General features: G+C 73.5%; 86 protein-coding genes, 13 pseudogenes and 1 riboswitch. Of the genes and pseudogenes, 43 read left to right on the top strand and 56 right to left on the bottom strand.

All coding sequences use genetic code 11. The features are described 5' to 3' along the window. Positions 1 to 1,105 (top strand): integrase core domain-containing protein (locus BJF86_RS01025; protein ID WP_237768023.1); only part of this gene is annotated, 1,105 nt, incomplete at its 5' end. A gap of 37 nt (positions 1,106 to 1,142) precedes the next feature. Beyond that, positions 1,143 to 1,406: pseudogene (locus BJF86_RS01020) on the top strand (dihydropteroate synthase); the annotation flags it as partial. A 90-nt stretch (positions 1,407 to 1,496) separates the two neighbouring features. On the opposite strand, the gene htpX reads toward BJF86_RS01020, so the two are convergent. After that, positions 1,497 to 2,366 carry a zinc metalloprotease HtpX gene (htpX, locus tag BJF86_RS01015; protein WP_075816607.1) on the bottom strand — a complete coding sequence of 290 codons (870 nt, stop codon included), beginning with the start codon at positions 2,364 to 2,366 and terminating at the stop codon, positions 1,497 to 1,499. Positions 2,367 to 2,441: 75 nt separating this feature from the next. Here htpX and BJF86_RS01010 point away from each other — a divergent pair, with 75 nt between their 5' ends. After that, on the top strand, positions 2,442 to 2,918 hold the full coding sequence (locus tag BJF86_RS01010) for a nuclear transport factor 2 family protein (protein ID WP_083652620.1): 477 nt from the start codon (positions 2,442 to 2,444) through the stop codon (positions 2,916 to 2,918). 95 nt (positions 2,919 to 3,013) lie between these two features. On the opposite strand, the gene BJF86_RS01005 is transcribed toward BJF86_RS01010, so the two are convergent. The 7 genes and pseudogenes from BJF86_RS01005 to nuoH (BJF86_RS00975) form a co-directional block, all read right to left on the bottom strand. Next, positions 3,014 to 4,630: a proton-conducting transporter membrane subunit gene (locus BJF86_RS01005; protein ID WP_075816606.1), complete on the bottom strand. Its 1,617-nt coding sequence runs from the start codon at positions 4,628 to 4,630 to the stop codon at positions 3,014 to 3,016. Next, positions 4,627 to 6,234, bottom strand: coding sequence for a complex I subunit 4 family protein (locus BJF86_RS01000; RefSeq protein WP_237768022.1), 1,608 nt, complete (start codon positions 6,232 to 6,234; stop codon positions 4,627 to 4,629). The genes BJF86_RS01005 and BJF86_RS01000 overlap by 4 nt, the downstream gene beginning before the upstream one ends. Beyond that, a complete protein-coding gene (locus BJF86_RS00995) occupies positions 6,231 to 8,252 on the bottom strand; it encodes an NADH-quinone oxidoreductase subunit L (protein WP_237768021.1) in 2,022 nt (673 codons plus the stop codon). The genes BJF86_RS01000 and BJF86_RS00995 overlap by 4 nt, the downstream gene beginning before the upstream one ends. Continuing rightward, positions 8,245 to 8,577 carry an NADH-quinone oxidoreductase subunit NuoK gene (gene nuoK, locus BJF86_RS00990; protein ID WP_075816605.1) on the bottom strand — a complete coding sequence of 111 codons (333 nt, stop codon included), beginning with the start codon at positions 8,575 to 8,577 and terminating at the stop codon, positions 8,245 to 8,247. Before nuoK (BJF86_RS00990) ends, BJF86_RS00995 begins: the two co-directional genes overlap by 8 nt. After that, entirely contained in the window at positions 8,574 to 9,134 is a 561-nt protein-coding gene (locus BJF86_RS00985) for an NADH-quinone oxidoreductase subunit J (protein WP_075816604.1), read from the bottom strand. Before BJF86_RS00985 ends, nuoK (BJF86_RS00990) begins: the two co-directional genes overlap by 4 nt. Next, positions 9,131 to 9,598, bottom strand: coding sequence for a 4Fe-4S binding protein (locus BJF86_RS00980; RefSeq protein WP_075816603.1), 468 nt, complete (start codon positions 9,596 to 9,598; stop codon positions 9,131 to 9,133). The genes BJF86_RS00985 and BJF86_RS00980 overlap by 4 nt, the downstream gene beginning before the upstream one ends. Next, a pseudogene (gene nuoH / locus BJF86_RS00975) lies at positions 9,595 to 10,568 on the bottom strand (NADH-quinone oxidoreductase subunit NuoH). Before nuoH (BJF86_RS00975) ends, BJF86_RS00980 begins: the two are co-directional and overlap by 4 nt. A gap of 191 nt (positions 10,569 to 10,759) precedes the next feature. On the opposite strand from nuoH (BJF86_RS00975), the gene BJF86_RS00970 reads away from it, so the two are divergent. The 3 genes and pseudogenes from BJF86_RS00970 to BJF86_RS17215 all read left to right on the top strand — a co-directional run. Beyond that, a complete protein-coding gene (locus BJF86_RS00970; RefSeq protein WP_075816602.1) occupies positions 10,760 to 11,293 on the top strand; it encodes a toxin-antitoxin system HicB family antitoxin in 534 nt (177 codons plus the stop codon). A gap of 9 nt (positions 11,294 to 11,302) precedes the next feature. Beyond that, positions 11,303 to 12,145, top strand: a complete 843-nt coding sequence (locus tag BJF86_RS00965) for a DUF4097 family beta strand repeat-containing protein (RefSeq protein WP_075816601.1) — start codon at positions 11,303 to 11,305, stop codon at positions 12,143 to 12,145. 18 nt (positions 12,146 to 12,163) lie between these two features. Further along, a pseudogene (locus BJF86_RS17215) lies at positions 12,164 to 12,517 on the top strand (GNAT family acetyltransferase); the annotation flags it as partial. Positions 12,518 to 12,630: 113 nt separating this feature from the next. On the opposite strand, the gene BJF86_RS17210 reads toward BJF86_RS17215, so the two are convergent. From BJF86_RS17210 to BJF86_RS00935, 5 genes and pseudogenes are all read right to left on the bottom strand, one after another. After that, the gene (locus BJF86_RS17210) at positions 12,631 to 13,059 is read right to left on the bottom strand and encodes an NADH-quinone oxidoreductase subunit C (RefSeq protein ID WP_143553619.1); all 429 of its coding nucleotides are present in this window, start codon (positions 13,057 to 13,059) and stop codon (positions 12,631 to 12,633) included. Between the two features lie 401 nt (positions 13,060 to 13,460). Next, positions 13,461 to 13,925: pseudogene (locus BJF86_RS00950) on the bottom strand (NADH-quinone oxidoreductase subunit B); the annotation flags it as partial. 40 nt (positions 13,926 to 13,965) lie between these two features. Further along, positions 13,966 to 14,322: an NADH-quinone oxidoreductase subunit A gene (locus BJF86_RS00945; protein WP_075816600.1), complete on the bottom strand. Its 357-nt coding sequence runs from the start codon at positions 14,320 to 14,322 to the stop codon at positions 13,966 to 13,968. A 10-nt stretch (positions 14,323 to 14,332) separates the two neighbouring features. Next, positions 14,333 to 15,832: a serine hydrolase gene (locus BJF86_RS00940; RefSeq protein WP_075816599.1), complete on the bottom strand. Its 1,500-nt coding sequence runs from the start codon at positions 15,830 to 15,832 to the stop codon at positions 14,333 to 14,335. 30 nt (positions 15,833 to 15,862) lie between these two features. Beyond that, positions 15,863 to 16,603 (bottom strand): fructosamine kinase family protein, encoded by a 741-nt coding sequence (locus BJF86_RS00935; RefSeq protein ID WP_075816615.1) that lies wholly within the window; start codon positions 16,601 to 16,603, stop codon positions 15,863 to 15,865. Between the two features lie 42 nt (positions 16,604 to 16,645). Between BJF86_RS00935 and BJF86_RS00930 the strand changes: the two genes are divergently transcribed. After that, a complete protein-coding gene (locus BJF86_RS00930; protein WP_075816598.1) occupies positions 16,646 to 17,155 on the top strand; it encodes a low molecular weight protein-tyrosine-phosphatase in 510 nt (169 codons plus the stop codon). Positions 17,156 to 17,166: 11 nt separating this feature from the next. Here the strand turns inward: BJF86_RS00930 and BJF86_RS18490 are convergent, their stop codons facing one another. After that, entirely contained in the window at positions 17,167 to 17,580 is a 414-nt protein-coding gene (locus BJF86_RS18490) for a hypothetical protein (protein WP_083652613.1), read from the bottom strand. A 341-nt stretch (positions 17,581 to 17,921) separates the two neighbouring features. On the opposite strand from BJF86_RS18490, the gene BJF86_RS00920 reads away from it, so the two are divergent. The 8 genes from BJF86_RS00920 (at position 17,922) to BJF86_RS00890 (ending at position 27,158) form a co-directional block, all read left to right on the top strand. Beyond that, the gene (locus tag BJF86_RS00920; protein WP_202817291.1) at positions 17,922 to 18,869 is read left to right on the top strand and encodes a lipid II:glycine glycyltransferase FemX; all 948 of its coding nucleotides are present in this window, start codon (positions 17,922 to 17,924) and stop codon (positions 18,867 to 18,869) included. Next, positions 18,866 to 19,015: a hypothetical protein gene (locus tag BJF86_RS18235; RefSeq protein WP_202817227.1), complete on the top strand. Its 150-nt coding sequence runs from the start codon at positions 18,866 to 18,868 to the stop codon at positions 19,013 to 19,015. Before BJF86_RS00920 ends, BJF86_RS18235 begins: the two co-directional genes overlap by 4 nt. 36 nt (positions 19,016 to 19,051) lie before the next feature. Beyond that, positions 19,052 to 19,372, top strand: a complete 321-nt coding sequence (locus BJF86_RS00915) for a TraR/DksA family transcriptional regulator (protein ID WP_075816596.1) — start codon at positions 19,052 to 19,054, stop codon at positions 19,370 to 19,372. 73 nt (positions 19,373 to 19,445) lie between these two features. After that, entirely contained in the window at positions 19,446 to 21,341 is a 1,896-nt protein-coding gene (locus BJF86_RS00910) for a 2-oxoacid:acceptor oxidoreductase subunit alpha (protein WP_075816595.1), read from the top strand. Continuing rightward, a complete protein-coding gene (locus BJF86_RS00905; protein WP_075816594.1) occupies positions 21,338 to 22,543 on the top strand; it encodes a 2-oxoacid:ferredoxin oxidoreductase subunit beta in 1,206 nt (401 codons plus the stop codon). The genes BJF86_RS00910 and BJF86_RS00905 overlap by 4 nt, the downstream gene beginning before the upstream one ends. Beyond that, the gene (gene rarD, locus BJF86_RS00900) at positions 22,540 to 23,532 is read left to right on the top strand and encodes an EamA family transporter RarD (RefSeq protein ID WP_075816593.1); all 993 of its coding nucleotides are present in this window, start codon (positions 22,540 to 22,542) and stop codon (positions 23,530 to 23,532) included. The genes BJF86_RS00905 and rarD overlap by 4 nt, the downstream gene beginning before the upstream one ends. A 151-nt stretch (positions 23,533 to 23,683) precedes the next feature. Further along, positions 23,684 to 24,313 carry a TetR/AcrR family transcriptional regulator gene (locus tag BJF86_RS00895; protein WP_158068339.1) on the top strand — a complete coding sequence of 210 codons (630 nt, stop codon included), beginning with the start codon at positions 23,684 to 23,686 and terminating at the stop codon, positions 24,311 to 24,313. 19 nt (positions 24,314 to 24,332) lie between these two features. Then, entirely contained in the window at positions 24,333 to 27,158 is a 2,826-nt protein-coding gene (locus BJF86_RS00890) for an MMPL family transporter (RefSeq protein ID WP_075816591.1), read from the top strand. On the opposite strand, the gene BJF86_RS00885 is transcribed toward BJF86_RS00890, so the two are convergent. Further along, positions 27,128 to 27,400 carry a hypothetical protein gene (locus BJF86_RS00885; protein WP_075816590.1) on the bottom strand — a complete coding sequence of 91 codons (273 nt, stop codon included), beginning with the start codon at positions 27,398 to 27,400 and terminating at the stop codon, positions 27,128 to 27,130. The genes BJF86_RS00890 and BJF86_RS00885 overlap by 31 nt on opposite strands. Positions 27,401 to 28,319: 919 nt before the next feature. Between BJF86_RS00885 and BJF86_RS00880 the strand changes: the two genes are divergently transcribed. Beyond that, positions 28,320 to 30,305, top strand: coding sequence for a PhoX family protein (locus tag BJF86_RS00880; RefSeq protein WP_075816589.1), 1,986 nt, complete (start codon positions 28,320 to 28,322; stop codon positions 30,303 to 30,305). 94 nt (positions 30,306 to 30,399) lie between these two features. On the opposite strand, the gene BJF86_RS00875 is transcribed toward BJF86_RS00880, so the two are convergent. The 17 genes and pseudogenes from BJF86_RS00875 to BJF86_RS00795 form a co-directional block, all read right to left on the bottom strand. Next, the gene (locus BJF86_RS00875) at positions 30,400 to 31,398 is read right to left on the bottom strand and encodes a polyprenyl synthetase family protein (protein WP_075816588.1); all 999 of its coding nucleotides are present in this window, start codon (positions 31,396 to 31,398) and stop codon (positions 30,400 to 30,402) included. After that, positions 31,395 to 32,930: an NADH-quinone oxidoreductase subunit NuoN gene (nuoN, locus tag BJF86_RS00870; RefSeq protein ID WP_237768020.1), complete on the bottom strand. Its 1,536-nt coding sequence runs from the start codon at positions 32,928 to 32,930 to the stop codon at positions 31,395 to 31,397. The genes BJF86_RS00875 and nuoN overlap by 4 nt, the downstream gene beginning before the upstream one ends. A gap of 11 nt (positions 32,931 to 32,941) precedes the next feature. Beyond that, on the bottom strand, positions 32,942 to 34,501 hold the full coding sequence (locus BJF86_RS00865) for an NADH-quinone oxidoreductase subunit M (RefSeq protein ID WP_075816586.1): 1,560 nt from the start codon (positions 34,499 to 34,501) through the stop codon (positions 32,942 to 32,944). Beyond that, positions 34,501 to 36,476 (bottom strand): annotated as a pseudogene (nuoL, locus tag BJF86_RS00860) (NADH-quinone oxidoreductase subunit L). Before nuoL ends, BJF86_RS00865 begins: the two are co-directional and overlap by 1 nt. Before the next feature lie 15 nt (positions 36,477 to 36,491). Beyond that, complete coding sequence (gene nuoK / locus BJF86_RS00855) at positions 36,492 to 36,791, bottom strand: NADH-quinone oxidoreductase subunit NuoK (RefSeq protein ID WP_022925204.1); 300 nt, start codon at positions 36,789 to 36,791, stop codon at positions 36,492 to 36,494. Then, a complete protein-coding gene (locus BJF86_RS00850; RefSeq protein ID WP_075816585.1) occupies positions 36,791 to 37,693 on the bottom strand; it encodes an NADH-quinone oxidoreductase subunit J in 903 nt (300 codons plus the stop codon). Before BJF86_RS00850 ends, nuoK (BJF86_RS00855) begins: the two co-directional genes overlap by 1 nt. Next, positions 37,690 to 38,385: an NADH-quinone oxidoreductase subunit NuoI gene (gene nuoI / locus BJF86_RS00845; RefSeq protein ID WP_022925202.1), complete on the bottom strand. Its 696-nt coding sequence runs from the start codon at positions 38,383 to 38,385 to the stop codon at positions 37,690 to 37,692. The genes BJF86_RS00850 and nuoI overlap by 4 nt, the downstream gene beginning before the upstream one ends. 11 nt (positions 38,386 to 38,396) lie before the next feature. Then, on the bottom strand, positions 38,397 to 39,812 hold the full coding sequence (nuoH, locus tag BJF86_RS00840) for an NADH-quinone oxidoreductase subunit NuoH (protein ID WP_237768019.1): 1,416 nt from the start codon (positions 39,810 to 39,812) through the stop codon (positions 38,397 to 38,399). Next, a complete protein-coding gene (locus tag BJF86_RS00835) occupies positions 39,809 to 42,343 on the bottom strand; it encodes an NADH-quinone oxidoreductase subunit G (RefSeq protein WP_075816584.1) in 2,535 nt (844 codons plus the stop codon). The genes nuoH (BJF86_RS00840) and BJF86_RS00835 overlap by 4 nt, the downstream gene beginning before the upstream one ends. Then, positions 42,340 to 43,653 (bottom strand): NADH-quinone oxidoreductase subunit NuoF, encoded by a 1,314-nt coding sequence (gene nuoF / locus BJF86_RS00830; protein WP_075816583.1) that lies wholly within the window; start codon positions 43,651 to 43,653, stop codon positions 42,340 to 42,342. The genes BJF86_RS00835 and nuoF overlap by 4 nt, the downstream gene beginning before the upstream one ends. Further along, on the bottom strand, positions 43,650 to 44,597 hold the full coding sequence (gene nuoE / locus BJF86_RS00825; protein ID WP_237768018.1) for an NADH-quinone oxidoreductase subunit NuoE: 948 nt from the start codon (positions 44,595 to 44,597) through the stop codon (positions 43,650 to 43,652). The genes nuoF and nuoE overlap by 4 nt, the downstream gene beginning before the upstream one ends. After that, a complete protein-coding gene (locus BJF86_RS00820; protein ID WP_075814470.1) occupies positions 44,594 to 45,997 on the bottom strand; it encodes an NADH-quinone oxidoreductase subunit D in 1,404 nt (467 codons plus the stop codon). The genes nuoE and BJF86_RS00820 overlap by 4 nt, the downstream gene beginning before the upstream one ends. Then, positions 45,997 to 46,677 (bottom strand): NADH-quinone oxidoreductase subunit C, encoded by a 681-nt coding sequence (locus BJF86_RS00815; protein ID WP_075816613.1) that lies wholly within the window; start codon positions 46,675 to 46,677, stop codon positions 45,997 to 45,999. Before BJF86_RS00815 ends, BJF86_RS00820 begins: the two co-directional genes overlap by 1 nt. A gap of 176 nt (positions 46,678 to 46,853) precedes the next feature. Continuing rightward, positions 46,854 to 47,408, bottom strand: a complete 555-nt coding sequence (locus BJF86_RS00810) for an NADH-quinone oxidoreductase subunit B (protein ID WP_075814472.1) — start codon at positions 47,406 to 47,408, stop codon at positions 46,854 to 46,856. A 34-nt stretch (positions 47,409 to 47,442) separates the two neighbouring features. After that, a complete protein-coding gene (gene ndhC / locus BJF86_RS00805; RefSeq protein ID WP_237768026.1) occupies positions 47,443 to 47,760 on the bottom strand; it encodes an NADH-quinone oxidoreductase subunit A in 318 nt (105 codons plus the stop codon). A 134-nt stretch (positions 47,761 to 47,894) separates the two neighbouring features. Further along, the gene (locus BJF86_RS00800) at positions 47,895 to 49,190 is read right to left on the bottom strand and encodes a geranylgeranyl reductase family protein (RefSeq protein ID WP_022925193.1); all 1,296 of its coding nucleotides are present in this window, start codon (positions 49,188 to 49,190) and stop codon (positions 47,895 to 47,897) included. Between the two features lie 123 nt (positions 49,191 to 49,313). Continuing rightward, positions 49,314 to 50,018: a demethylmenaquinone methyltransferase gene (locus tag BJF86_RS00795; RefSeq protein ID WP_075816581.1), complete on the bottom strand. Its 705-nt coding sequence runs from the start codon at positions 50,016 to 50,018 to the stop codon at positions 49,314 to 49,316. 38 nt (positions 50,019 to 50,056) lie between these two features. Here BJF86_RS00795 and BJF86_RS00790 point away from each other — a divergent pair, with 38 nt between their 5' ends. Beyond that, positions 50,057 to 51,391: an isochorismate synthase MenF gene (locus BJF86_RS00790; protein WP_237768017.1), complete on the top strand. Its 1,335-nt coding sequence runs from the start codon at positions 50,057 to 50,059 to the stop codon at positions 51,389 to 51,391. 138 nt (positions 51,392 to 51,529) lie between these two features. Here the strand turns inward: BJF86_RS00790 and BJF86_RS18480 are convergent. Together BJF86_RS18480 and BJF86_RS00780 are read right to left on the bottom strand one after the other, a co-directional pair. After that, a pseudogene (locus BJF86_RS18480) lies at positions 51,530 to 51,850 on the bottom strand (GNAT family N-acetyltransferase); the annotation flags it as partial. 50 nt (positions 51,851 to 51,900) lie between these two features. Then, on the bottom strand, positions 51,901 to 53,112 hold the full coding sequence (locus tag BJF86_RS00780; protein WP_075816579.1) for an MFS transporter: 1,212 nt from the start codon (positions 53,110 to 53,112) through the stop codon (positions 51,901 to 51,903). Between the two features lie 49 nt (positions 53,113 to 53,161). Here BJF86_RS00780 and BJF86_RS18475 point away from each other — a divergent pair. Then, a pseudogene (locus BJF86_RS18475) lies at positions 53,162 to 54,334 on the top strand (GNAT family N-acetyltransferase); the annotation flags it as partial. 182 nt (positions 54,335 to 54,516) lie between these two features. Here the strand turns inward: BJF86_RS18475 and BJF86_RS00770 are convergent. Beyond that, a complete protein-coding gene (locus BJF86_RS00770) occupies positions 54,517 to 55,146 on the bottom strand; it encodes a MerR family transcriptional regulator (protein WP_075816577.1) in 630 nt (209 codons plus the stop codon). An 81-nt stretch (positions 55,147 to 55,227) separates the two neighbouring features. On the opposite strand from BJF86_RS00770, the gene BJF86_RS00765 reads away from it, so the two are divergent. Beyond that, entirely contained in the window at positions 55,228 to 55,731 is a 504-nt protein-coding gene (locus tag BJF86_RS00765) for a DUF4188 domain-containing protein (RefSeq protein ID WP_075814482.1), read from the top strand. 21 nt (positions 55,732 to 55,752) lie between these two features. On the opposite strand, the gene menD is transcribed toward BJF86_RS00765, so the two are convergent. Next, entirely contained in the window at positions 55,753 to 57,468 is a 1,716-nt protein-coding gene (menD, locus tag BJF86_RS00760) for a 2-succinyl-5-enolpyruvyl-6-hydroxy-3-cyclohexene-1-carboxylic-acid synthase (RefSeq protein WP_075816576.1), read from the bottom strand. 78 nt (positions 57,469 to 57,546) lie between these two features. On the opposite strand from menD, the gene BJF86_RS00755 reads away from it, so the two are divergent. From BJF86_RS00755 to BJF86_RS00745, 4 genes are all read left to right on the top strand, one after another. Beyond that, a complete protein-coding gene (locus tag BJF86_RS00755) occupies positions 57,547 to 59,046 on the top strand; it encodes a gluconokinase (protein ID WP_075816575.1) in 1,500 nt (499 codons plus the stop codon). After that, positions 59,039 to 59,794 (top strand): hypothetical protein, encoded by a 756-nt coding sequence (locus BJF86_RS18470; RefSeq protein ID WP_143553616.1) that lies wholly within the window; start codon positions 59,039 to 59,041, stop codon positions 59,792 to 59,794. Before BJF86_RS00755 ends, BJF86_RS18470 begins: the two co-directional genes overlap by 8 nt. A gap of 473 nt (positions 59,795 to 60,267) precedes the next feature. After that, positions 60,268 to 61,296: a helicase-associated domain-containing protein gene (locus BJF86_RS18465; protein WP_321166122.1), complete on the top strand. Its 1,029-nt coding sequence runs from the start codon at positions 60,268 to 60,270 to the stop codon at positions 61,294 to 61,296. Further along, a complete protein-coding gene (locus tag BJF86_RS00745; protein WP_083652607.1) occupies positions 61,293 to 63,443 on the top strand; it encodes an acyltransferase family protein in 2,151 nt (716 codons plus the stop codon). Before BJF86_RS18465 ends, BJF86_RS00745 begins: the two co-directional genes overlap by 4 nt. Before the next feature lie 19 nt (positions 63,444 to 63,462). Here BJF86_RS00745 and BJF86_RS00740 read toward each other — a convergent pair. The 3 genes and pseudogenes from BJF86_RS00740 to BJF86_RS16785 all read right to left on the bottom strand — a co-directional run bounded on the left by BJF86_RS00740 (position 63,463) and on the right by BJF86_RS16785 (position 66,506). After that, positions 63,463 to 65,444 (bottom strand): annotated as a pseudogene (locus BJF86_RS00740) (M13 family metallopeptidase). A 276-nt stretch (positions 65,445 to 65,720) separates the two neighbouring features. Further along, positions 65,721 to 65,999: a hypothetical protein gene (locus tag BJF86_RS00735; RefSeq protein ID WP_075816574.1), complete on the bottom strand. Its 279-nt coding sequence runs from the start codon at positions 65,997 to 65,999 to the stop codon at positions 65,721 to 65,723. A 42-nt stretch (positions 66,000 to 66,041) separates the two neighbouring features. Next, positions 66,042 to 66,506: an NUDIX domain-containing protein gene (locus BJF86_RS16785; RefSeq protein ID WP_237768016.1), complete on the bottom strand. Its 465-nt coding sequence runs from the start codon at positions 66,504 to 66,506 to the stop codon at positions 66,042 to 66,044. Positions 66,507 to 66,624: 118 nt separating this feature from the next. Here BJF86_RS16785 and BJF86_RS00725 point away from each other — a divergent pair, with 118 nt between their 5' ends. After that, on the top strand, positions 66,625 to 67,515 hold the full coding sequence (locus BJF86_RS00725; protein WP_075816573.1) for an ABC transporter ATP-binding protein: 891 nt from the start codon (positions 66,625 to 66,627) through the stop codon (positions 67,513 to 67,515). Further along, on the top strand, positions 67,512 to 69,107 hold the full coding sequence (locus tag BJF86_RS17765) for an ABC transporter permease (RefSeq protein WP_075816572.1): 1,596 nt from the start codon (positions 67,512 to 67,514) through the stop codon (positions 69,105 to 69,107). Before BJF86_RS00725 ends, BJF86_RS17765 begins: the two co-directional genes overlap by 4 nt. Positions 69,108 to 69,169: 62 nt before the next feature. Here the strand turns inward: BJF86_RS17765 and BJF86_RS00715 are convergent, their stop codons facing one another. The 6 genes from BJF86_RS00715 to ribD form a co-directional block, all read right to left on the bottom strand. Next, complete coding sequence (locus tag BJF86_RS00715; protein WP_143553613.1) at positions 69,170 to 69,901, bottom strand: GOLPH3/VPS74 family protein; 732 nt, start codon at positions 69,899 to 69,901, stop codon at positions 69,170 to 69,172. Between the two features lie 38 nt (positions 69,902 to 69,939). Beyond that, on the bottom strand, positions 69,940 to 70,878 hold the full coding sequence (locus BJF86_RS00710) for a hydroxymethylglutaryl-CoA lyase (RefSeq protein ID WP_075816570.1): 939 nt from the start codon (positions 70,876 to 70,878) through the stop codon (positions 69,940 to 69,942). A gap of 77 nt (positions 70,879 to 70,955) precedes the next feature. Beyond that, positions 70,956 to 71,417, bottom strand: coding sequence for a 6,7-dimethyl-8-ribityllumazine synthase (ribH, locus tag BJF86_RS00705; protein ID WP_075816569.1), 462 nt, complete (start codon positions 71,415 to 71,417; stop codon positions 70,956 to 70,958). After that, on the bottom strand, positions 71,414 to 72,655 hold the full coding sequence (gene ribB / locus BJF86_RS00700; protein WP_075816568.1) for a 3,4-dihydroxy-2-butanone-4-phosphate synthase: 1,242 nt from the start codon (positions 72,653 to 72,655) through the stop codon (positions 71,414 to 71,416). The genes ribH and ribB overlap by 4 nt, the downstream gene beginning before the upstream one ends. Further along, on the bottom strand, positions 72,652 to 73,251 hold the full coding sequence (locus tag BJF86_RS00695; RefSeq protein ID WP_075814506.1) for a riboflavin synthase: 600 nt from the start codon (positions 73,249 to 73,251) through the stop codon (positions 72,652 to 72,654). The genes ribB and BJF86_RS00695 overlap by 4 nt, the downstream gene beginning before the upstream one ends. Further along, positions 73,251 to 74,504, bottom strand: coding sequence for a bifunctional diaminohydroxyphosphoribosylaminopyrimidine deaminase/5-amino-6-(5-phosphoribosylamino)uracil reductase RibD (ribD, locus tag BJF86_RS00690; RefSeq protein WP_075816567.1), 1,254 nt, complete (start codon positions 74,502 to 74,504; stop codon positions 73,251 to 73,253). Before ribD ends, BJF86_RS00695 begins: the two co-directional genes overlap by 1 nt. Positions 74,505 to 74,622: 118 nt before the next feature. Next, positions 74,623 to 74,753, bottom strand: a riboswitch (FMN riboswitch). 202 nt (positions 74,754 to 74,955) lie between these two features. Between ribD and BJF86_RS00685 the strand changes: the two genes are divergently transcribed. The 5 genes from BJF86_RS00685 to BJF86_RS18460 are packed head-to-tail and all read left to right on the top strand — an operon-like array spanning position 74,956 to position 80,333. After that, positions 74,956 to 76,644, top strand: coding sequence for a DNA repair helicase XPB (locus BJF86_RS00685; protein WP_075816566.1), 1,689 nt, complete (start codon positions 74,956 to 74,958; stop codon positions 76,642 to 76,644). Positions 76,645 to 76,697: 53 nt separating this feature from the next. Further along, entirely contained in the window at positions 76,698 to 77,405 is a 708-nt protein-coding gene (locus BJF86_RS00680; protein WP_075814512.1) for a response regulator transcription factor, read from the top strand. Between the two features lie 17 nt (positions 77,406 to 77,422). Next, a complete protein-coding gene (locus BJF86_RS00675) occupies positions 77,423 to 78,913 on the top strand; it encodes a sensor histidine kinase (protein WP_075816565.1) in 1,491 nt (496 codons plus the stop codon). 44 nt (positions 78,914 to 78,957) lie between these two features. Beyond that, the gene (locus tag BJF86_RS00670; RefSeq protein WP_237768015.1) at positions 78,958 to 80,115 is read left to right on the top strand and encodes a S1C family serine protease; all 1,158 of its coding nucleotides are present in this window, start codon (positions 78,958 to 78,960) and stop codon (positions 80,113 to 80,115) included. Beyond that, on the top strand, positions 80,109 to 80,333 hold the full coding sequence (locus BJF86_RS18460; protein ID WP_237768014.1) for a PDZ domain-containing protein: 225 nt from the start codon (positions 80,109 to 80,111) through the stop codon (positions 80,331 to 80,333). Before BJF86_RS00670 ends, BJF86_RS18460 begins: the two co-directional genes overlap by 7 nt. A 117-nt stretch (positions 80,334 to 80,450) precedes the next feature. On the opposite strand, the pseudogene BJF86_RS00665 reads toward BJF86_RS18460, so the two are convergent. After that, a pseudogene (locus tag BJF86_RS00665) lies at positions 80,451 to 82,153 on the bottom strand (ABC-F family ATP-binding cassette domain-containing protein). Between the two features lie 144 nt (positions 82,154 to 82,297). Between BJF86_RS00665 and BJF86_RS00660 the strand changes: the two are divergent. From BJF86_RS00660 to BJF86_RS18455, 4 genes are all read left to right on the top strand, one after another. Beyond that, positions 82,298 to 83,587 (top strand): NAD-dependent epimerase/dehydratase family protein, encoded by a 1,290-nt coding sequence (locus tag BJF86_RS00660; RefSeq protein WP_075816564.1) that lies wholly within the window; start codon positions 82,298 to 82,300, stop codon positions 83,585 to 83,587. 20 nt (positions 83,588 to 83,607) lie between these two features. Further along, positions 83,608 to 84,795, top strand: coding sequence for a glycosyltransferase family 4 protein (locus BJF86_RS00655; protein ID WP_075816563.1), 1,188 nt, complete (start codon positions 83,608 to 83,610; stop codon positions 84,793 to 84,795). 152 nt (positions 84,796 to 84,947) lie between these two features. Continuing rightward, on the top strand, positions 84,948 to 85,805 hold the full coding sequence (locus tag BJF86_RS00650) for an Nramp family divalent metal transporter (RefSeq protein ID WP_237768013.1): 858 nt from the start codon (positions 84,948 to 84,950) through the stop codon (positions 85,803 to 85,805). Continuing rightward, positions 85,772 to 86,230: a hypothetical protein gene (locus BJF86_RS18455; protein WP_237768012.1), complete on the top strand. Its 459-nt coding sequence runs from the start codon at positions 85,772 to 85,774 to the stop codon at positions 86,228 to 86,230. Before BJF86_RS00650 ends, BJF86_RS18455 begins: the two co-directional genes overlap by 34 nt. Before the next feature lie 45 nt (positions 86,231 to 86,275). On the opposite strand, the gene BJF86_RS00645 is transcribed toward BJF86_RS18455, so the two are convergent. Then, positions 86,276 to 86,581, bottom strand: a complete 306-nt coding sequence (locus tag BJF86_RS00645; RefSeq protein WP_075816562.1) for an MTH1187 family thiamine-binding protein — start codon at positions 86,579 to 86,581, stop codon at positions 86,276 to 86,278. A gap of 499 nt (positions 86,582 to 87,080) precedes the next feature. Between BJF86_RS00645 and BJF86_RS00640 the strand changes: the two genes are divergently transcribed. Then, on the top strand, positions 87,081 to 88,709 hold the full coding sequence (locus BJF86_RS00640; protein ID WP_237768011.1) for a HelD family protein: 1,629 nt from the start codon (positions 87,081 to 87,083) through the stop codon (positions 88,707 to 88,709). Between the two features lie 106 nt (positions 88,710 to 88,815). On the opposite strand, the gene BJF86_RS00635 is transcribed toward BJF86_RS00640, so the two are convergent. Together BJF86_RS00635 and BJF86_RS00630 are read right to left on the bottom strand one after the other, a co-directional pair. Further along, positions 88,816 to 89,802 (bottom strand): glycosyltransferase family 2 protein, encoded by a 987-nt coding sequence (locus BJF86_RS00635; RefSeq protein WP_075816561.1) that lies wholly within the window; start codon positions 89,800 to 89,802, stop codon positions 88,816 to 88,818. Further along, positions 89,799 to 91,352: a hypothetical protein gene (locus BJF86_RS00630; RefSeq protein ID WP_143553612.1), complete on the bottom strand. Its 1,554-nt coding sequence runs from the start codon at positions 91,350 to 91,352 to the stop codon at positions 89,799 to 89,801. Before BJF86_RS00630 ends, BJF86_RS00635 begins: the two co-directional genes overlap by 4 nt. A gap of 96 nt (positions 91,353 to 91,448) precedes the next feature. On the opposite strand from BJF86_RS00630, the gene BJF86_RS19435 reads away from it, so the two are divergent. Beyond that, complete coding sequence (locus tag BJF86_RS19435) at positions 91,449 to 92,126, top strand: hypothetical protein (protein WP_075816559.1); 678 nt, start codon at positions 91,449 to 91,451, stop codon at positions 92,124 to 92,126. 243 nt (positions 92,127 to 92,369) lie between these two features. Here BJF86_RS19435 and BJF86_RS19695 read toward each other — a convergent pair. Next, positions 92,370 to 92,948, bottom strand: a pseudogene (locus BJF86_RS19695) (phosphotransferase family protein); the annotation flags it as partial. 384 nt (positions 92,949 to 93,332) lie between these two features. Here BJF86_RS19695 and BJF86_RS19690 point away from each other — a divergent pair. From BJF86_RS19690 to BJF86_RS00605, 3 genes and pseudogenes are all read left to right on the top strand, one after another. Continuing rightward, positions 93,333 to 94,004: a hypothetical protein gene (locus BJF86_RS19690; protein ID WP_075816610.1), complete on the top strand. Its 672-nt coding sequence runs from the start codon at positions 93,333 to 93,335 to the stop codon at positions 94,002 to 94,004. A gap of 473 nt (positions 94,005 to 94,477) precedes the next feature. Next, positions 94,478 to 95,970 (top strand): annotated as a pseudogene (locus tag BJF86_RS00615) (class I tRNA ligase family protein); the annotation flags it as partial. Beyond that, on the top strand, positions 95,967 to 97,436 hold the full coding sequence (locus tag BJF86_RS00605; protein WP_075816556.1) for a bifunctional folylpolyglutamate synthase/dihydrofolate synthase: 1,470 nt from the start codon (positions 95,967 to 95,969) through the stop codon (positions 97,434 to 97,436). The pseudogene BJF86_RS00615 and the gene BJF86_RS00605, both read left to right, overlap by 4 nt. Here BJF86_RS00605 and BJF86_RS19685 read toward each other — a convergent pair. The 6 genes and pseudogenes from BJF86_RS19685 to BJF86_RS18450 all read right to left on the bottom strand — a co-directional run bounded on the left by BJF86_RS19685 (position 97,433) and on the right by BJF86_RS18450 (position 101,504). After that, a complete protein-coding gene (locus BJF86_RS19685) occupies positions 97,433 to 97,795 on the bottom strand; it encodes a hypothetical protein (protein WP_414819922.1) in 363 nt (120 codons plus the stop codon). The genes BJF86_RS00605 and BJF86_RS19685 overlap by 4 nt on opposite strands. Positions 97,796 to 97,858: 63 nt before the next feature. Next, positions 97,859 to 98,098 (bottom strand): annotated as a pseudogene (locus BJF86_RS19680) (sucrase ferredoxin); the annotation flags it as partial. Positions 98,099 to 98,439: 341 nt separating this feature from the next. Further along, positions 98,440 to 99,726 carry a cupin domain-containing protein gene (locus tag BJF86_RS00595; RefSeq protein ID WP_143553610.1) on the bottom strand — a complete coding sequence of 429 codons (1,287 nt, stop codon included), beginning with the start codon at positions 99,724 to 99,726 and terminating at the stop codon, positions 98,440 to 98,442. Further along, positions 99,723 to 100,025: a hypothetical protein gene (locus BJF86_RS18085; protein ID WP_187345576.1), complete on the bottom strand. Its 303-nt coding sequence runs from the start codon at positions 100,023 to 100,025 to the stop codon at positions 99,723 to 99,725. The genes BJF86_RS00595 and BJF86_RS18085 overlap by 4 nt, the downstream gene beginning before the upstream one ends. Positions 100,026 to 100,126: 101 nt before the next feature. Further along, positions 100,127 to 100,876, bottom strand: coding sequence for a DUF305 domain-containing protein (locus tag BJF86_RS00585; protein WP_075816553.1), 750 nt, complete (start codon positions 100,874 to 100,876; stop codon positions 100,127 to 100,129). Next, positions 100,873 to 101,504: pseudogene (locus BJF86_RS18450) on the bottom strand (DUF3105 domain-containing protein). Before BJF86_RS18450 ends, BJF86_RS00585 begins: the two are co-directional and overlap by 4 nt. Positions 101,505 to 101,616: 112 nt before the next feature. On the opposite strand from BJF86_RS18450, the gene BJF86_RS18445 reads away from it, so the two are divergent. The 4 genes from BJF86_RS18445 to BJF86_RS00560 all read left to right on the top strand — a co-directional run. Then, a complete protein-coding gene (locus BJF86_RS18445; RefSeq protein ID WP_237768010.1) occupies positions 101,617 to 102,024 on the top strand; it encodes a DUF4233 domain-containing protein in 408 nt (135 codons plus the stop codon). A 1-nt stretch (position 102,025) separates the two neighbouring features. After that, positions 102,026 to 102,862: an undecaprenyl-diphosphate phosphatase gene (locus tag BJF86_RS00570; RefSeq protein ID WP_075816552.1), complete on the top strand. Its 837-nt coding sequence runs from the start codon at positions 102,026 to 102,028 to the stop codon at positions 102,860 to 102,862. A 37-nt stretch (positions 102,863 to 102,899) separates the two neighbouring features. Further along, a complete protein-coding gene (gene ndk / locus BJF86_RS00565; protein WP_075816551.1) occupies positions 102,900 to 103,340 on the top strand; it encodes a nucleoside-diphosphate kinase in 441 nt (146 codons plus the stop codon). 327 nt (positions 103,341 to 103,667) lie between these two features. Next, positions 103,668 to 104,292, top strand: a 625-nt coding sequence (locus BJF86_RS00560; RefSeq protein ID WP_143553609.1) for a hypothetical protein, incomplete at its 3' end; no start/stop codon positions are given.

Below are 104,292 nucleotides of genomic sequence, written 5' to 3'. Positions count from 1 at the left end.
GGGGGCTGGACTGATGCCCATGGCCCCCGTTCCGGCCCGCGTCGACGCGGCCACCAAGACTGTCCTGCTGAACGCTCTCGAGCACGCCCTGGCACAGGGGTGGCCGCTGGTCAAGGCCTGCGCCGTCCTCGGCTTGGAGGAGCGCCGCGCCCGCCGGTGGACCCGCCGCAAGGACACCGGGACCACGCTGGTCGATGCCCGCCCCGGTGCGTCGCTGAACGCGCTGACCCCGGCGGAGATCGAGGCGATCGTGTCCGCGTTCGAGACGTTCGGGGTGAAGGACTTCTCCCACCGGCGCCTGGCCCACCGCGGCTCCTACGAGGACCTGTTCTGGGCCTCCCCGTCCACGGTCCGACGCGTCCTGAACGATCACGACCTGCGGTTTCGTCACCCGCCACGCCCGCCACGGGGTGAACGACGGCCGTTCCCGGACTGGGCCACGTACACCCCGAACTCGATCTGGATCTACGACAGCACCCACTTCCCGCGAGCCGGGATGGCCGTGCTCATCATCGAGGACCTCGTCTCGCGCAAGTGGCTCACCCACGTCGTCTCCGCGCAGGAAACACACACCCAGGTCCGCCTCGCCTTCGAGCAGGCCCTGGACGCCGAGGGGCTCCTGGAGGCGGCGCTGGACCGGGCCGAGGCCCTGGACCGGGCACTGGGTCTGGACGGAGAGGACGAGGCGACCCCGATCCTGCTCGCGGTCAGCGACAACGGCTCGCAGATGATCGCCGGCCACACCCGCAAGTTCATGGCCATGGTCGCGATCGCTCAGCACTTCGGCCGGCCCTCCACCCCGACCGACCAGGCCTGGATCGAATCCCTCAACGGCACCCTCAAGGCCGAGTGGCCCCACCTGAACGTCATCACCGACCCCGCCGTGCTGCGCGCCGAGCTCGAGGTCGTCCGGGCGGAGTACAACGGCTCCCGGTTGCACTCCGGCATCGGCTACGTCACGCCCCTGGACGAGCACACCGGCCGCGGCGAGGCCATCCGCACCGCCCGCCGGCAGGGCCTGGCCCAGGCCGCCCGGCAGCGACTTGCCTACCACCGAGACCAGAGGAAGAATCAACCCAATCCAGAAGACCCGGATGTGGTTTGATCCGACCGCCCGAAGCGGACATTAACGCTGAAACACCTCACTCACGACGCTGCGGCACACCGCCGACGTCGCGGCCCTGGGCTACCCGGTGCTGCAGGCGCTGTCGCGCAAGGACTTCGTCGGCGAGACCCTCGACCTGGAGGCCGACGACCGGCTGGAGGGGACGCTCGCGGCCACCGCCGTCGCCGCCTGGCTGGGCACCACGGTCTTCCGCGCCCACGACGTGCGAGCCACCCGGCGGGCGGTCGACATGGTGGCGAGCATCCGCGGCGACCGTCCCCCGGCCCGCGCCGTCAGGGGCGAGCCCGGCCGGCACCGAGCACCGGCGGGCGCGGGCATACCTGACCGGTGCGGGGCTCCGGCGCCTGAGCACGCCCGGCTAGGGGGCGGGTCAGAGACGCTCGATGCCCGGCTGACCGGACTGGGCCATCTGCTCCAGGCGGGCGATCCGCTGACCCATCGGCGGGTGCGTGGCGAACATCTTGGTGACGTCGCGGGCCCGGAACGGATTGGCGATCATCATGTGGCTGGCGTTGACGACCTGCCGCTCGGGCGCGAGCGGCGCCTGCTGCGTCCCGGCCTCGAGCTTGCGCAGCGCGGAGGCGAGCGCGAGCGGGTCACCGGTGAGCTGGGCGCCGTCCTCGTCGGCGTCGTACTCCCGGGTGCGGCTGATGGCGAGCTGCACGACGGTCGCGGCGAAGGGAGCGAGCAGCGCCATCGCGAGCATGGCCAGCGGGTTGCCACCGTTGTCGCGGCTGCCGCCGAAGAAGAAGGCGAGCTGCGCCACCGAGGTGATGACACCGGCGATGCCGGCCGCGACCGAGCTGGTGAGGATGTCGCGGTTGTAGACGTGCATGAGCTCGTGCCCGAGGACACCGCGCAGCTCGCGCTCGTCGAGCAGGTGCAGGATGCCCTCGGTGCAGCAGACCGCGGAGTTCTGCGGGTTGCGCCCGGTCGCGAAGGCGTTGGGCGCGGCGGTCGGGCTGACGTAGAGCCGGGGCATGGGCTTGCCCGCCTGCTGGGACAGCTCCTCGACGATGCGGTACATCTGCGGCTGCTGCTCCCGGGTGACCGGCTGGGCCCGCATGGCGCGGATCGCCAGCTTGTCCGAGTTCCAGTAGCTGTAGAACGTCGTCACGAGACCGAACAGGGCGAAGATCCAGATCCAGCTGCCGCCGAGGAGCGCACCCATCCCCAGGAAGATGGCCCAGATGGCGCCGAAGAGGAAGGTCGTCTTCAGCCCGTTGTAGTGCTTGTGCATGTCAGGTCAACGACCGGGCGTCGTGCCGGTGTTCCCGAGGTATTCCCTGTCGGTCCGCGCAGGCAGGATGGAACGATGACTCACACCCACGACCTCGAGGCACGTCTCGCACGGCTCGAAGGGCTGCAGGAGGTCCGGCGCCTCGTCGCGGACTACAGCCACGGCGCAGACAAGCGCGACCTCGACCTCTTCCTCTCCGTGTGGCACGAGGACGCCGTCTGGGACGTCGGCAGCGCCAGGTTCACCGGGCGGGACCAGATCGGCGCCGCCATCCAGCGGCAGTGGGAGACCCAGCCCTTCATGGCGCACTGGACGGCCAACCTCTCGGTGGATCTGACGGCGGGCAGCACGCGGGCCGTGGCTCGGGTCGACACCGACACCCTGACCCAGCTCGCGTCCGGTGAGTGGCTGCAGTCGGCCGGGACCTACGACGACGTGCTCCAGCTTCTCGACGGGCGCTGGGGCTTCGTCGAGCGCCGCGCGACGCTGCACACCAGCCTTGCCCTGACGGCCCGCCCCGCTGATCTCGAGCAGCCACGCCGGCCTGGGTGACCGGGGACGTACCCAGTGGCCCACTTCGGTCGGCATACCAGGCCTGATCGGGCGCACCACTGGGCCACTCGGTGCACCGGGGCAGGCCCCGGAGATCAGACGATGCCGATCGGGGCGATGCTGCCGACCACGAGGGCGGCGGTGAGCAGACCGACGAGCACCCACAGCCGGACCGGGACATCGGGGCCGGGCGCCCCGCCCGTCTGCTGCGCCGCAGGCTCGTCCCCGCTCTGCTGCGCCTCCGGCTCGTCCCCGGTCTCGTCGCCCGGCGCGCTCCCCCGGCTCGCCCGCGCGCGGACAGGCCGGCGGGCCGACCGGCCCCCCTGGGCGGCGAGCACGACCAGCCAGCGCAGGTAGACCGTGATGCCGAGGGCGATGTTGACCGCCGCGACGACCGCCAGCCACCACGTCTCGTCGCCCAGGACCGGGCGCAGCGCCACCACCTTGGCGATGAGACCCGCGATCGCCGGTGGCAGGCCGGCCAGCGCCAGCAGGGCCAGCCCGAGCGGCACCGCGAGCAGCGGCCGGTCCCGGAGGAGACCGCGGTGCAGCTGGAGCGTCGTGGACCCCGCTGCGGGCGACGCGCCCTGCGTCCCGTCGGAGGCGCTGTCCCGGACCAGTCCGGCGACGGCTGCCACGACCACGAAGGCCAGCAGCGTGGCCGTGAGGTAGACCACGAGGTAGGACCCTGCGGCGCTGGCGGCCCGCGCCGACAGCGAGGCCAGCGGCAGCAGCACCCAGCCGGCTTGTGCCACGGTGGACCAGGCGAGCAGCCGCACCGCGTCCTGCTGCACCAGCGCCACGAGGTTGCCCACCGTCATCGACGCCGCCGCCAGCAGCGCGATCGCGACCAGGGTGGTCCCCTCGACCTCACCGAGCGCACGGACCACGACCACGAGACCGCCGAGGGCAGCCACCTTCGACACCGTGGCCAGGTAGGCCGTCACCGGCAGCGGCGCCGCGGCATACGTGATCGGCGTCCACGCGTGGAAGGGCACGGCGGACACCTTGAACGCCAGGCCTGCCACGAGCAGCACCGCGGCCAGCACGAGCAGCTCGGGGTGCGGCGCCGAGGGTATGCCGGTGAAGCGGGTGCTGCCGGTCGCCGCGGCCCAGAAGGCCGCACCCAGCGCGAGCAGCCCGAACGAGACCAGCGAGGTCGTCAGCAGCGCGACCGCGCCGTCCACGGCCCGCGCGCGACGGGGCGCCGCCCAGGTGGTGCGCACGAGCGCCACGAGCACGACCGTGGGCAGCGTGGCCAGCTCGAGGGAGACCAGCAGCGAGCCGAGGTCGCCCGCCGCGGGCACCGCGACCACCCCGGCGGTCGCTGCCAGCAGCAGCGCGAGCACCACGGGCGCACGACCCGTCGGCTCCGGCCCGCCGTCGCGGCCCGGCGCCGACCAGTCGGGCCAGGCCAGCACCAGGACGACCAGTGCGGCCAGCAGCGCCGCCAGCTGGAGCGCAGAGACGAGGTCATCGGCGGCGTAGGCGCACCAGCCGTCCGGCAGGCACAGCGCTCCGCGGCGGTCCCCGGGAGGGAGCAGGAGGCCGGGCACCGCCGCAGCCGCACCGGCCAGCAGGCCGGCGCCGCCGAGGTAGAGGTGCGGTGTCCGCCGTGCCGGGAGCGTCACGTCCAGCACGAGCACCAGCACCGCGGCCACCACGGGCGCGAGCACCGGCAGCAGCGCCAGCAGGTCGAGCTGCAACGTCATCGCGCGAGCACCCCCTCGACGAAGGGCGCCGTCACCGACAGCAGCACCGTCGGCAGCAGGCCGAGCAGCAGCACCAGCACGCCCAGCAGGCGCAGGGCGGTCCGCTCGGTCCGGACGGCGTCGGGGATGCGCGGCTCGACCCGGTCGCCGAACCACACCTCGCGCAGCACCCGGACGGTGTAGGCGACGGCCAGCGCACCACCGACCGCGCCGACCACCGCGAAGGCCCGGAACCAGCCCTCCGGCCGGTCCGGCGCCGGCGACCACGCCGCCAGCAGACCGCCGATCTCACCCCAGAAGACCGCCAGCCCGGGCAGCCCGCTGGAGGCCGCCATACCGACCATCAGCGCCAGCCCGAGGTGCGGCGTGACCTCGCGCAGCGCGGCGTGCCGGAGGGTCAGGTCCGCGCTGCCCCACCGGTGCTTGAGCCCGCCGACGACGACGAAGAGCAGGGCCGAGACCAGGCCGTGCGCGACGTTGCCGAAGAGCGCCGCCTGCAGCCCGGCCTGCGTCCCGGAGGCGATCCCGAGGACGACGAAGCCCAGGTGCGCCACCGAGGACCAGGCGATGAGCCGTTTGAGGTCGCGCTCGACGAGACAGATGAGCGAGGCCCAGACGATGCCGGCGACCGCGAGCCCGGCCAGCAGCGGCGACCAGGCGGCGAAGCCCTCGGGCACCACCGGCACGACCAGCCGCACCATGCCGTAGGTGCCGAGCTTGAGCAGGACCGCCGCGAGGAGCACCGAGCCGGCGGTGGGGGCCGTGGCGTGCACCCACGGCAGCCAGGTGTGCAGCGGGAAGACGGGGACCTTGAGCGCGAGCCCCACGAGCAGAGTTGCGGCGATCGCGAGCTGCGAGCCGCGACCCAGGGTGGCGCCCCCCTGCGCCGCCCACACCTGGAGGTCGGTGGTGCCCAGCGCCGTGGCGAGCGCGAGGATGCCGAGCAGCACCAGCGAGGAGCCGACGACGGTCACCAGCAGGAAGCGCAGCGCGGCGCCGTCCCGGTCGCTCCCGGGGTCGCCGTGCCGGGCCACCAGCAACCACATGGGCACGAGCACCAGCTCGAAGCCGACGAAGAAGAGCAGGGCGTCCCCGGCGAGGAACGCCAGCAGCGCCCCCAGGAGCACCAGCAGCAGGCAGGCGTGGTAGCTCGCCAGGCCCGGCACGTCGACCCCGCGCACCACCGGGATGGGCGAGGTGGGGTCGCTGTCCTCGAGGTCGACCGCGACAGTGCGGGCCTCCCGGGCCGGGTGCAGGTGGAGCGCCGTGGCCACGACGCCCACCACCGCCGTCAGCAGCAGCAGCGGCACGGACAGCCCGTCCGGCCGGAGGGTGAACCACACGCCGAGGCTCGGGATCCAGCTCACCTCGACGACGGGGCGGTCCAGCGCGACCCCGGCCACGCCGAGGGCGCTGACCAGCGCCGCCGCCACCGAGCTGCGGTGCACCGCGCGATGCCCGGGCTGCTCGGGCCAGCGGCCCACCACGAGCAGCATCACGGCGGCGAGGAGGAGCGGGGCGAGCGCGAGGGCATACCACCAGGCGCCCAGGTCGGGCACCAGGGCGAGGACGTCGTCCCGCACCCGGCTCAGCGTCCCGGTCACGCCGTCACCACCCCGATCGCCGCCAGCAGCAGCATCCCGGCCAGCACCAGCGCCAGGCCCGCCGTCGCCCGCCGCGGGCTGGTGAGGTCACCGACCCGGCCGAGCGGTCGCGCGCCGGCCCCCAGGCCCCGGACCCAGGCGTCGAGGACCTGGTCGTCGAACCACGCGACGCCCCGCGCCAGGGCGAGCACCGGCATGGCGACGAGCACGCGGTAGGCGGCGTCGGCGTGCAGGCCGCGCTCGGCGGCGAGGCTGGCCGCGCCCGGTATGCGTGCTGCCGCGTCGCGGGTGCGCACGCCCCCCGCCGCGAGCCGGACGAGCAGCGCGCTCACCAGCATGAGCAGCAGCGTCGCCGCGGTGAGCTGCAGGTCGAGCGCGACCTGCGGCCCCCAGACCGGCAGCAGCGCGACCAGCCCGCCGAGCAGGGTCATGATCATGAGGAAGGAAGTGCCCATGCGGGCGGAGGAGCTGATCGCCGCCTCGGCCCGCTCCACCCCCTCGGCCTCCTGCAGCACCTGCGGCTCGTCGAAGAAGTCGTCGATTCGCTGCACCGGGCCGGGGTGGTAGGTCTGCGCCAGGCCCTGCACCGCCGTCGGTCGGCTCAGCACCAGCCAGGCGCGCATGCAGTAGGCCGCCGTGAGCGGCGCGCTCGCCCCGACCGAGGCCAGGACAAGCACGGAGACCAGACCTCCGGCCGCACCCGGGCTCGTGCCGGCCTCCGCGGTGCCGAGAATGAGCTCCTTGGAGAAGAAGCCGACGAAAGGCGGCACCCCGGCGAGGGCGAGCAGGCCCCAGCCGAACCGGTGCCGCAGGACCCGGTAGCGCCGGGCACCGGAGGCGACCAGGGCCATGGCGGTGCCGCCGACCAGGACGCCCAGCCAGCCGGTGGTGAGGAAGAGCAACGCCTTGAACCACGCGTGCGCGACGAGGTGCTGCAGCGCCGCGTCCGGGCCGGTGGCCGGGGTGGCGGCCGCGAGCACGGCGAGCATGAGCGCGACCTGGCTGACGGTGGACCAGGCCAGGAGCCGTTTGAGATCGCCCTGCGCGAAGGCGAGGACGGCGGCGCCGATCATGGTCACGCACGCCAGCACCGCGAGCAGCATGCGCGCGGGGCCGGAGAGGACGAGCAGCCCGAAGAGCTGGGTCAGCACCACGGTGCCGGCGGCCACCATCGTCGCCGCGTGGATGAGCGCGGAGGCCGGCGTCGGTCCCTCCATGGCGTCCGGCAGCCAGTCCTGGAAGGGGAAGAGCGCCGACTTGCCGGCGACGCCGAGGACAAGCAGGCACAGCGCCGCCGTGAGCGTGGGCGAGGTGGCGACCTCGGCCCAGTGCTGCACCACCTCGGTCGTGCGGGTGGTCCCGGCACCGGCGGCGAGCACGACCAGGCCGAGGACGAAGCCGATGTCGGCCGTGCGGGTCACCAGCAGCGCCTTGCTCGCGGCGCGCGCCGAGGCCGAGCGCGTCGACTGGTGCCCGATGAGCAGGTAGGAGCACCAGCCCATCACCTCCCAGCCCACGAGCGTCAGCAGCAGGTCGTCGGAGTGGACGAGCAGCAGCATTGCCGCCGTGAAGAGCGACACGGTCGCCGCGAACGGTCGGTAGCGGGGGTCGTACCAGAGGTACCACCGGGCATACCCCTGGACGACGAGGGCCACGGCGGCGACCGTCGCCGCGACCAGCGCCGTCGGCCACGTCACCAGGAGGCGCAGCGGCGCCTCGAGGTCACCGAGCCGCAGCGCTCCGATCGTCCCGACGTCGCGCTGCGCGCCCTCGATCCGGGTGAGCGTGTAGAGCTGCCACGTCGTCGCCACGACGGCCACGAAGGAGCCGCCGACCCCGACCCAGGCGGCGAGCCGGTTGGAGCGTCCGGTCAGCCCGAGCCCGGCGAGCGCGGCGAGCAGCGTCGCCAGGACCGCCCAGTGCGCGGGCGAACCCCAGAGGTCCGGCATCGGCAGCTCCGGCAGCGGTATGTCGGGCAGCTGCAGCTCGGACCAGGGCAGGTCGGGCAGCTCAGGCACGCTCCCCCACCTCCCCGGGGTCGGGACCGTCGAGCTGCGCGTGCAGGTCGACGTGCCCGCGGGCGCGGAAGAGCGCGAGCAGGACCGCGAGCGCGACCACCACCTCGGCCGCCGCGATCGTGATGACGAAGAGGGTCAGCACCGCGGCTCCCGGGTCGCCCGCCGCGCCGGTCTGGGCGACCGTCACCAGCAGCAGGCCCGCCGCGCCGAGCAGCAGCTCGACCCCGACGAGCACGAGGACGGCGTGCCGCCGGGCGAGGATGCCGTAGGCCCCGAGGCCGGCGAGGAGGGCGACGAGCAGGTAGGGCAGCGCGGGGCGGATCACGCGTCCTCCCCCCGCACGGCCTCGACCTCGGGCGGCGCGTCCGGCCGCTGGCTGGGGTCGTCCTGGCCGCCGACCGGGGCGCGGGCCACCGCCACCGCCGCGACCAGTGCCGTGAGCAGCAGGACCGAGAGCAGCTCGAACGGCCAGACGTCGGTGCCGAAGATCGTGGCGGCCACCGCCTCGTTGCCGGCACCGTCGACCGGCACGCTGCCCCACCCGAAGGCGGAGAGCAACGCCCCGCCGAGCACGACCGTCGTGCCGCCGCCGACCAGCCCCGCGGCCACCCGCTGCGGCACCGACGTCACGACCGGCACGCCGCCGGAGCGGGTGAGCATGAGGGCGAAGAGCACGAGCACGACGACGGCACCGACGTAGACCAGCAGCTGGACCAGGGCGACCAGCTCGGCCCCCAGCACGAGGTAGCACCCGGCCAGGCCGCCGAGCGTCACCACGAGCCACAGGGCGGCGTGCAGCACCTGCCGCGAGGACACCGCCAGCAGGGCGGCGCCGGCGGTCACCAGCCCGACGGCGCAGAAGAGGACGTCCAGACCGCTCACGGCCCGTCCTCCGCAGCGGGCAGCGCGCTGTCGGGCACCGTGTCCATGAAGGTGCCGAGCCGCTCCTTGTCGTGCAGCAGGTTGCGGATGTCGCCTTCGGCGTAGGCGAAGTCCGGCGCCCAGAAGAGGGCGTCGAAGGGGCATACCTCGATGCAGATGCCGCAGTACATGCACAGCGAGAAGTCGATGTCGAAGCGGTCGAGCACGTTGTGCGAGCGCTCGCGACCCCCCTCGGTCTCCGCGGGCAGGGTCTGCTTGTGCGAGTCGATCGTGATGCACCAGTCCGGGCACTCGCGGGCGCAGAGCATGCACGACGTGCAGTTGTCCTCGAGCAGCGCGATGACGCCGCGGCTGCGCTCGGGCAGCTCGGGCTCGGTATGCGGGTACTGCGCCGTGTGCGCGCGCCGGGCCGCGGTGCGCCCGGTCGTCGCCAGCCCCCGCAGCAGACCCGTGACGCCCCTCATGCGAGGACCACCACGCCGACGCCGGTGATCGCCAGCTGCAGGAGCGCGAGCGGCAGCAGCACGAGCCAGGCCAGGCGCTGCAGCTGGTCCTCGCGCACCCGCGGCCAGGCGACGCGCAGCCAGAGGACGAGGACCGCGACCCCCGTCGCCTTGAGCAGCGTCCACAGGCGCCGACGGCGCCGATGTCGCCCCAGGGTCCGCGCCACCCGCCGAGGAAGAGCACGGTGAACAGCAGTGCCATGACGACGATGCCGGCATACTCGGCGAGCAGGAAGAAGGCGAAGCGCAGCCCGGTGTACTCGGTCAGCGGGCCGAAGACGATCTCGGAGTCGGCGACCGGCGCGTCGAACGGGGTGCGCTGCAGCTCGGCGACGCTCGCGGCGAGGAAGACCACGGCGGCCGGCAGCTGCCAGGCGATCCACCACCAGGACCACTCCTGGACGATCCCGGTGAGGGAGAGGGTCCCGGCGGCCATGGCCACGCTGGCCGCCGCCAGCACCAGCGGCAGCTCGTAGGACACCAGCTGCGCGCCGGCGCGCAGGCCCCCGAGCAGGGAGTACTTGTTGCCCGAGCCCCACCCGGCCATGAGCGTGCCGATGACGCCGACGCTGGTCACCGCCAGCACGAGGAGCAGGCTGGCGGGGACGTCGACGGCGACCCAGGTGGCGGCGAGCGGGATCGCGGCGAGCGCCACGAGGTAGGGGATGAGGGCCACCGCGGGCGCCAGCCGGAAGACGGGACGGTCCGCGGCCGCGGGCACGACGTCCTCCTTCTGGGCGAACTTGATGCCGTCGGCCACGAGCTGGCCGATGCCGTGCGGACCGGCCTCCATCGGCCCGAGCCGTCCCTGCATGTGGCCCATGAGCTTGTGCTCGAGCTGGCCGACCGCCAGGGGCAGCACGAGGAAGGCCGCCAGCACGCAGGCGGCCTTCAGCCCGGCCTCGAGGGCCCACGGGAGTTCGGCGAGCATCGCGCTCACCCTAACGACTGGCACCCACGACCTGCGGGAGCCGCACCGCAGGGCTGACCGCCCCGTACGTGCAGACCGACCGCGGGGTCTGCGCGCAGAGTGCGCGGGGTGGTTGACGCAGCACGCGCGGGCGTCCGGGCATGACGTCAGATCGGTTGATGGTGACGTCATAGTGATGTCACTATGCCGTCATGGATCTGTCGCCCTACCTCGAGGCCGTGTCCGGAGACCTGGCCCGCTCGACCGCGCTCGCCGACGAACCCACCCGCGAGGTGGTGCGGCGCCTCGTCCCCTCGATCGAGCCCGCGGTGCGGCTCGCACTGGTGCAGGCGCTCTCCGACGCCGCCGCCGCGATCACCGCCGAGCTGGACGACGCGGTCGTCACCCTCCGCATGGACGGCCGAGACCCCGCGCTGGAGGTCCGGCAGCTGCCCTCCCCCGCAGAGGCCGACGACCCGGAGCGCGGCGTCCGCGGCGCCGACGACGAAGAGGACGACGACGACAAGGGTCGTGGCACCGCGCGCCTCACCGTCCGGCTGCCCGAGACGCTGAAGCGTCGGGCCGAGGCCCGGGCCGAGCAGGCGGAGACCTCGCTCAACACCTGGGTCGTGCAGACGCTGCGCCGGGCGACCGACTCCCCCGTCCAGGGCGCCGCCGCAGACCTCGACGCCGCCATCCGCAGCAGCGCCACACCGACTCCCCGCCGGGTCACCGGCTGGGCCTGAGAGGACACCATGAGCACCACGGCACAGAGCACCAGCACCTACAGCTTCACCGAGGACGACCTCGTCCACGTGGAGGTCAAGAACCACCGCGGGGACATCGCCGTCGTCTTCGACGCATCGGAGGGGTCGGCCGAGATCACCCTGAGCTGCGCCCGCCCGGTGGACTTCGGCCCCGTGACGGCGGTCGCGCAACGAGGTCGGGTGCTCGTCGACGTGCCCGCGCTCGTCGACCCGGAGGGCCCGGGCCGGGGCTTCTCGGTGTCGATCGGCTCCTTCTCCTTCGGCACCGGCCACGAGGCGGTGCACGTCGAGGTGCACCTCCCCCCGAGGACCGAGCTGAAGACCAGCACGAAGAACGGCGACATCGTCCTCCAGGGCCTCGGCGGTGCGGCCACGGTCCGCTCCGGCTCGGGAGACCTGTCGCTCGAGGAGGTCGGCATGCTGAGCGCGTCGACCGGCTCCGGCGACGTCCGCATCGGCCAGCTCCGCGCCGGCTCGCTCACCACCGGGTCCGGCGACGTCGTGCTCGACGAGGCCACCGGGCCGGAGTCCCTGGAGGTGCGCTCGGGCAGCGGCGACCTGACCCTCGCCCGGACGGCGCAGGACACCACCCTCACGACCGGCAGCGGCGACGTCGACGTCGCGCACTCCCGGGGAGAGCTGTCGGTGCGCACCGGGACCGGCGACGTCCGGGTGCGGGTGCGCCGGGGCATACCCGTGTGGCTCGACCTGTCCAGCGGGCTCGGCCAGGTCCGGCGGGACGTCGAGGGCGTCGGCGCCCCGGGCGAGGACGAGGACTTCCTGCGCGTCGGCGTGCGCACCGGCACCGGGGACATCACGGTCCAGCACTGACCCGGGCACGATGGGGGTATGCAGATCCGCCCCCTCACCCTCGACCACGCCGATGCCGCGGCCCGCCTCTGGGAGCAGGGTGGTCTCACCCGACCCTGGAACGACCCGCGCGCCGACTTCAGGACCGCGGTGCAGGGACCGGCCTCCGCGGTGCTGGGGGCGCTGGAGACCGACACCCTGCTCGGCACGGTCATGGTGGGCCACGAGGGGCACCGCGGGTGGCTCTACTACCTGGCGGTCGACGCCGAGCGTCGCGGCGCCGGGGTCGGGCGGGCGCTGGTCGCGGCGGCGGAGCGGTGGATCGAGGACCAGGGCATCCCCAAGGTCATGCTCATGATCCGCGCGGAGAACGACGCTGTCCGGCGCTTCTACGCCGGGCTGGGCTACGTCGACCAGGAGGTCTCCGTGCTCGGTCGCTTCCTCGACGACGACCTGCAACGGCTGCGGCAGGCGCGGGGGGCGGGTAGGTCGCTTCGGGCGGCAGCTCAGTCCGGCCGCGGCCCCCAGGACGGGTCCGGCACCCCGGGCGGGAGCAGCCGCTTGCGTGGTCGCCGCGGCCGTGCCGCCGCTGACGCCGGTCCTGCCCCCTCGCCCGAGCCCTCCCCCGGCTCCTTGGCGCCCGGCCACGGCTTGGAGGCACGCGCCCCCAGCACGAAGTCCTTGCGCAGCGGGGTCCCCTCGAAGCCCTCCGGCAGCAGCAGCGGACGCAGCCCGAGGCCGGTGCCGTCCTCGAAGCCGGTGAAGCCGACCCCGAACATCTCGTGCGTCTCCCGCTCGTGCCACGCGGCGCCGGCGAAGAGGTCCGTGACCGAGGCGAGGGTCCCGCCCTCGGGAAGCCGGGTGCGCAGCAGCAGCCGCCGGAGCCCGCCGCGACCCGCGCCCCGGACGTCGAGGAGGTGCGCCAGGACCTCCACCCCGGCGCGAGCGGCGCCTCGGGGTCGGCACCGTCATCCGGCGCAGCCCCTGCCTCTCTGCCCTCGGAGCGCTCCGCGGCCTCGTCCTGCGCCACCTCGGCGTCGGTCTCGTCGACCGCGGACAGCCAGTCGAAGAAGGCATACCCCTCCTCGCGTGCGGCGCGCACCGCGTCGTACCACTCCTCCGGCGGCACGCGACGCTCCGTCACCGAGGGAGCGGCGTGCGCCGGGTCGCCGAGCGTCATGGACCCACCGTAGAGCGCGTCCTGCGGCGGTGCTCGCACCGACGACGCGGACTCAAGCCTGCTCCGGTGGGGCGACGAGGCGCGGGTGACCTCGGCCGCGGTGACCGGACGGTCGGCATACCGCCCGCCGTGGCGCGCCCGCGCCCGTCCCGGTGTCTCGGCGGCGATCTGCTCCTGCAGGGTGACGATGCCGTGCAGCAGCGCCTCCGGGCGCGGCGGGCAGCCGGGCACGTAGACGTCCACCGGGATGAGCTGGTCGACCCCCTTGGTCACCGAGTAGCTGTCCCAGTAGGGGCCGCCGGAGTTGGAGCACGCACCGAAGGAGATGACGTACTTCGGCTCGGGCATCTGGTCGTAGAGCCGCCGGATGACCGGCGCCATCTTGTCCGTCACGGTGCCCGAGACGACCATGAGGTCGGACTGTCGCGGCCCGGGGGCGAAGGGGATGACGCCCAGCCGGATGAAGTCGTGGCGCGCCATCGAGGCGCTGATGAACTCGATCGCGCAGCACGCGAGGCCGAAGTTGAAGACCCAGAGGGAGTACCTCCGGCCCCAGTTGAGGACGACCTGGACCGCGCGGGGCGCCTTCTCGACCGGCGCGCCGACGCGCGGCGTCGGCAGGCTGGTGGTCTGCCCGCTCCCGGGCCTGGGCTCGCTCACCTCACCACCACCGCAGCAACCCGCGCCGCCACACGTGCAGCAGTGCCACGACGAGGACGCCGATGAAGATCGCCATCTCGACCATGCTGGCGAGGCCGAGGTCGGTGCGGATCACCAGCGCCCAGGGGAAGAGGTAGACCGCGTCGACGGCGAAGACGACGTAGAGCAGGGCATACACGAGGTAGCGGACGCTGCCCTGCTCCCAGCCGCTGCCGACGGGGTCGACGCCGGACTCGTATGTCGTGACCTTGGCCGGGGTCGGGTCGCTCGGCGCCAGCAGCCGCCGGGCGCCGAAGGCGGTCGCGACCAGGGCCACGCCCAGGAGCGTGACCAGCACGACGACGAGGTAGTCGGACATCGCCGTCAGACTAGCCGGGACCCTGCGCCAGGTGCTGGAGGCCGGCCTTGACGATCGTGATCGCCCGGAGCTGGTCGACGGGCTCGCCGCTGGCGGTGAGGACGACGAGCACGACCCCCTCGGGCGGGAAGGCGTCGGGGTCGCCGTAGGGCTCGGAGGTCTCTAGATAGAACGAGAGCGCCAGCACGCCCGGCACGGAGCCGCCCTTGAAGGCCTGGTAGGCGACGCCCTCTGGCGGGGTGAGGCCGGGGTTGACGGCGAGGATGTCGCGCACCGGCCCGGCCTGCTCGGTCCTGGCCTGCAGCTGCAGCCGGGCGTGCAGCCCGCAGACCTCGGCGCCGGTGAGGAACCAGTCGGCCCCGCTCTCCCAGACGGGCTCGGTCACCGACCCCGGTGCGAGGTCCAGCTCCTCGGGCAGGTCGGCCAGGATCGCCTCCCGGCGCTCGGGGACCTGCGCCTCGGACCAGCGGTCCCGCACCTCGCTGTCCACCTGCCACCCGAGCTGGAAGAGCTGCCGGGTCGTGGGCACCGGCATGATGCGCGTCGGGTCGATCCCGGCGGTGAGGGCGCTCTCGCGCAGGGCGCGCTGGCCGACGGCCTCGATGAGCAGGTCGGTGGCGGTGTTGTCGCTGATCGAGATCATCAGCTCGGCGGCCTCGCGAACGGTGACCGTCGATCCGTCCTCACGGTCCTGCAGGACGCCGGAGGGCAGGCTCTTCACCTCCGGGATGATCGTCAGCTCGTCCTCCCAGGCGAGCTCCCCCTCGATGACGGCATCGGCCACCGCCGCGAGCACCAGCAGCTTGACGACCGAGCCGGTGGGGTAGGCGGCGTCAGCGGGGTCGAGGCCGGCGGTGGTGTGCTTGACCTCGCAGTCGCCGTTGCCGACGTAGCCGACCACCACCTGGCTCACCCCGCCGAGTTCGGCCAGGGCGGTGTCGAGGTCGGCCCACGAGTCGATCTCGGGCGGCTCGCCGGAGGTGTCCGGCTGGAAGAGCAGGGTGCTGATCCGCCCCTCGTCGTCGAGCCCGAGGGTCATGACGAGCGGCTGCTCGGCGGCGTGCAGGGTCAGCGTCGCGGTGCGCCCGACGCCGTCGCTCTGCCCGGACGCGGTGACGGTGTAGGGGGCCGCGCCGCGCAGCCCGGCGAAGATCGCACCGAGCTGGAGCACCGAGGCCTGCTCCAGGAAGGTCGGCGCGAAGCGCTGCACCGACTCCTCGGCGGCCGGCCCACGGGCACCCTCCTCCAGCAGCCCCAGGACCCACTCGGTCTGCTCCAGGAGCTCCGCGTCGGCGATGCCCTCCGCCGGGTCGACCGGCTCGGCGGCCTGCCTGGCGAGGGCGGGGTCAGGCGGGGACGTCGAGGTGGCGGCGGGCTCCGGCGGCGCAGCGGTCTGCACGACGAGCGGCGGGGTGGTCCTCGCAGCCATGTCGTCGTCGTACTCCCGGGTGCAGGATGCTGTGGGCACGAGGAGGGCGCCCGCGAGCACGGCACCGAGCGTCCGCCGCATCACGCACCTCCCTGGTCGCCTGCTCCTATCTCAGCACGCCGCCGCGCGCAGCGCCTCGGCGGCCTGCACGGCATACCCACCGCCGAAGAGGAGGACGTGCACGAGGAGCGGGACGGTCTGGAACACCGGAACCCGCTGTTCCCACCCGTCGGCCAGCGGCAGGTCCTCGGCGTAGGCCGCGAAAACTCGCCCACTGAAGCCGCCGAAGAGCTGCATCATCGCCAGGTCGACCTCCCGGTGGGCGTGGTGGGCGCAGGGGTCGATGAGCCAGCTGTGGCCGCGCCGGTCGACCAGCCGGTTGCCCGCCCACAGGTCGCCGTGCACGAGGGTGGGCGGTTCGACCGGGCCCAGGTGCGCGGCGCTGAGCCGCTCCGCGTCCGCGAGGCTGCTGGGGTCGAACTGCCCACGCTCCACGCACTCCCGTGCCAGCGGGACCACCCGGCGCTCGAGCCAGGACTCGGCGAAGGTGTCGGACGGGGTGAGGTCCACCGGGCAGTCGCCGAGGTAGGCCCTGGGCTCGCCGTCGAGCGCGCCGTAGCGCTCACCCGTGGTCCGGTGCAGCGCGGCCAGCTCGCGCCCGAAGGCCTCCTCCGAGGCGGCGGTGCGGTGACCGCCCGCCTCGACCCGGTCGATCGTGATGCCCTCGTCGGACACCTCCCGCACGGCGGGCACCCGCGCCCCCGCGGCGGCGAGCGCCCGCAGCCCCATCGCCTCGCGGTCGAAGAACAGCGGCGGCGCCCCGGCGCGGGTCTTGGTGAAGGTCTCGCTCATCACCCCACCCTCGCAGGCCAGGGCCGGTGAGAGAGTGAGGGCATGCACCTCATGACCGTCTGCCTGGGCAACATCTGCCGCTCCCCTGCCGCCGAGGCGGTCCTGACCGCCCGGCTCGAGGAGGCCGGGCTCGACGACGTCACCGTCAGCTCCGCCGGGACCGCGGACTACCACGTCGGTGAGCGCCCGCACCCGCAGTCGAGCGCCGAGGGCGAGAGCCGGGGGTATGCCTTCACCAGCCGCGGCGCGCAGTTCGACGCCGCCGACTTCGACACCGCCGACCTCGTCCTGGCGATGGACTCCTCCAACGAGGAGGACCTGCTCGCGCTCGCGCGGACTCCCGAGGACGCGGCCAAGGTCGCGCGGCTCGGGGCCTTCGCGAGCGACGTGGAGGAGACAGGGGTCCGCGACGTCCCGGATCCGTGGGGCCAGTCCCGCGAGGCCTTCGTCGCGATGTACGACCAGGTCGAGGATGCCGTCGCCGGGCTGGTCGCCGCGATCGAGCAGGGCCGGGTCGAGGAGGCCCTCGCCGCCTATCGCGCCGCCCGCTGACGACCTCGGCCTCAGGTGTCCAGACCGACCTCGCGCCGCATCCACGCGACGGTGCCTGCCGCGAGATCACGATCCAGCGCGGCAGGTGACCGGGGGATCAGCGTCGGGCGGCCGCGCAGGTGCTGCCACCCGTCCGGCCCGACGTAGGACCCCGGCGGCAGCGGCTGGGGCAGCGCGAGCAGGACGGCGGCCGCGCCCTGGGTCGCGGTCATCGCCAGCGGCCTGCTGGCGGCCGTGACCGCGCGGTCGAGCAGCGCGCTGCCGCTGGCGTTCTGCAGGTTGGTGACCACCCAGCCCGGGTGCGCGAGCTGCAGGTCGGTGCCGGAGGGCATGCGGGAGCCGAGGTCGAGGCCCCACAGCATCGCGGTGAGCTTGGCGCGGGAGTAGGCCCGGGGCAGGGTCCACCGGGTCCGACGGGAGTGCATGTCGTCCAGGTCGATCGACCAGCCGCACCGGGTCCGGCCCGGTGGCGCGGGTCTCGCGGAGCAGCCGCCGCCGGACCACCTCGCCCTTGCCCCGGGTGCGGACCGGCAGGACCAGCCGGGCGCCCCACCGCGCCAGGTGCAGCGCCACCTCGCGGCCGATGCCGTCGCTCGCCCCGGTCACCACCACCGTGCGTCCACCCAGGTCAGGGGCCGTGAGGTGCTCCCACCCCAGCACCGTCGCAGGACCCTCGTCCACCACCGATCCGGACATGCCGGTCAGTGTGCCAGCGGCCCGGCTCGGCCTGGCCGGACGGCCTCGCTCCGAGGGCTACCCTGTCGGCATGACGGTGACCCTGGAACCCGCCGACGACCGCGCCTCCTTCACGGCCGCCGTGGCCGAGATGCCGATCACCAGCCCGCTCCAGGGCTGGGGCTACGGCGAGGCGCGCAAGGAGCTCGGCCAGGAGCCGGTACGCTACCTCGTCCGACGCGGCGGCCAGGTCGTGGGCGCGCTCCAGCTGCTGCGCAAGCGGCTCGTCCCCGGCGTCAGCACCCTGTATGCCCCGCGCGGCCCGGCCCTGACCGACCTCGACCTGCTGCCCGACGTGGCCGCGGCCGTCAAGCACGTCGCCCGCCGCACCGACCACTACCTCACCATCGAGCCGCCGCACCCGATCTTCGCCGGCCACAGCGCCACCCAGGAGGATCTCGCGCAGGAGCAGGCACGCATCCCGGACCGGCACGGGCCCTTCCGCCGCGCGAAGACCGAGCAGCCCGAGCACACGATCCTCATCGACACCACCCCCGACCCGGACACGATCTTCGCCGGGCTGCACAAGATGGCCCGGCGCAACGTCCGCACCGCGGATCGGATGGGGGTCGAGGCCGGACGCGACGACAGCTTCGAGGACTTCTGGGAGATCTTCACCGCGACCAACGAGCGCTCCAGCCTGGGCGCCTTCCCGCGCCCCTACTACGAGGCGCTGCGGCGGGAGGCCGACCAGGACGGCGGTGAGGCATACCTCGTGCTCTCCCGGCACGAGGGGCGCGCCCTGGCCGGCGGCTTCTTCATCGCGCTCGGCGACACCACCTGCTACCTCTACGGCGGCTCGGTGCGCGACGACCGGCCCCCGCTGGAGGGCGAGAAGCGCAAGGACGCCAAGCGCCCGACGCCTTCTACTGGGCCTCGATCAAGGACGCGCACGAGCACGGCTACGCCACCCTCGACCTGTGGGGCATTCCCCGGCTGCTGGACGAGAGCAAGCACTCCTTCGGCGTCTACAAGATGAAGCTCAAGTTCGGCGCGGACCGCTACTGGTTCCCCGCCTACGACCTGCCGCTCAGCCCGCTCAGCCCCGCGCTGCGGCACGCGCTGCGGTTGCGTCGCTCCTACCTCAACTACCGCAGCTTCGGCACCACCGACGACGTGCTCTGAGCCCGTCGCCGGTCGGCCGCGTGCGATGCTGGGCCGATGCACGAGCAGACGCGGGCGCAGCTGGAGGCCAAGGAGGCCGAGCTGGTCGCCCAGATGGACCAGCTGGCCGCCCCGGTGCAGGACCAGGGCAGCATATCCTTCGGCAAGCGGGTCGGGGACGGCACGGCGATGGCTGTCGACCGGCTCACCGCGGTCACCGCGCACGACAACCTGCAGGCGCTGCTGACCCAGGTGCGCGCCGCGCTCGCGGCGCTCGACGACGGCAGCTACGGCCGGTGCATCGTCTGCGGCGAGCCCATCCCGGAGGGCCGGCTGCAGGCCCGCCCCTGGGCGACCACCTGCGTCCGGCACGGCTGAGCGCGCTGGGCACTGCGCCGTCCCCGACGGCGTCCAGACCAGCGTTTAGGGGAGAGTAGCCTTGTCTATTGACATGTCTTCTACTCCCCTCCACCAGCTCGAGCGGGTCGTCATCCGCTTCGCCGGGGACTCCGGCGACGGGATGCAGCTCACCGGCGACCGCTTCACCTCCGACACCGCGGCCCTGGGCAACGACCTGTCGACGCTGCCGAACTTCCCCGCGGAGATCCGCGCGCCCCAGGGCACGCTGCCGGGGGTCAGCTCCTTCCAGGTGCACTTCGCCGACCACGAGATCGCCACGCCGGGCGACGCCCCGGACGTGCTGGTCGCGATGAACCCGGCCGCGCTGAAGGCCAACCTTCCGGACCTGCCGCGCGGGGCCACGGTCATCGCCAACTCCGACGAGTTCAGCAGGCGCAACCTCGCCAAGGTGGGGTATGCCGCGAGCCCCCTGGACGACGACTCCCTCACCGACGCCGGCTATCACGTGCACGCGCTGCCGCTCACCTCGATGACGGTCGAGGCACTCGCCGATGTCGAGGGTCTCACCCGCAAGGAGAAGGAGCGGGCCAAGAACATGCTGGCCCTGGGCCTGCTCTCCTGGCTCTACTCCCGCGACACCGAGTCCACCGAGGCCTTCCTGCGCGCGAAGTTCTCCGGCGCCCCGGAGATTCTCGACGCCAACCTCACGGCGCTGCGGACCGGGCACGCCTACGGCGAGACGACGGAGGACTTCGCGGTCCGCTACCAGGTGGCGCCCGCCCCCATGACGCCCGGCACCTACCGGACCATCACCGGCAACCAGGCGCTGGCGCTCGGGCTCGTGTCGTCGGCATACCGGACCGGGCTCCCGCTGGTCCTGGGGTCCTACCCCATCACCCCGGCCTCCGACGTCCTGCACCAGCTGTCCGCGCTCAAGGCGCACGGCGTCACCACGCTGCAGGCCGAGGACGAGATCGCGGCCGTCGGCATGGCGCTCGGGGCCAGCTTCGGCGGTTCGCTGGGGGTCACGACCACCTCCGGCCCGGGCCTGGCCCTCAAGAGCGAGACGATCGGGCTCGCGGTGGCGACCGAGCTGCCGCTGCTCGTCATCGACATCCAGCGCGGCGGCCCCTCGACCGGGCTGCCGACCAAGACCGAGCAGGCCGACCTGCTCCAGGCCCTGCACGGGCGCAACGGCGAGTCGCCCGTCGCGGTCGTCGCGGCGCAGTCGCCGACCGACTGCTTCGACGCCGCGCTCGAGGCGGTGCGGATCGCCACGACCTACCGCACCCCGGTGATCCTGCTCTCCGACGGCTACCTCGGCAACGGCTCCGAGCCCTGGCAGATCCCCACCGCCGCGGACCTGCCCGACCTGACCGTCCGGCACACCACCGAGCCGAACGCCACGGACGACGCGGGCGAGCCGGTCTTCCACCCCTACCTGCGCGACCCCGAGACCCTGGCCCGGCCGTGGGCGGTCCCGGGCACGCCCGGCCTGGAGCACCGGATCGGCGGCATCGAGAAGGCCGACGTCACCGGCAACATCTCCTACGACCCGGCCAACCACGACCGGATGGTCCGGCTGCGGGCCGACAAGATCGCGAGGATCGCCGACTCCCTGCCCCCGCTGGAGGTCGACGACCCCAGCGGCGAGGCCCGGGTGCTCGTGCTCGGCTGGGGCTCGACCTACGGCCCCATCGCCGCTGCCACGCGCCTGGTCCGCGCGACCGGGGCCAAGATCGCCCGCGCCCACCTGCGCCACCTCAACCCGCTGCCCGCCGACCTCGGCGACGTCCTGCGCCGCTACGACCGGGTCGTGCTGCCGGAGATGAACCTCGGTCAGCTCGCGCTGCTGCTGCGGGGGCGCTACCTCGTCGACGTGCGCAGCCACACCGCCGTCCGGGGGCTGCCGTTCACCGCCGGTGAGCTCGCGCAGGTGATCCACGAGAACCTCATGGAGGTCCAGGGACAGGAGGTGCGCGCATGAGCATCGACCTCGGTATGCCGACCGCCGGGACCGCGGGGGTGCCCACCCTCGACGCGGGCGAGCGGCAGACGAAGAAGGACTTCACCTCCGACCAGGAGGTGCGCTGGTGCCCCGGCTGCGGCGACTACGCCGTGCTCGCGGCCGTGCAGGGCTTCCTGCCCGACCTCGGGCTGCGCCGGGAGAACATCGTCTTCGTCTCCGGCATCGGCTGCTCCAGCCGGTTCCCCTACTACCTCGACACCTACGGCATGCACTCCATCCACGGACGTGCCCCCGCCATCGCGACCGGGCTCGCGACCGCGCGGGAGGACCTGTCGGTCTGGGTCGTGACCGGGGACGGTGACGCGCTGTCCATCGGCGGCAACCACCTCATCCACGCGATGCGACGCAACGTCAACCTCACGATCCTGCTGTTCAACAACAAGATCTACGGGCTGACCAAGGGGCAGTACTCCCCCACCTCGGACGTCGGCGCCGTGACCAAGTCGACGCCCGCCGGGTCGGTGGACCACCCCTTCAACCCGGTCTCGCTCGCGCTCGGCTCGGAGGCGACCTTCGTGGCCCGCACGATGGACTCCGACCGGGCGCACCTCACCGAGGTGCTGCGGGCCGCGGCGGCGCACCGCGGCACCTCGCTGGTGGAGATCTACCAGAACTGCCCGATCTTCAACGACGGCGCCTTCCAGCTGCTCAAGGACCGCGACGAGGCCACCGGCCGGGTGGCTCACCTGCGCGCCGGTGAGCCGGTGCGGATCGGTGCCGAGGGCAGCGAGGAGGCGAGGGTCGTCGCGCGGGACCCGGGCGGGCACCTGCACGTGGTGCCCGAGGCCGCGGTGCCGGACGGGCATACCGTCGTCGTGCACGACCCCACCGACCCGGACCCGACGCCCGCCTTCGCCCTCTCCCGGCTCGACGACCCGAGCATGCAGACGGTGCCGATGGGCATCTTCCGGCAGGTCGACCGGCCGACCTACGACGACGGGGTGCGCGAGCAGGTGGCGTCGGCGACCGCGGGGAGCGCACGCGACGAGGGCTCGCTCGACACCCTGCTGCGCGGCCGCGACACCTGGACGGTGGACGGCACCCGCCCCGGGGAGGTCGAGCAGACGCTGGAGGGCGAGACCACCGAGGGGCCGATCCCGGCCGCCGGTGAGGCGCTCGCCGACGAGGCCGACGAGGTCTTCGAGGGCCCCCAGGAGTGACCGACGAGCAGGCCGTGCGCCAGCAGCGCGGCACGGCATACGGCTTCCTCGCCTATCTCCTCTGGGGCATCTTCCCGCTCTACTTCGCGACCCTCCGCCCGGCCGGGCCGTGGGAGATCGTCGCCCACCGCATCGTGTGGACGCTCGTGCTCTGCGGGCTCATCCTGCTCGTCCGGCGCGACCTGCGGTGGATGGTCGCGCTGGCACGCACCCCGAGGCGGCTGCTCGGCGTCGCGCTGGCCGGTGGGCTGATCGCCACGAACTGGGGCATCTACACGTATGCCGTGCTCTCCGGGCACGTCACCGAGGCCGCCCTCGGCTACTTCCTCAACCCGCTCGTGACGGTCGCGCTCGGGGTGGTGATCCTGCGGGAGCGGCTGCGCCGGCTGCAGTGGATCGCCGTGGGCATCGGCGTCGTCGCCGCGGTCTACCTGACGATCGACTACGGCTCGCCGCCGTGGATCAGCCTCGCGCTGGCGTGCTCGTTCGCCCTCTACAGCCTGCTGAAGAACCGGCTCGGGGTCTCGCTGAGCGCGCTACGCTCCCTCGTGGGCGAGACGTTGGCCATCCTCCCGGTCGCGGTGGTCATCCTGCTCTGGCTCGCCCGGGAGGACGCGACCACGTGGGGCGGCCACGGCGCGGTGCACACCGGTCTGCTCATGACGACCGGGGTCGCCACCGCGGTGCCCCTGCTGCTCTTCGCGGCCGCCGCGAGCCGGGTGCCGCTCTCCACCGTCGGTCTGCTGCAGTTCCTCACCCCGTTCCTGCAGCTGCTGTGCGGGGTGCTCCTGCTCGGGGAGACCGTCCCGGCGTCGCGCTGGGTGGGCTTCGCGCTGGTCTGGCTCGCCCTCGTCGTGCTGTCCACCGACATGGTGCGGCAGGTGCGGCGGGCCCGGCGCGAGCGGCGCGCGAGCCGCCAGGCCGGACGAGGGCGGCCGAGCACCGAGACCGACCCCGAGCCGGACCTCACCGACCCGGCCCCGCTCTGACCGAGCGCCGCCTGTGGTGGCCTGACCCCCACCGAGCGCCGCCTGTGGTTGCCTGACTCCCCACCGAGCGACGGCCGGTCGAGGGGGACGCCCAGTGGTGCACGTCGTGCAAGTTTGCACGGTGTGCATGTTGCGTCGTATGCTCGTCGGCATGACCGAGGCACCCCCCGTCGGACGGCGCGAGCTCAACAAGGCGCGGACCCGTGAGGCCATCCTCGGCTCGCTGCGCGAGCTGGTCGCCCAGCTTCCCGCCGAGGAGGTCACGGTCGACCAGGTCGCCGAGCGGGCGGGCATCTCCCGGCGCACCTTCTTCAACTACTTCGGGAGCATCGCCGCGGCACTGAGCGCCGTCTTCGCCGAGCACGCCGCCGGCATGATCTCGAGCCTGGACCCGCAGCAGATCCGGGTCGACCCGCTGGCCGCGCTGCGCCGCCTCGTGCAGGCCCGCGAGATCCCGCCGGACTTCATCGGCTGGCTGTCCGACCTCAACTGCCACGAGCAGGGCACCGACGGGCAGATGCTGCTGGAGCGCACCGTCTGGGCGGACATGGCGGGGTGGCTGCGCGAGCAGCTGCACGACCTGCTGCCCGGCGCCGACCCGCTCTTCGTCGCCACCCTCTCCTCGGCGGTGATGAGCTGCTTCCAGGCGGCCGAGGAGGCCTGGGCCGACGACCCGGCCCGCCCGGCCCCCCTCACCGAGGCGGACACCGCCGCCTTCCATGACCACCTGGACCGCGCCCTGGCCCTGCTGGCCTCGGGCTGGCGGTCCGACCTCGACTGACCACTGCGAAAGGACCCTCGTGGCCACTCTCCTGCACCGCCTGGGGCGCTGGTGCGCCCACCACCGGCTCGGCGTCATCGCGATCTGGGCCGCCGTGCTCGCCCTCACCGTGACCGGCATGGCCACGCTCGCCAAGCCTCTGTCCAACGAGTTCTCCATCCCCGGCAGCCGCTTCGAGCAGGTGCTGCAGACCTTGCAGGAGGAGATCCCCGAGGCGGCCGGCACCACCGGCACCGTGGTCTTCCGCAACGACGACGGCTTCACCGACGAGCAACGGGAGGCGATCGCCGGGGCCGTGGAGGACTGGGAGGACCTGGACGGCGTCACCTCCACCGACCCCTTCGAGGCGCAGGCCGAGCTCGACTCGGCACCCCAGGACATCACCGACGGCGAGGCCGAGCTGGCCGACGGCCGCGCCCAGCTCGAGGACGGCCGGGAGCAGCTCGAGCAGGGGCGCGCCGACCTCGAGACCGCGCGTGAGGAGCTCGCCGCGGGCCGGGAGCAGCTCGAGGCCGGTCAGGCCGAGCTGGACGCCCAGGCCGCCACGCTGGAGGAGTCGCAGGCCGAGCTGGACGCCCAGCTGGAGCAGCTCGAGGCCGGGGTCGCCGCCGGGCAGGTCCCGCCGGCCGCCGAGGAGCAGGCCCGGGCCGAGATCGCCGCGGGCCAGCAGCAGCTCGACGCCGGTCGGGAACAGCTGCAGGCCGCCCAGGCGGAGATCGACGCGAATGCCGAGCAGCTCGAGGCCGGCGAGGCCGAGATCGCCGAGGGCGAGACCCAGCTCGAGGAGAACGCCGCCGAGCTCGAGGACGCCGAGGCAGAGATCGCGCAGGGCGAGGAGGACCTCGCCGCAGCCCGGCGCACGGTCGAGCTGACCGACGGCTTCCGGGTGGTCAACACCGACGGCACCGTCGCCCTCACCCAGGTGTCGGTGGCCGACGCCGAGGGGTTCATCCCCCCGGAGACGACCGAGGCCATCCAGCGGATCGGCGACGACCTCGAGGGCGAGGGCCTGACCGTCGACTTCTCCAAGGAGATCACGGACGACCTGTCCAGCCTGCTCGGCCCCGGGGAGGTCGTGGGTCTGGTCGTCGCGGCGGTCGTGCTGCTCGTCATGCTCGGCAGCCTCGTCGCCGCCGGCCTGCCGATCCTCATGGCCCTGGTCGGGGTCGGCGTCGGGCTCACCGGTGCCCTGGCCCTGTCGCAGTGGGTCGACATGCAGTCGATCACCCCGGTGCTGGCGCTCATGCTCGGGCTCGCCGTCGGGATCGACTACTCCCTCTTCCTCATCAACCGGCACCGGCAGCAGGTGCGCCAGGGTATGCCGCTGCGTGACTCGATCGCGCTCGCCGTGGGCACCTCCGGCAACGCCGTGACCTTCGCCGGGCTCACGGTCATCATCGCGCTGGTGGCGCTCACCCTGACGGGCATCCCGTTCCTGGGCGTCATGGGCCTGGTCGCCGCGGCGACGGTGGCCATCGCCGTGCTCGTCGCGATCACCCTGACCCCGGCGATGCTCTCGCTCATCGGCGACAAGGTGCTGCCCCGGCGGGAGCGCGCCGAGGGACACCGGGGCAAGCACGAGGAGGACCCGGCGACCGAGCACGCCGACGACGCCTCCCGCGGCTGGGCCGCCCGGGTGCAGCGCCGGCCCTGGCTGGCGGTGCTCGGGGTGCTGGCCGTCGTCGGCGCGCTGGCCTGGCCGACCCTGGACCTGCGCCTCGGCCTGCCCGACGGCAGCAGCGAGCCCGCCGGCTCCACGGCATACACCACCTATGACACCGTGCGCGAGGAGTTCGGCGCCGGTGCCAACGGGCCGGTCCTGGTCGTGGCCGAGCTGGACGAGCCGCTCGCGGAGGGCGACACCGCGCTCCTGACGGCGCAGGCAGACCTCGGCGAGGAGCTGGCCGCGGTCGAGGGTGTCGAGCAGGTGCTCCCCGCCGGGGTCAACGACGACCGCGACGTCCTGGCGTTCCGGGTCCAGCCTGAGGGCGGCCCGGCCGACGCCTCCACCGAGGCGCTCGTCGACCGGCTCGGCCCGGCGGTCGAGCAGATCGGCGAGGAGCAGGGCGCGACGCTGGGGCTCACCGGGCAGACGGTCGCCAACATCGACATCTCCGAGCAGCTCGCCGATGCCCTGCCGATCTACCTCGTCGTCGTCGTGGGCCTGTCGCTGGTCCTGCTGCTTCTGGTGTTCCGGTCGGTCCTGGTGCCGCTGCTGGCCACCGGCGGCTTCCTGCTCAGCGTCGGCGCCGCCTTCGGGGCCGTCGTCGGGGTCTACCAGCTCGGCTTCGCCTCATCCTTCTTCGGGGTCAACGAGGCCGGCCCGATCCTGTCCTTCCTGCCGATCCTGCTCATCGGGATTCTCTTCGGCCTGGCGATGGACTACCAGCTCTTCCTCGTCTCGGCGATGCGCGAGGAGCGGGTCCACGGCAAGGACGCCCGCACCGCTGTGGTCACCGGCTTCAACGCCAGCGCGCGGGTCGTGACGGCCGCGGCGATCATCATGATCTCCGTCTTCGCCGGCTTCGTCTGGGCGCACCTGACGATGGTCCGGCCCATCGGGCTGGGGCTGGCCGTGGGGGTGCTCGTCGACGCCTTCGGTGTCCGGATGACGCTGACGCCAGCGGTGATGTCGCTGCTGGGCGAGCGCGCCTGGTGGCTGCCGCGCTGGCTGGACCGCATCCTGCCGGACGTCGACGTCGAGGGTGCTCAGCTCGAGCGGACCCTGGGGATGAGCCACGGGTCGGAGGACGAGGGGGCCGTCGCGGCCGGCGAGCGTGCGGACGGGTCCGCGGAACCCGCCGGACCGTCGGCTCAGGAGAGCGAGCCCTCCCCCACGCGCTGACCCGCGGCCTGCAGCAACGTCGCGGCGCCGGCGCGCGCGGCAGCATCACCCTCGGTGATCTGCAGCGCGAGCCGGCGCCCGTCGCGCTGGTAGACGACGATGCCAGGTCCTCCGCCGGGGCCGACGATGTAGGCGGTGCGGTCCGGTAGTGCCCGGAGCCCGACCCCGCCCCACCGCATCGGGTCCAGCTGCTGCACGTCCGCCCCGGCGACCCGCTCCGCGGCACCCGGACGACCCCCCACGGGAGCACCCGGGAGCGCACCCGCAGCCCCGTGGCGTCCACCTCGACCCGGACCGCGGACCACAGCAGCGCGAGCCCGCCGGCGCCGGCACCGGTCAGGAGGACGACGAGCAGCACCGCGAGGCTCTCCCCGGTCCACCAGACCACCACGCCCACGACGACGAAGACGACGACCAGGCCCACGCCCAGCACCTGCAGCGTGCGCGACGACACGTCCGAGCTCCAGGGCTCCACCGGTCGCGGCTCGCGGACCGGGCGGACCCGGGCCTGCTCGGGCACGAGATCCTCCAGCTCCTCCTCGCTCGGGACCTGCCGGCCGTGCAGGGCATACCCGACGAGTCCGGCGAGCCCTGCCGCGGCGAGCGCGAGCAGCGGCCACCACTCCCGCACCTGCTCCGGCCCGTCGATGCCGACGCGCCAGACCGTGACGCCCCAGAGCGCCACAGCGCCCCAGCCGACCGCCGCGACCACGGCCAGCACCCAGCGGCACCAGCTCGGGGGCACGACGCGGCGGGCGATCGCCGTGAGGGCGGCGACGACGGTGCACACCACGGTCGTCGCCAGCACGCCGGAGAGGAACCCGGCTCCCCCCACGAAGTCGTCCGGCAGCCGGCCCGACCAGTGGCTGGGCACCCGCTGCGGGGTCGGCAGCACCGTGACCGCGACCAGCAGCACCGCCAACGGCAGCATGGCCCACAGTCCCGCCAGCATGCGTCTCACGGGTCGTCCTCCTCCGCTCTCCGGCCTCCCAGGGTATGCCCGTGGGCCCGTTCCCCGACCCGTCACCCACTCGCCGTGGACGATTCACCTCGGTGTCGCCCGGCGCAGGGGGTCCGGCGCCTACGTTCGAGGACGTCGGCGGCCCCGGTCCCGGAGCACCGCCGCGCCCACCCACCGACCACGGAGGATCGCCCGTGTCCATGCCCTCGACCACCACCCGCCGCAGCCTGCTGCCGATCCTCGCCGCCCACCCGGGGGGCCGGAGCGCGGCGACGTGCCGCTACCGCTGCGGCGACGCCTGCTCCCAGCCGGTGCCCAACACCAGCGACAACACCTACTTCGGCGACGTGGTCCAGGGCGCGGTGCGTCGTCGATCGGTCCTCGCCGGGGGGACCGCTGCGCTGGCCGGCGTGGCCTGGGCCGCCGCCCCCGACGCCGCCGCGGCCGCCTCGGAGCTGCCGGACACCGACCACCGGCTGCGGGGGTTCCCGTCCATCTCCCCCACGCCCGCCGACGTGGACGACCTCGTGGTGCCGACCGGCTTCACCTGGGCACCCGTGATCTCCTGGGGCGACCCGGTGGAGCCCGGCGCTCCCGCCTTCGACGTGGACCGGCAGTCGGTCGAGGCCCAGAAGGGTCAGGCCGGCTACAACGCCGACTACCTGACCCTGCGCCAGGACGGCGACCGCGGCTGGGCGAGGCGGCGCGGCGTGATCGTCTTCAACAACGAGTACACGAACCCCGAGATGATGTTCCCCGACTGGGACGGGTCGGTGACCGCCGAGCAGGCGGAGATCGAGATGGCCGCCCACGGGATGACCGTGGTCGAGGTGCGCCGCAAGAACGACCGCTCCCCCTGGGTCTACCAGCGGCGCGCGAGCCGCAACCGCCGCATCCACGCCTGGACGACCTTCGCGCTCGACGGCCCGGCTGCCGGGGCGGAGTGGATGCGCACCAGCACCGACCGCCGCGGGCGCCGCGTGCTGGGGACGCTCAACAACTGCGCCGGGGGCGACACCCCCTGGGGCACGGTGCTGTCCGGCGAGGAGAACTTCAACCAGTACTTCGACTCGACCGGGGCGCCGGACCCCGAGGGCAGGCTCGCCCGCTACGGCATCACCTCCGGCGGGCGTGGCTGGGAGCAGGCGGACCGGCGCTTCTCGGTCGCTGACGAGCCGCACGAGGTCAACCGCTTCGGCTGGATCGTCGAGGTGGACCCGGACGACCCCGGCTCCACGCCGGTCAAGCACACGGCGCTCGGCCGGTTCAAGCACGAGGGCGCCACGATCCGGCTCGCGCACGACGGGCGCGCCGTGGCCTACATGGGCGACGACGAGCGCTTCGACTACATCTACAAGTTCGTCTCGCGGCGCCGCTACCGCGAGGGTGACAAGCGGCACAACCTGAAGCTGCTCTCCGACGGTGACCTCTACGTCGCCCGGTTCACCGGCGACGGCTTCCAGGACGGGCAGTACGACGGGCGCGGTGAGTGGCTGCCGCTCGTCGTCGACGGTGAGTCCCGGGTCGAGGGTATGACCGTGGCCGAGGTGTGCACCTGGACCCGGCTCGCCGCGGACCGGGTCGGACCGACCAAGATGGACCGTCCCGAGGATGTCCAGCCCGACCCGCACACCGGCCGGGTCTACGTCGCGCTCACCAACAACACGGCACGCACGCCCGGCCAGATCGACGAGCCGAACCCGCGGGCCAACAACAAGTTCGGTCACGTCATCGAGTGGCGGGAGCAGGGCGACGACGCCGCGGCGCTGCGCTTCCGCTGGAAGATCGTGCTCGTCGCGGGCGACCCCTCGGACCCGGGCACCTACTTCTCCGGCATGGACCGCCGGGAGGTCACCCCCATCAGCTGCCCTGACAACGTGGCCTTCGACGGCGAGCCCGGCCACCTGTGGATCTCCACCGACGGCGCCCCCGGCACGATCGGCACCTGCGACGGCCTCTTCCGCATGCCGACCCGCGGCCGGGACCGCGGCCTGGTGCAGCAGTTCCTCTCGGTGCCGACCGGCGCGGAGTGCTGCGGTCCCGTGATCGACTGGCAGGACCGCTCGGTGCTCGTCAGCGTCCAGCACCCCGGCGAGGGCGGCACCAGCGCCTACCCCTACCTCGGCGACAGCGTGCCCCGCCCCGGCGTGGCCCACGTCTACCCGGGCCGCGGTCGTCGCGGCTGAGGCACTGGCATACCCGGGGAGGGTAGGGCGGGAGGGCGCGGTGTCGGTCGGTGAGTGGGGTGGGCCGCTGACGTGGCGCTGGACGTGGTGGTGCTCAGCGGGAGCGGTCGGCGACGCCGTCGACGAGGGCCCGTAGCGCCGCGACCGCGGGTGAGTCGGGCAGGCCCTCCAGCAGCTCCCGGGCCTGCGCGGCGACCCGCAGGGTGTGCTCCCGCGCCTGGGTCATCGCGGGGTGCGCGCGCAGCAGGGTCAGCGCCTCGGCGAGCTCGTCGGCGTCCTCGACCGGGCCGCGAGTGAGCTCGAGCAGCCGGGCGTCGGCGGGGTCCTCGCTGCCCCGGGCGTAGAGCACCGGCAGCGTCGCCTTGCCCTCGCGCAGGTCGGTGCCCGGGGTCTTGCCGGACACCTGCGCGTCGGAGGCGACGTCGAGCAGGTCGTCGGCGAGCTGGAAGACGACGCCGACCTTCTCGCCGTAGGCCGTCAGCGTGCGGGTCGTCGCCTCGTCGCAGCCGCCGAACATCGCGCCGTAGCGAGCCGCGGTCGCGATGAGCGCCCCGGTCTTGTCCTCGAGGATCTCGAGGTATGCCTGGACCGCCTGGTCGCTGGGCAGCTCGGCGTCGGCCTGCCGGTCGTCGCGGATCTGGCCGGCGCACAGCCGCACGAAGGTGTCCGCCTGGATCCGCACCGCCTCCGCACCGAGCCCGGCCACCACCGAGGACGCGGTGCCGAAGAGCAGGTCACCCACGAGGATCGCGGTGGAGTTGCCGTAGCGGGCGTTGGCGCTCTCCACCCCCCGCCGCAGCTCCGCCTCGTCCATGACGTCGTCGTGGTAGAGCGAGGCCAGGTGGGTCAGCTCGACCCCGACGGCGGCATCGACGACCCGCTCGTCCCAGCCGTCGCCGACCTCGCTGGCGAGCAGCGTGAGCAACGGCCGGAAGCCCTTGCCGCCGGCGCCCGCGAGGTGGTGGTTGGCCTCGGAGACGAAGGGGTCGTCGTGGTCGACGACCTCCTCCAGCCGCTGCGTGACCCGGGCCAGACCCGCTTCGACCCGACCGGTCAGCTCCTCGTCGGCACCCGGGATGCTCGGGGGTCTCACCGCAGGAACGCCGCGGTGCTCTGCGCCAGGTCGAGGACCGGGGAGGGCATGACGCCCAGGGCCAGGGTCATGGCGACCCCGACGAGGATCGCGACCGAGGTCATCCACGACGGACGGACCACGACCGTGTCACCGCCGGCGTCGGCGTCCCCGAGCCACATCTGCACGACGAGCACGAAGTAGATGTAGGCGGTAACCGCGCTGGCGAGGACACCGATGACGGCCAGCCACGCCCAGCCCTGGCTCATCGCCGCGGAGAAGACCGCGAACTTGCCGGTGAACCCAGAGGTGAGCGGGATGCCCGTGAAGGCCATGAGCAGGAAGGTGAAGCAGGCGGCGATCCACGGGGAGCGCCGGCCCAGGCCGGACCACTGGTCGACCAGGGTGGCCTCGGTGCCGGCGCTGCGGACCAGCGCCACGATCGCGAAGGCCGGGATCGTCATGAAGCCGTAGGTCGCGAGGTAGAACATCGTGCTGGAGACACCGGCCACGTCCAGTGCCACGACCCCGGTGAGGATGAAGCCGGCGTGGGCGATCGAGGAGTAGGCCAGGATGCGCTTGACGTCGGTCTGCACGATCGCCAACAGGGCGCCGCCGATCATCGACAGCGCCGCGACGACCGCGATGACCGGCTGCCACTCCAGCCGCGCGCCCTCGACGGCGACGTAGAGCACGCGGAGCATCGCGCCGAAGGCGGCGACCTTGGTGCAGGCGGCCATGAAGCCGGTGACCGGGGTCGGGGCGCCCTGGTAGACGTCCGGCGTCCACGCGTGGAAGGGCACGGCACTGACCTTGAAGAGCAGGCCGACGGCGACCAGCAGCACGCCCGGCACGAGCAGGCCGTCCATGCCGACGCCGGTGCTGATGGCGGCGGCGATGTCGGCGAAGCGCATCGAGCCGGCGTAGCCGTAGAGCAGGACCGCTCCGAAGAGGTAGAAGGCCGAGGAGAAGCTGCCGAGCAGGAAGTACTTCAGCGAGGCCTCCTGCGACAGCAGCCGCCGGCGCCGCGCGAGCCCGGTGAGGACGTAGAGCGGCAGCGAGAGGATCTCCAGGGCGACGAAGAGCAGCAGCAGGTCGTTGGCCGCGACGAAGAGCATCATGCCCCCGACCGACATGAGCGTCAGCGGGTAGACCTCGGTGGTGGTGGCCCCGACCTTGGTGGCCAGGGTCTCCTCCGCCGAGCCGGGGGTCGAGACCCCGGACTGGGTGAAGGCGTCCGGCTGCTGGCCCCCGAAGCGCTCGCTCATCGCGAGCAGACCGAGGATCGACAGCACGAGCACGAGCCCCTGCAGCGAGAGCGCCACGCCGTCCACGGCGACCGTGTCGGCGGCGGTGAGTCCCTGGTTGTCCCGACCGAGCAGCACCAGCGCGACCAGCGCCAGCACGAGCGTGGCGACCGAGAGCGGCACCTGCACGGCATACCGGGTCCGCCGCGAGGCGAAGCCCTCCACGGTGACCCCGACCAGCCCGCCGACGAAGACGATGATCATCGGGAGCAGCGCCGTGTAGTTGATGTCCGGCGCGACGAACATGGAGCCACCCATCAGTGGTCACTCCCTTCGGTCGAGTGGTCGGCGGTCGTGTCGACAGCGGGGGAGACGTCGCTGATCCCGACGGTCTGCAGCGTCTGCTCGACGGCCGGCTCCAGCAGGTCCAGGACGGGCTTGGGGTAGAAGCCGAGGACCAGGAAGGCGGCGATGATCGGGGCCACGACCCACTTCTCCCGCCCGCTCATGTCGGGTATGCCCTCGACCTCGGCGCCCTCGGGCCTCGGCCCGGTCGCGACCTTCTGGTACATCACCAAGATGTAGACGGCCGCGAGGATGACGCCCAGGGCGGAGATGATCCCCAGCCACGGGTGCCGGCCGAAGGTGCCGACGATGACGAGGAACTCGCTGACGAAGGAGTTCAGGCCGGGCAGCGCCAGGCCGGAGAGGCCGGAGACGAGCAGCGCGCCGGCCACGAGCGGGGTGACCCGCTGCCAGCCGCCGAAGTCACGCAGGTCGCGCGAGCCGCGCCGGACGATGAGCATGCCGGCGACGAGGAACAGCCCGGCGGTGGTGAAGCCGTGGTTGACCATGTAGAGCGTCGCGCCGGTCTGGCTGACCGTCGTGAAGGCGAAGATGCCCAGCACGATGAAGCCGAAGTGGCTGATCGAGGTGTAGCTGATGAGCCGCAGCATGTCGGTCTGCCCGATGGCGAGGAAGGCGCCCACGAAGAGCGAGACCAGCGCCAGGGCGAGGATCACCGGGGTCGCCCACTGGCTGGCCTCGGGGAAGAGCGCCAGGCAGAAGCGGATCATGCCGTAGGTGCCGACCTTGTCGAGCACGCCCACCAGCAGGACCGAGGTCGCCGGCCGGGCCTGCTCGGCCGCGAGCGGCAGCCAGGTGTGCACCGGCCACATCGGCGCCTTGATCGCGAAGGCGATGAAGAAGCCGAGGAAGAGCCAGCGGCCCGCCTCCACCGAGAGGTCGAGCCCGGTGAGGTTGGACAGCAGGAAGCCGTCGGTGCCGCGCGGGCCGGCCAGGTAGACCCCGATGACCGCGACCAGCATGATGAGCCCGCCCGCGAGCGAGTAGATCAGAAAGCTGGTCGCCGCCCTGGCCCGGCGGGTGCCGCCGAAGACCCCGATGAGGAAGTACACCGGGATGAGCATCGCCTCGAAGAAGACGTAGAAGAGGAAGACGTCGATCGCGGCGAAGACACCGACCATCATCGAGGTCAGCGCCAGCATGAGGGCGAAGTAGGCGTGCTGGCGGCGGCCCACCGCGGGCACGTCGTCCCAGGCGGCGACGATGCAGATCGGCACGAGCACCAGCGCGAGCAGGATCATCGACAGCGAGATGCCGTCGACGCCCAGGGCGTAGGAGACGCCGAACTGCGGGATCCAGGAGTAGACCTCGGTGAGCTGGAACTGCTCGCCGCCGCTGCCGCCGCCGCCGAAGCGGTACTGCGTGGCGGCGCCGATGCCGACCGCGAGGGTGAGCAGGGCGACGCCGAGGGCGACGGGGCGCACCAGGGCACTGCCCTTGGGCAGCAGCGAGACCAGGAGCGCGCCGACGAGCGGCAGCACGAGGAGCGTGGTCAACCAGGGGAAGTTCATCACTGCATCACCCAGACTGCGCCGAGGATCGCGACGACGCCCAGGAGCATCGTCAGGGCATAGGAGCGGACGAAGCCGTTCTGCGCGCGGCGCAGCAGGCCGGAGGCGGCGTTGAGGCCGCCGGTCGTGCCGCCGGTCACGCTGCCCTCGACGAGGGTGCTGTCGGCGTCGACGGCAGTGCGCGCCAGGGCCATCGTCGGCCCGGTGAAGAGCGCGTCGTTGACGTCGTCCTGGAAGAGGTCGCGGCGCGCCGCCACGGTGACCAGGCTGGCCCGCGGCGCGGTGCGGGGGACCTCGCGGCGGGCATACATCATCCAGGCCAGGCCGGCGCCGATCACCATGAGCACGAAGGCCAGGATCTGGATCGCCAGGACCGGGATGAGCGGCTCACCGTGCTCGGCGTGACCGAAGACCGGCTCCAGCCAGGCGGTGATGATGCCGGTCGGGTAGAGCACCGCACCGAGAACCAACGAGCCCAGGGCCAGCACCATCATCGGCACCGTCATGAGCAGCGGCGACTCGTGCGGGTGGTCGTTCTCCTCCCAGCGCTTCTCCCCGAAGAAAGTCATGAAGAACAGGCGCGACATGTAGAACGCGGTGATCCCGGCGCCCAGCAGCGCGATGCCGCCGAAGACCCAAGCGCGCCAGCCCGGCTCGGCGAAGGCGGTCTCGATGATGTAGTCCTTCGAGTACCAGCCCGCGGTGAACGGGAAGCCGATGATGGCCAGCCAGCCCGCCATGAACGTGAGCCAGGTGATCTTGATGTCGGTCCGTAGCGCACCGAAGCTGCGCATGTCGACCCGGTTGTTCATCGCGTGCATGACCGAGCCGGCCCCGAGGAACATGTTGGCCTTGAAGAAGCCGTGCGTCACCAGGTGGAAGATCGCGTAGAGGTAGCCGACCGGGCCGAGCCCGACCGCGAGCATCATGTAGCCGATCTGGGACTCGTCGAGGCGGCCAGCGCCTTCTTGATGTCGTCCTTGGCGCAGCCGACGATCGCGCCGTAGAGCAGCGTGACCGCACCGACGATCGCCACGACGAGCCGGGCATCCGGGGTGAGGTCGTAGATCGCCTGGCTGCGGGCGACGAGGTAGACACCGGCGGTGACCATCGTCGCCGCGTGGATCAGGGCCGAGACCGGGGTCGGGCCGGCCATCGCGTCACCCAGCCAGCTCTGCAGCGGGAACTGCGCCGACTTGCCGCAGGCCCCGAGCAGCAGCGCGAGCCCGATCAGGGTCAGCGTGAGGTCGCCCGCGCCGGAGGCGTTGCCGTGCACCGTCGCGAAGTCCAGCGCCCCGAAGGTCGCGAGCATGATCGCCATGGCCGTGATGAGCCCGACGTCACCGACGCGGTTGACGACGAAGGCCTTGTTGGCGGCCGCGGCATACTCCGGGTTCCAGTTCCAGAAGCCGATGAGCAGGTAGGACGCCAGACCCACGCCCTCCCAGCCGACGAAAAGCAGCAGGTAGGAGTCGGCGAGCACCAGGATGAGCATCGCCGCCACGAAGAGGTTGAGGTAGGCGAAGAACCGGCGCTTGTCCGGGTCGCCCTCCATGTAGCCCAGCGAGTAGACGTGGATGAGGCTGCCCACGAAGGTGATGAGCATGACGAAGGCCAGCGACAACGGGTCCAGCAGCAGCCCCGCGGTCAGCGACAGCTCGCCGACGCTCACCCAGTCCCACAGCGGCACCGACAGCGAGCGCTCCTCCGCGGGGAGCCCGGTGAGCTGGACGATGACCGCGACGCCCACGGCGAAGCTCGCCCAGGACAGCAGCGTCGCCAGGGCCGGGCCCCAGCGGTCGGTCATCCGCCCGCCCAGGAGCAGCAAGGCCGCACCGATCAGCGGCAGCGCGATCATCAGCCAGCCCAGGCCGGCGATGCCGTCGGCCTGGGTGGCCTGGGTCGCGCCGAGACCGCCCGGGTCGTCGGCGAGGGTCAGGCTGACCGAGGCCAGGCCCTGACTCAGGTCGTGCACAGACACGAGCGCTCCTTACAGCTTCAGCAGGTTGGCGTCGTCGACCGAGGCCGACCGGCGCGCACGGAAGATGGACATGATGATCGCCAGCCCGACGACGACCTCGGCTGCGGCGACGACCATGACGAACAGGGTGTAGACCTGCCCGTCGAGGGTGCCGTGCATGCGGGCGAAGGTGACCAACGCCAGGTTGCAGGCGTTGAGCATGAGCTCGATGCCCATGAAGACGATGATGGTGTTGCGGCGCGTGAGCACGGTGACCGAGCCGAGCGCGAAGAGCACCACGGACAGATAGATGTATGCCTCGAGCCCCATCAGTGCTCACCCCTCCCCTGCTCGTCGGTGCCCTGGCCGCTGTCGCCCAGGTCCGCCTCCGGCTCGACGTCGTGGCCGCGGTTGTCGACGGCGGCGTTGGTGCCCGAGGGCAGGTCCTGCGGCGACTGCTCGGCCGGCGGCTGACCGTCCGCGCGCCCGGTCGACCCGGCCAGACGGTACTCCGCCGGGTTGGTGACCTGGCCGCGCGCGACAAGGACCCGCGGCACCGACTCCTCGATCGGGCTGCCGTCGGGCGCGAGCGCCGGCGTGTCCGCGGCGTTGTGCCGGGCATACACCCCGGGGTTGGGCTTGCCGGCGAGCCACTGGCCCGAGCGCAGCTTGTCCCGCGAGGTCTCCCGCTGCGTGCGCCGCGGCGTCAGCCGCTCCCGGTGCGCCAGCACCATCGCGCCCATGACCGCGATGACCAGCAGGGCGCCGAGCGTCTCGAAGGTCAGCACCTGCCGCTCGAAGATCTCGCGGGCCAGGGCCGTGACGCTGCCCTCGGCCTGCACCGCCTCGAGCCCGACGGCCTGCGGCCAGGACACCTGCGCCAGGGCCACCGTCGCGACGACGACGAAGAGCGCGCCCAGCCCGAAGGCCCAAACCCGCTGCCCGCGCAGCGTCTCCACGGTCGAGTCGGAGGCGTCCACGCCAACGAGCATGACGACGAAGAGGAAGAGCATCATCACGGCGCCGGAGTAGACGAAGATCTGGATGATGCCGACGAACTCGGCCCGCTGCACGATGTAGATGACGCCGAGGCTGATCATCGTCATGGCCATCCCCATCGCGGCGTGCACGGCCTTGCGCGCGAAAAGCAGCCCGAGGGCGCCCATGACGGCGACGATGGCGAGCACCCAGAACAGTCCGACCTCCATGCCGTCGATCCGGTCGGGGGTCACGACCCGACCTCGACGTCGCGCCCGCTGTCCTCACGTGACTGCACGTAGTCCCGCTGCGCCTGCGTGGGGCCGGTGACCTTGCCCTGGTAGTAGTCGCGCTCCTCCATGCCCTCGACCATGGGGAACGGCGGCGCGAGCATGTCCGGGCGCAGCGGCGCGAGCAGCTGGTGCTTCTCGTAGATGAGCGGCGCCCGCTCGGAGTCGGCCAGCTCGTACTCGTTGGTCATCGTCAGGGCGCGCGTCGGGCAGGCCTCGATGCACAGCCCGCAGAAGATGCACCGCAGGTAGTTGATCTGGTAGACGCGGCCGTAGCGCTCGCCGGGGCTGAAGCGGGCCTCGTCGGTGTTGTCCGCTCCCTCGACGTAGATCGCGTCCGCCGGGCACGCCCAGGCGCACAGCTCGCAGCCGACGCACTTCTCCAGCCCGTCCGGGTGCCGGTTGAGCTGGTGCCGCCCGTGGTAGCGGGTGGCGGTCGGGCGCTTCTCCTCGGGGTACTCCTGCGTCGGGACCTTGCGGAACATCGTGGCGAAGGTCACCCCGAAGCCGGCGACGGGTGCGAAGAGCTGACCCAGGACGCCGGGCTCCTTCTTGCCGCCCGCGGGATCGACGTCGCGCCCGGGGCGGGCCGGGGTCGCGGCGTCCTCCCGGCGGGCGGGCTCGGGGGCGTGCTGAGGCTCGGTCGGGTCAGCCACGGCTCTCCTTCTCATCGGTCGGGCTCGTGCGTGCGTCGTCGGTGTCGGTCGGGGCGCCCCGCGGGGACGGTCACCGGGGCGGCCTGCTCGACCGCGGGCCGCGGCTCGACGAGCCGCTGACCGGGCATCGGCGGGACAGGGTAGCCGTCCGCGAACGGGTCGATCTCCTCGGGGACCTCGCGCGCCTCCTCCTTCGCCGCGGCGCGGCGCTGGGCATACCGGTCCCAGACGAGGATCCCGATGAGGACGAAGACGCCGATGCCGCCGAGGGTGAGCACGGTCACCCAGCGGCCCTCGCCGAAGTAGCCCTCCTGGGCCGACCGGATGAGCATGACCGCGACGACCCACACGAGGGACAGCGGGATGAGGATCTTCCACCCCAGCGCCATGAACTGGTCGTAGCGGACGCGCGGCAGCGACCCGCGGACCCAGACGTAGAAGAAGATGAAGGCCCACATCTTGAGGGTGAACCACAGCAGGCCCCACCAGCCCTGGTCGAGCATGCCGTCGCCGACGAGGTTGAGCGGCCACGGCGCGTGCCAGCCGCCCATGAAGAGCGTGGTCGCCAGCGCCGAGACGGTGAACATGTTGATGTACTCGCCGAGGAAGAACATGCCGAACTTCATCGAGGAGTACTCGGTGTGGAAGCCACCGCCGAGCTCGCCCTCGCCCTCGGCGAGGTCGAAGGGCAGCCGGTTGGTCTCGCCGATCATCGTGATGACGTAGACGACGAAGCTGAAGAAGAGCGGCACGACGTACCACAGCGGGATGCCCAGCACGGTGGTCTGCTGCTGGGCCTCGACGATCTGGCTGGTCGACATCGACCCGGCGTAGAGGAAGACGGCGACGAGGGAAAGTCCCATCGCGATCTCGTAGGAGATGACCTGCGCCGTCGAGCGCAGCCCGCCGAGCAGCGGGTAGGTCGAGCCCGAGGACCAGCCGGCGAGGACGAAGCCGTAGGCGGAGACACCGGCGACGGCGAGCACGAGGAGCACCGCGACCGGGGTGTCGGTGAGTTGCAGCGGCGTGGTGTGGCCGAACATCTCGACGTCGCCGCCCATGGGGATGATGGCGAAGGAGACGAAGGCGAGCGAGGCCACGATCAGCGGCGCCGCGTAGAACATCAGCTTGTCCGCGCCCTTGGGCGTGACGTCCTCCTTGAGGAACAGCTTGATGCCGTCGGCCACGGTCTGCAGCAGCCCGAGCGGGCCGAGGCGGTTCGGGCCGGGGCGCTGCTGCATCTGGCCGATGATGCGCCGCTCGAACCAGATGACGATGACGACCGAGAGCATCACGTAGACGAAGAGCAGCGAGGCCTTCATCAGCGACAGCCACCAGGGGGTGTCGCTGAAGTCGGCGGCCGGGAGGTCCTCGGTGAGCAGCTGCACGCTCGCCGCGAGCTCGGGGTATGCCGTCAGCAGGTTCATGCCTCACCTCGCGTGGTCGTGGCGGCGGCGGGGGCAGCGGCGCCGGCCAGGCGCACGACGTCACCGGCGCCGACGCCCAGCGTCGGCCGCACCGTCGAGCCCACCTGGTTGGCCGGCACCCACACCACGCCGTCGGGCATCGGGGTGATCGCGGCGGGCAGCGCGATGCCGCCCCGGTCGGTGGACACCTCGACCGGATCGCCGTCGACGACGCCGAGCGAGGCCGCGGTGACCGCCGAGATGCGGGCCACCGGGGTGTGCCGGGTGCCGGCGAGGAAGGGCTCCCCGTCCTGCAGCCGGCCCGCGTCGAGCACCTGGTGCCAGGTCGCCAGCACCGCCTCGCCGGGGCCGACAGCCGCCGGCCCGGTGGCGGGCACGTCCGGCAGGCCGGTCCGGTCACCGGACCAGTCGCCGAGCGCCTGGATCTCCTGCCGGACCGCGGGCAGGGTGCCGGTGCCCAGGGTGACGCCCATCGCGCCGGCCAGGCGGTCCAGGATGACGTGGTCCGAGCTCGCGCCGGACTCGATCGCCCGGTCGAAGGGCCGCGGGCGGCCCTCCCAGTTGAGGAACGACCCGGACTTCTCCTGGTGCGGCGCGACGGGGAGGATGACGTCGGCGAACTCATGGACCGCGCTCTCGCGGACCTCCAGCGACACGACGAAGGCACGCGCCAGCGCGCGTCGGGCGAGCTCGGGGTCGGGCAGGTCGTCGATCTCGACGCCCCCGACGACGAGCGCGCCCAGCTCGCCGGACGCGGCGGCCTCGAGGATCGCGGTGGCGTCCCGGCCGGGACCGGCCGGCAGCGCGGCACCGTCCAGGCCCCAGCGCGTGGCGACCTCGTGGCGGGCGGTGCCGTCGGAGACCGGTCGGCCACCGGGCAGCAGGCCCGGCAGCGTTCCCATCTCCACACCGCCCCGCTCGCCGGCGCGGCGCGGCACCCAGGCCAGGCGGGCACCGGTGGCCCGCGCCAGCCGGACGGCGGCGGACAACGCGCCCGGCACCATGCCGAGGCGCTCGCCGACCAGGATGACCGCGCGCTCGCCGAGCGCGTCGGAGGCGGCGTCGAAGCTGTCCTGCTCGAGCGGGCTCGTCGCGCCGTCCACCTGCTTCTGGCCGCCCTGCTCCCGACGCGTGGTCAGGGCCTGCAGCACCTCTGCCTCGGTGCCCGGTGCGGCGGGCAGCAGCGTGCCGGCCATCTTCTCCAGGCCGCGGGTGGCCCAGGGCGCCACGGCGTAGACCTGGGTCGCGTTCTTGCGCATCGCCTTGCGGAGCCGCAGGAAGACCATCGCGGCCTCCTCCTCGGCCTCCAGGCCCACGAGCAGCACCGAGGTCGCGTGCTCGAGGTCGGTGTAGCTCACGTCGCGGGTCCCGACCACGGTCGAGGCGAGGAAGTCCTCCTCCTCGGCGCTGTGCGGGCGGGCGCGGTGGTCGACGTCGTGGGTGCCGAGCGCGACCCGAGCCAGCTTGGCGTAGGCATACAGGTCCTCGACGCTGCCCCGGCCACCGGGCAGGACACCGACACCCCCCGCGTCGCGGGCCGTGGTGAGGCCCGCGGCCGCCGCGGCGTAGGCATCACGCCAGGAGCTGACGGCGTAGTCGCCGTCGGCACCGCGGACGACCGGGTCGTGCAGCCGGTCCGGGAGCGTGGGGTAGGCGAACGCCCAGCGCCCCTTGTCGCAGTTCCACTCCTCGTTGACCTCGGGGTCGTTCAGCGCCATCCGGCGCAGGACGGTGCCGCGCCGGTGGTCGGTGCGGATGGCGCAGCCACCGGCGCAGTGCTCGCAGACGCTCTCGGTGGAGACGAGGTCGAAGGGGCGCGAGCGGAAGCGGTAAGCGGCGCCGGTCAGCGCGCCGACCGGGCAGATCTGGACGGTGTTGCCGGAGAAGTAGCTCTCGAACGGCTTCTCCTCGTAGATCCCGACCTGCTGCAGCGCGCCGCGCTCGATGAGCGCGATGAACGGGTCGCCGGCGATCTGGTCCGAGAAGCGGGTGCACCGGGCGCACAGCACGCAGCGCTCGCGGTCGAGCAGCACCTGGCTGGAGATGTTGACCGGCTTGGGGAAGGTGCGCTTGACGTCCTCGAAGCGGGACGTCGGGCGGCCATCGGACATCGCCTGGTTCTGCAGCGGGCACTCGCCGCCCTTGTCGCAGACCGGGCAGTCCAGCGGGTGGTTGACCAACAGCAGCTCCATCACACCGCTCTGCGCCTTGTCGGCGACCTCGGAGGTGTGCTGGGTGTTGACGACCATCCCCGGGGAGACGGCGATGGTGCAGGAGGCCTGCGGCTTGGGCATGGGCTTGAGGTTGCCCTCGCGGTCCGGGGTCGACACGTCCACGAGGCACTGCCTGCAGGCGCCCACCGGCTCCAGCAGCGGGTGGTCGCAGAAGCGCGGGACGTGGATGCCGACCTGCTCCGCGGCCCGGATGACCAGGGTGCCCTCGGGGACCGAGACGGGCACGTCGTCGATCGTGACGTCGACCATCTTCACCTCGGCGTCCTGCTCGGCGCGGGTGTCGGTGTCGATACTCATGCGGGCTGGCTCTCCTTCGCGAAGAGGGTGTTGCGCTCGGCCGGGAAGAGCTCGTGCCACGGGGTGTGCATCCCCTGCTCGAACTCCTCGCGGAAGTACTTGATGCCGGACGTGACGGGGCTGGTGGCACCGTCGCCCAGCGCGCAGAAGCTGCGGCCGAGGATGTTGTCGCAGATGTCGTCGAGCTTCTCGATGTCGCCCTCGCGACCCTGGCCGGCCTCCAGCCGGGCCAGGATCTGCTTGAGCCAGAAGGTGCCCTCGCGGCACGGGGTGCACTTGCCGCACGACTCGTGGGCGTAGAAGTCGATCCACCGCGAGACCGCACGGACGACCGAGACGGACTCGTCGAAGATCTGCAGCGCGCGGGTGCCCAGCATGGACCCCTCCGCCGCCACCGACTCGAAGTCGAGCGGCACGTCGAGGTGCTCGTCGGTGAAGATCGGCGTCGAGGACCCGCCAGGGGTCCAGAACTTCAGTTTCTTGCCGCCACGCATCCCGCCGGCCATGTCGATGAGCTCGCGCAGCGTGATGCCGAGCGGCGCCTCGTACTGTCCGGGACGCTCGACGTGCCCGGAGAGGCTGAAGAGCCCGAAGCCCTGGGACTTCTCGGTGCCCATGCCGGCGAACCAGTCCGCCCCGTGCAGCACGATCGGCGGCACCGAGGCGATGGACTCGACGTTGTTGACGACGGTGGGCCGTGCGTAGAGGCCCGCGACGGCGGGGAACGGCGGCTTGAGGCGCGGCTGCCCACGTCGGCCCTCGAGGGAGTCCAGCAGCGCGGTCTCCTCGCCGCAGATGTATGCCCCGGCGCCCGCGTGCACGGTGATGTCCAGGTCGAAGCCGGTGCCGAGGATGTCCTTGCCGAGGTAGCCCGCGGCATACGCCTCCTCGACGGCCCGCATGAGCCGGCGGTAGACGTGCACGATCTCTCCCCGGAGGTAGATGAACGCGTGGTTGCACCCGATCGCGAACGAGGTGATGACCATGCCCTCGATGAGGAAGTGCGGGGCGGCCATGAGCAGCGGGGTGTCCTTGCAGGTGCCCGGCTCGGACTCGTCGGCGTTGACGACGAGGTAGCGGGGGCCGCCGTCCGGCGGGGGCAGGAAGCCCCACTTCATGCCGGTCGGGAAGCCGGCGCCGCCGCGTCCGCGCAGGCCGGACTCCTTGGCCGCCGCGACCAGGTCCGCCGGGTCCGTCGTCAGCGCGGCCCGGAGAGCCTGATAGCCCTCGTGCTGCTCGTAGGTCTCCAGCGTCCAGGACCGCTCGGCGTCCCAGAAGGCGGAGAGGATGGGGGTCAGCTGCGTGCTCACGCGTCGTCTCCCTCGTGCGTCTCGTCGACGTCCTTGACGCCCTCGGAGGTCGGGACCTCGTCGGCGTCGTTGGCGTCCGTGTTCACCGAGTCGTGCTGGCCGGCCGCGAGGCCGCCCGCCTGCCCCTCGGCGGTGGGCTCGGTGTCGGTCTCCGGCTCGGGGCGGGGTGCGGTCCACCCCTTCTCCTTGGCGAGCAGGGTGCCGCGCAGCGAGGGCTCCCCCGCCCCCGGCCCCTCGTCGGCCAGGCCGTCCGGGAAGCCGGCGAGCACGCGGGACACCTGCTTGAAGGTGCAGACCCGGGACGGACCGCGGGTCGGGGTGACCGGCTCTCCGGCGCGCAGCCTGTCGGTCAGCGCCTTGGTGCTCTCGGGGGTCTGGTCGTCGAAGAACTCCCAGTTGACCATGACCACCGGCGCGTAGTCGCAGGCCGCGTTGCACTCGACCCGCTCGAGGGTGATCGTGCCGTCCTCGGTGGTCTCGTCGTGCCCGACCCCGAGGTGCTCGCTCACCTCGTCGAAGATCTGGTCGCCGCCCATGATGGCGCACAGGGTGTTGGTGCAGACGCCGACGGTGTACTCGCCGTTGGGGTGCCGCTTGTACTGCGTGTAGAAGGTCGCGACCCCGCTGACCTCGGCGGTCGTCAGGTCGAGCAGCTCGGCGCACAGCTGGACGCCGCGGCCGGTGACGTAGCCGTCCACCGACTGCACCAGGTGCAGCATCGGCAGCAGCGCGGAGCGCTTCTGCGGGTAGCGGGCGATGATGAGCTCGCTGTCCGCCACGAGCTGGGCCCGGACGTCCTCCGGGTATGCCTCCTCCGAGGCGTGCAGCGGCGTGTGGTGGTGGAGCGGTCCGTGGTCCGCGTGGCCCGCGACGCTGTGGTGGACGCGCCGCTCGGAGGCCTCCTCGAGCTGGCTGCGCATGTCCTCCTGCTCATGAGCCGTCATCGGTCCACTCCTCCCATCACCGGGTCGATCGAGGCGACCGCGACGATCACGTCGGCGACCAGGCTGCCCTCGGACATCGCCGAGGCCGCCTGGAGGTTGTTGAAGCTCGGGTCCCGGAAGTGGACGCGGTAGGGCCGGGTGCCGCCGTCGGAGACCGCGTGCACCCCCAGCTCGCCCTTGGGCGACTCCACCGCGGCATACGCCTGCCCGGGCGGGACCCGGAAGCCCTCGGTCACCAGCTTGAAGTGGTGGATGAGCGACTCCATGGACTCGCCCATGATCCGGCGGATGTGGTCCAGGCTGTTGCCCTGCCCGTCCGCGCCGACCGACAGCTGCGCCGGCCAGGCGATCTTCTTGTCGGCCACCATGACCGGCTCGCCCTGGCTCGCGCGCAGCCGGGCGATGGCCTGCTCGGCGATCCGCAGCGACTGCCAGATCTCGTCCAGCCGGATGCAGATGCGGCTGTAGGCGTCCATGTCGCGGCGGGTGATGACGTCGAAGTCGTAGGTCTCGTAGCCGCAGTAGGGCTCGTCCTTGCGCAGGTCGTGCGGCAGGCCGGTCGAGCGCAGGATCGGTCCGGTGATGCCCAGCGCCATGCAGCTGGCGAGGGAGAGGTAGCCCACGTCGACGGTGCGGCCCTTGAGGACCGGGCTCTCCAGCAGCAGCTTCTCCAGCTCGCCGATCCCGCGCCGCAGCGCGGGCAGCTCGGCCTCGAACTGGTCCAGGTGCTCGGGCAGGACGTCCTGGGCGACGCCGCCGGGCCGGACGTAGGCGTTGTTCATGCGCAGCCCCGACACGGCCTCGAAGAAGCGCAGCAGCCGCTCCCGCTCCCGGAACCCGGTCGTCATGACCGTGGTGGCACCCAGCTCCATGCCACCGGTCGCCAGCGCGATGAGGTGGGAGCCGATGCGGTTGAGCTCCATCATGAGGACGCGGATGTCGCTGGCGCGCTGCGGGATCTGGTCGGTGATGCCGAGCAGCTTCTCGACCGAGAGGCAGTAGGCGGTCTCGTTGAAGATCGGCGTGAGGTAGTCCATCCGGGTGCAGAACGTGGTCCCCTGCACCCAGGTGCGGAACTCCATGTTCTTCTCGATGCCGGTGTGGAGGTAGCCGATCCCCGCACGGGCCTCCCGCACGGTCTCGCCGTCGAGCTCCAGGATGAGCCGGAGCACGCCGTGCGTGGAGGGGTGCTGCGGCCCCATGTTGACCACGATGCGCTCCGCGCCGAGGGTCGCGACGTCCTTGGCGATGTCGTCCCAGTCGCCGCCACCGGCGGTGTAGACGGCGCCGCCGTCGACGGAGTCCGAGGTCGGTCCGCCCTCGGCATACAGGTCCGTCGGGGTGCCGCCGAGGTAGTCGGCGCCCTGGTCTGCCTTGGTCTGGTCGTGCGTGGTCGCCATCAGGTGTAGCTCCTCCGCTGGTCGGGAGCCGGGATGGTGGCCCCCTTGTACTCGACCGGGATGCCGCCGAGCGGGTAGTCCTTGCGCTGCGGGTGCCCGGGCCAGTCGTCCGGCATGAGGATGCGGGTCAGCCCCGGGTGCCCCTCGAAGACGATGCCGAACATGTCCCAGGTCTCGCGCTCGTGCCAGTCGTTGGCCGGGTAGATGCCGACGATCGACGGGATTCGCGGGTCGTCGTCCGGACAGGTGACCTCGATGCGCACCCGGCGCACGCCGTGGGTGATCGACTGGAAGTGGTATACCGCGTGCAGCTCCGCGCCGGTCTGCTCGGGCCAGTGCACCCCGGAGACCCCGGTGCAGATCTCGAAGCGCAGCCGCGGGTCGTCCCGCAGCGGGCGGACGAGCGCCTGCAGGTGGTCACGGTGCACGTGCAGCGTCAGCTCCCCGCGGTCGACGACCACGCGCTCCAGCCCGGCGGCGACAACCTGCGGGGCGGCCGCCTGCAGGGCGTCCACGACCTCGTCGAAGTAGGAGCCGTAGGGCCGCTCCGCGGCGCCGGGGAAGAGCACGGGCGCGTCCAGCCCGCCGTAGCCCGAGGTGTCGCTGCCCATCGACCCGCCGAACATCCCCTGCTTGCGGGCCATCGTGACCGGCTCGCCGGCGCTCTGCGCCGCCGGCACCGAGCCGCCCGCGGTCTCCTGGGCGGTCCCGGTGTCGACCTTCTGGCCCTCGGTCCGCGAGGGGGCGTGCTCCTCGTCGAGGGTGGTCTCCTGCGTCGCCGGCTCGCGGTTCGGGGTCTCCGGGCCGGTCTCGACCTTGTCGCCGGCGCTGTCGTCACGCGTGGTGTCGTCCGCGCTCACGCGAGCAGCCCCTTCATCTCGGAGGTCGGCATCGCCTTCATGGCAGCCGCCTCGGCCGCGCGGGCCGCGGCCTCGCGGTCGACGGAGAACTTGAACTCACGGATCTGCTTCTGCAGCTCCAGGATGGCGTTGAGCAGCATCTCGGGCCGGGGCGGACACCCGGGGAGGTAGACGTCGACCGGCACGATGTGGTCCACGCCCTGCACGATCGCGTAGTTGTTGAACATGCCGCCCGAGCTGGCGCAGACGCCCATCGAGATGACCCACTTGGGGTTGGGCATCTGGTCGTAGACCTGGCGCACGACCGGCGCCATCTTCTGCGACACGCGCCCGGCGACGATCATCAGGTCAGCCTGGCGCGGGGTCGCCGCGAAGCGCTCCATCCCGAACCGGGCGATGTCGTAGTCGGGGGTGCCGACGGCCATCATCTCGATGGCGCAGCAGGCCAGCCCGAAGGTCGCCGGCCACACGGAGTACTGCCGCAGCTGGCCGGCCAGTCCTTCGACCGTCGTCAGCATGATCCCACCGGGGATCTTGTCCTCGAGACCCATCGTCAGCTCACCACACTCTCGGAGTTGTGCACGTTCAGTCCCATTCCAGCCCGCCCCTGCTCCACTCGTAGACGAAGGGCACCGAGACGACGACGAGGAAGAGCAGCATCGCCAGCACGGAGAACAGCCCGACCTGGTCGAAGGCCACGGCGAAGGGGTAGAGGAAGAGCACCTCGACGTCGAAGACGATGAAGAGCATCGCCGTGAGGTAGTACTTGACCGGCACGCGCCCGCCCTCGTGCGCCTGCGGCGTCGGCTGGATCCCGCACTCGTAGGCCTCGGCCTTGGCGCGGTTGTAGGTCACCCGGCCCAGCAGCCCCCCGCCGAAGACCGACCCGAAGGCGAAGAGCAGGCCGAAGAAGAGGAAGAAGATGATGGGCAGATAGGTGGTAGTCCATGTCTTGCCTCAGCACTCCTTTCGGGACAGGCCCAGCGCTGGGCTCACCGGGGTCGCGCGCATACTTATCCTAAGGTCAACACAGCGTCTCATGCCGCCGGAGTCATCCTGCTCAGGGCGTTGATGACGCGGTCGTCGAGCCCGCCGCCGCGCTCCTGCGGCAGGTTGGCCATGATCTTGAGCAGCAACCGCATGAGCGAGCGGCGCGGCAGGCCGTACTTCACCGCGAGCCGCATGATCTCGGGCTTGCCGATGAGCGTGGCGAAGCCGCGGCCGAGGGTGTAGTAGCCGCCGAGGGCGTCCTTCATGGCCGCGGTGTAGCTGTGGAGCACGGCCTCCCGCTCCCCCGGCGTGGCCCGCGCCAGCGCCGCGCTGATGACCTCGGCGGCGTGCCGTCCGGCCTCCATCGCCTCGGCGATCCCCTCGCCGTTGAACGGGTTGACCATGCCGCCGGCGTCACCGACGAGCAGCAGCCCCCGGTCGTAGAGCGGCTGCCGGTTGAAGCACATCGGCAGCGCGGCACCCCGGATCGGGGCCTGGCGGGTCTCCTCGGAGAAACCCCAGCCCTCCGGCATCGTCTCCACCCACCGCCGCATGACGTCGCGGTAGTCGAAGGTGCCGAAGGCCTCCGAGGTGTCGAGGATCCCGAGGCCGACGTTGGCGGTGCCGTCGCCCAGCGGGAAGATCCAGCCGTAGCCGGGCATGAGCTCGTCCCGCTCCCCGCGCGCGTCCTTCGTCCACAGCTCCAGCCAGGACTCGAGGTAGGCGTCGTCGTGCCGCGGGGTCTCGTAGTAGGCCCGCACCGCGACCCCCATCGGCCGGTCGTCGCGCTTGGGACGGTCCATCCCGAGCGAGAGCCGGCTGGAGTTGCCGTCGGCGGCCACGACGACCTGGGCCCGGAACTCACGGCGCTCCCCCGTGGCCCGCCCGTCCGGACCCATGACCTTGGCCTGCACGCCGCAGATGTGACCGCGCCCGTCGAGGACCGGCGTCTGGACGTTGATGCCCTCGAGGAGCCGCGCCCCGCGCGCCGCGGCGTGGCGGGCCAGGGTCTCGTCCAGGTCCTGCCGGGTCCGCACCAGCCCGAAGGGCGGGAAGGTCGCGTTGCCGGGCCAGTCGAGCTCCAGGCGCATCCCGCCGCCGATGATCCGCAGACCCCGGGTGCGGTGCCAGCCGTCGGCCTCGTCGATGGGGACGCCGAGGTGGATCAGCTCGCGGACGGCGCGCGGGGTGAGCCCGTCGCCGCAGATCTTGTCGCGCGGGAAGGTGGACTTCTCCAGCAGCAGGACGTCGAGGCCGTGGGACGCGAGGTAGGCGGCGGTGCTCGAGCCTCCCGGCCCGGCGCCGACGACGATGACGTCGGCTGTCTCGACCTGCTCACTCACTGTTGGCGCCTCGCTTGTGACAACGTTCACGAACTCTGGGAAGTCTAGGCTCCTGCCGGCCGCCGGATCGGCGCAGGGACGCCTCAGACCAAATACGTCAGGACGACGCGGGCTAATGGGCGATCAGTCGACGGGGGCGACCGCGTGGTGCAGCGCGACGACACCGGCGCTGAGGTTGCGCCACCGCACCTGCTCCCACCCGGCCGCGCGGACCTGCTGCGCCAGCGCGCGCTGGTCGGGCCAGGCGCGGATCGACTCGGCGAGGTAGACGTAGCTCTCCGGGTTGGAGCTGACGCGGCGGGCCACGCGGGGCAGGGCCCGCATGAGGTAGTTGTTGTAGACGGTGGAGAAGACCGGCACGACCGGCCGGCTGAACTCGCAGACCACGAGCCGGCCGCCCGGGCGGACCACCCGGAGGAACTCGCGCAGGGCCGCCTCGACGTCCGCGACGTTGCGCAGCCCGAAGCTCATCGTCACCACGTCGAAGGAGTCGTCGGCGAAGGGCAGCCGCATCGCGTCCGCCGCCGTGAACGGCAGGTCCGGCCGCCGGCGGTAGCCCTCGGTGAGCATGCCGAGGGAGAAGTCCGCGGGGACCACCTGGACACCGCGGTCGGCATACGGCTCGCTGGAGGTGCCGGTGCCAGCGGCGATGTCGAGGACCCGGTCCCCCGGCGCCGCGTCGACCGCCTTGACGACCGCGTGCCGCCACAGGTGGTCCATGCCTCCGCTCAGCACGGTGTTGGTGACGTCGTAGCGCCGGGCCACGCCGTCGAACATCCGGGCCACCTCGTGCGGCTGCTTGTCGAGGTCGGCGCGCGTCGGGCTCATGCGGGCCATCCTCCCATCACGTCTTACAGTGGTCGGCTGTGGCTGTGACCCGCACCCTGCCCCGCCTGCGCGCCCGCACCCTCGCGGTCGACGCCCCGGGCGACCTGCTGACCCGGGTGCCCGACGAGGTCGACCCGCGCGAGGTCGCGGCGTGGCTGCGCGAGGGCGACGGCCTGGTCGGGTGGGGCCGGGTGGCCGGGGTGAGCGCCACCGGCCCGGACCGGTTCCGCGAGGCCGAGACGTGGTGGACGCAGGTGCGCGCCGCGGCCGAGGTCGAGGACGAGGTCCGGCTGCCGGGCACCGGTCTCGTGACCTTCGGCTCCTTCACCTTCGCCGCCGACTCCCGGGACGAGAGCGTCCTCACGATCCCCCGGGTCGTCATCGGGCGCCGGGACGGCCTGGCCTGGGTCACCCAGGTGGTCGCCGAGGACGAGCCGTGGCCGGTCGAGCACCCCGCGGAGCTGCTGGGGCGCGTCAATGAGGACATCGAGGTGGCCGACCCGCTGGTCGAGTCCGACGGCTCCGTGGGCGCCGAGGACTGGCCGGGCGTCGTGGCGGCCGCGGTGCGCCGGATCGACCTGGGTGAGGTCGACAAGGTGGTGCTGGCCCGGGACGTGACGGTGCGGCACCGCGAGGGTCGGGTGGTGCGGGTCGCCCCGGTGCTCGAGCGGCTGGAGAAGCGGTATGCCGCCACCTGGACTTTCGCCGTCTCGGGGCTGGTGGGGGCCACCCCGGAGATGCTGGTCCGGCTGCAGGGCGGCAAGGTCCGCTCGCGGGTCCTGGCCGGCACGATCCGACGGCCCAACGGCATCCCCGCTCCCGACACCGACGTGCCCGGCACCGGCGACCCCGCGCACCCGGTCGACCCTCGGCTGCGGCTCGTCAGCAGCACCAAGGACCTGGACGAGCACGACTACGCCGTGCGGTCGGTGGCCGAGGCCCTGGCGCCCCACTGCAGCGACCTCGTCGTCCCGGAGGCGCCCTACGTGCTGGAGCTGCCGGACGTCTACCACCTCGCCAGCGACCTCATCGGCACCATGCACAGCGAGGCCACCTCGCTGCGGCTGGCCGCGGCGCTGCACCCCTCGGCGGCGGTCTGCGGCACCCCCACCGAGGCGGCGGCGCGGGTGATCGGCGAGCTGGAGGGCATGGACCGCGGCCGGTATGCCGGCCCGGTCGGCTGGATGGACGGCTCCGGCGACGGCGACTGGGGCATCGCGCTGCGCTGCGGCGAGCTGGCCGACGACCGGCACTCGATGCGCATCTTCGCCGGCGGCGGGATCGTCGCGGCCTCCGACCCGGCCGCCGAGCTGGCCGAGACCGAGGTCAAGCTCACCGCGATGCGGCACGCCCTGGGCCTCACCGACGCCTGAGCGGCACCACCGGGGCCGGGATCCAGTAGCGGCGCTGGGTATGCCGCCGCCGGGCGGGGTGCGCAGGTCCGCGAGGACTCCGCCGCAGCGCTCGATGGCTCGCGCGGAGCCGACGTTGTCGTCGTCGCAGGTCACCAGCACGTCCCCCACGCCGAGGCCGCGCAGCCGCTCGACCGACTGGCGCAGGATCTCGGTGGCGTGACCGCGGCGGCGGAAGGGCGGGGCGACGGCATACCCCACGTGGCCGCCGACCTCGCGCAGGAAGGGCGTGAGCTCGTGCCGGATCGACACCCGACCCACCGGTATGCCCTCGGCCTCGGCCACGAGGAAGTCCGCGCGCACCCGGCCCGGGGGCAGGTCGGACCCGTCGGCCTCGCGCCGCACCTGCGCCAGGATCTCCTCCCAGCTCCCCTCGGCGAGCAGCAGGTCGAAGCCCTCGACGGCGAGCTGCTCGTGCATGCGGCGCAGCGCGGTCTCGTCGGCCGCGGTGGGCGGGCGCAGGGTGAGCATCAGCCCAGGGTGGCGGGCGCGCGCCCGGGACGGCCAGCCGTTTTCTCCCGCATCACCGGGGACAGCACGAGGAGCAGCCCGAGGAAGCCCACGACGAGGAAGAGCGCGCGGTCCAGGCCGATGGCCTCGGCGAGCACGCCGATCGTCGGGGCGCCGAAGAGGAAGGCGCCGTAGGCGATGGTCGACACCGACGTGATGGCCCGGTTGCCCCGCCCGGGCACCTCGCCGGCGGCGGAGATCGCGGCCGGGAAGATCGTGGCCACGCCGAGCCCCCACATCAGCCCGCCGACCAGCGCCAGCGTGAGCGAGGAGGTCAGGGTGACGAGCAGGATGGCCGCGGCCGCCAGCACCGCCCCGGTGCGCACCACGGTGGCGCGCCCGAAGCGGTCGATGGCCGGCCCGCCGGCGAGCCGCCCGATCGTCATCGTCAGGTTGAAGGCGGTGAGGGTCAGCGCACCGAAGGCGGCGGGCGCCCCGTGCACGTCCACGAGCAGCAGCGCCAGCCAGTCGTTGGCCGACCCCTCGGCCAGGGCACCGGCGAGGCAGATGAGCCCGATGAGCACCTCGGTCGCGGTCAGCCCGCGCCGTGCCGGCTCGGGGGCAGCCCCGGACGCTGCGGCGCCGTCGGGCACCGGCTCCGGATCCAGCACCTCCGGCGCCTCGGGCACGAAGCGGCTCGCCCCCCAGACCCCGGCGACCGCCGCCACCGCGGCGAGCACCGGCAGCTGGCCGAGCCCGATCCCCCACCACGCCGCGAGCGCGCCCGACCCGGCGCCGAGCACCGCACCCCCGGAGAAGGCGGCGTGGAAGTAGGGCATGAGCGAGCGGTGGCGCGACTGCTCGACATGGGTGCCCTGGATGTTCATGGCGACGTCCCAGACGCCGATGTTCATGCCGGTGAGCACAAGGATGCCGAGCAGCACCGGCACCGAGGGCGCGAGCGCCACCAACCCCCACCCCAGGCACCCGAGCAGCACGGTGACGAGCACCACCCGGCGGGACCCGAAGCGGTCCACCGCCCGGCCGGTGAAGGGCATCGCGAGCAACGAGCCCAGGCCCATCCCCATGAGCACCAGACCCAGCTGTGCCTTGTCGGCACCGAGGTGGTCGCGCACGGCGGGGACCCGGGAGAGGGCCTGGCCCATGACATACCCCGAGCTCGCGAAGACCACGAGCACCGCGAGCACCGACCCGCGCACGTCCCGCTCCACGCGGTCCTCCTCCTCAGTCCCACGAAAATCCCCTGACGGACCAGCGTAGATGGTCCAGACTGACCCCGTGCCACCCGAGACCGATGCCGCCTTCACCTTCACCGACCTGACCACCGACGACCTGGCCCGCGTGCGGGACCTGGTCGAGACGGTGTGGTTCAGCGTCACCCCCGGCAAGACGCTGGAGGACCTCGACGACGAGGTGGACCTCAGCCACGCGCGCGGCGTGGTGCGGACCGGTGGACCGTTGCCCGGCGAGGGCGACGAGGGCGGGGCCGCGCCGCTCATGGCGTTCTACAGCGCCTTCGACATGGGGCTCACCGCCCCCGGACCGGGCGACGCCCTGACCAGGGTCCCGATGGACGGTCTGACCTTCGTCAGCGTGCACCCCGACGCCCGCCGCCGCGGCGTGCTGCGGGCGATGATGACCGACCACCTGCACCGGGTCCACGAGCGCGGCGAGTGCGCGATCGCGGGGCTGCACGCGTCGGAGACCGCGATCTACGGCCGCTTCGGCTACGGCTGCGCCTCGGTCGAGGCCAAGCTGACGCTGGGGCGTGGCACCGAGCTGAGGGCGCCGGCCCCGCTCGCGGCCGAGGCGGACGGGGTGTCGACCCACGTCGTGACCGTGGACTCCGAGGCCGCGCTCGCCGTGCTGCACGAGGCGCACCTCGCCTGCGCCGGCGTCACGCTCGGCGCGGTCACCCGGCCCGAGGCCCTGGCGCAGCGATGGTTCGCCTTCCGCGACCACCCGCAGGCGCGGGGCAGCAAGGAGCCCCAGCGGCTGCTCGTCGCGCGGCGGGACGGACAGGTCAGCGGGTATGCCGTCTTCCGCCGGGAGAGCAAGTGGGAGGACGGCAAGCCGGCGGGCGAGGTCGCCGTGGGCGAGCTGGGTGCCACCGACGACGCCACCCTGCTCGCGCTGGCCCGACGCCTGGTGGACCTCGACCTCACGGCGAGGACGACCTTCTGGTCCCGGCCGACCGACGACCCGGTCGCGTGGTGGACGGGCGGGCCGCGCGGCGCTGACGTGCAGCTCTTCGACGCGCTGTGGATCCGGCTGGTCGACCTGCCCCGCGCGCTGACCGAGCGTGGCTACGCCGACGGCTCGCCGCTGGACCTCGTGCTCGAGGTGACCGACGACGTCTGCCCGTGGAACGCCGGGCGGTGGCGGCTGCGGATCGAGGCTGACGGGCGGGCCGAGGTGAGCGCGAGCGACGCCGACCCGGACGCGAGACGCCGGTGGCGGCGCTGGGCGCGGCATACCTCGGCGGGCGGACGCTGCTCTCCCAGGCGGCCACCCTCGGGGTCACCGAGCGGACGCCGGGCGCGCTGCGCAGGCTGTCGCGCGCCCTGCGGGCCGACCGCGAGCCGGTGCCGGCGATCGGCTTCTGACCCGGCCTGCTACCGCGAGCGGTCGGTGACGACCGCCGTGTGCTGCTGCGCGAGCAGCCGCAGCGCCGAGAGCACGGCGTCGACGAGCACCGTGCCGACGACGACCTGCCGGACGGCCGCCTGCGGCTCGTCGGGGACGGAGGCGACGTCGACCCTGGCCACCCCCTCGACCGCGTCCGCATAGGCGTCCATGCGCTCCTCGTCCAGTCCGATCCCGGCGTCCTCGCAGGCCCGCCAGGCGCGCTCCAGCGGGGCGACGGCGGGGTCCTCCCCCGACACCCGCCAGCCCCGCCGCTCCAACCAGCGCCGGGCCCGCCCTGGCTCGACCTGCCCGGGGCCCTCGTCGTCGCCCAGCGCCGGACCTCCGCCGAGCAGCGCCTGCTGGGCGGCCGCGAGCACACCCAGCCGCGCGACGTCGGGACGGTCGATGACCTCGAGCACCCTGCCGACGGTGGCGAGGTCCAGGCCACCGACCTCCACCAGGGCACGCACCAGCCGCACCCGGTCGACGTGCGAGTCGTCGTAGTCGGCCTGCGTCCGGGACCGGGAGACGCCCGCGTGCAGCACCCCCTCGCGCAGGTAGAACTTCAGCGTCGGCACGCTCACGCCGGTCGCCGCTGCCACCTCGGAGATCCGCACGGTGCTCCTCGCTTGCTCTGGATAGTCAAACTATCTATATTGGTGAGTGGAACTATCCAAGACTACGGCAGGGGACCACGGATGAGCACCAGCACCACCCACGCGCACGAGGACGCCCTCGTCGTCTTCAACATCGGCATGACGATCCGGGCCAAGCACCGGCCCGACCTCTGGCTCCCGGTCTTCCGGGCGATGCCGCGCATGCTGCGCGAGCTGCACGACAACCGTGCCCGGGCCGAGCGCGGGGAGGCGGACGACCTGGGCTTCCTCGGGCACGAGCTGCTCGTCGGTGGGAAGGGCCCGTGGGTGGTGCAGTACTGGCGCTCGACCGAGCAGCTCTACGCCTACGCCACCGACTCGACCCGCGAGCACCTGCCGGCCTGGCGCGCCTTCAACTCCGCGGCGCGGCGCCACCCGGGAGCGGTCGGCATCTGGCACGAGACCTTCGCCGTGCCGCGCGGCGGCGTCGAGACCGTCTACGCCGGCGGCGCGCACCTCGGGCTCGGGGCTGCGACGGGCATGGTCGCGATCGGCCGCCGCGGCCGGCACGCCCAGCAGCGGCTCGGCGGCGCGCTCAGCGCCTGACGCACCGTGCGCGCACAGGGGTCAACGCAGCGCGTCCCGCAGCCGGCGGTGGCCGGCCCGGTCGACCGGGACCTCGACCACCTGTATGCCCCGCGCCGGCTCCGCGAGCGCCGCCCGGAGGTCGTCGAGGGAGGCGGCGCGGAGGTGGTGCACGTGGTGCGCCGCGCACAGCGCGGCCAGGTCGGTGCCGTGCGGGGTGCCGAAGACCCGCTCGGTGACAGCGGCCCGCTCCGGGGTGTCGCTGCGCCCGGGCTCGCCGTACTCCAGCGTCGAGAAGATGCCGCCGCCGTCGTCGTTGACGACGACCAGGGTGAGGTCGGGGCGCGGCTCCCCCGGCCCGACGAGCAGCCCGCCCGCGTCGTGCAGGAAGGTGAGGTCGCCCAGCAGCGCGGTCGTCCGCGCGCCGGTGGCCAGCGCGGCGCCGACGGCCGTCGACACGGTGCCGTCGATCCCCGCGAGCCCGCGGTTGGCGACCACCTGCACCGGCGGCTGCCCGCCGTCGAGCACCAGCGCGAGGTCGCGCGGCGGGTTGGACGAGCCGAGCACGAGCAGGTCACCCGCCGCGAGCGAGGCGACGACGGCGGCCGCGACGCCCGGACCGGTGAGGTCTCCCCCTGCCACCGCGTCGGACACCCGGGGCCCGAGCGCCCTCCCGGCGCCCACCCAGGCGTCCACCCACGCACGAGCACCCGGCGCGGGCTTCGGCGGCACGGCCAGCACGCCCGGGCCGTGCACCCGGCTCACGACGTGCGAGGGATCGGTCCACGTCGCCCGGGCCGACACCTGCTCCACCTCGACCCCCGGCAGCCGCCCGAGGGCGCCGAGCTCGCGGAAGAGCGTCAGCCGCCCCACGGTGAGCACCCGGTCGGGCCGCAGCTCCGCCAGCTCGCCGCGGGCGACCCGGTCGGCCACGAGCACCCCGTGCGGCACGACACCGGGCCCGGTGGGCAGCACCCCGAACGGCTCGGCCAGCACCGGCCACCCGGCGGTGGCCGCCCAGCGCAGCGCGGCCCGGGTCTGCTCCGGGTCGGGCAGGTCGCCGAGCAGCACCACGGTGCGCTCCCTGCCCGCGACCGGGTCGGCCGCCGCCGGCGGCGGTGCGGCCACCACGGTCCACGGCGACCCGTCCGGCCTGCCCGGCGGCGCCTCCCCCGTGCTCTGGAGGTCCGGGGCGAGCGGGTCGCGGAAGGCCACGTCGAGGTGCACCGGTCCACCGTGAGCGCCACCGCCCTCAGCTCCGGTCCCGTGCCCCCGGGCGGCGGCCAGCGCGCGGCACACCGTCGTCCGCCAGTGCGCCGCCGCGGTCGCGCCGATGCTCTCCGGCGCGGGCAGGTCCGCCTCCCACGACACGGCACCCGCGAAGATCCCCGGCTGGACGGTCGTCTGGTTGGCGCCGGTGCCGCGCAGCTCGGCGGGGCGGTCGGCGGAGAGCACGACGAGCGGTATGCCGCTGTGGTGCGCCTCGAGGACGGCCGGGTGGAGGTTGGCGACCGCGGTCCCCGAGGTCGTGACGACCGGGACCGGCCGCCCGCTCCCCCGGGCCAGGCCCAGCGCCAGGAAGCCGGCGCTGCGCTCGTCGACCCGCACGTGCAGCCGCAGCCGGCCGGCCCGGTCGGCCTCGGCGAGCGCGTAGGCCAGCGGCGCGGACCGGGAACCGGGCGCCAGGACCGCCTCCCGCACCCCGCCGCGGACCAGCTCGTCGACGAGGACGGTGGCCAGGGCGGTCGAGGGGTGCACGCCCCGATGCTCCCACGGACCTCGCTGCGTCCTCGCCGATGCCTCGGATCGCCCCGATCCGGCCTAGAGTTGGCACTCATGGCCTCGAACTTCGACATCGAGCGCAAGGACGCCGAGCTGCCCCTGGTCCTCGCGGTCGACGTGGGCTCCACCGCCAGCCGGGGGATGATCTACGACGCGCAGGGCCGCCCGGTGGGCAAACGGGCCAAGGTCGCGCACTCCTTCACCGTGGCCGCCGACGGCACCTCCGAGATCGATCCCGACCAGGTCGTCCAGGAGGTCCGCGGGATCATCGAGGACCTGCTGGCCGCCCTCAAGGACGAGCAGGTCGCCGGGGTCGCGCTCGACACCTTCGCTTCCTCCCTGGTCGTCGTGGACGCCGACGGGGCAGCCCTGACCCCCTGCTTCACGTATGCCGACGGGCGGTGCGCGGCGCAGGTCGTCGAGCTGCGCGAGGAGCTCTCGGAGGAGAACCTGCAGCAGCGCACCGGCACCCGGGTGCACTCCAGCTATTGGCCTGCCCGACTGCGCTGGCTGCAGGCCGAGCGCCCCGAGGTGATGAAGCAGGCGGCCACCGTCCTGTCCCTCGGCGACTACGTCATGCTCCACCTCACCGGGACCCTCGCGACCGGCACCTCCACCGCCTCCTGGACCGGTCTGGTCGACCGGCACACGGCGCAGTGGTATCCCGAGCTCGTCGAGATCAGCGGCATCGACGCCGACCAGCTCCCGCCGATCCACCACCTGGACGAGCCGGTGGCGGTCGCGCCGGAGCACGCCGAGCGGATCGCGCAGGAGTGGCCGGCCCTGGCGCAGGCGCGGTGGTATGCCCCCATCACCGACGGCCTGGCCGCCAACGTCGGCCTCGGTGCGCACGACGAGACCGCGATCGGCGCCTCGTGCGCCACCTCCGGAGCGATCCGCGTCCTGGTGCGGGAGATGCCCGAGACCCTCCCGCCGGGGCTGTGGTGCTACCGCGTGTCGCACGACCGGTCGCTCATCGGCGGCGCGCTCAACGACGTGGGTCGTGCCCTCGCCTGGGCGGACGTCACCCTGGCCGTCGACGACGTCGGCCCGGAGGCGCTCTCCGAGGCGCTGCGTGCCGAGCCGCACGAGACGACGCCGCTGGTGCTGCCGTTCTTCACCGGCGAGCGGAGCACCGGCTGGGCCTCGGAGGCACGGGCGGTCATGGTGGGCGTCACCGCGGCCTCGGCGCCCGCCGAGGTCTACCGGGGTGTCGTCGAGGGGATCGCGCTGTCCTACGCCCGCATCGCCAAGCAGCTGCGCGAGGTCGCGCCGCAGCCGGAGAAGCTCTACGCCGGCGGCGGCGTCGCCGCGGACCGGCCCGAGCTCATGCAGATCATGGCCGACGCGATGCGGACGCCGGTGACGCCGGTGAAGATGAAGCGCTCGACGCTGCACGGCACCGCCCTGCTCGCGCTGGAGAGCCTGGCCCCGGACGTGCGCCGGGCCCGGCCGGAGCGCGGCGAGACCCTGGCCCCGGACTACGCCCGCCGGCCCTACTACAGCGAGCGATTCGGCCGCTTCCAGCTCGTCTACGAGGCGCTCTTTGACTGACCGGCCCGCCCGCTCCCTCGCCGACGACCTCCGGGACCGCACCGACGACGAGCTGGCCGCCCTGCTCCAGCGCCGTCCGGACCTCGCGCGACCCGCCCCGGCCGACGTCACCGCGCTCGCCGGGCGCGCCACCACCCGCACCAGCGTGCAGCGCGCGCTGGACGGGCTGGACCTCGCGCACCTGCAGGCGCTGGAGGCGCTGCTCGTGGCCCACCCGGCCGAGCCGGCCGACCTCGCCACCCTCCTCGCGACCGACGAGGACACCGCCGCGCGCCTGACGTCGGACCTGCGGGAGCTGGCCCTGGCGTGGCGCTCGCCGGAAGGCCTGCGGCCGGCCCGGACCCTGGGCGAGGTCGTCGGCGTCCCGGCGGGCCTCGGGCCGGTGGGCGAACGGGTCCCCGGGCCCGATCGGCTGAGCACGGCGCTGGCGGAGCTGGACCCGCGGCAGCGCAGCCTGCTCGACGCGCTGATCTGGGGCCCGGCCCGCGGCGCGGTGGCGATCGCCGCCCCGGACGCACCGCCTCGCCGGTCGCGGCCGCGGCCGCCGAGCTCGTCGCCGCCGGGCTGCTGGAGCGTGAGGACGAGGGCCACGTGGTGCTCCCCCGGGAGGTCGCGCTCGCCCTGCGCGGCGGGCGGCTGCACCAGCACCCGGCACCGCGCCCACCGGCCGTGGAGCACGCCGCTCTCGACCCCGACGTCGTCGACGCCGCCGCCGGGGGCAGGGCCGGCGAGCTCCTCGTCCTCGTGACGGAGGTCGTCGAGGAGTGGGGCACCCGCCCACCGCGGGTGCTGCGCTCCGGCGGCGTGGCCGTCCGCGACCTCTCCCGCCTCGCGGCCCACCTCGAGACCTCCCCGGAGGAGACGGCCTGGCTGCTCGAGACCGCGCACGCCGCCGGCCTGCTGGCCGTCGACGACGGCAGCCGCCGCCAGGACCAGCCTGCCCAGTGGGCGCCGACCCCGGCGGCGGACGACTGGCTGGACGACGCCGCCGGGGCCCGGTGGGCCGCTCTCGCGGGCGCCTGGTGGGCCTCCTCCGCCGCGGCGGACCTCGTCGGGACCACGGACGGCGGCCGGGTCAACGCGCTGTCGACCGCGACGTCATACCCCCTCGGGCGGCAGCGCCGCCAGGACGCGCTGCGCGCCCTCGCCACGCTGCCGGCCGGAGCCGTGGCGCAGGAGGACGCGCTGGGCGAGCTGCTGCGGTGGCGGCACCCGCTGCGGATGGCGCGGCACGCCGCCAGCACCGACACGGCTGCCAGCCTCGTCACCGTGCTGCGCGAGGCGGAGTGGGCCGGGGTCACCGGTCGGGGGGCGCTGAGCGGACCGGGCCGGGCGGTCGTGGCGGACGACGCCGCCGGTGCCGCCGACCTCATGGAGCCCCTGGTCCCGGCGGCCGTCGACCACGTGCTGCTGCAGGCCGACCTCACCGCGATCGCGCCGGGCCGGCTGGACGGCGCGGCGCGGGCGCTCATGCGGCTCGTCAGCGACGTGGAGTCGCGCGGCGGCGCGACCGTGCACCGCTTCGGCGAGGAGAGCGTGCGTCGCGCGCTGGACCTGGGGTGGACCGCCGACCGGGTGCTCGAGGAGCTGGCCGCCGTCTCGCGCACCGGGGTGCCGCAGCCGTTGGACTACCTCGTCCGCGACGTGGCGCGGCGGCACGGGGTGGCCCGGGTGGGGGCCTGCTCGGCCTACCTGCGCTGCGACGACGCCGCGCTGCTGGACCGGATCGAGCGGGACCGCGCCCTCGGCATGCTCCAGTGGCGACGGATCGCCCCGACGGTGCTCGTCTCACCGGTGCCCGCGCCCACGGTGATGGACCTGCTGCGCGAGGAGCAGTATGGCCCGGTCGCCGACGGCGTCGACGGCGGGCTGGAGCTGGCAGGTGCCCGGCAGCACCGGGCCGCCCCGGCCGCGACCCCGGCGGTGCGCACCCACGGCGTCGACGAGGTGGTGGCCCGCCAGGTCGTCGGGGTCATGCGCCGCGGCGACACCGGTCGTGCGGCGAGCCACGACGAGGAGGGCACGATCACCGACCCGGTGGTGGTCGCCGCCACGCTGCGCGAGGCCGCGGTGGACGGGCAGGCGCTGTGGATCGGGTATGCCGACGACGTCGGCGGCGTCGCCACCCACCTGGTGCGGCCGCTCGCGGTCGAGGCCGGCCGGGTGCGCGCGAGCCTGGGAGACGCCGACAACGACAACGTGCGCACCTTCTCGCTGCACCGGATCACGAAGGTGCGTCCGGCGCGGTGAGCGGCGGCGACACCGGGGGCACCGGCACGGTGACCGCCCCGACGACGGCGGCGCGCGCGGACCCCGTCGGCCGGGACGGCGGGGCGGGCAGGGGGCCACGGCCCGAGGTGGAGCACCCGGTCCTGGAGGCGCACCACCGTCCCGAGCTGCACGGCCTGCGCGGCCTCGCCATCGCGCTGGTCGTGGTCTTCCACGTCTTCGGGGACGGGCGCGTCTCCGGCGGCATCGACGTCTTCCTGGCGATCTCCGGCTTCCTCTTCACCGGGATGCTGGCGCGCGAGGCGGTGCGCACCGGCGGGGCGGTCCACGTCGGGCGCTACCTCGGCCGGATCGTCCGCCGCCTCCTGCCGAGCGCGGTGCTCGTCCTGGCCGCCACGTGGGTCGCGGGCCGGCTGCTCCTGCCCGAGACGCGGTGGGAGCAGCTGGGCCGGGAGCTGCTCGCCAGCCTCACCTACCGGGAGAACTGGGAGCTCATCGACTCCCAGCTCGGCTACGGCGCGGCGGGGGCGCTGACCAGCCCGGTCCAGCACTTCTGGTCGATGTCGGTGCAGGGGCAGTTCTACCTGGTGTGGCCGCTCGTGGTGGTCGGGTGCGTGCTGGTCTCGCGGGCGCTGCGCCGGTCGGTGTGGCCGGTGCTGCTCGTGACCGTCGCCGGCGTCACGACGGCCTCGATGGCGTGGGCGGCCCGGTTGCACCTGGCCGACCAGCAGGTGGCCTACCTGCACACCGGTGCGCGGCTCTGGGAGCCGGCGCTCGGCGGGGTGCTGGCGCTGCTCGCCCTCGAGCGGCGGCTGCCACGGGGCGTGCGCGTCGTCTGCGGCTGGGTCGGCGTCGCGCTGGTCGCCACCTCCGGGCTCGTGCTGGACGGCGCCGCGCTCTTCCCCGGCCCGGCCGCGCTGTGGCCGGTCGGCGGCTTCGCGCTGGTCATGGCTGCCGGGTCGACGGGCACCCGGTGGGGCGCCGACCGGTGGCTGTCCGGCCGGTGGCTGGCGTGGGCCGGCGACATCGCCTACCCGCTCTTCCTCTGGCACTGGCCGATCGTGGTCTTCACCCTCGTCGTCACCGGGCGGGACCGGCTGGGGCCGTTCGACGGGGCCCTGGTGATCCTCGCCTCGGTCGTCGTCGCGCACCTGACCCACACCCTCGTGGAGCGCCCCCTCACCGGCCCGCCGCTGCGGCGGCCCTGGTGGGTGGTCCTCGTCGGGGCGCTGGTCGTCGGGCTCGGCGCCGGTGCGCTCGGCGCCTGGACCGCCACCCTGGTCCAGCAGCGCGAGGCCGCGCTCGCGCAGGCGGCGCAGGACGATCCGGCCTACCCCGGGGCCGCGGCCCTGGGCGAGCCCGGCTTCGGCAACACCGGCGCCACCCCCGTGCCGGACCTGGCCGCCGCGCCCCGGGACAACGCCGACGTCTACGACCAGGGGTGCATCCAGGACCACGCGGACACCGAGGCGGCCTCCGAGGTGCTGGTCTGCGAGGGCACGGCCCCCGGCGCCGACACCACGCTGGTGCTCACCGGCGGCTCGCACATGGTGCACTACCTGCCCGCCCTGCAGGTGGTCGCGGAGCAGCAGGGGTGGGACGTCGTCGTCATCAGCCGCTCCGGGTGCCACCTGAGCGCCAACACCGGCGACTACCCGACGGCGACGGACGCCCTCCCGACGGACAGCTGCGTGGCGTGGAACGACGCGGCGCTGGAGACCTTCGTCGAGCTCGACCCGGACGCCGTGCTCACCCTCGGCTCGACCACCCAGCCCGGCAGCGAGCAGGTCTCGCGCGGCTTCGTCGACGTCTGGGACGAGCTGGACCGGGAGGGCATCGAGGTCATCGGCTTCCGCGACACCGCGCGCCTGCCCCAAGGGGTGCCGGACTGCCTGTCCGAGCAGCCGGAGGACACCGGCGGCTGCGGTATGCCACGGGCGCAGGGCTACCGCGACGCGCCGCCCTGGACCGGTCGCGACGACCTGCCCGGCAACGTCTCCTTCGTCGACCTGATCGACGGCGTGTGCACCCACGAGACCTGCCCGCCCATCGTGGGCGACGTCGTCGTCTACAGCGACCACAGCCACCTCACGGCGACCTACGTCCGCACCCTCGCGCCGATGCTGGACGCCGAGCTGCGGCGGGTGGCGCCGCAGCTCTACCGCTGAGCCCGGGGCATACCCGCTCTCAGAAGATCCGGACCCGCTCCTGCGGGTCGAGCCAGAGGCCGTCGCCCTCCTGGGTGCCGAAGGCCTCGTGGAAGGCGTCGACGTTGCGCACCGTGTTGGCGCGCAGGTCGGCCGGGGCGTGCGGGTCGACGGACAGCAGCCGGCGGGCCTCCTCCTCCCGGGCGACGGTGCGCCAGACCGAGCCCCAGCCGAGGAAGAAGCGCTGGTCACCGGTCCACCCGTCGACCTCCGGGGCCTGTCCGTCGGTGGCGATGCGGTAGGCGAGGTGGGCCAGCTCGAGGCCGCACAGGTCACCGATGTTCTCGCCGACGGTGAGGCCGCCGTTGACCGTCGCGGTCCCACCCGGGATGTCGCGCGGGGAGAAGGCGCCGAACTGCTCGACGAGCCGCTGGCTGCGGGCGTCGAAGGCTCCCGGTCGGCCTCGGTCCACCAGTCGGTGAGCGACCCGTCACCGGCATACCTGCTGCCCTGGTCGTCGAAGCCGTGCCCGATCTCGTGCGCGATGACCGCCCCGATCCCGCCGTAGTTGGCGGCGTCGTCGGCGTCGACGTCGAAGAAGGGCGGCTGCAGGATCGCCGCCGGGAAGACGATCTCGTTGAGCATCGGGTGGTAGTAGGCGTTGACCGTCTGCGGGGTCATCAGCCACTCGTCCGGATCGATCGGGCCACCGATCTTGCCGAGCTCACGGTCGGTCTCGAAGGCGGCGCCGCGGCGCACGTTGCCGACGAGGTCGGCGGCGTCGAGCTGGTAGGCCGAGTAGTCGCGGAAGGCGGGCGGATGGCCGATCTTGGGCCGGAAGGCCGCGAGCTTCTCCAGGGCGCGCTCCTGGGTCTGCTCCCCCATCCACTCCAGCTCGGTGATGCGCTGCCGGAAGGCCTCGGTGACATGGGCGACCAGCTCGGTCATCCGCTCGCGGGCGGCCGGCGGGAAGTGGGCCTCGACGTAGAGCTCGCCCGCCGCCTCGCCGAGCAGCGCCTCGACCAGCCCGACGCCGCGCTTCCACCGCTCCTTGTTGGCCGGCGTGCCGGACAGGGTGCGGCCGTGGAAGTCGAAGTGCGCCTCGACGAGGTCATCGGTCAGGTAGGGCGCGAGCGAGTCGACGAGCCGCACGACCAGCCAGGCCTGCCAGTCGGCCAGCGGCACCTCCTGGAGCGCCTCACCGACGGCGGCGAGGACGTCGGGCTGCCGGGCGACGACCGCGTCGAGCGCACCGGCGGGGGCACCGAGGCCGTCCGCCCAGGCGTCCCAGTCCCAGCCGGGCGTCCGCTCGGCCAGCTCGGCGCGGGTGAGCCGGGTGTAGCTCTTGACCGCGTCACGCGCGGCGACCCGGTCCCAGTGCGCGGCGGCGATCCGCTCCTCGAGGGCATACAGGCGCTGCACGGCGTCGTCGCCGAGCACGTCGTCGAGGCCGGCCTCCGCGAGGGCCGGGGCGGCCAGGTCGAGCAGGCGGGCGAGGTAGGCGCGGTAGGCGTCGCGGACCGCGGCGTGCTCGTCCGCGGTGTAGTAGGCCTCGTCGGGCAGCCCGATGCCCCCCTGGTGCAGGTAGGCGATGTAGCTGTCCGGATCCCCCGCGTCCGCGGTGACCCACACGTGCGCCAGCCCGTCGACGCCCTCGCGCTGCAGCCGGGCGGACAGCCCGACGAAGGCGCTCGCGTCCGTGACCTGCGCGACCTGCCGCAACGGCTCGACCAGGGGGTCGAGCCCGACCCGAGCCACCTGCTCGGTGTCCATGAAGCTGGCGTAGAGCGCGCCCACCTTGCCGGCCGGGGTGTCCAGCGCGGGCTGCCGCTCGGCGGCGCGCTCGATGAGGTCGCGGACCGCGGACTCGGCGTTCTCCCGCAGCGTGTCGAAGGCGCCGTAGCGCGACCGGTCCTCCGGGATCGTCGCGGACGCGAGCCAGCCCCCGTTGACGTGGGCGAAGAGGTCGTCCTGCGGGCGGACGTCGGTGTTCATGGTGCTGCGGTCGATCCCAGACTTCATGCCCCCCACGGTATGCCGTGCCGCCGCGCGGTTCGCGCCCAGCAGGCTTGCCGCGGCGTCAGGTGCGGCGGGCCCGTGCGCGCAGGTGCGTCCACAGGGAGGCGATGGCCCCGGCATACCGCGTGAGTATGCCAGCGCGGGCCGGCACCTCCGGCCGCAGCGTCCGCGCGAGGCCTCAGGCCACCGACCCGCCCGGCCTGAACGGCTCAGGCGTTCATGTGCGCGGCTGAGCCGGTCCGGCCCGGGCGTGTCTCGGGACGGAGCACGCATCCTGCGTCAGGTGCGGCGAGCCCGTGCGCGCAGGTGCGTCCACCAGAAGGCGATGGCCATGAACGTCCAGGCTGACGCGAAGATCACGTACCAGATCAGCCCGTCGTCGAACCAGGTCCTCCCTTGCCGCACCCCGAGCAGCACCCCGGCCCAGTAGAGCACCGCGAAGACCGGCGAGGACCACCTCAGCAGACGGACAACGAAGTCGTCCCCGCGCGCGGCTGCCTCGCGTCGCTGATCCTCGCGCGTCCCCGGTCGCCAGCTCCCGTCCTCGCCCATCGGCATACCGCGTGAGTATGCCAGCGCGGGCCGGCCCGCGGGCCTGCCTCAGAGCAGGTCGGCGAGGGCGTCGGGCACGAGCCGGGGCAGGTCGACGCCGGTCGCCGCGCGCCACACCCCGACGTCGCTGGGCGCGTCGAGCACCGGGAACGGACCGGCGCCGAGCATCGCGCGGCCGGTGAAGGTCGCGTCGTGGACCACGATGTACTCGTGCCCGGGGCGGCCGTTGAAGACGAAGATGTTCTCGATGACGCCGAGCCGCTCCCCCACCTCGAGCTCGGCGCCGAACTCCTCGCGGAACTCCCGCCGCAGCGCCTGCTCGGAGGTCTCGCCGAACTCGATCCCGCCGCCTGCGGGCCGGTGCAGGGTCTCGTCACGCGCGGGGTCGAGGTATTCGGTCACGAACAGCGCGCCCGTGCCCGGGTGGCGGATCAGGGCGAGGCTGAGCACCCTGATGTGCGTGGGCGGCAGGTAGTCGCTGGCGCTCGCCCCGGCCGGGGTCTCCTCGGTCACCTGCGCAGCGTAGTCCGGGGCGGACCGACCTGCGCCCCGGTCTACCGCCGCTCCCGACCGCGCAGGTGTCCCCGCGACGTCCGGCCAAGCGGCGGTGACGAGGAGTAGCGTCGGTCGCGTGGACGCCATCGAGCTCGTCGAGGTCACCAAACGGTTCGGCACGACCACGGCGCTGGACCGCCTCACCATGTCGGTCGAGCAGGGCGAGGTGCACGGCTTCCTCGGCCCCAACGGCTCGGGCAAGTCGACCACCATCCGCGTCCTGCTCGGGCTGCTGCGCGCCGACAGCGGGACTGCGCGGCTGCTCGGGGGCGACCCGTGGGCGGACGCACCCGCGCTGCACCGGCGCCTGGCCTACGTGCCCGGTGACGTCGCGCTGTGGCCCGGGCTCACCGGTGGCGAGGTCATCGACCTGCTCGGACGGCTGCGCGGCGGGCTGGACCAGGGCCGTCGCGCCGACCTGCTGGAGCGCTTCGACCTCGACCCGACCAAGAAGGGCACCACCTACTCCAAGGGCAACCGGCAGAAGGTCGCGCTCGTCGCGGCCCTCGCCTCGGACGTCGAGCTGCTCCTCCTCGACGAGCCGACGAGCGGGCTGGACCCGCTCATGGAGGCGCAGTTCCGTCTCGTCGTCGAGGCCGAGCGCGAGCGGGGCCGGACCGTGCTGCTCTCCAGCCACATCCTGTCCGAGGTCGAGCACCTCTGCGACCGGGTCTCGATCATCCGCGCGGGGCAGATCGTGGAGTCCGGCACGCTCGCCGAGCTGCGCCACCTCACGCGCACCTCCGTGGTCGCCGAGCTCGCCGTGCCGGTGCCCGCCGGGGTCGCCGACGCGCCCGGTGTCCACGACGCGCAGATCGAGGGTCACCGCCTGACGTGCCAGGTCGACGACACCGAGCTGGGGTCGGTGATGTCGCGGCTCTCCGCCCTGGGCATCCGGTCCATCACCTCCACCCCGCCGACGCTGGAGGAGCTCTTCCTGCGGCACTACGACAAGTCGGCGCCGTGACCGGCCTCGGCGAGCTGGTCCGGCTCGCGGCCCGGCGCAGCCGGTGGTTCTATCTCGCCTGGGTGCTCGCGCTCACGGTCGTCGTGCCGGCCACGGCGGCCGCCTACGAGCAGATCATCGACCCCGACAACGCCGACCTCCTCATCACCACGATGACCGCCAACCCGACGATGCGGGCGATGCTCGGCCCGCCCGTGGACCTCACCACCGCGGGCGGGTTCACCGTCTGGCGGGTCGGCACCTTCGTCGCCGCGATGACCGCGATCATGGCCGTCCTCGGCATCATCCGCTCGACGCGGGCCCAGGAGGAGGACGGGCGCACCGAGCTGCTGCGCTCCGGCGCGGTCGGGCGGCACGCCCCGCTCGTCGCCGGGATACTCGTCACCGTGGGCGCCTGCCTGGCTCTCGGGGTGCTCGTGGCCGGGGCCATGACGGCCCTCGGCGAGCCGGTGGCCGGGTCCGTCGCCTTCGGTGCCGGTCTCGCGCTCGTCGGCGCCACCTTCGCCGGGGTCGGGGCGGTCGCCGCCCAGCTGAGCGCGTCGGCGCGCACCGCCCGCGCGATCGGGATGTGGACGATCGCGGCGGCATACACCCTGCGCGCGGTGGCCGACGGGTCGAGCGACGACGCGGTGTCGCGGCTGGCGTGGGGCTCGCCGCTGCAGTGGATGGCACTGGTGCGGCCGTATGCCGGTGAGCGCTGGTGGGTGCTGCTGCTGCCCGCGGCGGCCGGCCTGCTGCTGCTCGTCGGCGCCGTGGCGCTGGAGGCGCGACGTGACCACGGGTCCGGGCTGTGGGCGGCGCGGCGGGGCCGGGCGGCTGCCCCGGCGGGTCTGCGCAGCGGCGCCGCCCTGGCCTGGCGGCTGCACCGGGGTCAGGTCGTCGGCTGGAGCCTGGGGATGCTGCTCTTCGCTCTCGCCATGGGCTCGTTGTCGACGAGCTTCGCCGACATGCTCGAGCAGGTGCCGCAGCTGCGGGTCGTCTTCGAGCGCATGGGCGGCGGCGCCGAGCAGCTGGCGGAGGCGTTCTTCGTCGCGATGCTGGGCATCGTGTCGGTCGTCATGGCGGTGGTCGCGGTGCAGCTCTTCGGGCGGCTGCCCGAGCAGGAGGAGCGCGGGCACGCCGAGCTGGTGCTCTCGACCGCCCTGCCCCGGGGCCGGTTGCTCGCCAGCCACCTCGTCATCGCCGCTGCCGCGCCGGTGCTGCTGCTCGCCGCGGCCGGGGCGGTCCTCGCGCTCAACCAGGCGCGGGCCACCGGGGACGCGTCCTGGGTCGCGCAGACCGCGGGAGGTGCGCTGGCCCTGGCACCGGGCGGTCTCGTCGCGCTCGGGGTCGCGGTGCTGCTCCACGGGTGGGCGCCCCGGTTCGGGTGGCTCGCCTGGGTGGTCGTCGGGTGGAGCCTGTTCATGGTCTGGGTGGGCACGGCGCTCGGCCTGCCGGAGTGGCTGACGCGGCTGACCCCGTGGGCGGCGCTGCCGCAGCTGCCGGTGGAGGAGATGGACTGGGCCGCCGTGCTCGGCACGCTCGCGGCCGCGGTGGCGCTCATGGCCCTGGGCGCGGTCGGCTACCGACGGCGGGACATCGCCGGCACCTGACACCCGCGAGCGGTCCACCCCGGGCGGCGACGCCGATGGACGCGGGAGCACGGGCATACCTCTCAGAGCTCGCCGAGCACCCGCACCAGCGCGCGCACCGGCAGGCTCAGGAGCCGGCCGGCGCCGACCACCACGTCCAGGAACTCCAGCGCCTCCCCGACCCCGGAGAGGACGTCGCCCATGCCCTCGGCAACGTCCCGCCCCTCGACCCGCTCGCGGGCGTCGTCACCCAGTGTCGTCGGGAAGTAGTGCAGGTCGGTCCGCAGCGTCTCGACGATGGCGGCGGCCCGGTGGTCGAGCGTGAGGACGTCCTCGCCGGGGAAGAGGGTCGGCAGCAGGCCGAGCTCGAAGACGAGGGCGACGAGTAGCGCGGTATGCCGGTCCGGTCGCCGGTCCACCCCCAGCGCCTCGCGCAGCCGGGCGAGGACGCCCGCCTCACGGTGGGCGTCGCGCGGGAGGTGCCGGGAGCGGTTCAGCCAGCGCCGGCGGAGCGCGCCGGAGCCCCGCAGCCGCGCCAGCAGCTCCCCGACCTCACCGCGACGAGGGCGCTTCAGCTCGGCCGGGCGCTGCCCCACGACCTGCTGGGCCACCTGCTCCAGCAACCGGTCGCCACCCGTCGTCCCGCTCAGGCCGGCCACCAGCACGCCGTGGTCGTCCAGGGCCAGCCGGCGACGTGCGAGCAGCTCGACCACGAGCGACACCCGCACCGCCGCACGGACGGCCGGGCGCCGGACCAACCAGGTGCCCGTGCGGTCGTCGAGCAGCAGCAGGATGAGCTCTTCCCCCAGCAGCATCGCCTCATCGTAGGCCGCCGACACCCCGCCGGGAACGCTCAGCCGCCGGCGAGTGCCCGCACGACCCGCGAGGGAGCCGGCCGGCCGAGCTGCTCGGCCATCCAGGTGCTGGTCCGCACAAGCGCGTCGAGATCGGCGCCGTGCTCGATGCCCAGGCCGTCGAGCGCCCACACCAGGTCCTCGGTCGCGAGGTTGCCGGTGGCCGACTTGGCATACGGGCAGCCGCCCAGACCACCCGTCGAGGCGTCCACCACCCGGACCCCGCGGCCGATGGCGGTCATGGTGTTGGCCAACGCCTGGCCGTAGGTGTCGTGGAAGTGCACCGCGCTCTGCTCCGGGCCGATGCCTGCGTCGTCGAGCGCGTCGAGGAGCCAATGCACGTGGCCCGGGGTGCCGACGCCGATGGTGTCGCCGATCGAGAGCTGGTCGCAACCGAGGTCCATGAGCCGGGAGCAGACGTCGACGACCTGCTCGACCGGCACCGGTCCCTCCCAGGGGTCGCCGAAGCACATCGAGACGTAGGCCCGCACCCAGGCACCGGCGTCCAGCGCGCGCTTCACCACGGGCGCGAACATCTGGAGCGACTCCTCGACCGACCGGTTGAGGTTCTTGCGGGCGAAGGTCTCGGTCGCGCTGCCGAAGATCGCGATCGAGGTGACGCCACGCTGCAGGGCACGGTCCAGGCCGCGCTCGTTGGGCACGAGGACCGGACGCTGCCGCCCCGTGCCGATCTCGCCCAGCTCGTCCAGCAGCTCCTCGGCGTCGCCGAGCTGGGGCACCCACTTCTGCGGGACGAAGCTGGTGAGCTCGACCGTGTCCAGCCCGGCGGCGAGCAGCCGCCGCACGAACTCGGCCTTGACGTGCGTCGGCACGACGGACTTCTCGTTCTGCAGGCCGTCGCGGGGACCGACCTCGTAGATCGTCACCCGGTCGGGCTGGCCGGGCAGCGGCTCGGTCATCGGCAGGGTGCGGCTCATGCCGTCAGCCTCTCAGATGCCGCCACGGCAGGGGTGAGATCCCCGGCCGGAGCAACCACACGCGACGCCCGGTCGGTTCAGCGCAGGGCCAGGGCGGTCGCGACGGCGGCGGTCGCGGCCTCGTGGCCCTTGTCCTCGCCCGACCCCGGCAGCCCGGCACGGTCGAGCGCCTGGGCCTCGTCGTCACAGGTCAGCACGCCGAAGCCGACGGGCACGCCGGTCTCGACCGACACCTGGGTCAGCCCGGAGGTCGCCGCCTGACAGACGTAGTCGAAGTGCGGTGTGCCGCCGCGGATCACCACACCGAGGGCGACGACGGCGGCATACCCCTCCCGGGCCAGCCGGGCCGCGGCCACCGGCAGCTCGAAGCTGCCCGGCACCCGCACCTCGCGGACGTCCTCGACCCCCATCTCGGCCAGCGCCCGCCGGGCGCCGTCGATCAGACCGTCCATGACGACCTGGTGCCACGACGCGGCGACCACGGCGACGCGCAGCCCGCTTCCCTCGACGCTGAGGGTGGGTGCTCCGGCCTTGCTCATGCTGTGCTCCTCGTCTCGTGGGTCGGGGTCGTCAGGTGCGGGGAGTGCCCGAGGCGCTCCACCTTGGTCCGCAGGTATGCCTGTGCCTCGGCCGGTGCCGGTCGTCCCGACGGCAGCGTCTGCGCCACGACGAGGCCGAGGTCGGTCAGCGCGCTCACCTTGTCGGGGTTGTGCGTGAGCAGCCGCAGCGGCCGCCCGGCCTGCCCGAGGTCCTCGAGGATCGCCGCGGCGACGGAGTAGTCGCGCGCATCCACGGGCAGCCCCAGCGCCTCCTGCGCGGCGACGGTGTCGAGCCCGCCGTCCTGGGCGGCATACGCCCGCAGCTTGTCGACCAGCCCGACGCCGCGGCCTTCGTGCCCGCGCAGGTAGACCACCGCGCCGCCCTCGACAGCGACCCGCGCCAGCGCGTCCTGCAGCTGCGGCCCGCAGTCGCAGCGACGCGAGCCCAGGGCCTCGCCGGTGAGGCACTCGGAGTGCACGCGCACCAGCGGGCTCGGCCCCGGGTCGGGGCGTCCGAGGAGCGCGAGGTGATCGACGCCGGTCACGAGGTCGCGGTAGCCGTGGACGACCAGCTCGCCGTGCTCGGTCGGCAGCGTCGAGCTCGCGACCCGCTGCACCCGGTCGTGCCGCTGCCGGTAGGTGACCAGCTCGGCGATGGTGAGGACCGGCAGGTCGTGCTCGGCCGCGAGCGCACGCACCTGCGGACCGCGCAGCATCTCGCCCTCGTCGTCGACCAGCTCGCCGATGACGCCGACAGGCGCGAGGCCGGCGAGCCGACACAGGTCGACGGTGGCCTCGGTGTGGCCGCGCCGGGCGAGCACGCCGCCGTCGCGGGCGCGCAGCGGCACGAGGTGACCGGGTCGCCGCAGGTCGGCGTGGGTGCTGCGCTCGTCGGCCAGCACCTGCGCCGTGCGGCAGCGGTCGGCGGCGCTGATGCCCGTCGTCACCCCGGTCGTGGCGTCCACGGTGACGGTGTATGCCGTGCGCAGCTCGTCCTCGTTGGCGGCGTCGGCCACCATCGCGGGCAGCCTCAGCCGGTCGGCCCAGGCGCCGGGCATCGGCGCGCAGAGGAAGCCCGAGGTGTGCCGGACCGCCCATCCGGTCCACCCCGGGGTCAGCGTCTGCGCGGCCAGGACCACGTCACCTTCGTCCTCCCGGTCCTCGTCGTCGAGCACGAGCACCGGGCGACCGGAGCGCAGCGCGTCGAGCGCCCGGGGGACCGCCGCGACGGCGCTCATCGGGCGAGCTCCGGGTCGAGCAGCCGCTCGGCATACTTCGCGAGCACGTCGACCTCGACGTTGAGCGCCTCGCCGGCGCCGCGACGGCCGAGCGTGGTCAGCCCGAGGGTGGTCGGGATGAGCGAGACCTCGAACCAGTCCGGCCCGACCGCGGAGACGGTGAGGGAGACGCCGTCGAGCGCGACCGAACCCTTGTGCGCGACGTAGCGCGCCAACCGCGGCGGCAGCGCCAGCCGGACCACCTCCCACCGCTCCCCCGGCGTGCGCGAGACCACCGTCGTGGTGCCGTCGACGTGGCCCTGCACGACGTGGCCGCCGAGCCGGCCTCCGACCGGGAGCGAGCGCTCGAGGTTGACCGGGTCGCCCGCGGCCAGACCACCCAGGGTCGTGACGGCGAGCGTCTCGGCCATGACGTCGGCGACGAAACCGTCCTCGGTGCGCCGCGTGACCGTCAGGCAGACGCCGTTGACGGCGATCGAGGCGCCGTGGGTGGCGTCGGCGGTGACGAGCGGGCCGCGGATCACGACGACGCTCGCGTCCGCGCCGTCGGTGCGGGAGACGAGGGAGCCGAGCTCCTCGACGATGCCGGTGAACATCAGGGGACCTCCTGGTCGGACGGGGTATGCGCGTGCTCGCTCGACGCCGCGTGAACAGCAGCGGTGCCGGTGGACGCCGAGGCGGCGCTGTGGGTGGGTGCGGAGCCGTTCCGGGTCGTAGCCGGGCCGGGCACCGACCGGAGCCGCAGCTGCAGGTCCGGTCCGAGCCGGTCGACGTCGACGAGATCCAGGCGCGCGGCGTCGGTGAGGGTGCCGATGCCGAGGTCGGGGACAGCACCGGGCCCGGCACCGAGCAGGGCCGGCGCGAGGTGGACGAGCAGCTCGTCGACCAGCCCGGCCCGCCAGAACGCCCCGGCCAGCGTCGGGCCGCCCTCGAGCAGCACGCTGTGCACCCCGCGGCCACGCAGCTCGGCCAGCACCTGCGCCGGGTCGTGGGTGCGCAGGTGCAGCACCGGCCCCTCTCTCGAGGAAGAGACCTGGTCGTCGCGAGGTCCTTCTCCCGACGACCAGCCGTCGGCGTTGCCCTCTCCCGGCACCATCTCCCCCGCCCGCGTCTCCCCCAGCCGGCTCCCCGCGGGCAGGTCCCGGTGGCCCACGACGACCCGGAGCGGTTGGTCCGGCAGGAGCCGACCGGCGCGGTCCCGAGCGGTGAGCGAGGGGTCGTCGGCCAGCGCGGTCCCGGTGCCGACGACGACAGCGCCGACCCGCGTCCGCACCCGGTGCGCCTCCGCGCGTGACTCCGGCGAGGTGATCCAGCGGCTGGTCCCGTCGGCCGCGGCGACCCGGCCGTCGAGGGTGCTGGCCACCTTCCACGTGACGTGCGGGCGCCCCAGCGTCGCCGCCCGGGCCCAGTCGGCCACGACCTGCTCGGCCCCGGTGTGCCGGTGCTCGCGCACGACGACCCCCGCCTCCCGGAGCACCCGGGCACCGCCACCGGCGTGCGTGGGGTCGGCACCGGCATACACGACCTGCGTGATGCCGGCGGCGACCAGCGCGTCGGCGCACGGCGGCGTCCTGCCGTGGTGCGAGCAGGGCTCGAGCGTGACGACGGCGGTCGTGCCACGCGCCGAGCCACCCGCCGCGGCGAGCGCCACGGCCTCGGCGTGCGGCGTCCCGTGGCCGGCGTGGAAGCCCTCCCCCACGGTCACGCCCTCGGGGTCGAGCAGGACGCACCCGACCCGCGGGTTGCGGTCGTGGCGGGGCCCGCACCGAGCCAGCTCGACCGCGCGGTTCAGCGCGGCCTCGACCGCGGCCGTCGGCGGCGCGGGGTGCAGGGTGTGGTGGCCGGTCACCCGTCGTCCTCTCCAGGTCGGTGCCCGGGGACGTGGGGAGGCTGCGGGGACGACGGCGACGCCGCCACGGGTCGCGAGGCGTGCCCGCGACGGGTGGGCGGACGGCCAGGCCGCCGACCCACGCGCTGCCTCCCTTCCGGACTTTCACCGTCGGTCCTGGAGTTCCACCAGGTCAACCGGCCGCTGGCTGCGGTCGGGTCGCGGACTGTCACCGCCGGCTCGGAGTTTCACCGACCCCGGAGCGCGTATGTCGTTCCCTGCCAGTCTAGCCCCGCCCTCCCCACCGAGCGTCGCGAATGGTTGCCCAGCTCCCCACCGAGCGCCGCGAATGGTTGGCCGGTACCCCTTCGAGCGCCGCGAATGGTTGGCTCGGCAACCACAGGCGACGCCCGGTCGGGTGGTGGTCGCGCGTCGCGGAATGCGCGCGGGGCGGCATACCGTTATCCGCACGATGAACGGCCCCCTGATCGTCCAGTCCGACAAGACCCTGCTGCTCGAGGTCGACCACGACGGCGCCGAGGCGGCGCGACGCGACATCGCTCCCTTCGCCGAGCTCGAGCGCGCCCCCGAGCACGTCCACACCTACCGCGTCACCCCGCTCGGCCTGTGGAACGCCCGCGCCGCGGGCCACGACGCCGAGCAGGTGGTGCACGCCCTCATCGAGCACAGCCGCTTCCCCGTGCCGCAGTCGCTGCTCGTCGACGTCGCCGAGACGATGGCCCGCTATGGCCGGCTCACGCTGACCAAGGAGGTCGTCGGCTCCGGCGAGGGCGCGGACGAGCCCCGCCTGGTCCTCCGCACGACCGACCGCGCGGTGCTCGCAGAAGTGTTGCGGCACAAGAAGATCAAGCCACTCGTCGGCGACCGGATCGACGACGACACCGTGCTCGTGCACCCGTCCGAGCGCGGCCACCTCAAGCAGGAGCTGCTCAAGGTCGGCTGGCCCGCGGAGGACCTTGCGGGCTACGTCGACGGCGAGGCGCACCCGATCGGCCTGGACACGACCGACTGGTCGCTGCGGCCCTACCAGCAGCACGCGGTCGACGGCTTCTGGGACGGCGGCTCGGGCGTCGTCGTCCTGCCCTGCGGCGCCGGCAAGACCTTGGTCGGCGCGGGTGCCATGGCGAAGTCGTCCACGACCACGCTCATCCTCGTCACCAACACGGTGAGCGCCCGGCAGTGGCGCGAGGAGCTGCTCCGCCGGACGACGCTCACCGAGGACGAGATCGGGGAGTACTCCGGCTCCCGCAAGGAGATCCGCCCGGTCACCATCGCGACCTACCAGGTCCTCACGCTCAAGCGGAAGGGCGTCTACCCGCACCTGGACCTGCTCGACGCCCGCGACTGGGGCCTCATCGTCTACGACGAGGTCCACCTGCTCCCGGCGCCGATCTTCCGGATGACCGCCGACCTGCAGGCGCGGCGTCGGCTCGGCCTCACCGCGACGCTGGTCCGCGAGGACGGGCGCGAGTCCGACGTCTTCTCGCTCATCGGCCCCAAACGCTTTGACGCGCCGTGGAAGGACATCGAGTCCCAGGGCTACATCGCGCCCGCCGACTGCGTCGAGGTCCGGGTGAGCATGCCGGAGGCGATGCGGATGGCGTATGCCGTCGCCGAGCCGGACGAGCGCTACCGCTTCGCCGCGTGCGCGCCGGCCAAGGACGCGGTGGTCGACCGGCTCGTCGCGGCGCACCGGGGCCAGCCCACGCTGGTCATCGGGCAGTACCTCGACCAGCTCGAGCAGCTCGCCGGACGCCTCGACGCCCCGCTCATCACCGGTGAGACGACGGTCGCGCAGCGGCAGGAGCTCTTCCGCCAGTTCCGCGAGGGCGAGATCAGCCTGCTCGTCGTGAGCAAGGTCGCGAACTTCTCGATCGACCTGCCCGAGGCCAGCGTCGCGATCCAGGTCTCCGGCACCTTCGGCTCCCGCCAGGAAGAGGCGCAGCGGCTGGGTCGTGTGCTGCGCCCCAAGGGCGACGGGCGCACCGCGCACTTCTACACCCTCGTCGCGCGGGACACGGTGGACGCGGAGTTCGCCGCCCACCGCCAGCGTTTCCTCGCCGAGCAGGGGTATGCCTACCGTATCGTCGACGCGGACGACCTCGGTGATCTCGACGTCGCGAGCCCCGAGACCGCCTGAGCCGCGCAGCATACTCCCAGGGAACTGTCAGCCTGTCTCGCCACAGTAGAGGCATGACCGCCAGTCAGAGCGACCCGGAGGCCACGCTGCTGGTGGTCGAGGACGAGACCAACATCCGCGAGCTGCTGACGACGAGCCTGCGCTTCGCCGGCTTCGCGGTGCACGCGGCCGCCGACGGGCGCAGCGCGCTGCAGCTCTCCGGCGAGCACGACTTCGACCTCGCCGTGCTCGACATCATGCTGCCGGACATGGACGGCTTCACCGTGACCCGCACCCTGCGCGAGCGCGGCCTGGACCTGCCGATCGTCTTCCTCACCGCCAAGGACTCCCTGGACGACAAGATCAAGGGCCTGACCGTGGGCGGCGACGACTACGTCACCAAGCCGTTCAGCCTGGAGGAGGTCGTGGCGCGCATCCGCGCGGTGCTGCGCCGCACCCGGGTCGCCGAGGAGGGTGACGACCACGCGCTGCGGGTCGCCGACCTCGAGCTCGACGAGGACAGCCACGAGGTGCGCCGGGCCGGCAAGGTCATCGAGGTCTCCCCCACCGAGTTCAAGCTGTTGCGCTACCTCATGCTCAACCCCGGCCGGGTGCTCTCCAAGAGCCAGATCCTGGACCACGTGTGGGACTACGACTTCCGCGGCGAGATGAACATCGTGGAGTCCTACATCTCCTACCTGCGGCGCAAGATCGACGTCGTCGGCGAGCCGCTCATCCACACCAAGCGCGGCGTGGGCTACGTGCTGCGCGAGCCGCGCTGAGGCGGCACACCCCTCCCGTGCTGCAGCACCTGCGCCGCGCCGCCTACTCCAAGCTCCACCGGCTATCCCTGACCCGACGTCTGGTGACCGTGCTGGTCCTGCTGGTCCTGGCGGCCTACCTGCTCACCACCTCGGTCACGATCACGATGCTGCGCGGCTACCTCGTGGACCGCGTGGACGCCGACCTGGAGACCTACATCGACCCGCTCGCGGAGCGGGTGTCGGCCCAGCTGCTGGAGGACGCGACCGGCCAGCAGAGCTCCAGCGCCGAGCTGTGGCTGCCGCCGAACTCCTACTACATCCTGCTCACCCCGGGCGAGCGCTCCTCGCGCACGATCACCCTCGCCTCCCGCGGCATGGACGACACGCCGGACCTGCGCCGGGTCGACCTCGACGACGACCGGCTCGGGACACCGTTCACCGTCGGCAGCACCGAGGGGGTGGGGACCTGGCGGGTCCTGGCGGTGCCGCTCGACGAGCGGCAGGACGTCTTCACCGGCACCATCGCGGTCGCGCTGCCGCTGGACGAGGTCGACAGCACCGCCCGGCAGCTGGCCTTCCTCACCGTGGTCATCGGCCTGACCACGATGGTCGTCGTCGGGGTGCTCGGGTGGTTCGCAGTGCGCCGCGCCTTCCGCCCGCTGAGCCGGATGGAGGACACCGCGGCGGCGATCGCGGCCGGCGACCTCACCCGGCGCATCCCGCCGCCCGGGGCGCGGGACGAGGTCGGCTCGCTCTCGGAGTCGCTCAACGGGATGCTCGCCCGCATCGAGCACTCGTTCGCGGTGCGCGAGGCCTCCGAGCAGCGGATGCGGGACTTCGTCGCGGACGCCTCGCACGAGCTGCGCACCCCGCTCGCGACGGTCAAGGGGTATGCCGAGCTGCACCGCTTCGGCGCCATGACCGACCCCGAGGACGTCGCCGGGGCGATGCGCCGGATCGAGGACGAGGCCACCCGGATGACCCGGCTCGTCGAGGACCTGCTGACCCTGACGCGGTGGGACTCGCAGCCGGAGATGACCCCCACCCGGGTCGACCTCACGGTGCTCGCGTCCGACGTCGTGCAGGACGCGCGGGTGCGGGCGCCGCAGCGCGCGGTGCGGCTGGTGCCGCTGGACGGGACCGAGCCGGACGCCGCACCAGTCGTGACCGGCGAGGACGGCGCGCTGCGGCAGGTGCTGACCAACCTCGTCGCCAACGCGCTGGCGCACACCCCGGACGGCACCCCGGTCGAGGTGGCCGTGGGCCGCACCGGGGGGCGCGTCGTGGTGGAGGTGCGCGACCACGGGCAAGGCCTGTCCGACGGCACGGCCGACCGCGTCTTCGAGCGGTTCTACCGGGCCGACAAGTCTCGGAGCCGGGCCTCCGGCGGCACCGGGCTGGGGCTGGCGATCGTCGCCGCGATCGTCGGGCGCCACCAGGGGTCGGTGCGGCACACCCCGACGCCCGGGGGTGGCGCGACCTTCCGGGTCGAGCTGCCCGCGGACCGGCGTCCAGGGAACTCATAGCCTCTACCCAGGCTCCCCTGACGTCGACGTGATGTCATCGGACCATGACGACGCCACAGCACGACCCGCAGGACCGGAGCGCCGACCACGCGTCCCGGGCTGACGCCACCGGCCCCATCCACCCGGATGCCACCGCGCCGGTCCCCCGGGCCGAGGATTTTCGGGCCGAGGAGTCGCACGCCGAGGGCTCCCGGGCCGAGAGCCCCCGGGTCGAGGCATCCCAGGTCGAGACCTCCGCGACCCAGGCTCCCCCCACGGCGCCCCCGGCCGCCCCCCGCCGGGAGCGCCGACGCATCGGCGACATCGCGGTGGCGAGCGTGCTCGCGGCGCTGCTCGCCTCCGGCGGCACCTATGCCGCCATCCAGCTCGCCGACGACGGCTCCGGGCAGGCGGCGCAGGAGAGCGCCCAGGAGACGGAGGACGAGCAGGCCTCCGGCGACGCCGAGGGCACGACCGTGTCGCTGACCGGCGAGCAGGACTGGGCCTCCGTGGCCGACGCGGTGACGCCGAGCACCGTCTCCATCGCCGTGGCCGGCGCCCAGGGCGAGGGCTCGGGGTCAGGCGTGGTCTGGGACGACGAGGGTCACGTCGTCACCAACGCCCACGTCGTGGAAGGCGCCCAGGAGGTGCAGGTCACGCTGCCCGACGGTCGCTCCTACTCCGCCGAGGTCGTCGGCAGCGACCCCTCCAGCGACCTCGCCGTGCTGCAGCTGGACTCGGTGCCGGACGAGCTCACCCCGATCGCGGTCGGCGACGACTCCGCGCTCGGCGTCGGCGACCCGGTCATGGCTGTCGGCAACCCGCTCGGCCTGTCCGGCACGGTCACCACCGGCATCGTCAGCGCCCTGGACCGGCCGGTCACCACGCAGGGCTCGAGCCAGAACCCCGCCGACCCCAACTCCGCGGTCTTCACCAACGCCATCCAGACGTCGGCGGCCATCAACCCGGGCAACTCCGGCGGGGCCCTGGTCAACGCGGCCGGCGAGCTGGTCGGCATCAACTCCTCGATCGCCTCGCTGGGCTCGGCGATGGGCGGGCAGAGCGGCTCCATCGGCATCGGCTTCGCGATCCCGTCGAGCAAGGTGCAGCTCATCGCCGACCAGCTCATCGAGACCGGCACCGCGACGCACGCCTTCCTCGGGGTGGGCCTGGACGACGCCACGGCCGAGACCGAGGGCGCCACCGTCTCGGGCGCGTGGTGACCCAGGTCGAGCCGGACTCGCCGGCCGCCGAGGTCGGGCTCGAGAGCGGCGACCTCATCGTCGGCATCGACGACGAACCCATCACCAGCTCCACCGCCCTGGTCGGCCAGGTGCGCGAGCGCGGCGCCGGCGACGAGGCGACGATCGCCTACATCCGGGAGGGCGAGCGGGCCGAGGTCACCGTCACCCTGGTCACCCGGCCGGACGAGGAGGGCTGACAGCCCCCACGTCATCTGAGCGCCGGTATGTCACTCAGGAGCCTCCTCGAGCAGGCTGCTGAGTGACATACCGGCGCTCGGTGCGGCCGAGACCCGGGAACGACGCCGGTATGCCCGCTACCGGGCGCGATCGACCCTGGTCTCCTCCCACACCGGTCCGTCGGTCTCCCGCACCCGCCCGTCGGCGCCGAAGACGACGAAGCGGTCGAAGGAGTCGGCGAACCACCGGTCGTGGGTGACCGCGAGCACCGTGCCCTCGAAGGCCTCCAGGCCCGCCTGCAGCGCCTCGGCCGAGTGCAGGTCGAGGTTGTCGGTCGGCTCGTCGAGCAGCAGCAGGGTCGCGCCGGAGAGCTCCAGCAGCAGGATCTGCACCCGCGCCTGCTGGCCGCCGGACAGCGAGTCGAAGCGCTGCTCGCCGGCCCGGGCCAGCTCGTAGCGGTCGAGCACCCGCGCGGCCTCCTGCTGCGGCATACCCCGCCGGTGCTCGTCGCCACGGTGCAGGATCTCCAGCAACGTCCGCCCGCGCAGCTCCGGGTGGTCGTGCGTCTGGGCGAACCAGCCGGGCCGCACCCGGGCGCCCAGCCGCGCCACGCCGGTATGCCCGACCGGCGCCGGCACCACGTCACCGACCGGCCGGTGCTCCGGCTCGGGGTCGCTGCCACCGGCCGCGAGGAGCCGCAGGAAGTGCGACTTGCCCGAGCCGTTGGAGCCGAGCACCGCGACCCGGTCGCCGTACCAGACCTCCAGGTCGAAGGGCCGCATCAGCCCGGTCAGCTCGACGGCCTCGCAGATCACCGCCCGCTTGGCGGTCCGGCCGCCGCGCAGCCGCATCCGCACCCGCTGCTCGTGGGCGACCGCCTCCGGCGGCCCCGCCTCCTCGAAGCGGCGCAGCCGGGTCTGGGCCGCCTGGTACTGGCTGGCCATGTCGGCGTTGTAGGCCGCCTTGGCCTTGTAGCGCAGCATGAGCTCGCGCAGCTTGGCGTGCTCCTCGTCCCAGCGGCGCCGGGCCTCCTCCAGCCGCGCGTTGCGCTCCTCGCGGGCCTGGTGCCAGGTCGCGAAGCTGCCCGGGTGCACCCACAGCGTGCTGCCCGCCGCGCCCGGCTCCAGCGTCGCCACCCGGGTCGCGGCTTGCGCGAGCAGCTCCCGGTCGTGGCTGATCAGCAGGATGGTCTTCGGGCTGGCCCGCAGCTGCCCCTCCAGCCAGCGCTTGGCCGGGACGTCGAGATAGTTGTCCGGCTCGTCGAGCAGCAGCACCTCGTCCGGCCCGCGCAGCAGCGCCTCCAGCGCCAGCCGCTTCTGCTCCCCGCCCGAGAGCGTGTCGGTGCCCCGCCACTGCGCCTGCTCGAACGGTATGCCCAGGGCCGCCACCGTGCACACGTCCCAGAGCGTCTCCTGCTCGTAGCCGCCGACGTCGGCCCAGTCGGCCAGCGCCTGGGCGTAGGCGAGCTGGGCCGGCTCGTCGTCGACGGTCATGATCGCCAGCTCGGCGGCTTCCAGCGCCCGCGCCGCGTCCCGGATCCGCGCCGGCGCCACCGACACGAGCAGGTCGCGCACCGTGGGCGGCTCGGCCCCGGCGGCGGTGTCCCGCCCCATGGTGCCGATGAACTGCGGCATCACCCCCAGCCCGCCGCTGCGCGAGACCGAGCCCTCGTGCGGGCGCAGCTCGTCGGCGACGATCCGCAGCAGCGTGGTCTTGCCGCTGCCGTTCGGTCCCACCAGGCGACCCGTGCCCCGTCGCCGAGGCGCAGGCCGATGTCGCGCAGCAGCGGCCGGCCGTCGGGGAGCGTGTAGCCCACCGCGGCGACGTCGACGTGTCCCATGCACCCATCGTGCCTGGTCCGGCCCGGGCGCCCCAGCCCTTTTCACCGCGCCGCCAGCCGCGGCACACGGCATACCCGGGCGGCATTGATACCTTGACCCCCACGCGCCGACCGGTGCGTGCCCGACGGCAAGGAGCTCCCCACGTGTTGATCGCTGTGCTCGGCGGCGACGGCTTCTGCGGCTGGCCCGCGGCGCTGCACCTGTCCGACCTCGGCCACGAGGTCGTCATCGTCGACAACCTCGTCCGGCGCCGGATCGACGAGGAGCTCGGGGCGCAGTCGTTGACCCCCATCGCCGGCATCGAGGAGCGGCTGGCCGCGTGGCACGAGGTGTCGGGGCAGCAGATGCGCTTCCGCGACATCGACCTGGCGCAGGACTACGACGGGCTGCGCTCCTTCCTCGAGACCGAGCGCCCGGACGTGGTCGTGCACTTCGCCGAGCAGCGCTCCGCGCCCTACTCGATGAAGTCGCCGCGGCACAAGCGCTACACCGTCGACAACAACACCGGGGCCACCCACAACCTGCTCTGCGCCCTGGTCGAGACCGGGCTGGACGCGCACCTGGTCCACCTCGGCACCATGGGGGTCTACGGCTACGGCACCGCCGGTATGGCGATCCCCGAGGGCTACCTCGACGTCCAGATCACCGGTGACGACGGCGCGCAGGTCGACCAGCAGATCCTCTACCCCACCAACCCGGGCTCGGTCTACCACATGACCAAGTGCCTGGACCAGCAGCTCTTCGCCTACTACGCCAAGAACGACGCGCTGCGGATCACCGACCTGCACCAGGGCATCATCTGGGGCACGCACACCGACCAGACGCTGCGCGACGAGCGGCTCATCAACCGCTTCGACTACGACGGCGACTACGGCACCGTGCTCAACCGCTTCCTCATGCAGGCCGCGGTCGGCTACCCGCTCACGGTGCACGGCACCGGCGGCCAGACCCGCGCCTTCATCCACCTGCGCGACATGGCGCGCTGCGTGCAGATCGCGGTCGAGAACCCGCCCGCCCGCGGCGACCGGGTCAAGATCTTCAACCAGATGACCCAGACCCACCGGGTGCGCGACCTCGCCGAGCTGGTGGCGCGGATCAGCGACGCCGAGGTCGAGCTGGTGCCCAACCCGCGGCACGAGGCGGCGGAGAACGAGCTGCACGTGCACAACGAGACCTTCCTCGACCTCGGCCTGGAGCCGACGCTGCTCGAGGAGGGCCTGCTCATGGAGGTCGAGGACGTCGCCCGGCGGTATGCCGACCGCGCCGACCTCGAGAAGATCCCGTGCACCTCGACCTGGACCTCGGCCCAGGAGGCCGGCGTCCCGGCCTCCCGCGCAGCGCTCGCCGGGGCGGGTGCCGCCGTATCCACCGAGGGCCGAGCCGAGGGCAACCCAGGAGACCGCGCCGGGGACCGCGCGGAGCATCCCGCCTGACGCGGGCCCAGGCATACCCCATGCGGATCGCGCTGTTCACCGAGGTCTTCCTGCCCAAGGTCGACGGCGTCGTCACCCGCGTCACCCGCACCCTGGACCAGCTGACCGAGCTGGGGCACGAGGCGCTGGTCTTCGCCCCGGGCGAGCCGCCGACCCACCACGGGCCGCACCGCGTCGTGAAGGTGCGCTCGGTGTCCTTCCAGCCGTGGTACCCCGAGATCATGGTCGGCCTCCCGACCGCCCGCATCGCCCGCGAGATGCAGGCCTTCCACCCCGACATCGTGCACGCGGTGAACCCGGTGTGGCTCGCGGCCTACGGCGTCATCTCCGCCCGCCGCCGCAACCTGCCGCTGCTCGCGAGCTTCCACACCGACGTGCCGTCCTACACCACCCGGCTCGGCAACGGGCTCTCGCTGCTGCGCGCGCCGAGCCAGGCCTGGATCACGGGGATGCACAACCTCGCCGAGGTCAACCTGTGCACCTCCGCGCAGATGGTCGCCCGGGCGCGGGAGGTCGGGATCCGCGAGGTCGACCTGTGGCCCAAGGCGGTCGACACGGTGACCTACCACCCCTCGCGGCGCACCCGCGAGATGCGCGACCTGCTCACCGGGGGCCACCCCGAGGCGCCGCTCGTGCTCTACGTCGGGCGGCTGTCGCGGGAGAAGGACCTGGACCAGCTGCTGGAGCCGATCCGCGAGCTGGCGGCCGAGGGGGTGCGGCTGGCCTTCGTGGGGTCCGGGCCGGCGCGGGAGGAGCTGGAGCGGCTCTTCGCCGGGACGCCGACGGTCTTCACCGGCTACCTCGCCGGGCAGGAGCTGGCCGCGGCCTACGCCAGCGCCGACGCCTTCGCCTTCCCCTCCACCACCGAGACGCTCGGGCTGGTCGCGCTGGAGTCGATGGCCAGCGGCGTGCCCGTGGTCGGCGCGCGGGCCGGGGGGATCCCCTTCGTCATCGAGGACGGCGTGACCGGCTTCCTCGTCGAGCCCGGCGACACGGCAGGGTATGCCGACCGCCTCCGCCGGGTGCTCCTCGAGCCCGAGCTCAAGGGCCGGATGGGCGCGGCCGCGCGGGCCGACGCGCAGACCCACTCCTGGAGGGCCTCGACCGAGTCGCTCGTGGAGTCCTACGAGCTGGCCGTGCAGCGGCACCGGGGCCGGCGGCCGGTCGTCAAGCCGCTGCGCGCCCGGCAGCACCGCGACCTGCGCTGAGCCCGGCCGTTCCGGGAGTGTGGTCGGCCTGCTGGAACCTTCATCGCCCTGCAGAGCGATGAAGGTTGGATCAAGCCGACCGCACTCCCGGCGCGAGGTGGCTCCAGGTCGGGAAGGCCGCAGCGAGCCGCCGCGGTGCTAGCGTGCGGGCCATGGTGATCGACGGGGACTCCACCACGACGGGGCACGAGCGCTCCGCGCGGTCCACCTGGAGCAGCCGGTGGGCGGCGATGGGACCGGGGCTGCTGGCGGCCTCGGCCGCGATCGGCGCCTCCCACCTCATCTCCTCCACCCAGGCCGGGGCGCTCTTCGGCTGGCAGCTGGTCTGGCTCATCGTCCTGGCCAACGTGCTGAAGTACCCCTTCTTCCGCTTCGGACCGCAGTACGCCGCCGAGACCGGACGCAGCCTGGTCGAGGGGTATGCCCGGCGGGGGAAGGCATACCTCTGGGTGTTCTTCGTGCTCGCCGCCGTGTCCTCGGTCATCTCGACCGCCGGCGTCGCGCTGCTGTGCACCGTGATCCTCGCCTACCTGCTGCCCGCGTCGTGGGGCCTGGGCGTGCCCCTGCTCGCGACGGTGCTGCTCGGTGTGACCCTCGTGCTGCTCGTCGGCGGCCACTACAAGGCCCTCGACGGCGTCACCAAGATCATCATGCTCACCCTCGCCCTGTCGACCGTCGTCGCGGTGGTCATGGCGGCGGGCCAGGGAGCGGTCCGGCAGCCCGGCTTCGAGGACCCCTCCCCCTGGACCCTCGCGACCCTCCCCTTCCTCGTCGCGGTCATCGGCTGGATGCCGGCGCCGATCGAGATCAGCGCGCTGAACTCGCTGTGGGTCAAGGCCAAGGCCCAGGGCGCCGGCTCGCGGTGCGCGACGTGCTTTTCGACTTCAACACCGGCTACGTCGTCTCCACCGTGCTCGCGGTCTTCTTCATCGGCCTCGGCGTCTTCGTGCAGTACGGCAGCGGCCAGGAGCTGCAAATGGCCGGCGGCGCCTACATCCCGCAGCTCATGAGCATGTACGGCGCGGCCATCGGGCAGTGGGCGGTGCCGCTCATGGCGCTCATCGCCTTCGCCTGCATGTTCGGCACGGTCATCTCGGTCGTTGACGGGTATGCCCGCGCCTGCGCCGAGTCGGTGCGGCTGCTGCGCTCGCGACCGGAGATGAGCAGCCGCTCCAAGGATCTGTGGATCACCGGGATCTCGCTCATCGCGCTGGCGATCGTCGTGTGGATGAGCGCGTCGCTGGCCGACATGCTGCGCTTCGCGATGGTCAGCGCCTTCCTCACCGCGCCGGTCTTCGCGTGGCTGAACTTCTCGATCATCCGCAGCGAGCGCCAGCTGTCCGGCACCATGCGGGTGCTGTCCTACGTCGGCCTGGTCTTCCTCGTCGGCTTCACGCTGCTCTTCCTGGCCTCGCAGTTCGGCCTGCTCGCCTGACCTCGAGGATCTCGGTCGGCAGTCGCGCAGCGCCGGACGCGGGACTCAGCCGTCGGCGAGGCGTTCGGTGACGCGCTCGACCTTCTCGGTGAGCTGACCGGTATACCCCGGGCGCAGGTCGGCCTTGAGCACCAGCGACACCCGGGGCGAGTGCTCGCCGACGGCGTCGCAGGCCGCCTTGATGACCGGCATCACCTCGTCCCACTCCCCCTCGATCGTGGTGAACATCGAGGTCAGCTCGTAGGGCAGGCCGGAGTCGCGGACGACCCGGAGGGCGTCGGCGACAGCTGCGCTCACCGAGCCGGAGTCGTCGGCGGCCTGGGTCGGGGCGACGGAGAAGGCGAAGAGCATGGGGATCACGCTATCCCTGCCCTGTTGGACGAGGTGGCGCTGCCCCTGCTCACCGGTGACGGGCTCTGGTCGAGCGGACGGCAGGCGCCGGAGGAGTATGCTCGCCCCTCCTCCCCCCTCCCGACGCCACGACGAGGTGAGCCGTCATGCCCGCTGCCCCCACCCACCCTCCTGATCCGCAGGCCGACCTCGCCGCCGAGCAGGCCCACCTGGCCCGCGCCCGCGACGAGCTCACGCGCATGCGCGAGCACACACTCAGCCTGACCGCCGACGGAGGCGACGCCCTCGCCGGTGAGGCGCTGGCGCAGACACTCTGGCTGCGCGCGAAGGCGCTGCAGGACGACCCCGGCACCACGCTGTTCTTCGGCCGGCTCGACACCGCCGAGGACGCGCTCTACATCGGCCGCCGGCACGTCTCCGACGCGGACGGCGACCCCGTCGTCGTCGACTGGCGGGCCGGGGTGTCGACACCCTTTACCGCGCCACCCCGACCGATCCCATGGGCGTCCAGCGCCGGCGCCGCTTCGGCGTCGAGGACGGCCAGATCACCGCGCTGGAGGACGAGTGGCTGGGGACCGGCGAGCCCGGGGAGAGCGGTGGCAGCGGCATCCTCGCCCGCGAGATCGAGCGACCGCGCATCGGGCCGATGCGCGACATCGTCGCCACCATCCAACCGGAGCAGGACGAGATCGTCCGCGCCGACGTCGCCACCACGCTGTGCGTGCAAGGGGCACCGGGCACCGGCAAGACCGCCGTCGGGCTGCACCGCGCCGCCTGGCTGCTGTATGCCTACCGCGCCCGGCTCGCCCGCTCCGGCGTCCTCGTCGTCGGGCCCAACCGCGCGTTCCTGGAGCACGTCGGCGCGGTGCTTCCCTCGCTCGGGGAGATCACCGTGCGACACACCACGGTCGAGGAGCTCGTCGCCGACGCCACCGGCGCGACGGTCCGCTCGACCGACAGCACCGAGGTCGCGCGGCTCAAGGGCGAGGCACGCATGGCGGAGGTCCTGCGCGCCGCGCTCTGGGGGCAGGTGTCCAGCCCGACCGAGGCGCTGGTGGTGCCGCGCGGGTCCCGCCGGTGGCGGGTCCCGGCATACCAGGTGCAGGAGATGGTCGAGGAGCTGCGCACCCGCGGCGTGGGGTATGCCGCCGCCCGCGCGATGCTGCACCAGCGGCTCGCGCACGCGGTCATGGTGGCGATGGAGCGCTCCGGGGACGCGCCGGACGACCGGGTGCAGGACAGCGTCGCCCGGTCCGCGCCGGTGAAGGCCTACGTCAAGGACCTCTGGCCGCAGGTGAAGCCGGCCGCCGTGCTCGCCGGGCTGCTCACCACCGGTGAGCACCTGGCCGACGAACAGCGCGCGATGGTGTGGGAGCGGCCCCCGCGGTCGGCGGCCTCGGCCCGGTGGAGCGCGGCGGACCTCGTGCTGCTCGACGAGCTCACCGACCTGGTCGACCGCACCCCGAGCCTGGGCCACGTCGTGCTGGACGAGGCGCAGGACCTCTCGCCGATGCAGCTGCGGGCCGTGGGGCGGCGTGCCTCGACGGGCTCGCTCACCGTGCTCGGCGACCTCGCGCAGGGCACGACGCCGTGGTCGACGACGTCGTGGGAGGAGTCGCTGCACCACCTGGGCAAGGAGCTCTCGGCCGGGTCGACGCACCTCGAGGAGCTGGTCCGTGGCTTCCGTGTGCCGTCGTCGGTCATCGAGTTCGCCGCCCGGCTGCTGCCGTCGATGGCCCCCGACCTCGCGCCGCCGGAGTCGGTGCGGTCCAACCCGGGACGGCTCGACGTCGTGCAGGTCGAGGACGCTGTGGAGGGCGCCGTGCGGGCCGTGCAGGAGGCGGCCGCGCACGAGGCTCGGTGGGGGTCGTGGCGCCGGACACGTGGGTGGGCCGCGTCGGGGACGCGCTCTCGAGGGCAGGGGTCGGGCACGAGGTCATGGACGGCGAGCACGCCGACGACACGCTGCGACTGCGGGTCTTCCTCGTCCCCGCGACGGTCGCCAAGGGGCTGGAGTTCGACCAGGTGGTCGTGGTGGAGCCCGCGGCGATCGCCGCCGCCGAGCCGGATGAGCGGACCGGCCTGCGCCGGCTCTACGTCGTGCTCACCCGCGCGGTCAGCGGGCTGACGGTGGTGCATAGCGAGCCGCTGCCGGACGCCCTCGCCGTCTCTTCTGCGAGACCGACGTCGGCCTAGCACGACCTCCATCGCGAAGTTCGCCGATGACGGTCGTGCTATCCCGTGGTCGGTCCGGGCGGGGGCGGCGGCTCCTGCCCGCTGAGGCTGTCGTGCGCCACGTAGTACGTCGGCCGGCCGAGCTGCATCGTGTAGGTCCGCCCGACGTACTCCCCCAGGATCCCCAGGCACAGCAGCTGCACCCCGCCGACCGCGGTCACCACCATGAAGGTCGAGGTCCAGCCGGGCACGTTGAGGCCGACGGCATACCCCACCAGCGCGTAGACGAGCAGCCCCAGCGCGACCACGGCCCCGACGAAGCCCAGCCACGTCGCGAGCCGCAGCGGCGCGATGCTCGCCCCGGTGATGGAGTCCAGCGCGAGCCGCACCATCGAGGAGAGGGGGTACTTCGAGCGCCCCGCGGCCCGCGCGTCGCGACGGTAGGTCAGCACGCCGGAGGGGAAGCCGAGCGAAGGGACGACCAGGCGCAGCACCCGGTGGTGCTCGGGCAGCGCGGTGACCGCCTCGACCGTGGCGCGCGACATCAGCCGGTAGTCGCCGGCGTTGGACGGCCCGTGGTCGGCGCCCAGCCGCCGCATCGTGTCGTAGTAGCCGCTGGCCGTGACCCGCTTGAAGCGCGTGTCGGTCGTGCGGTCGTCGCGCACGGCGTAGACCACGTCCAGCGACTCCGCGCGCGCCAGCCGCACCATGTCCGCGATGAGCTCGGGCGGGTCCTGCAGGTCGGCGTCGATCGTGACCACCAGCTCCCCACGGGCGCGCTCCAGCCCGGCGGAGATCGCGGCCTGGTGCCCGGCGTTGGCGCGCAGCCGGACGACCCGCAGCTGGGCCCAGGTATGCCGCTCGCGCGCCAGCAGCACCGGGGTCGCGTCGCTGCTGCCGTCGTCGACCGCCACGACCTCGTAGCCCAGCCCCAGCCCGTCGAGCACCGGCCGCAGCCGCTGCACCAGCAGCGGCAGGACGTCCTGCTCGTCGAACATCGGCACGACGACGCTCAGCGCGATCGGGCCGGCCTGCGGTGCGCTCATCGGGCCTCACGGGTCGCGGTCGGGTGGTCGGCCGATCCTAGCCCGGCGCGCAGCAGGACCAGCAGCAGCACGGGGACCAGCGCGAGCACGTAGCGCGGTCGCGCCTCGAAGATCAGCAGGTATGCCGTCAGCCCGCCGAGCGCGAGCGCCCAGGTGGTGAGCAGCGGCTCGGCGCGGGCCCGCAGGAGCACGGCCCCGGTGAGCAGGACGACCGCGACCCACAGCCCCTGCACCACCCCCGCCCGCTCGTCGTAGAGCTCGCCGGCGCCCCTGCTGGCCGCGGTCACCCCCGACAGCGACCCGGGCAGGCTGCTCGCCTGCCGGCTGTCGGCGCCCTCACCGTGCGCCCAGAAGGTCCCGTCGCCCCAGACCCACAGCGCCTTGGCGCCGAAGAACCGCAGGTTGCCGACCAGCCCGCGCCCGCCGACCTGATCCCACGCCTGGGCCCGCAGGTCGGCCGCACGGGTGGCGGGGTCCATCGCCGCCGTGGCCTCGACCTGGTCCTGGCGGTAGGCGCCCCACCGGCGCACCGGCGAGTCCTCGGCGGAGTCCCAGGTGCCCATCGCCAGGAAGTGCTCCGGCGGGAAGGGCGCCTCCACCTGAGCCAGCCGCTGTGCGTCCAGCCCGGTCCCCCGCGCCGAGGCCCCGTCGAGCAGCGCCACGGTGCCCCACGAGACGGCGCCGAGGAGAGCCACGGCGACGACCCGTCGCCACTGCCGCGACCACAGCACGACCAGCACGAGCGCGATCGCGAGCACGACGATATACGGCTTGAGCGCGACGCCCAGCCCGAGCGAGACCGCCCCGGTCAGCGCCCACGGCCAGCTCCACCCGGCAGCGCCGCCGCACCGCACCATCGCCAGGGCCGCGACCGAGACCGCCGCGGCCGCCGGGAGGTCGGTGTAGGGCACGGCGACGTTCGGCGACAGGCCCACCAGCACCAGGACGAGCGCCTGCACCGGCAGCACGGCCCGCGGGTGACCGAGGAGCTGGGCGGCGCGGCCGAGCGACCACAGCACCACCCCGACGCACAGCACGTGCGGCAGCAGCACCGCGCCCAGCGCGGGCAGCGAGACGACCGAGCCCGCCTCGACCGCCACCTGCTCCAGCCAGAGGAGACGCACGTTGTGCGGGTAGCGCGCGTAGTAGGTCAGCGCCTCGGCAGGCAGCGGCTCCCCCGCGGCGAGCGTCGCGGCGCTGGAGAAGATCCGGCGGGCGTCCCAGCCGAAGGGGATGAGCGCGAGCGCCGCGTGCGCCCCGGCCAGCAGCGTGCCCGCCGCGGCACCGGCCCAGAGGGCCCCGGACCGCGCCTCCCCTCCCCCCACGCCTGCGCCGGGTCGGAGGAGCGACCGCCCGAGGAGCACGAGGACCAGCAGCGACACCCCCGCGGCCACGCGGACCACGACCGGCGGGAAGACTAGCCAGCCGTTCAGCGGTGTCACCAGCGCGACGACGGCCGCCACCAGGAGCCCCACAGCGAACGCCCGTTGGAGCAGCAGAGCCATCCCCCGGTCGGCGCCCGTGAGCCGCCCCGACCCCTGACCTGTCATGCTGACAGCGTAGGCAGCGGCGGGTCCCGCCTCGCACCACCTGGGCGGACGGCATACGGTAGGCCGCAGCAGACTTCCCGCACACGAGGAGAGCACATGCACCCCACGCACATCCCGCTCCGGGTCGCCACCGGCGCGTTCATCCTGAACTCCGGCATCGGCAAGCTCAAGGCCGGTGAGGAGGAGGCCGAGCAGATGCACGGCTGGGCCTCCAGCGTCTACCCGGTGTTCAAGGACATGAAGGCCGGCGACTTCACCAAGGCCCTGGCCTACGCCGAGATCGGGCTCGGTGCTGCGCTGCTGCTGCCGACCGTGCCGTCCGCCGTCGCCGGGGCCGGCCTGGCCGCCTTCGGCGTCGGGCTCACCGGGCTCTACCTCAAGACCCCGGGCATGACCCAGGAGGACGGCATCCGACCCACGCCGGACGGCATCGGGCTGGCCAAGGACGTGTGGCTGGTCGGCGCGGGCCTGACGCTGGCCACGCAGTCGTTCCTCTCCGGCACCAAGCACGCCGCGCAGTCGGTCGCCGACGGTGTCGGCAACGCCGCCGGTGCCGTGGCCGGAGGTGTCACCGGCGCGGCCGGTGCCGCGGCCGCCGGGGTCACCGGCGCGGCCAGCTCGGTCGGCCACGGCCTCGCCGACGCCGTCGGCGTGAGCGGCAAGGGCAAGGCCAAGGGCACGCTGAAGGGTCTGTCCAAGGGCGCCCACACCGCCCGCGAGGACCTGTCCGAGGCGCTCGCCGACCTCGCGGACTCGCTGCTCGGCAAGCGCTGAGTCAGCCCAGCCACCTCTCGAGCCGTCGCGCAGCTGCGCGGCGGCCTCGAGGTATGTCGTGCGCCGTGCGGGGTCGGTGGCGGCTGCCGCCACCCGGTGCAGGTGCGGCTGGATGAAGAAGGTCTCGTGCAGCAGCCAGACCTCGCGGCGCACCAGCAGCGGCCCGAGGTCGACCGGGGCCCCGAGCCGCTCGCGCTCGCGGGCGTAGGCCTGCGCCTGGGCGCGGACGCGGCGCTCGTCCATCGGGGCGTACCACGGGTCGGCGTGCACCGGCCCGCCGGAGAACGCCAGGTCCCGCGCGGGGTCGCCCACGTGGGCCCACTCCCAGTCGATGAGCCGGGGGACACCGCCGTTTACGACGACGTTGCTCAGGCAGGCGTCGCCGTGGACCAGGGCGGGCTCGACCGAGCCGAACGCCGGGAGGCTCTGCTCGCTGCGGCGCAGCACCGCGGGCCAGAGCGGGTCCAGCACGGCCGCCGGGCCCGGCTCGTGCTCGCGCCACCAGTCGCGCGCGGCGTGCGCGGCCGCCACCGGGTCCGGGGCTGCCGGTGCGGGGAGTCCCTCGGTGCGACCGCCCACGTGCAGGCGGGCCAGGGCGCGGGCGAGGGCCGCGAGGAGCTCGTCGGTCCAGTCGGCGGGGGCGCGCACCTCACCCGGGACCGCCGTGCTCACGAGGTATGCCGTGGGGTCGCCCTCCGTCGGCAGCCGCACCGCCACGGGGCGGGCGGCGAGGTCGGCGTCCGCGGGCACCCGGGTGAGCAGGTCCAGCTCGGCGTCCAGGCCGAGTGGCAGCTCGTGCACCGGCCGGTGCGGCACGCGCACGGCCAGACCTGGCTCGACCTCCCACACCGCGCACGACTCGCCCCGCCCCAGGAGGCGCACCTGCGGGCGCCTGGCGGCACGGCATACCCGGCGGTGGTGAACCACCCGGGGTGGGCGGCGGCCAGGTCGGCGACCCCCTCGGCGTCCAGCTGGGTCGGCAGCACCGCCCGATCGTCGCACGGCACGCCGTCCCGTCCGTGGGTCACCACCCCGGCGCCGGTGGGGCGTGCCGCCCGCGGACGTCGAAGGCGGCTCGGGCCCTCAACCGTGCGTCTCGTCGGACGGGCACCACGCGGGCGCATCTCGCACGATGCGCCCGCGGAGTCGCGTGCTGCCCGTCGGGGCGCACGCGGGCGTCGCCCTGGCTCGTGCCAGAGTGGCCGGGTGACGCACCCCGCCGAGGCCCTGCTCGACCGCTGGCTCGCCGACGCCGCCCTGCTCGCGCCCGAGGCGGGCCGCGACCTGTGGCTGGCGGAGGGGTCGCTGCTGCTGCGCGGCTGGTCCGAGCCGCAGCGGCGCTACCACACGACCGAGCACCTCACCGAGGTCCTGGCCGCCCTCGACGAGCTGCAGGAGGCCGGTGCGGTCGACGCGGACGAGGCGCTCGTGGCGCGGACCGTCGGGTGGTACCACGACCTCGCCTACGACCCCCGCGCCAGGCCCGGCAGCAACGAGCACCGCAGCGCCACCTTGGCCCGCGACCACCTGCACCGCCTCGGCGTCGACGACGGCACGGTCGACGCCGTCGAGGCCGGCGTGGTCATGACGCTGGACCACGAGGGTCCCGGCGAGGGTGGTGCCGCCACGGACGCCGTCCACGACGCCGACCTCTGGATCCTCTCGGCGCCGCCCCCGCGGTATGCCGCCTACCGCGCCCAGGTCCGCGAGGAGTACGCCCACGTGCCCGAGGACGCGTTCCGCGCCGGCCGCCTCGGGGTCATGGGGCCGCTGGCCGGGCGCGAGCGGCTCTACCGGACCGGGCACGCGCACGAGCACTGGGACGCCCGCGCCCGGGCCAACCTGCAGGCCGAGCTGGCGGAGCTGCGGCGGCCCTGAGCGCCCACGCCGCTTCGGTGGGGCTGCGGCGGGCCTGAGCGCCCACACCGCTGCGTTGGGGCTGCGGCCAGGTGGCGAGCAGGGACGTCACCTCATCTGTCCTACGTGTCACACGCGCCCCGCACTGCGGAGACGTTGCCAGACGCCGGGGGACATCACCCCGGCTCGCGTGACTTTCCCCGCAGCGGGATGTCTATGGGGCGAGCGTGATCAGGTGAGGTCGACGGCCCGGCCGGACACCACCGGTCCCGCACGCCACACGCGCCCCGCACCGCGGAGACGTGTCCCGACGCCGGGGAAATCACCCCGGCTCGCGTGACTTTCCCCGCAGCGGGATGCCCGAGGGGTCCGTGTGACTCATGTGGCACAGCTCCCGCCGGTGGCGGTGCCTCACCCACGGACGCCGAGCCCGTCGGCGGTGCGACCCGCGGGCACCCCGAGCACGACCTGCGTAGGCCCACCCCCGAGGCCCGACCCTGCACATCCTCGCGACCGCGCTCTTCGACCGGCCCGCCTTCTCGACCTGCCTGTCCCACGGCATCGTGCTCGGCAGCGACGGGCAGAAGATGAGCAAGTCGCTGCGGAACTACCCGGACGTGCGGGAGGTCTTCGACCGCGACGGCGCCGACGCGATGCGCTGGTTCCTCATGAGCAGCCCGATCCTGCGCGGCGGCAACCTCATCGTCACCGAGCAGGGCATCCGCGACGGCGTGCGCCAGACGATGATCCCGCTGTGGAACGCGTGGTACTTCTTCGGGCTCTACGCCAACGCCGCCGGGTACCAGGCGCGGTGGTCCACGGACTCCGAGCACGAGCTGGACCGGTACATCCTCGCCAAGACGCGCGAGTTCGTCGAGGCGGCGCAGGCCGCCTACGACGGCGACGAGATCGCGGTCGCCGCCGAGGTCATCCGCGACTTCGTCGACGTGCTCACCAACTGGTACATCCGGCGTTCCCGCGACCGCTTCTGGGCCGAGGACGAGTCGGCCTTCGACACGCTCTACACCGTGCTCGAGATCACCTGCCGGGTCGCCGCGCCGCTCCTGCCGCTCCTGACCGAGGAGGTATGGCGTGGGCTCACCGGCGGTGAGTCGGTGCACCTCACCGACTGGCCGGAGGTGGGCGACCTGCCCGGCGACGCCGGTCTGGTGGCCGCGATGGACACGGTGCGCGAGGTCTGCTCGGCGGCGCTCGGGATGCGCAAGGCGCAGGGGCTGCGGGTGCGCCTCCCGCTGCCACGGCTCACGGTGGTGCTGCCGGACTGGGAGTCCTTCACGCCGCCGGGCAACCGGTCCCGGGCCCGGATGGTCACGCAGGTCGTCATGGAGGAGGTCAACGTCCGGCAGCTCACCGTGCTGGACGCGAACGACCCGGACGCGCTGGCCGATCTCCAGATCGAGCAGCGGCTCACCGTCACGCCCGGGTCGCCGGGCCCCGTCTCGGCAAGCAGGTGCAGGCCGCGATCAAGGGGTCCAAGTCCGGCGACTGGTCCGTCGGCGACGACGGCGCGGTCACCAGCGGCGGCATACCGCTGCAGGAGGGCGAGTTCACCCTGGAGACGGTCGTGGGCGAGTCCGCCGACGGCGCCTCGTCGTCCGCGACCGCGCCGCTGCGCGGCCACGGCGGCGGCTTCGTCGTGCTCGACACCGAGGTGACCCCGGAGCTGGAGAAGGAGGGTCTGGCCCGTGACCTGGTCCGCGCGGTCCAGGGCGCCCGCAAGGATGCCGGGCTGGACATCAGCGACCGGATCAGCCTGACCGTCGTCGGTGACGACGAGGTGTGGGACGCCGCGATGGCCCACCAGCAGCTCGTCATGAGCGAGACGCTCGCCGTGCAGTTCGGGGCGGCCGGGGCCGGGCAGCCGCTGCCGCCGGCCAAGGACGGTGCGCACTCGGGCACCGCCGACCTGGGCGGTGGGCATACCGTGCAGCTGCTGATCAGCCGACGCGAGGAGGCAGGACGATGAGCGACAACATCTTCGCCGGCGACGACGGCAGCACCGAGCTGCCGCTGGACCCGGGCGGCGCCGTACCCCCCGCCGAGGAGGGCTCGCCCCGGGCGCCGGAGGCGACGTCGCCCGAGCTGCTGGCGCGCTACGCCGAGGTCAGCGAGGCGATCCTCGCGCGCACCCCCGAGCACATGCCGCAGCCCACCCTGCACCGGGTCGCCCGCGTCATGGAGCTCATGGGTGACCCCCAGCACAGCTTCCGGATGATCCACCTCACCGGCACCAACGGCAAGACCTCCACCGCGCGGATCACCGAGCGGCTGCTGCGCGAGATGGGTCTGCGCACCGGCCGGTTCACCAGCCCGCACCTGCACGACATGCGCGAGCGGGTCAGCATCGACGGGGAGCCGGTCTCGATCGAGGCCTTCCTCGCCGCCTACGACGACGTCCTGCCCTTCGTCGAGATGGTGGACGCCGAGAGCATGGCGTCGCCGGACGAGGCGGACCGGGTCCGGATGACCTACTTCGAGGTGATCGTCGCCCTCGCCTACGCCGCCTTCGCCGACGCCCCGGTCGAGGTCGCCGTCGTCGAGGTGGGCCTGGGCGGTGTCTGGGACGCCACCTCGGTCGCCGACGGCGACGTCGCGGTCCTCACCCCCGTCGCGCTCGACCACACCCGCCTGCTCGGCTCGACGCTGGAGGAGATCGCGGGCGAGAAGTCGGGGATCATCAAGGCCGACGCCCTGGCGGTCGTGGGGGTGCAGGAGCCGGAGGTCATGCAGGTCCTCACCGAGCGTGCCGAGGAGGTCGGAGCGCAGATCCACGCTGAGGGCGTCGCCTTCGGGATCCTGGCCCGCGAGGTCGCGGTGGGCGGGCAGCAGCTGTCCGTACGCGGCCTGGCCGGCGACTACACCGACCTGTTCCTGCCGCTCTTCGGTGCCTACCAGGCGCACAACGCGGCGATGGCGATCGCCGCCGTGGAGGCCTTCGTCGGGGGTGGCGAGCAGCCGCTCACCGACGAGGTGCTGCGCGCGGCGCTGGCCGACGTCAGCTCGCCGGGCCGGCTGGAGATCGTCCGGCGCTCCCCGACGGTCCTCGTGGACGCGGCGCACAACCCGGCCGGGGCCGCGGCGCTGGTCGAGGCGGTGCGGGAGTCCTTCACCTTCACCCGGCTCGTCGGGCTGCTCGCGGTCCTCGAGGACAAGGACGCCGAGCACATGATCCAGGCGCTGGAGCCGGTGCTGGACCACGTCGTAGTCTCCCGCACCACCTCGCCGCGCGCCATCCGGCCGCACCGTCTCGGCGAGCTGGTCGCGGAGTACTTCGGCGAGGACCGGGTGACCGTCGTCGCCGACCTGCCGGACGCCCTCGACGTCGCGGCCGGTCTCGCCGACGACGGCGGGGTCGGGGGCGCGGTGCTCGCGACGGGCTCGGTGACGACCGCCGCCGAGGTCCGTGAGATGCTCGGCCGGCAGACCGCCTAGCGGCTGGCGACGGCCTCGGCGGACAACGCGCTCCAGCCGGTCACCTCGGGGATGCGCACCGCGCCGGCCCGCGGGGCACGACAGGTGAGCCGTTGCGGAGCGGCCAGGCGCTCGACCCCGGTGGCCCGCCAGGCACCCTGGCCGCGCACCCTCACGTCGGTGTGCCACCGGCCGACCACGGGGGCAGCGCCGTCGTCGCGGTCGTCCCCGGCGGGGGCCTCGACCGGCAGCTCCACGGGGGCGCCGAGCGGGTGCACCGCGTCCCACGGCACCTGCCACCGGGCCAGGGCCGCCAGCACCGCGCTCTGGACCACGCGGTGCTGGCCGAGGGCCCCTCGCAGGTGGGCGACGCTGGGCACGCCCTCACGATGGTCGCGCACCAGCCGGGCGGCCGTGCCGGGGTCGAGCGCGCCGTAGCAGGCGCCGTCCGGCAGGACGAGCAGGTTCGCCGCGAAGCGGTCGCCCCCCGTGTGCGAGCACTCCCAGGTCTGGTCCGGCCAGGCCTCCTGCAGGGCCGCGGCCACCGGCCGTCCGCGGACCGCGCAGCAGACGTCCTTGCGGCCGTGGGTGCAGACCAGCAGCAGCTGCTCGTCGTCGGCCGAGGCGTCGGTGAGGCCGACGGGCTCGGCGGCAGTCGCGCGCGCGGCCGCCTCCCCGGCCATCTGACGCAGCCGCGCCGTCCCGGTGAGCAGCTCGGCACCGGAGCTCCAGGCACCGCGCACCACTCGCGACCCGGGAGGGGCGCCCGGGTCGACGGCATACCAGCGCCACGGTCCGACCCGCCGGTGCTGCTCGCCCGGCCGCCGGATGAGCAGCACCCTGGCCCAGGCGGCGGCGCTCTCCCGGGCCACGTCGTCCCGCACGTCGTCCGGGAGGGCCTGGAGGGCGTCGAAGGGCCACCCTCCCGGCACCTCGACCAGCAGCAGCCGCGGCTGCGGGGGTGCGGTCCCTGGCAGCGGGTCCGCGCGCTCCCGTGCGGCGTCCGAGCAGCGGAAGCTCTCGGTCATCGGTGCCCGGCGCCCGACCCGGGCACGACGGCGATGCCGCGGGTCAGCAGCCCGCGCGCGAGCTGCAGCGCGGCGTCCTCGTCGAGGCCCGCGGCGCCGCCGAGGTCGCGCACCGTCACCGGCCCGCCCTCCAGCAGAAGCTCCAGGGCCGGGCGGTAGGAGGCCGGCAGGGTGAACGCCGCGACGCGCGAGGTCACGGTCACCCGCTCGTCCTCGCCCTGCAGCTGGGCCACGAGATGGGGGCGCAGCAGGATCTCGTCGTCGACGGTCAGGGACTGGGCCGCCGCGACCTGCGCGAGCGGCCGCACGGCCGAGGGTCGGGCGCTGCCCCGCTGTCGTGCGTGCAGGGTCGCGGCCAGCTCGTCGGCCGGCAGCTCCCGCAGCCGCCGCAGCAACGTCTCGCGCACCTGCTCGACGTCGTCGTGCCAGCCGCCCGGATCGGAGAGGTCCACGCCCAGGGGCAGGCTGCGGCGCACCTCGTCCTCGGCGCCGAGACCGGCAGCGACGAGGTCCAGCGCCGAGGTCGCCAGGTGGTGCCGGGTCCAGGCGTGCACGCCGATGGTCAGGTGCGTGCTGACCTCGCCCATCGCCCGGGCCGAGTGGATCCAGCCGCGGGGGAGGTAGAGGCAGTCGCCAGGCTCCAGGGTCGTCTCGAGGTGGGCGGGTCGCTGGGCGGCGGCAGCCACCTCCTCGCGTCGGTCGGTCCACGGCTGGCTGCGCAGCGGCTGCGGGAGCACCGGCTCGCGCAGCGACCAGCGCTTGGTCCCGGAGATCTGCAGCACGAAGACGTCGTGCACGTCGTAATGGTCGTCGAAGCCCTGGTTGGCCGCCGGGGTGACGTAGGCGTTGACCTGCACCGGGCTGCCGAGGTCGGCGGCCAGGTCGTCGGCGAGGACGCGGATCGGCGACCACGTGCGGTGCAGGCCCTGGAGGACGATCGTCGCCCCGTCGGCGAAGAGCCGGAGCAGCTTGCTGTCGTCGACCTGGTCCGGCATCCCGGCGCCGGTGCCGCCCGAGGAGGTGAAGGCGCTCTCCGGCAGCGTGGACCCGTCCTTGGCGACCCGCAGGAACGGGGTGCGCAGCCCGCGCTCCGAGACGAGATCGTCGACGGCGTCCAGTGAGAAGAGGTCGTCGAAGGTGTCACCACCGCGGTCGGCGACCGCGGCCAGGTGGAGGGTATGCCCCCAGTGGTCCCGTGCGAAGTCCTCCGGGGACAGCGAGCCGAGCAGTCGGGTGAGGGCCGGTCTCCCGGCCCTCACCCCGTGCGATCCGACGTCGGTCACTCGGCGGGACCGTCGGCTCCACCGTCGCCACCCGGGCCGGCGTGGCCGTCTGCGCCGCCATCGGCTCCGCCGTCACCGCCGGGGCCGGCGTGACCGTCGGCTCCACCGTCACCACCGGGGCCCGCGTGACCGTCCGCGCCGCCGTCGGCTCCGCCGTCACCGCCGGGGCCGGCGTGACCGTCCGCGCCGCCGTCGGCTCCACCGTCACCGCCGGGGCCCGCGTGACCGTCGGCGTCGCCGCTGGCGGCCTCGGTCGCCTCCGGCACGTCCTGGAACGGGTCGTTGTCCTGCGTGCTCATGTCGTCCACCCTTCTGTCGATGGTGCTGCCGCGAGGTCCACGGCCTCGGCACGAGCATCCTGCGTGGCCCACCGGCGTGCAACCGGAGGTGCCCTGCCCGCTCAGTGGTCGTGACCGCCCGGAGGCTCGCTCGGCGAGGTCGCGTCCCCCGTGCCTCCGGAGGCCGCGTCCTGCTGCTCCACCCAGGCGTCGACGTCCTCCCGCGGCGCGGCGTCCCGCTCCTCGAGCATGTCCTGCATGAGCAGGACCTCGCCTACCTGCGCGTCCACCATCTTCTGCGCGGCGAGGAGCACCTCCGGCTGCTGCGCCTGGTCGACCGCGGCCTGCGCCATGTCCACGCCGGAGAGGTGGTGCGTGGTCATGAGCTGGAGGAAGAGCACCTCGGCCTCCTCGCCCGAGGCCTCGCCGAGCTCCTGGATCTCGGTGGGGGAGGCCATACCGGGCATGGGCACGCCCGCGGGCAGGTCGGCCGTGTCGCCGTGGTCCATCCCCTCCATCGACGTTCCCGCCGACGACATCCAGGCCATCCGCTGCTCGCCCCGGGCCCGCGGCAGCCCCCAGTCGTCGAGCCAGGTCCCCATCATCCCGCGCTCGTAGCCCTGGTTGTTGCTGATGTCGACCGCCAGCCGGCGCACCGCCTCGTCCTCGGTCCGCTGCATGACCAGCTGCGACATCTGGACCGCCTGCGCGTGGTGCTCGCTCATGTCGCGGGCGAAGCCGGCGTCCGCGCCGTCGTCCGGGGGGGTCCGCTCGCCGAAGGCCAGCCACCCCACGAGGGCGCCCAGGCACAGCGCCACGATGGTGACGGCGGCGAGCGCAGGGGCACCGAAGGTGCGCCACCGATCGGTCATCCGCGCTCCACGAGGTCCGTGCTCGTCCCGCTCGTGCACGCGGCACCGAGCTCGGGGGTGTCTGGCGCCTGCTTGTACTCCCGCACGAAGGCCTGCAGCAGCTTCTCGTCCGCCGAGTCCAGCTCGAGCTGGTGGTTCCAGGAGGTCGCCATGACCGGCGACTCCTGGTCGCGACCGGACTGACCAGCATGTAGTCCTCGTCGCCGAGGGCGGTGATCACCTCGACCTGCTCCGCCGGGAGGTCGGGCTGGTAGGTCAACCAGACGGCCCCGTGCTCGAGCGAGTGCACGGCGTGCTCGGTCGGGACCTCTTCGGCGTAGACGCCGCAGTTCCACCAGGCCGGGTGGTGCGGGCCGCCCGGCGGCACCGCGGAGTCGTAGTCGATCTGCTCGGTGCGGTGGTCCGCGGCGGTGTTGTCGAAGTCCTCGACCGCCGACAGGTCGGCCAGCGCGGGCGAGTCCCGCACGACCGCGAAGACGACCGCGCCCACGATGAGGGCCACGACGGCGACCACCGAGCCCCAGATCAGCACACCGCGGCGTCGCTCGGCGGCGGCGCCGGCTTTCTGGATCTTGGCCGCCTTCGCGGCGCGGTCGGAGGCCGCGGGCTTGCGGTCGGGTCGGGGCATCGGTGCGCTCCTGTGCGGATCGGTCGAGCTGGGGGTGCCGTACCCAGGGTATGCCGTCGGGCTGGCGGGTTGCTGGGAAGCCTCCCAGGCTGGGTCTGCGACACTGACGGGCGTGACCCCCGGCACCCTCACCCGACGTCTGTGTGCCACGACACTGCTCGCCCAGGCGATGTCGGTCTTCTTCGGCACCCTCGTGGCCTGGCGCCTGGCCGGGACGACCGGGGACCCGCGGGCAGGGGCATACCTCTGGGGCGGGCTCGTGCTCACCGCTCTGTGCGTGCTCGCCGCCGGTGCGCTGCGCAGCCGGGTCGGGATCCTCTTGGGCTGGCTCGCGCAGTTCCTCACCCTGGCGGCCGGGCTCGTCCTGCCGGCGATGCTCGTCGTGGCCGGGCTCTTCGGTTTCCTCTGGTGGCTGTGCCTCAGCCAGGGGACGCGGATGGATCGGCTCACGGCGCAGCGGCAGGCGCAGGCCGGCGACCCGGCGACCGACAACACCGTGACCGACAGGGAGATCGAGTGAGATGGACCTGCTGAGCGCGATCGTGCTGGGGATCGTGCAGGGGCTGACGGAGTTCCTGCCGATCTCCTCCAGCGCGCACGTGTCGATCGTCGGGCGCCTGCTGGGCGACGACGGCGCGGACCCCGGTGCCGCGTTCACCGCGATCACCCAGCTCGGCACCGAGGCGGCCGTACTCCTCTACTTCTGGCGCGACATCGTCCGGATCGTCCGCGCCTGGTTCGCCGCGCTCGCCGGGCGCATCCCCCGCGACGACCCGGACGCCGTGCTCGGCTGGTGGGTCATCCTCGGCACCTTCCCCATCGGGATCCTGGGCCTGCTGCTGCAGGACTGGATCGAGACCGACCTGCGGAGCCTGTGGATCACGGCGACCATGCTGCTCGTCTTCGCGCTGGTCATCCTGGCCGCCGAGCGGGTGGGGCGTCAGGAGCGCGAGCTGCACCAGCTCACCTGGAAGCACGGCCTCGGCTTCGGCCTGTGGCAGGCGCTCGCGCTGGTCCCGGGCGTCTCCCGCAGCGGCGGCACCATCGCCGGCGGCCTCTTCATGGGCTACACCCGCGAGGCCGCGGCCCGCTACTCCTTCCTGCTCGCGATCCCGGCCGTGCTCGCCTCCGGCGGGCTGCAGCTGGTCAAGGTCGTCACCGGGGACGCCATCGGGTCGGGGACGGGATGGGGCGCCATCGCGGTCGCCACGATGCTCGCCTTCGGCGTGGGGTATGCCGTCATCGCCTGGTTCATGCGCTACATCACCACCCACACCTTCACGCCGTTCATGGTCTACCGGATCGTGCTGGCCCTCGTCCTCTTCGGTCTGCTGGGCCTCGGCGTGCTCGAGCCCTGACGTCGAGCAGCCGCCGCGACGGCCTACGCTGGGGCCCGTGACCGACACGACCGCCGCGCAGACCGAACGCTCCCTCGTCCTCGTCAAGCCGGACGGCTACCGTCGCGGCCTGTCCGGGGAGGTGCTGCGTCGCATCGAGGCCAAGGGCTACACGCTCGCGGCCCTCGCCGTGCTCACCCCGACCCGGGCGCAGCTCGAGCAGCACTACGCCGAGCACGAGGGCAAGCCGTTCTACGAGCCGCTGCTGGAGTTCATGTCCTCCGGCCCGGTCACCGCCGCCATCATCGAGGGCCACGGCTGCATCCCCGGCTTCCGGTCCCTCGCGGGGGCCACCGACCCGACCGCGGCCGCCCCGGGCACCATCCGCGGCGACCACGGCCGCGACTGGGGGCTCAAGGTGCAGCAGAACATCGTGCACGGCTCGGACAGCCCGGAGTCCGCGGAGCGCGAGATCGACATCTGGTTCCCGCAGGGCTGAGCGCGGGACCGTCGCCCCCCGCTGGGCACGGTCACCAGGGGATAGCCGGCCACCGCCGCGTAGGGCGAGGTCACGCCGAGGACGTTGTCGCCGTTGACCAGGTCGGTCATCCACGCGGGCCCGCCGGTCGGGGCGACGGGGCGTCCGGCCAGGGCTCGTGGCTCCTGGACTCCTCGGCGCCGGACGGCACCGTCCAGGGAGCAGAGGCCGGGCCGGCCGCGCGGATTCGTCACGATCCGATGTATCTGTGCGGTGAAGGGGTGCTCTGAGGGCCACCTGACCCCTAGGCTGGGGCCCGCAGGGGACCGAGCCGGCCAAGGAGGCCTGATGACCCAGCGGGACGCCGTCGAGCTCTTCCTGCCCCCCGCGCTGCTGCGCCGTCACGACGCACGGCTCCTCGACCCGTCCACCGCCGCCCGGGAGCGGGCTCGTGACGGGTCGGCCCTCGCTGCACCGTCGGCGACGGCATACCGTGCCGGCCGGCTGCTGGTGAGCGGGTTGCTGGGTCTGTCCGCCGTGGACCGCATCGCCGAGCTGGAGCGTGTCCTGCGCGCGGCCGGGTTCGAGGTGTCCCTGCGCCCCGACGTCGCCGACGAGGCCTTCACCCGGTGGCTGCTGCTGGCGGTCGAGACCGGGGCCGAGGACGGGGGTGGCAAGGAGTTCGAGCAGGTCCGGAGCGCGCCGATGGGTCCGGACGACCCGGTGACCCGCATCGACCCCGGGCTGCAGGTGGGTGCCCTGGGCGTCCGCGAGCTGGACGCCGGGTATGCCTCACGGGTGTTCGTCGTGCCGGGCGAGGGGGTCCGGGAGCCCGACCCGTGGAAGCTGCTCCTGGCCGCGCGGGCGGCCGGGCTGAAGAACGTGGACCTGGAGCACCTCGTCGTGCCCGGGACCGGAGGGCTCTACTGGGGTGGGCAGACCGGGCGGGCTCTAGCTGGGGCGGCCGAGACGG

The organism is Serinicoccus sp. CNJ-927, from assembly GCF_001942435.1.
Taxonomy (GTDB): domain Bacteria; phylum Actinomycetota; class Actinomycetes; order Actinomycetales; family Dermatophilaceae; genus Ornithinicoccus; species Ornithinicoccus marinus.
Note: the sequence above shows the minus strand (reverse complement) of the source record. Positions and strands in the feature narration are given on the sequence as shown.

Bases quoted from the DNA above. Each gene is read 5' to 3' on its own strand.
- htpX (WP_075816607.1), bottom strand. From the start codon at position 2,366: ATGCACAAGCACTACAACGGGCTGAAGACGACCTTCCTCTTCGGCGCC.
- BJF86_RS01010 (WP_083652620.1), top strand. From the start codon at position 2,442: ATGACTCACACCCACGACCTCGAGGCACGTCTCGCACGGCTCGAAGGG.
- BJF86_RS01005 (WP_075816606.1), bottom strand. From the start codon at position 4,630: ATGACGTTGCAGCTCGACCTGCTGGCGCTGCTGCCGGTGCTCGCGCCC.
- BJF86_RS00980 (WP_075816603.1), bottom strand. From the start codon at position 9,598: ATGAGGGGCGTCACGGGTCTGCTGCGGGGGCTGGCGACGACCGGGCGC.
- BJF86_RS00970 (WP_075816602.1), top strand. From the start codon at position 10,760: ATGGATCTGTCGCCCTACCTCGAGGCCGTGTCCGGAGACCTGGCCCGC.
- BJF86_RS00965 (WP_075816601.1), top strand. From the start codon at position 11,303: ATGAGCACCACGGCACAGAGCACCAGCACCTACAGCTTCACCGAGGAC.
- BJF86_RS00945 (WP_075816600.1), bottom strand. From the start codon at position 14,322: ATGTCCGACTACCTCGTCGTCGTGCTGGTCACGCTCCTGGGCGTGGCC.
- BJF86_RS00940 (WP_075816599.1), bottom strand. From the start codon at position 15,832: ATGCGGCGGACGCTCGGTGCCGTGCTCGCGGGCGCCCTCCTCGTGCCC.
- BJF86_RS00935 (WP_075816615.1), bottom strand. From the start codon at position 16,603: ATGAGCGAGACCTTCACCAAGACCCGCGCCGGGGCGCCGCCGCTGTTC.
- BJF86_RS00930 (WP_075816598.1), top strand. From the start codon at position 16,646: ATGCACCTCATGACCGTCTGCCTGGGCAACATCTGCCGCTCCCCTGCC.
- BJF86_RS18490 (WP_083652613.1), bottom strand. From the start codon at position 17,580: ATGCACTCCCGTCGGACCCGGTGGACCCTGCCCCGGGCCTACTCCCGC.
- BJF86_RS00920 (WP_202817291.1), top strand. From the start codon at position 17,922: ATGACGGTGACCCTGGAACCCGCCGACGACCGCGCCTCCTTCACGGCC.
- BJF86_RS18235 (WP_202817227.1), top strand. From the start codon at position 18,866: ATGAAGCTCAAGTTCGGCGCGGACCGCTACTGGTTCCCCGCCTACGAC.
- BJF86_RS00915 (WP_075816596.1), top strand. From the start codon at position 19,052: ATGCACGAGCAGACGCGGGCGCAGCTGGAGGCCAAGGAGGCCGAGCTG.
- BJF86_RS00910 (WP_075816595.1), top strand. From the start codon at position 19,446: ATGTCTTCTACTCCCCTCCACCAGCTCGAGCGGGTCGTCATCCGCTTC.
- BJF86_RS00905 (WP_075816594.1), top strand. From the start codon at position 21,338: ATGAGCATCGACCTCGGTATGCCGACCGCCGGGACCGCGGGGGTGCCC.
- BJF86_RS00895 (WP_158068339.1), top strand. From the start codon at position 23,684: ATGACCGAGGCACCCCCCGTCGGACGGCGCGAGCTCAACAAGGCGCGG.
- BJF86_RS00880 (WP_075816589.1), top strand. From the start codon at position 28,320: ATGCCCTCGACCACCACCCGCCGCAGCCTGCTGCCGATCCTCGCCGCC.
- nuoN (WP_237768020.1), bottom strand. From the start codon at position 32,930: ATGTTCGTCGCGCCGGACATCAACTACACGGCGCTGCTCCCGATGATC.
- BJF86_RS00865 (WP_075816586.1), bottom strand. From the start codon at position 34,501: ATGAACTTCCCCTGGTTGACCACGCTCCTCGTGCTGCCGCTCGTCGGC.
- nuoK (WP_022925204.1), bottom strand. From the start codon at position 36,791: ATGGGGCTCGAGGCATACATCTATCTGTCCGTGGTGCTCTTCGCGCTC.
- nuoH (WP_237768019.1), bottom strand. From the start codon at position 39,812: ATGAACCTGCTGACGGCATACCCCGAGCTCGCGGCGAGCGTGCAGCTG.
- BJF86_RS00835 (WP_075816584.1), bottom strand. From the start codon at position 42,343: ATGAGTATCGACACCGACACCCGCGCCGAGCAGGACGCCGAGGTGAAG.
- nuoE (WP_237768018.1), bottom strand. From the start codon at position 44,597: ATGACGGCTCATGAGCAGGAGGACATGCGCAGCCAGCTCGAGGAGGCC.
- BJF86_RS00820 (WP_075814470.1), bottom strand. From the start codon at position 45,997: ATGGCGACCACGCACGACCAGACCAAGGCAGACCAGGGCGCCGACTAC.
- BJF86_RS00810 (WP_075814472.1), bottom strand. From the start codon at position 47,408: ATGGGTCTCGAGGACAAGATCCCCGGTGGGATCATGCTGACGACGGTC.
- BJF86_RS00795 (WP_075816581.1), bottom strand. From the start codon at position 50,018: ATGAGCCCGACGCGCGCCGACCTCGACAAGCAGCCGCACGAGGTGGCC.
- BJF86_RS00765 (WP_075814482.1), top strand. From the start codon at position 55,228: ATGAGCACCAGCACCACCCACGCGCACGAGGACGCCCTCGTCGTCTTC.
- BJF86_RS00755 (WP_075816575.1), top strand. From the start codon at position 57,547: ATGGCCTCGAACTTCGACATCGAGCGCAAGGACGCCGAGCTGCCCCTG.
- BJF86_RS18465 (WP_321166122.1), top strand. From the start codon at position 60,268: ATGGCGCGGCACGCCGCCAGCACCGACACGGCTGCCAGCCTCGTCACC.
- BJF86_RS00735 (WP_075816574.1), bottom strand. From the start codon at position 65,999: ATGCCGATGGGCGAGGACGGGAGCTGGCGACCGGGGACGCGCGAGGAT.
- BJF86_RS00715 (WP_143553613.1), bottom strand. From the start codon at position 69,901: ATGCTGCTGGGGGAAGAGCTCATCCTGCTGCTGCTCGACGACCGCACG.
- BJF86_RS00710 (WP_075816570.1), bottom strand. From the start codon at position 70,878: ATGAGCCGCACCCTGCCGATGACCGAGCCGCTGCCCGGCCAGCCCGAC.
- ribH (WP_075816569.1), bottom strand. From the start codon at position 71,417: ATGAGCAAGGCCGGAGCACCCACCCTCAGCGTCGAGGGAAGCGGGCTG.
- ribB (WP_075816568.1), bottom strand. From the start codon at position 72,655: ATGAGCGCCGTCGCGGCGGTCCCCCGGGCGCTCGACGCGCTGCGCTCC.
- BJF86_RS00695 (WP_075814506.1), bottom strand. From the start codon at position 73,251: ATGTTCACCGGCATCGTCGAGGAGCTCGGCTCCCTCGTCTCCCGCACC.
- BJF86_RS00685 (WP_075816566.1), top strand. From the start codon at position 74,956: ATGAACGGCCCCCTGATCGTCCAGTCCGACAAGACCCTGCTGCTCGAG.
- BJF86_RS00680 (WP_075814512.1), top strand. From the start codon at position 76,698: ATGACCGCCAGTCAGAGCGACCCGGAGGCCACGCTGCTGGTGGTCGAG.
- BJF86_RS00670 (WP_237768015.1), top strand. From the start codon at position 78,958: ATGACGACGCCACAGCACGACCCGCAGGACCGGAGCGCCGACCACGCG.
- BJF86_RS00655 (WP_075816563.1), top strand. From the start codon at position 83,608: ATGCGGATCGCGCTGTTCACCGAGGTCTTCCTGCCCAAGGTCGACGGC.
- BJF86_RS00650 (WP_237768013.1), top strand. From the start codon at position 84,948: ATGGTGATCGACGGGGACTCCACCACGACGGGGCACGAGCGCTCCGCG.
- BJF86_RS18455 (WP_237768012.1), top strand. From the start codon at position 85,772: ATGGCCGGCGGCGCCTACATCCCGCAGCTCATGAGCATGTACGGCGCG.
- BJF86_RS00645 (WP_075816562.1), bottom strand. From the start codon at position 86,581: ATGCTCTTCGCCTTCTCCGTCGCCCCGACCCAGGCCGCCGACGACTCC.
- BJF86_RS00640 (WP_237768011.1), top strand. From the start codon at position 87,081: ATGGGCGTCCAGCGCCGGCGCCGCTTCGGCGTCGAGGACGGCCAGATC.
- BJF86_RS00635 (WP_075816561.1), bottom strand. From the start codon at position 89,802: ATGAGCGCACCGCAGGCCGGCCCGATCGCGCTGAGCGTCGTCGTGCCG.
- BJF86_RS00630 (WP_143553612.1), bottom strand. From the start codon at position 91,352: ATGACAGGTCAGGGGTCGGGGCGGCTCACGGGCGCCGACCGGGGGATG.
- BJF86_RS19435 (WP_075816559.1), top strand. From the start codon at position 91,449: ATGCACCCCACGCACATCCCGCTCCGGGTCGCCACCGGCGCGTTCATC.
- BJF86_RS00605 (WP_075816556.1), top strand. From the start codon at position 95,967: ATGAGCGACAACATCTTCGCCGGCGACGACGGCAGCACCGAGCTGCCG.
- BJF86_RS18085 (WP_187345576.1), bottom strand. From the start codon at position 100,025: ATGAGCACGCAGGACAACGACCCGTTCCAGGACGTGCCGGAGGCGACC.
- BJF86_RS00585 (WP_075816553.1), bottom strand. From the start codon at position 100,876: ATGACCGATCGGTGGCGCACCTTCGGTGCCCCTGCGCTCGCCGCCGTC.
- BJF86_RS00570 (WP_075816552.1), top strand. From the start codon at position 102,026: ATGGACCTGCTGAGCGCGATCGTGCTGGGGATCGTGCAGGGGCTGACG.